The following is a 113,236-nucleotide window of genomic DNA, read 5'->3' as shown; positions in this document are numbered from 1 at the left end:
AGGTCTGGTTCTACGACCCGAAGCGGCGCACGGTGACCCTGAAGGTGATCCTCGGCGTGAACGCCGACCCGTCCAGGGAGGGCGCCTTCGACGGCCCCGACAACATCACCGTGTCGCCGTACGGCGGCATCGTCATCTCCGAGGACGGCGAGGGCATCCAGCACCTCTTCGGGGCGACCGAGAGCGGTGTCACGTACCCGATCGCGCGCAACGAGCTCAACGCGGGCACCGAGGAGGACCCCTCGTACAGCGAGATCGCCGGGGTCACGTTCTCGCCCGACGGGAAGACGCTGTTCGCCAACATCCAGACGCCCGGCATCATGCTCGCCATCACGGGCCCGTGGCGGCGTCGGCCGAACGGGCACTGACCGGGGCCGCCGGCCGCCGAGGAGGAGCCGGCGGCCCTCACGGAGGGTCGCGCTCCGTTCGCGTTCGGTGGTGACGGTGTCATGCGGCTCGGGGCGGCCGGGCCGACCGCGGCGGTTGACCGGACCGGCCGCAGTGCGTCCGGGAGTGGAGAACGCCACACCTTCGGGGGTCTTTCCGGCGCGGAATTCCGGGCGGCGAGCCTGCCGAAGGCGGGCGGAACCGCCGCCGGGGCCCGGTAGCGCCTGATTACGAATCCGGTACTACTGGGCCTCCGGGAGCGGTCGGGCATGGCGTCGGGCGTCGCGGAGGCGCATACTCAAGGTAATGAAACAGTCAGCCGGATCCCGGCGTCACCTGCCTTCCAGTCCCTTCAACCGCCCGGCCCAGGCGGCCCCACCGGTCGAATGTTTCGATGTGGGCGACAGGGTGTCGCACGATCAGTTCGGGCTCGGCAGAATCCTTGCTGTCGAGGGCGACAACGATGCAGTCCTCATCGACTTCTCGGGGCGACAGGGGAGGATCCTGAGCCCGTACTCCAAGCTGACCAAGCTCTGAGAGGGCGGACGAGTTCGAGCAGCGTCCACCCGGAGAACCTCCGGATCCGGGGCACCTGAGAACGTCAGGTGCCCCGGAAGCCGTTTGCCGGGGGCTGTTCCCGGCCCGGGGGCTACAGGGACTTGGCGGCGGGCTTCACCATGCCGCGCACGGTGCGCGACTTCACGAACTCGCCCATGGCGGTCATCTCCCACTCACCGGAGAACTGCTTGATCAGCTTGGCCATCATCACGCCGGTCTGCGGCTCGGCGCCCGTCAGGTCGAAGCGGACCAGCTCCTCGCCGGTGGCCGCGTCGAGCAGCCGGCAGTAGGCCTTGGCGACCTCGGTGAACTTCTGGCCGGTGAACGAGTTCACCGTGAAGACCAGTCCGGTGGCCTCGGCGGGGATACGGCCCAGATCCACGACGATCACCTCGTCGTCACCCGCGCCCTCGCCCGTGAGGTTGTCGCCGGAGTGCTTGACCGCACCGTTCAGGATGGAGAGCTTGCCGAAGTAGCAGCTGTCCAGGTGGTTGCGGTTCGGGCCGTAGGCGATCACCGAGGCGTCCAGGTCGATGTCCTTGCCGCGGAACGCGGGCTCCCAGCCGAGGCCCATCTTGACCTGCGAGAGCAGCGGCCGGCCGCCCTTGACCAGGGACACGGTCTGGTTCTTCTGGAGGCTGACCCGGCCCTTGTCGAGGTTGATCTTGCCGGAGCCCGCGGGCGCGGGTGCGGCCGGAGGGGCGGGCGGTGCGGGGGGAGCGATCCGCGGGTCCACCGGGGCGGTGTGCGGGACCGGAGGGGCGGGCGGGACCGGGGCCGGAGGGGCGGCCGGGGCGGCGGCCGGGGCCGCGGGCTCCTCGACCGAGACACCGAAGTCCGTGGCGATGCCCGCGAGTCCGTTCGCATAGCCCTGGCCGACCGCGCGGGCCTTCCAGGCGCCGTTGCGCAGATAGATCTCGATGACCACCAGCGCCGTCTCGGCGCCCAGCTGGGGCGGGGTGAAGGTGGCGAGCACGCTGCCGTCGTCCGCGTTGCGCACGGTGGCGGTGGGCTCGATGCCCTGGAAGGTCTGGCCGGCGGCGTCCGGGCTCGCGGTGACGACGATCTTCTCGATGCCGGGCGGGACCGCGGCGGTGTCCACCACGATCGCGTCGGGCGCGGAACCGCCGCCGGAGCGGTAGGTCACCCCGGGGCCCGAGGGCTGGTTGTAGAAGATGAAGTCGTCGTCGGAGCGCACCTTGCCGTCGGCGGTGAGCAGCAGGCCCGAGACGTCGAGCCGCACCGGAGCGGCGACGTCCACCGCCACGCGGGCGGCGGAGAGAGGGATGTTCGAGCCGGGGGTCATTGCGGTCATGCACCGGGTAACGAACGACCCCGCTTTGCCGTTCCCTTACCTTCCCGTGCCTTCACGTGCCTTCACGTGCCTTCACGCGCCTTCGCGCGACTTTCTCCCGGCAAAGGACGGCGGGGCGTGTGTGCCGCCCCCGGACCGCTCGGCGCGGGCCCGGTCCCCGGCTCGGCGCCGCTCCCGTGGGGGATCAGCGCGGCCAGATGGGCGGGTCGGTCACGAAGTGGCCGCCCAGATGGGCGTGGTCGGGGTTGGCGGGGTCCAGTTCGCCCTGTTCGGCGATGAGCCCCGCCGCGTAGCCCTCCGAGTCGTCCCTCGGTTCGTACCCGAGCGCCCTGGCGGTCGTCAGGTCCCACCACAGGCGGGTGTTGTCGGAGGAGCCGTACACGACGGTGTGCCCGACGTCCTCGGCGGTGAGCGCGGCGTGGAAGAGCCGGGCGCCGTCGGCGGGGCTCAGCCAGAGCGACAGCATCCGTACCGATGTCGGCTCGGCGAAGCAGGACCCGATGCGCACGGAGACGGTCTCGATGCCGTGCTTGTCCCAGTAGAGCTGGGCCAGATCCTCCCCGAAGGACTTGGACAGGCCGTAGAAGGTGTCGGGGCGGCGCGTGGTGCCGACGGGGAGCGGCGGATCGCCGGGGACCGGGCGCGGGGTGTGGCCGATGACGTGGTTGGAGGAGGCGAAGACGATGCGGCGCACGCCTTCCTCGCGTGCGGCTTCGTAGAGGTTGTACGTCCCCTCGATGTTCGCGCGCAGAATCCTGTCGAAGGAGGCTTCCAGGGAGATGCCCGCGAGGTGGATGACCGCGTCGGTGCCCCGCACCGCCGCGCGCAGGGCCTCCCTGTCGCCCAGATCGGCGGTGATCGCGTCGGGTTCGCCCTCGACCGGGGCCACGTCGAAGAGCCGGAGTTCGTAGCCGTACGAGGGCAGCAGCCCCCGCATCAGGGTGCCGAGGCCGCCTGCGGCGCCGGTGAGCAGGACAGTGCGGGGAGCGGGCATACGGGATCTCCTCGGTGCGGCGCGTTCGTCGGCTGCGCGGCAATCGGACGCGCGAAGCGTCAAATCCATGGATGTCATTCACATGCATGGACAAGCTAAGAACCCGTGGCCGGACCCGTCAAGTGTCGTGGGCGGGGGGCCGGCTCCGCCGTGCGGAGCGGTTGGATCGGTGCTTCGGGGGTGTGTTCCCGTCTTGACCTGCGCCGCGCGGCTGCCTTAGCGTGATGCTGTTCAGAAATATGGACGACGGTCAGAGTTGTGTACGTCTGAATCTGCTCAGGGAGCGCACGTGTCCTCAGCCCCCCTTGCCGCCCGGCTCACCCATGTCGCCGGGCCGCTCTTCTTCCCCGTCACCGCGTACGGGCCTGACGGCACCGTCGACCTCGACACCTTCCGTACACATGTGCGCCGGGGCATCGACGCCGGTGCGGCAGCGGTCTTCGCCTGCTGCGGTACGGGCGAGTTCCACGCGCTGACCCAGGAGGAGTTCCGCCTCGTCGTCACCGCCGCGGTCGAGGAGACCGCCGGCCGGGTCCCCGTCGTCGCGGGCGCCGGATACGGCACGGCACTCGCGGTCCAGTACGCGAAGCTGGCCGAGGAGGCGGGGGCCGACGGGCTCCTCGCCATGCCCCCGTACCTCGTCGTCGCCGACCAGGAGGGGCTGCTGAACCACTACGCCGCCCTCGCGGCGGCCACCTCCCTGGAGACGATCGTCTACCAGCGCGACAACGCGGTCTTCACCCCGCAGACCGTCGTCGCCCTCGCCCGGACGCCCGGGGTCATCGGGCTCAAGGACGGTCACGGCGACCTCGACCTGATGCAGCGCATCGTCAGCGCCGTACGCACCCAGCTGCCCGGCGGGGACTTCCTGTACTTCAACGGTCTGCCCACCGCCGAGCTGACCGGCCCGGCCTACCGGGGCATCGGCGTCACGCTCTACTCCTCCGCCGTCTTCGCCTTCGCCCCGGACATCGCCCTCGCCTTCTACCGGGCCCTGGAAGCCGGCGACGACGGCCTGGTCAACGCGCTGCTCGACCGCTTCTACCGGCCCCTGGTCGAACTGCGCGCCCAGGGCCGCGGATACGCCGTCTCCCTGGTCAAGGCGGCCGTCCGGCTCCAGGGCCTGGACGTCGGCGGGGTACGCACCCCGCTCACCGAGCCGACCGCCGCCCACGTCAAGGACCTGGCCGGGATCATCGCGAGCGGCCGCGCGCTGCTGGAGGAGTACGCGGACGGGGAGCGGGTGTGAGGACCTCCGTCTTCCTCTACCCGTGGGACGTCATCGGGGACCCGGACGCCCCCGCGCGGATCGCGGACCTCGGCGTCCAGCAGGTGACCCTGGCCTCCGCCTACCACTCCACCCGGGCCCTCACCCCGCGCCATCCGGTGCGCAGGATCGTCACCGCCCAGCACGCCGCGGTGCTCTACCCGCCGGACGCGAGCCGCTGGGCGGGGCGTGAACCGGCGCCCTACGCGCAGAGCTGGGTGGACCGGGACGACCCGTACGGCGACGCGGCGCACGCCCTGGCCGAGGCCGGTCTCGACGTGCACAGCTGGGTCGTCCTCGCGCACAACTCCCGCCTGGGCGCGGAGTATCCGCACCACAGCGTCGTCAACGCCTACGGCGACCGCTACCCCTGGGCGCCCTGCATCGCCCAGCCCGCGGTCCGCGGCTACCTCGTCGCCCTGGCGGAGGAGGCCGCCGCCCGGCCCGGGACGAGCGGCACCGAACTGGAGTCCTGCGGCTGGTACGGCTTCGCCCATCTGCACGCCCACGACAAGGTCACGGGCGTCGGTCTGGGGGACGCGGCGCAGTACCTGATGTCCCTGTGCTTCTGCGCCTCCTGCCGGGACGGCTACGCCGCCCAGGGACTGGACGCCGACGAACTGGGGACGGCCGTGCGCCGCGCCCTGGCCCCCGGCTGGGCCGGTTCCGGCTCCACCGAAGCCGGCTGGTCCGGCGTCGAGAAGCTCCTCGGCCCCGGCCTCGCCGACGCCACCCTCCGATGGCGGACCTCGGCCGCCCGCACGCTCCAGGAGGCCGCGGTCGCCGCGGTGCGGGCGGCAGCCGCACCGGGCTTCCAGGTCCTGCTGCACGCCGACCCCGCCCCGTACCGCTCGGGGGCCAACGCCGGAGTGGAGGCGGAGCACATCCTCGGTGTGGCGGACGGCGTGGTGCTGCCGTGCACCGGCGGTGACGCGGCGCGCGAGGCGGTGCTCGGGCCGTTCGCCGGGCGGTCCGCGGTGCTCGCCGCCAACTTCGGTGTGGTGACCGGGATGGGCGGCAGCCCCGGCACCCTGGAGCGGGACGCGGCCCACGCCGCCTCCCTCGGCGCGAACCAACTGCGCCTGTATCACGCCGGGCTGGCCTCCGACCCGGACCTCGAAGCCGTCGCCGAGGCGCTGTCGCGCATCGGGTGATGACGGGAGCGGACCGGTGGGGGCGCCCGTCAGCCTCCCCCGCCGGTCCGTACCGGCCGCGGCGCCCCCCGGCGGCCCCGGCCCGGCAGCACCGCCGCGAACAGCCCCAGCACGCCCGTCAGCGCCAGCAGCACGCGGGTGTCCAGCACCGCGACGAGCCCCGCGCCGAGCGCCAGCGCCAGCGCGTTGGGCGCCATCATCAGCGAGTTGGCCGTCGCCGCCGTCCGGCCGAGCGCCGCGTCCGGTGTCTCCCGCTGCACGGCCGTCATGGCCGCGATCAGTACGCACGGCAGCCCGAACCCGATCGCCACGGCGCTCACCGGGGCCACCGCGTCGTACGGCAGCGCACGCGCCCCCACGGCAACCGCGAACAGCGCGATCCCGGCCCCCGCGAACACCCGCTCGCCCAGTCGCCGCAGCAGCGGTCCGGCCAGCAGCCCGACCGCCACCGAACCGGCGCCCTGAGCCGCGTACAGCAGTCCGGTGTACGCGGGGGAGCGGCCGAGCACATCGTCGACATAGGCGTAGGCCGCCGCCCCGTTCAGCCCGGCGAGCAGCATCGTCGCCGCTCCGGCGCACACCAGGGGCCGCAGCACCGGCGATTCCCGCAACTGCCGTGCGCCCCGCGTCAGTTCCTTCCACCGCGAATCCTCCCCGGCCCCGCTCCGCAGCGGCTCCCGCGCCTCCTCCCGTACCGGCAGCCGTGCGAAGATCAGCGCGGCCAGGACGAAGGTCGCCGCGTCCAGCACCGCCACCGTCCCGCCGCCGAACCGTGCGTACAGTCCCGCGCCGGCGAGCGGGGCGAGCAGCTTCATCCCCTCGTTGGCGCTCATCCGCAGCCCGTTGAGGTCGCCCAGCAGTACGGGGTCCACCGACCGTGCGACCAGGGCCGCTTCCGCCGCGTCCACGAGCACCCCGCTCACCCCGTAGAGCACCAGGACCACGAAGACCAGCCAGATCCGCCCGGCCGAACCGACCAGCGGCAGCGTCAACAGCAGGACCGCCATCGCGGCGTTCACCCGGACCAGCAGCGGCTTTCCCGGCAGCCGGTCGGCGACCGCGCCGAGCGCCGGACCGATGAGCACCGGCGCCCACATCGCGAACACGGTCAGTGCGGCGAGGGAGTCGGACCCGGTGAGCGACTTGACCCAGATCCCGGCCGTGAGCCACATCGCCGAGGTTCCGAAACCGGAGACGACCACCCCCGCCAGATACCGCCCCGCCGTGCGGTCCCGGAGCACCCTGCCCACCGCTGACCCTGCCATCGCACCCCACCGTGCCTTCCTGACCTGCGCATCCGTCACGGGGACCAGGCTCGTGGCTAAGGAGGGCGGACGGCATCGGGCAGATTCCCTAAACGCTGTCCCGCGGCGCCTGACAGGCGGCGCTGTCCCGCAGCGGCTGACAGGCGCACAGCGACGACTACGATGCGGCCGTCGTGTCCGTCGCACCAACCCTCCGAGGGGACCCGAGCGTTGCGCCACAAACTGCTTCCCGCCCTGCTCTGCGCCGGAATCGTCACCGCCACCGGTGTGCTGACCGGCCCGGCGGCCGTCGCGGCCGGCTCTACGCCGTCCGCCCCCGGCTCCGTCTCCGCCGCCACGGACGTACGCGAACAGCTCGACCGGATACCGGGACTCACCGTCCTCTCGCAGACCCTCAAGGACGGATTTCCCTTCTACACGCTCACGCTGACGCAGCCCGTCGACCACCGGAACCCGGCCCGCGGTACCTTCCAGCAGCGGCTGACGCTCTGGCACAGGGCGGCGACCGCCCCGATGGTGCTCTACACCGGCGGCTACTCGCTGGCCACGTCCACCCGGGAGATCACCACCCTCCTCGGCGCCAACCAGGTCAGCGTCGAGCACCGCTACTTCAGCGAGTCCCGGCCCGCGACCGTCGACTGGCGCGACCTGAACGTGTGGCAGGAGGCGAGCGACGAACACGCCGTCGTCGAGGCCCTGAAGACGGTCTACACCGCCAAGTGGCTCGGCACGGGCGCGTCCAAGGGCGGAATGACGCAGGTCTACCACGAGCGCTTCTACCCGGACGACCTGGACGCCGTCGTCGCCTACGTCGCACCGAACGACGCGGACAACAAGGACGACAGCGGGTACGAGAGGTTCTTCCGGACCGTCGGCACGCCCGCATGCCGGGCCGCGCTCAACGCCGTACAGCGGGAGATGCTGGTGCGGCGGGACCGGATACTGCCCCGCTTCGAGGCCACCGTCAAGGAGCGGGGGCTCACCTTCCGCCACCTCGGATCGGCCGACCGGGCCTTCGAGTTCTCGGTGCTGGACCAGGTCTGGAACTTCTGGCAGAGCGGTACGCACACCGACTGCCCGGCCGTCCCCGACGCGCGTACCGCCGGTGACGAGGAGCTGTACGCCTGGTCGCTGGAGCACGGGCTGAGCATCTACTCCGACGACGGCGCCGGAGCCGACGGCAGCGGACCGTACTACCGCCAGGCGGCCGCCCAACTGGGCTGGGCCGACCTGAAGTTCAAGCATCTCAGGGACGTACGGAACCACCCGGACATCTATCGGCCGAACTCCGTGCTGCCCGCGGACATGCGTACCCGGTACGAGGGCCGCACCATCAAGGACGTCGACCGCTGGGTGACCCGTCGGGGCGAGCGGATGATGTTCGTCTACGGGCAGAACGACCCGTGGAGCGCCGAGCGGTTCGAGCCGTCCCCGCACGACTCGATGCTCTTCGAGGCGCCGGACACCAACCACGGCGCGCTGATCTCCAGGCTGAGGCCCGCGGACCGGGCGAAGGCGGAGGCGACGCTGAAGCGGTGGGCGGGGCGGTAGGCCCGGAGGCCGTAGGGCCCGCAGGCCGTAGGACCCGGAGGCCGTAGGACCCGGAGGCCGTAGGGCTCGGAAGCGGTGTCGCCCCCGGGGCACGTGAGGTCCCCGGGGCGGCACCGCGACGGCCGCGCGCCCGCTACCCCTGGAGCGCCGCCTTCATCATCTTCTGGGCGATCGGCGCCGCCAGCCCGTTGCCGCTGACCTCCGAGCGGGACGCGTCGGAGCTCTCGATCACCACGGCGACCGCCACCTCCTTGCCGGAGGACCGGTCCTTCGCGTACGAGGTGAACCAGGCGTACGGGGTGTTGCTGTTGTCCACACCGTTCTGCGCGGTGCCCGTCTTGCCGCCGACCTCGGCCCCGGCGATACGGGCGTTCGTGCCGGTGCCCTCCTCGACGACGGTGACCATCGCGCTGCGCACCTGCTCCGCCGTCCGTTCGGAGACGACCCGCTTCGTATCGCCGTCCTCGAACTTCTCCAGCGTCCCGCCGTCCGCGTCCACGACCTGGGAGACCATGTGCGGGGCGGCCAGCTCTCCGCCGTTGGCGAGGGTGGCCGAGACCATGGCCATCTGCAGCGGGGTCGCGGTGACCTCGAACTGGCCGATGCCCGTCAGCGCCGTCTGCGCCTTGTCCATGCCGGACGGGTAGACGCTCTCCGAGGCCCGCACCGGGACGTCCAGCTTCTCGGTGTCGAAGCCGAAGCCGTCCGCCATCGCCTTCACCTTGTCCTGGCCGAGGTCGGCGGCCACCTTCGCGAACACGTTGTTGCAGGAGTACTGGAGCGCGGTGCGCAGGGTGGCGTTCTCGCACGGGGCGGTCGCGCTCTCGTTGCGCAGCACCGTCGAGGTGCCCGGCAGCGTGTACGGGTCGGGGCTGTCCGTGGGCTCGTCGACCGAGCCGTAGAGCCCGTCCTCCAGCGCCGCGGCCGCCACCACCAGCTTGAAGGTCGAGCCGGGCGCCAGCGGCTGCCGCAGCGCCCGGTTGACCTGCGGTTTGTCCTTGTCGGCGAGGAGCTGCTCCCAGGCCTCGCCGTCCGTCGTCCCGCTGATCTTCGACGGGTCGTACGAGGGGGTGGAGACCATGCCCAGGATCCGCCCGGTCTCCGGGTCGATGGCCACGGCCGCGCCCTTGTCGTCGCCCAGCGCCTCGTAGGCCGCCTTCTGGACGTCCGGGTCGATGGTCGTCAGCACATTGCCGGGTGCGCTCTGCTCGCCGGTGAGCAGGTCGGCCGGATTCTTCAGCCGGTCGTCCGTGCCGTCGAGGACATCGCTGTAGATGCCTTCGAGCTGGGTGGCCCCGTACGCCTGCGAGCCGTAGCCGGTGACGGCCGCGTACAGCTCGCCCTGCGGATAGGTGCGTTTGTACTGAAGATCGCCGCCCGTCGTCCTCTCCGATCCGGTGACCGGGGAACCGGCCACGATGATGTCACCGAGCGGCTGCGCGTACTGCGCGATGACGTTCCGCCGGTTGTGCTCGTTGTCTGCGAGCGCCTCCGCCTTGTACGTCTGCAGCCAGGTCGCCCGCACCAGCAGGGCGAGAACCATCAGCAGACAGAAGACCGAAGCGCGCCTGATTGTCTTGTTCATCCCGTTGGAGGGACGAGCGGGCCCGCTCCGGGCGTTCCCGGCCGCGACCCTTCTCACTGTTTTCTCAGGCGCCCCGGCCGTGACCCGTCAGGCCTCCGGGCGAGGTCCGGAGCCTCGGAGCGAGGGTCCGGAGCCTCCGCCGAGGGGTCAGAGCCTCCGGGTGGCGAGCGTGAGCCGGTCGCGGGCGTCGAACAGGGCGTCCTTCACCATCTGCTCGTGCGCGGGCGTGAGCCGCGCGACCGGGACCGAGCAGCTGATCGCGTCGCGCGCCGGCGTCCGGTAGGGGATCGCGACACCGAAGCAGCGCAGGCCGAGGGTGTTCTCCTCGCGGTCCACGGCGAACCCCTGCTCACGGATGAGGTGCAGTTCCTCGATCAGCTTCTCGCGGTCGGTGAGGGTGTGCTCGGTCAGCGCGGGCAGCGTCTCGGGCAGCATCTTGCGGACCTGCTCGTCACTGTGGGTGGCCAGCAGCGCCTTGCCGAGCGAGGTGGAGTGGGCGGGCAGCCGACGGCCGACCCGGGTGAAGGGGCGCAGATAGTGCTGGGACTGCCGGGTGGCGAGGTACACCACGTTCGTCCCGTCGAGACGGGCCAGGTGGATGGTCTCCGCGGTGTCGTCGGAGAGCCGGTCCAGGGTGGGGCGGGCGGCGGCCACGACCTCGTCGCCGTCGATGTACGACGTACCGACGAGCAGGGCGCGCACCCCGATCCCGTACCGGGTGCCCGTCGCGTCGGTCTCCACCCAGCCGAGCTCCACCAGTGTGCGCAGCAGCATGTAGAGACTGGACTTGGGGTAGCCGACAGCCTCCTGCACGGCGGCGAGCGAGTGCATGCCGGGGCGTCCCGCGAAGTATTCGAGCAGTTCCACCGTCCGCACCGCGGACTTGACCTGTGCTCCACCAGACTCGGCAACCGCCATCGTCCCTACGCCCCTTCCAGCCCATCACGCCAAAATCCTGCGACTTCTTGCCAACACGGAACGCCCGGAAATAGAGTCCCCGTACATTCACGATCAGGAACGCTGTTCAGAATACCGAACAACGCCGTGATGCGTGGCAGCGGACCGGGAAGGAAACACGGTGGCAGCAGCACCAGTCTGGAGCGTCGACCCCCGAACCGGGAACCCGCGTGAGCAGGTTGCGGTGGAGGCTACGGCCGAGGACGTCGACCGCGCGGTCGGGGTAGCCCACGCCGTACGCGACGCGCTCGCCGACCGCACCGTACGCGCCGCGTTCCTGCGCACCGCCGCGGACCTGCTCGGCGAGGCCGGGGAACAGGTCATCGAGGCCGCGGACGCGGAGACCGCGCTCGGACCGGCCCGGCTCACCGGGGAACTCGCCCGTACCGCGGCACAGTTGAGGGCCTTCGCGGAGGCCGTCGACGAGGGCGCCTACCTCGACATCCGCATCGACCACGAGGACGCCACCAGGACCCCGCCCTGGCCCGACCTGCGCCGCTACAGGATCCCCCTCGGTGTGGTCGCCGTCTACGCGGCCGGCAACTTCCCGCTCGCCTTCTCCGTCCCCGGCGGCGACACCGCGAGCGCGCTCGCGGCCGGCTGCCCGGTCGTCGTCAAGGCGCACCCCGACCACCCCGCGACCTCCGAGCTGTGCGCCTCCGTGCTCCGCCGTGCCGCCGCCCGGGTCGGACTGCCCGAGGACGTGCTCACCCTGGTGCACGGCTTCGAGGCGGGCGTCGAGCTGATCGGGCACCCGCTGGTGAGCGCGGCGGGCTTCACCGGCTCCGTACGCGGCGGACGGGCCCTGTTCGACGCGGCGGCGGCCCGGCCCGCCCCGATCCCCTTCCACGGCGAGCTCGGCTCGCTCAACCCGGTCGTCGTCACCGAGGCGGCCGCCGCCGAGCGCGGTGAGCAGATCGGCGCCGGGCTCGGCGGCTCGATGACCATGGGCGCCGGGCAGTTCTGCACGAAGCCCGGCTTCGTCCTGGCCCCCGCGGGCGAGGCCGGTGACCGGCTGCTGAAGGCCCTCGCCGAGACGGTCGGCGCCGCCGGTGCCGGAGTGATGCTCGGCCACCGGATGCGCGACGCGTTCCTCGCGGGCGTCCGGGAGCGGGCCGCGCTCGCGGACGTGGAAGCCCCCGTCATCCCCGGCGCGGGCGGCGAACACACCGTCAGCGCGGGCTTCCTGACCGTACCGGCCGCACGGCTCACCGCCGAGGGCCCGCACGACGCGCTCCTGGAGGAGTGCTTCGGCCCGGTCACCGTCGTGGCGCGGTACGCGTCCGAGGACGAGATCACCGCGGTGCTCTCCCGGCTCCCGGGCAACCTGACCGCCACCCTCCAGATCGCCGCCGAGGAGGCCGCGGGCGGCGCGGCCGGACTGCTCGCCGCCCTCACACCGCTCGCCGGGCGCGTCCTCGTCAACGGCTGGCCGACCGGCGTCGCCGTCGCACCGGCCCAGCACCACGGCGGCCCCTACCCGGCCTCCACCTCCACGTCCACCTCCGTCGGCGCCACCGCGATCGAGCGCTGGCTGCGCCCGGTCAGCTACCAGGGCACGCCTCAGGCCCTGCTGCCGCCGGAGCTGCGGGAGGACAACCCGCTGGGACTGCCCCGCCGCGTGGACGGACGACGGGCATGACGATGAACATCCCCGAACTCCCCTTTCCGCTCCTGCCGTTCGGCCCGGACGGCGACTGGTCCTACGCGGACGGGGTGCTGACCGGCCGGGCCGGTGCCCGCCAGGACCGCTTCGTTCCCCCGGGCGGCGACGCCCTCGACTCCGCCACCGACGCGCCGCGCCTGCTGGCAGCCGTTCCGGACGGGGACTTCCAGCTGAGCGCCCGTGTACAGGTCGGCTTCCTGGCCGCCTTCGACGCCGGGGTGCTCTATCTGCACGCCGGTGAACGGGAGTGGGCGAAGCTCTGCCTGGAGCTCTCCCCGCAGACCCCGACCATCTGCACCGTCGTCACCCGTGGGCACTCCGACGACGCCAACTCCTTCGTCGTGGACGGGGACACCTTCTGGCTGCGGCTCAGCCGCACGGGCGGCGCCTTCGCCTTCCACGCCTCGGCCGACGGCGAGACCTGGACCTTCGTCCGCGTCTTCACCCTCGGCACCCCCCAGGAGCGGGCGTCCGCGCTCGCCGGATTCCTGGTGCAGTCGCCCACCGGTGAGGGGTGCGGCGCGGTCTTCGACCGGATCGGCTTCCGGGCCGAGGGACTGAAGGACCTGCGCGACGGCAGCTGAGGCGCCACCCGCCCGCACCCGCCCGCAGAGTCGGCCGCCCCGGCCCGCCCTCCGTCAACCGCCCCGGCCCCGCTCACCACATGAGCGGGGCCGGGGCGGTTCACCGGGTCCCGGACCCTCGCTCGCCGCCCCGCGACCCGCGGCAGGTACGGCCCGCGGTGCCGTTCCGTCGGCCCGATGGGGACGCCCGCGCACCGGTCCGGCAGGATTTCCCCTCCCGCCTCCTTCTGGTACCGGTATCGGCACCGGCCCTGTCCGTCCCACCTCACAGATGCGAGCACCAGCATGTCCGTACGTTCCGCGATGACGACCTGGCTCACGCGCCGCTACCTCGCCCGCCTCAGGTCCAAGGGCACCTCCCTCGACCTCTCGAAGCTGCCCGACGCCGCGTTGCTGCCGCTGCGCCGCGACGGCCTCGACCCCGTGCCCGAGATCGGGGCGCTGCGCGACCGTGAACCGGTCAGCAGGCTGCCGATCCCGGGAATGACGGTCTGGCTGGTCTCCGGATACGAGGAGGCCAAGCAGGTCCTCGGCGACGCCCGCGCCTTCAGCAACGACTTCGCCCACCTCGTCGGCCGCACCGGTGTCGTCGAGAACCACCAGCCGGGCGGCCTGGGCTTCTGCGACCCGCCGGACCACACCCGTCTGCGGCGCCTGCTCACCCCCGAGTTCACGATGCGCCGCCTGGGCCGTCTCACTCCCCGTATCCACGCGATCGTCGAGGACAGCCTGGGCGGACTGGCCAAGGCGGCGGACGCAGAGGGCCGGGTGGATCTCGTCGAGCACTTCGCGCTTCCGGTCCCTGCCCTGGTCATCTGCGAACTGCTCGGCGTCCCCTACGCGGAGCGGCAGGCGTTCCAGCAGTTCTCTGTGGCACGCTTCGATGTGCTCGGCGGCGTCGGCGCGTCCTTCGGCGCCATCTCCCGGTCCCGCGACTATCTGCGTGGCGTGGTCGAGCAGCAGCGCCGCTGCCCCGGGGACGGCCTGCTCGGCATGCTCGTCCGCGAACACGGCGACAGCGTCACCGACGAGGAACTCACCGGTCTCGCCGACGGCGTCCTCACCGGCGGCCTGGAGACGACCGCGAGCATGCTCGCCCTCGGCACGCTGATCATGCTCCAGGACCGCGAGCACTTCACCGCGCTCCGCGACGCCGAGGACCCGGCCGCCGTCGTGACGCCCTTCGTCGACGAACTCCTGCGCCATCTCACGGTGGTCCAGACGGCCTTCCCGCGCTTCGCCCGCGAGGACCTGGAAGTCGGCGGCGTCCGGATATCCGGCGGCGACATCGTCATCGTCTCGCTCAGCGCCGCCGACCGCGACCCGCGCCTGGGCCCCGCGATGGACTCCTTCGACCCGTCGCGCCCGCCCCCCTCCTCCCACCTGGCCTTCGGCCATGGCATCCACCGCTGTATCGGAGCGGAGCTGGGCAGGATGGAACTCCGGGCGGCCTTCCCCCCACTGGTGTCCCACTTCCCCCGGATGAGCCTCGCCGTGCCCCCCGCGGAACTGGAGTTCCGGAAGCTGTCGATCGTGTACGGAGTGGACGCGCTGCCGGTGTACCTGGACTGATGGACCGTCAGCGGGACGCCCCGGGGCCGGGCCTCCGTGGTGGGGGCGCAACCGTGACCGGGGTCCGGAGCGTCCCTCGCGTCATGATCAGAACAGCGACCCCCGCCGATCTCGACGCGATAGTCCGCCTGCACACGGAGGCGCGTGCCACCTACTACCAGGACCACCTGCCGGTCGAGGAGTACGCGGGCGAGGCCGAGATCTCGCGCAGCCGCGAGGGCTGGGCCGGTGCCATCGACCGTCCCGGGGCCACGGTCCTGTGCGCCGAGCGGGACGGCGCGCTGGCGGGGGTCGCCGCCTGCTCCGTACGCGACGGGGTCATGCATCTCACCCAGCTCCATGTCGCCCCGTCCCAGTGGCGCACGGGCATCGGCACCGCCCTGCACACCGCCTGCACCGACGCATGGCGGCGCGCCGGCGTGCGGACCGCCCTGCTGGAGGTCTTCGCGCCCAATGTCAGGGCCCAGTCCTTCTACGCCCACCACGGCTGGACCCAGGACCCGGACACCCCGCGCGACGGGGACCATCTCGTCCTGCGTCTCACCCTCGGGAATCAGTAGGTCCGCTTCTGCGTTCGACCTGGGTGCGGGGGCGTCCTCCGTACCGCCCGAGAGCCTGGAGAGAAGAAGAGTCATGCGCGTCGAGATCTGGAGCGACATCGCCTGCCCGTGAACCAACGGAACCATAGGTTACCGCGAGGCTCTGACCAGCGTCTATGCGGCGGGAGTTGAGCAGCGGGAAGCCCCGCTCGGACGGGAGGTTCGAGCGGGGCCAGGGGGAACGCGGGAGGCTACTCGGCAGCAGGCATCAGAGATTCCGAGTAGGGCACCGTCCACACGGACGGATGGGCAATACCGTGGCCGTGGTAGCCGTCTTCCCCGAACGCCTCACCGTGGTCTGCGCACAACAACACGAGCCACGGGCCGGTGCTCGGCGCGACTTCAAGCAGTCGGCCAAGCTGGCCGTCCGCGTAGGACAGGGCTGCACACTGGCTCTCCCAAGAGTCTGCTGTTTCGCCCGGCAGATACACATGGTGCGGCGTATGAGTGGCGGACACGTTGAGGAACAGAAAGAGCAGTTCCCCCGGATCCTGTTCCTTGAGAACCCGCAGCGCGATGTCTACCTGATGGCGCGTGGAATCTGGGCAGTCGGTTCCCGTCTGCGGACTCCAGTAGCTCTCTTGGAAAAGACCCGGCAGAACGCGGCCCAATTTCGTTTGAGACGAGAAGAAGCCGACACCCCCGATGCACACCGTGCGGTATCCCAGCCCTGATAGCCCCGTCACGATGTCCGGTGCGTCAAAGACGAAAGTCCGTTGCCGGATCGTCGTTCCACGCATTGCCTGACAGGCAAGGAGTCGGCCAGGGCGAGCCGGACCGGACGGGACGGGAAGAAATCCGGAGAAGAACGCCATGTGCGCAGGGAGCGTGAACGATCCCTGCGTACGTCGCTCCTCCCACAATCCATCCGGTAAGACGCTCTCCAGGTTCGGTGTGCGCCCGGCATGGTTCGCAGCCCGCGCAACGTCGTAGCGCAATGAGTCGAACGTGATGAACAGAACGTGATGGCTGCCGATTACCTCGTTCGCGTTGATCACAGTTGTAGTTTCCTTCCGGCTCATTGGGCCGACGTTGACCCGTGTATCAGGTGTTTGGATCCGTGGTGTGGAATTCCGGGGCCAGCATTCCCCCCGAGTTCCGGACTTCCTTGGACGCTTGCACCACGTCCTTTACGGTGTCGATGCCCCGCCAGTAGCCCGAGAGGCGGTAGCCGATAAGCCGGTTATCTTTGGCGAGTTGAGGGAAGGTGCTGTCCTCGTGGTCGCCCACGTCTGGGAGCATGGCGACCACTTCGGGGTTGAATACGTAGATTCCCGCGTTGATCCAGTACGGAAGCTCAGGTGACTGGACGAAGCCCCGAATGCGGTTGTCGTCGTCCAGGTCGGCAACACCCCAGTTCGACCGGTAGGGGGAAAGTGCGACCGTTACGGCCCCGTTGTGCTTCTCGTGGTAGGTGGAAAGATCCGCCAACGAGAATGTGCTGATCACGTCGCCGTTGAGTACGAAGAACGGTGCAGCAGGATCTGGCAGCCGGCGAGCACCAAATTTCAGCCCACCGCCACGGCCCAGAGGCTCGTTTTCAATGGCATACCGGATTTCTACACCGAAGCGGGAGCCATCGCCCGCGTACTCCGAAATCATTTCGTGCTTATATCCGCCACTGATCACCACGGACTTCACACCGTGCTCAGCGAGCCACGCCAGTTGGTAGCCGACGATGGGGGTACCGGCTACGGGGACCATCGCTTTGGGTGCGTCATCGGTGTACGGACGCATACGGGTCGCCTGACCACCTGCCAGGATCAGAGCCTGTGTCACCGGGGCTGCCGCCATGTCGTGCGCTCCTTCGAAGTCCAACAGGTGCCCGCCTGGCACCGGTTGGGGGCATCCTTTCAGTGTTTGCTCCGCAGAGGGCGGAGCCCGCCCCGGTAGCGCGCTCGACCTGTCCAAGGGTTGACGCGGATCGATCTACCGGGGCGGGGATTGTGTGCCCGATCTCGCCAGACCGGGTACCCGCTATCAGCGGAAGACCGGCCGTGATGGTTACCGGCCTTCCTGGGAAGCCCCCCCAATAGCGGAGTTGAGTCCCGTCCCTGTCGGGATTCCGAATGGAAGCAGGGGAGCCTCGAATTCGGTTACGTCCGGCAGGGACGGGGGATTAGGGGTAGACCGACGCCATACCTGTGCGGTGGAACCGGTCTAGCTCGTCGAGTGCTGCGTTAACCGTTACTGTCATACGGGCCGCTTCCTCAAGCGTGATCCAACCGACCGCAATTCGGTGCTCGTCCTGTTGGCAGGTGTCACAGGGCGGGTCAATGCCGATGCCGTCGAAGTTGATGCCCACGCGCCTAAGCGCATTGACGAAATCTGTTGCTACATCTTCAGCGGCGCTACGGTCATCGTCGTTCCAGTACTCACGCCCGACCGGCAGGTACTCCATGCGGGTTCTTTCTCTCAGTATTTTCACCAGTTGCTTTTGCGGGATCATTCGGTGACGACAGCCAGACACGCCCGACAGTTCACGGCCCGCGCCCATTCGTCGGTCTCGCCGTTGGGTTTTCCTGCTCCGCAGATGGCGCGCCGGATCTTCATCTCTTCGTCCAGCACCTTGAGCTTGTGCACGATGAGAACGTCGTCGCCGACCGTTCCCGCTACGATCCGCTTTGAGTTGTCCGCCTTGCGCCTCGTGCCTTTCATGTCAAACCCCTCTGCCGTTGCTCGTGGAGCCTGCCCACCGCAGTAAGCTGCTTTCGCTCCCACGCTGTTGCCGGTCGCAACCTTCGGAAGTGAACACGCCAGACAAGGCCCGTGGGTCGCACCATCACGACAAATTCCCCATCGACTTCCCGCACGACACCGGGCATCTCGTAGTCCTGATCGAAGATCACCGCACCATGACTGATGGAGTCCAACGTCGTGAAGAATTGGGCGAGACGGGTAGTACGAGGAGTCTTGGCAACAGGATGTCGCGCGCTCACCCGGGGAGCCTCTGGCGCACGCCTCTCCTCAACTGCCGGAGCCGACGAGAATTGCCTAGTCATTGCTCCAACCTCCTTTGCAATCCGGCCCGTACGGCAGCCAGGACGGTTCGGGTCGGCCTGGCGTACGGCCCTCGCCGGACGCCAGGCGGCATCGGGACCCACATGGGAAACCAGGACTCGTCCGGGGTTGCCTCCCAGCGCTTTCGCTGCCGCTCTGCCAGCTCAGCGGGGGGGTAGCGCGAGCCGGCGGGACCCTCTTGCCGCGCGCAGCACCCTGCTCTGTTCGGCGTCTGGGGACTCCACCACGGTCGCTCTCCTCTCTCCCTTGCTTGTTCTAGGCAACCGCGCAGTCACACTCGGCGGTACCTTGGGGGAGAGAGCAGAAGTTAAGAGCGTTAAGCAGTCAGCGCACGGGAGTTGGGGCCAGTGACGACACGACAGCCGAACGTCGAACTTGAGCGGCTGTACCGCGAGAGCGGGTGGACCTTGCAGCAGTTCGCCCAAGCGATCAACCGCATCGGTACGGAGCACGGAACCCCCCTTACGTACACAAAGCCTTCGGTACATCAGTGGCTACAGGGGCACATGCCGCGCGAAGCGGTCCGCCCGCTCATCCTCGAAGCGCTGGCCCGAAGACTTCACCGCCCCGTTACGAGTGTCGAAGCTGGCTTCCCTCTGTCGCCCGATCAGATGAAAGAACCTTCCAACCCCATAGAGGGGTTGTTCGATTTAGACAGGGCGGACATGGACCCGTCCCGGCGGGGCGTTCTCGGCGCGGGACTGTTCTCGGTGGCGCTCACCATTCCGGGCTGGCCCGATGTGGTGGGCCGAATGGATGCGATGAGGACTGATCCACAGCGACGCATCGGACAATCTGAAGTCCGGGCAGTAAAGGCAATGACTGACCGGCTGTCAGATCTCGATGACGAATTCGGTGGGCGCTATGCGCGTCCCATGGCTGCCGCTTTCCTGGTCAACACGGTTGCCCCCTACCTGAAGGCGACCGCATCAAGCGAAACCCGCAAGTCGATGGTTTCTGCTGCCTCCTTTCTCTGCTATCTCACTGGCTGGATGGCAGTAGACGAAGGGGCGCACGGCCGAGCACAGGAATACTACGTAAAGAGCCTGGAACTCGCGGGCGCCAGCGGCGACCACATGACTTACTGCCACGTACTGCGCGGCATGTCGGTTCAAGCTGCGAATCTTGGTCACGGCGTACCGGCAGTGCGACTTGCGAATGCTGCCGCAGAGGCATCGCCCGAGTCCGGCCCCCGCATGCGCGCTTTTATGGCAGGGCAGCAAGCCCACTCGTACGCTCTAGCAGGAGAAAAGGCAAACGCACTCAGCAGTCTACGCGAGGCAGAACGAGCCGTTAATCGAGCGGAAAGTCAACTCGAAACGTTTGGTGGCTTCAGTTCGGCGACTTTAGCGTATTCCACAGCGGAAGTACGGCACGCTTTGGGTGACACGAAGGGGAGCATTGAATCCCTTCAAGATCACTTCCGGTTGCGAGATTCCACCGACAGTAAGAGGTCGGAGATTCGGTTCGGTGCAATGCTAGCGGAGAGGCAGCTTGAAATCGGTCACCTTGAGGCGGCGTGTGCTACTTGGGCTGTTGCCCTGGATTCCTATCCAGAGATTCACTCAGGGCGAATCGATGAACAGGTAGGCAGGATTCCATCTCTTCTCTTTCCTTACCGGTCAAATCCAACAGCACGGCAAATGTACGAGCGTTCCCGCGAACTCTGCACCAAATGAAGAAAAGCCCCGCGCTCACCACCCAATCAGGGAGGCGAGCGCGGGGCTACATAGTGGCGCGGTCAGTCCCACACATCCGAGTCGTAACTCTCTGAATCCGGCGCCGTGATCGCCGTGCGAGCGCTCGGCGAGAGACCCAATTCGCGGATGTAGCGCGCGAGTTGAGTGCGGTACTGCGCTGCGATGGTCGCCGCCCCGTTCTTCACCGTTCCCCGCTCGGCTGTCACCAGAAGCCCCCGTTCCGAAAGGTCCCGCTCGGCCTGATCGACGCGGGCGACACACACGCACATGTCCTTGACCGTGGTGTGGTCCACGTCGCCGATCCCGGCGGAAACTTCCAGGATGGGGACGACGCGCCGCCATTCCTCCGATGCGACTTCCCGGCAACGGGCGTTCGCCGGTTCAACAGCAGGATCGGATGAGGGCGGGAACGCTCCTGACCAATCCGGCTCGGCGAGGATCGCACGTGGCACGACCACGCCCTCTCGAATCTTGGAATGTGACACATTTCCCTCACGTGCGCGCTGGATAGCGGATTTTGGTCTGTATCTGTCAGCCATGCATTTTCACTTCCTGGTAATGGGGATCTCCAAAAACAGCCACAGCCCCGGCGCGAGTAGTTTGCCTCCCTGCCGCTCAGTAGCGAGAGGGGAAAGGGGTCACCCCCTGGTCAGAACGGCGGACGCTCGGACGCCTCACGCCGTGAACGTGCTTCGGCAGCAAATCCACCCGGTTGATTGTGTGCTGTCTCGCCGTTGTGGCATGTCACGCACAGCGGACGCAGATTCTTCGCAGCATCCGGTTTCAACTCGCCCCGAGCGATCAACTCACGGCGACTCAAAGGGAAATGGTCAGCCACGTTCGCCGCGCGACCGCACAGCACACACCAAGGGTTCGCGTACAGGTACGCCTTACGGATGCGCTGCCAACGCGTTGTGTAGACAGCTCCACCACGCGAGGCGCGTTCCTTATTCGCTTTCCGCTCGTGCTCGGCACAGCGTCCCCCTGCCGTCAGCTCGGGGCATCCGGATATCGGGCAGGGGGTACGGGGTTTATGCGGCACGGGGGCCATCCGGCGGGATGACCGGGGGATCAATTGGGGTCCCGTCCGAATGGCGAGGTGTGAGGTCCACCACGGTGAGCCGGCGAGGGTCGGCAGGGTTTCGCAGCTTTCGAATCCCTCGCGGCATCGCGGTCCCGCCTCGTGGATTCTCGTCCGGCGAATCGGACCACACGGGGCGCCCCTCGCCATCACGCGGAAAGTACGGGTAATCCCCGTTCGGTCCGGGGTCGAGTGCATCAGTGGCCATGATCAGTCTGTCCCCGAAATGTAGGATTCCCGCGCTTCGTCCAACTCCCGTGCGAACTCTGCGGCACGCGCCTCTGCCTGCTTTTCTACGGCTTCCTTGATCTCCTCAAGAAGCCGCCCGTCATACCAACGCTGTTCAGGCGCGGTAACCGGCTCACCCAACGCGGTCTGTGCTCGCTGGGCTTCCGTAACGACGTGACCCCGCTTGTAGCGTGCCGCCCGATATTCGACGTACGCAGCGAACCACGGCTCATCGGTGAGCAGTTCAACAAACCGTTCGTGTGCATCGTCGCCAGAATCTGCGGCGATCCGGGCTCGATCCATCCAGGAAGTAGCAACTCCACGGTTGTAGGCAACCGACCTTTCAGCACGCCGTGCCGCTTCCGCCTCTTCCGCAGCCTGCAACTGTGCCTCAGCGTCCGCGAGCGGAGCCGATACCTTCTCTGCCTGCGCACGCAGCTTCGCGACCCGCTCAGCAGCCTTCTCGATGTCGGTAGCCATAGTCACTTACCACCCTTGCTCACGTCGCGCCCGTGCTGCGCGGCAATCTTCTTGTCGTTCTCGTAGTAGCCAAGGCTCATGCGGGCAGTGACCCCCATGCGGTCGTACACATCAGGGTTGGAATTCTGGAGTGCAGCAAGCTGCTCCATGGACTCATCCCGCTCCCATGTGTCAGCGCGGGTCTGACCCTTGTCGCGCTTCCCGTCCAGGAAGTCGGCTCGGCTGAGGTATTCGTTCACGGTCACTCCTTGTGTGCTGTGTTCGGGCATGAAAAATCCCCCGCGACATGTCAGGGGGGAGCTGGTTCCTCTATGCGGCTTGCTGTGTTCGGCGCTGCCGGTAGTCGGCCTGTTTGCAGCGCGGCGAACAGAAACGTCTAGGTCGGCCCCTGCCGCCCCATCCGGCGGGCTCGGAGCAATGGGCGCACCGGGCGGCCTGGCGGGCTTCCAAGGCGTCCTCTGCGGCTTCCTTGAGGTCTTCCTGTGCGTTGATGCAGTCGTAGCCCGCCTCAAGGTTGTAGTCACAAAACCGTTTGCGCGGGTGCCACACCTCGAACAGCTCGCCGCATAGCGGGCATGGCTTCATGGGCGGGCGGTCCCGGGGCTGCTTGGCGCGGTGGGCAGCCTGTCGGCATGCAGGGGAGCAATAACGTTCCTGTCGGCCAGTCAGGTACTCACCGCAGCGTTCACAGTGGTCTAGCTGGTCGTCGTTGGAGTAGAACCCCACGAACGGTCACCCCCTCGGGAGCGGGACGAATCCGGATGACGTGTCACGGTCTCTGGTCCTTCCTTAGTTTTCTTAGTTCGTTCCATTTTTTGTTACGCGTCAAAAAAATAAGTAACTCGTCATCCTTCAACCTCCTTCCGCTGTTGCTTGACTCTGCGGGCGTTCCACTGTCGGCAGTCGCCCGTGCAGAACCGGGGCGGACGCCCACGCCCCTCGTAGGTCACTGTGTTGAGGCAGCCCGGACGTTCGCACGGCAGCCCCCCTGAAAGCCCCTCAGCGGCCCGCAGGGCAGCCCGGATGAGGGATCGCACCTCGCTGGTGTCCATACGGCGTGAGCGGGCAAGGTGGTCCGCTGCTGTCTCTGCGCGCCGCAGCAAGCTGATAAGGCGTGGGTCTGGCATTCGTTCCTCACGGATTACAGGGCGGTGGGGTCTTCGTCGTGGGCGCGCAGCACGGAGCCCCGGCAGCCGATTGGGCTTCCGGGGCTCCGGTTTAGGTGTCGCGGGCTAACCTGCCGCGCGCTCAAGCCTCGTTCTTTCGACGTGAGCAAAGCCCGCGTCTAGTGAGGTCTCGTCCACGTCCTTGTCAATCCAGTCGATATCCATGCGCTTGCTAATTGGCGTGCGGTCTCCACGCCCCTTGGGAGGGTTCAGGACTATCTTTCGAATGGCGGCACGCAGTAGTGCGCGCTGGCCAGTGGGGCCCGCACTATCCCAGAGAAGCGCCAATGGCTTGGGGTGCACGAGCGTGGTTAGGTCGGCGTTCTTCGCCAATTCTTTTAGTTCGGCTTTTATTCCGGCTATCTGCTCGGAAAGGTTGCGGCGTAGGGAGTCGTAAAGCGTCTCATCCATCCCGCCTCCTAGGAAGAATTCTTTTTGCAGCTTGAGTTCCCGGGATGCCGCACTCTCCAGTGCTGCGTTACTTCCTGTTTGCGCTTTTCCTTTGCCGGGTCCTTGTAGTCGAGCCACTTGCGGGCGATTGCATGGATGACATCTGATTCTGGCGAGAGGCTGAGGATGTGGGTTTCCCAAAGCCCTGCCAACTCTTTGTCAATCCTGGCGCGGTCCGTCGAAATCCCCTTGCACGACGACTCGCCTTGCCGCTGCCGTGCCTGGCATCGATAGTTGATCCCACCGTTTTCCATCGGCCCTTTGCACCGCCCGCAGCGAAGAAGGTCAGTCAGGATGGCGACTATCTCACGCTTTCCTCTAGAGCGATCTCCAATTGTTGTGCCTGGGTGAGCGCGGTCAGCGAGGATGCTGGAAATCTTGACATGCTCGGAGAATGAGATAACGCCCTTCCCTAGTGGGATTGGGTGTCCCGACTTGTCGAGCAGTGGCGTACCGCCGCGATGGTATTTATCGAGTTCGTTCCCATGTGCATCGCGCATTTTCTCGCGGTTGGCAACCAGGCCGGCCCACGTGACGGAATGGGCAAGGCTGATGATTCCCGAGTCCGTCCACTTGCGCCCGTGGCGTGTCGGGATTCCTTCGCTGTTGAGCTTGTTGGCTATCCATGCGGGAGTTTTACGGTTCAGCAAGTAGACGGCAATCCGGCGGGCTGTGGCATATTCCTTTGGGTCGTGTGCAAGCTTGCCAGATCCTTTGGGTGAATAGAGTCCATAAGGTGTTACGCCGCCCGTCCATTTGCCCTCTGACTTGTTCGCAGTGATGCTCAACTTTGCGAACTGCGAGATGTCTGCGGCTTGCTCGCGTGCTTGCTCTGAAAGAATTGCAAGGATCATGCGAGATTTGGATGAGTCGATTCGTTCAGCCGTGACACAGATTCGTGCTTTCTTGGTGTCGAACTCGTCCAGCAGTAGACCAACCTGCCCCATTCCTCTACGGGAAAGGCGGCTGGTCTTGAAAACGTAGAGCGTTTTGGAGAGCCCTGCAATTATCGCGCCTGTGGCCTTCTCGAATTCTTCGCGTCGCACACTTGCCTTGCTCGCGCTCCGCTGTTCAAACCACAGGTGGCGAATGCTTTTGTTCTCGCTTCGAGCGTGCCCGCACATTTCCCTTACCTGCTGCCGCAAAGAGGTGACGGTGTCCTTTTTCTTGCTGCGGCGCAGGTACATTTCCGCCAGCGCGGAGGGTTCGCCCGTTGCGGGCTCCCAAAGCCCCAGCTCTCGCAACTCGGCATCCTCGAATCCGAGCGAGCGCAGCGTGGCGATGTCGTCGCGTTCCATGGTCATCCGTTCGCCGAAGGTGACCACCTCGTGACCCTGCGGTTGGTGTGCTGGTCGCGCCCCTACTCAGTTGTGGAACGCGGTGAGATCCCTCGTCCCGTCCCTCTGTAGGGACGGAGGGATTCCCGCCTCCCACTGGTTTGTGGGGGCCAGGGAGTTCCTGCCTCCCCCGCAGTAGGGACGGAAGGTCTCCCATGTCCTGTAGGGAGCAAGGGATTCCCCTCTACCTCTTTGTAGAGAGCGAGGAGTTCCTTTCCCTGGTCTCAACGGAAGAGCGGAGGTATCCAGCACACGTGTTTTCGCAGGTCAGACGTGGTATGGCTCCGTCAGTCCATGCCTGCCCGTGGTGCTACATCGGCAAGGCCCGGTTCGAGAAGGGCCTGGCGGAGTTCGCCCACCGGGACGAGGTCGAGGTGGTGCACCGTTCCTTCGAGCTCGACCCGGGCCGGTCCAAGGGTGACACCGCGCTGGTGATCGACATGCTGGCGCAGAAGTACGGCCGTACCCGCGAGGAGGCCGCGTCCATGGAGGCCAATGTGGCGGCCAACGCGCAGGCCGAGGGGCTCGGCTACCGCACCGAGGGACGCGATCACGGCAACACCTTCGACATCCACCGGCTGCTGCACCTGGCCAAGGCCCGGGGCCGCCAGGACGAGCTGCTGACCCTCGCCTACAGGGCCAACTTCGCCGAGGAGCGCTCGGTCTTCGACGACGAGGTGCTGGTCCGGCTCGCCGTCGAGGCCGGGCTCGACGAGGCCGAGGCCCGCTCGGTGCTCGCCGACCCCGAGGCGTACGCGGACGACGTACGGGCCGATGAGTGCGAGGCGTCCGAACTGGGCGCCGGCGCCGTGCCGTTCTTCGTGCTCGACCGGCGCTACGGGATCTCCGGCGGCCAGCCGTCCGAGGTGTTCGTCAAGGCGCTGGAGCAGGCCTGGAAGGACCGTCCGGCCACCGCGCTGACCGCGATCGGCGAGGACGGGGCCGCCTGCGACGCGGGCGGCGCGTGCGAGGTTCCGCAGGCCTGAGCACGCCCTGTCATAAGAATTCCTTGGGTGCACCCCTTAACTCTTCGCAATTGACTATGAGTTAAGGGGCCCTCAGGCTTGGGGTATGGAGATCTCTTCGCTCAGCCTCAGCCAGGCGGTGGCCGCCGAGTTCGCGCCGGAGACCACGTACCTGAACAGCGCCAGTTGCGGGCTGCTGCCCCGCCGTACCGTCGAGGCCGTCAAGGCCCTCGCCGACGAGACCGCCGCCGAGGGGCGGGGCGGCGCGGGCAGCTTCGAGGCGGTGGAGGCCGCCCGCGCCGGGTTCGCCCGGCTGGTGGGCGTCGGCGCCGACCGGGTCGCCACCGGAAGCTCGGTCGCCGTCCACGCCGGGCTGATCGCGGCGTCCCTGCCGCCGGGTGCCGAGGTCCTGGCCCCGGAGGGGGAGTTCAGCTCGGTGGTCAGCCCGTTCGCGCTCCGCGGTGATCTGCGGATGCGTTACGTCCCGCTCGCGGACCTCGCCGCATCGGTACGGCCCGGGACCGCGCTCGTCGCCTTCTCGGCCGTGCAGTCCGCCGACGGGAAGGTCGCCGACCTGGACGCCGTCCGGACGGCCGCCGCCGCGCACGGCGCCCGGACGCTGGTCGACGCCAGTCAGGCGGCGGGCTGGTTCCCGCTGGACGCAGGTGCGTACGACTACACCGTCACGGGCGGCTTCAAATTCCTGCTCTGCCCCAGGGGGCGCCTCGTTCCTCACGGTGACCGAGGAGGCGCAGTCCGCCCTGCCGCCCGTGTTCGCCGGCTGGGTGGCCGCGGAGGACCCCTGGAACAGCACGTACGGCCCGGTCGAGCGGCTGGCCGCCACCGCCCGCCGCTTCGACGCACCGCCCGCCTTCCTCGCCTACCACGGGGCCGAGCACTCCCTCGCGCTGCTGGCGGAGGTCGGTGCCGACGCGCTGTACGCCCATTCCACCGGGCTCGCGGCCCGGTTCCGCGAGGGGCTGGCGGGCATCGGGCACACGGCCGTCCCCGGTGAGTCGGCCATCGTCGCCGTACCCGGACTCGGCAGCCGCGAACCCGATCTGGCCGCGGCCGGGGTCATGGTCTCGGCGCGGGCGGGCAATCTCCGGGCGGCCTTCCACCTCTACAACACCGAGGCGGACGTGACGCGCGCACTGGACGTCCTGGGCTGACGTCCTGGATGTCCGGGGCTGACGCGGTGCGCCCGGGGGTCAGGAGACTCCCGGGCACCCCTCGGTCTCCGCGCAGAGGTTCGACTCCACCTTGGCCAGCAGCCGCGCCAGTTCCGCGCGCTCGGCGGGACCGAGGCCCGCGAGGGTGTGCTCCTCCAGACTCGTCCACGCCGCCTCCACCGCGGTGCGCAGGGCACTGCTCCCGTCCGTGGCCTCGACCAGGACGGCCCGCCGGTCGGCCGGGTCGGGGCGGCGGCGGACGTGCCCGGTCTGCTCCAGGCGCTGGAGCATCTTGGTGACCGTGGAGGGGTCGAGGTCCAGGGCACGGATCAGCTCCGACTGCCGGACCGCGCCCGCGTCCCACAGGTGCATCATCAGGAATTCCTGGCCCGGGTAGAGGTCCAGCCCCCTGAGCAGCTTGCCGGCCGTGATCCGGTGCAGCCGGGAGATCCGTGAGACGGCATGGCTGAGCGGGCCGCCGCGCGCCGCGCTGGGCAGCGCGTCGGTACAGGAGCCGCCGTCGGCGGTCCCGGCGCTTTCGGCGGTCCCGGTGTTCGCTGCGGGGTCCGTGGCGTGGGCGGTGGTCATCAGGGCTCCTCGGGGCGGGGCTACGGCGGGTCCGATGATGCCCCGGCAGCTTCCCCCAACTTTACCTTGGTCGGCCAAGTAATGCGCTACAGTGGCGAACGGAGCCAATAGTTGGCCGACCATGTAAATTCTTCGGGAGCTCTCATGACCACCGTGTTCGACCCGATCGACCTCTCCGGCACCCAGCTCACCAACCGTGTCGTCATGGCGCCGATGACCCGCAGCCGGGCCGGTGCGGGCGGCACGGCCACCGACGACACGGCCGAGTACTACGCCCAGCGCGCCTCGGCCGGGCTGATCATCACCGAGGGCATCCAGCCGTCGGCGGTGGGCCAGGGCTACTCCGACACCCCCGGTCTCCACAGCGCGGTGCAGGTCGCCTCCTGGCGCAAGGTCACCGACGCCGTGCACGCGGAGGGCGGCCGGATCTTCGCCCAGCTCATGCACACGGGCCGGATCGGCCACCCGGTCCTGCTGCCGGACGGACTGGTGCCCGTCGGCGCCTCCCCCGTGAAGGCGGAGGGGCAGGCCTACACCCATGTCGGGCCGAAGGACTTCGTGGAGCCGCGCGAGCTGACCGGTGACGAGGTCCGGGAGACCGTCGCGGACTTCGTCACGGCCGCCCGCAACGCCGTGGAGGCGGGCTTCGACGGTGTGGAGGTGCACGGCGCCAACGGATATCTCATCCACCAGTTCCTGGCGCCCAACACCAACCTGCGCGAGGACGAGTGGGGCGGCTCGGACGAGGCCCGCATCCGCTTCGCCGTCGCCGTCGTCGAGGCCGTCGCCGCGGAGATCGGCGCGGAGCGCACCGGGCTGCGCATCTCGCCCGGAAACCCGTACAACGGCATCGACGAGCCCGCCCCGGACGCCGTCTACACCGCGCTGACCGCGGCGATCGACCCGCTGGGACTGGCGTACCTGCACATCATGGAGGCGGTGGAGATCCGCGAGCTGACCCTCGCACTGCGCAAGCGGTACACCGGCACCCTGATCATCAACGTCCTGTCGGACGGCCCGACCGGGCCCGGCCACCACACGGTGATCGACGACGGGATCGCGGACCTCATCTCCTACGGCGCGCTCTTCCTCGCCAACCCGGACCTGCCGGCCCGCCTCAGGGCCGGCGGCCCGTACAACACCCCGGACCGCGCCACGTTCTACGGCGGCGGCGCCAGGGGATACACCGACTACCCGGCGCTGGACACCGTCTGAGGGCCGGCCGCTCACGCCCGCACGGTTTCCCGTACGGCTCCTCAGTCCAGCGGGGCGCCGTGCCACTTCCAGGAGGTGCGGCGGGCCCGGCCCGGCAGTTCGGTGCGGCCCGTGGACCACAGCAGGGCGCTCCACCGGTCCACGTCCGCCGGGGCCTCGGGGAAGAGCCGGGCGAGTACCCGGTCGCACAGGGCGGCGGGCGGCGCCCACGGGATGCCCAGCCCCTCGGCGATGTCCTGCGTGTGGACCAGGGTCTCCACGATGCCCATCGCGGCGAACCCCTCCGGGTCGGAGACGCCGTGCGAGTGGTACGACCGGACCCCCGCCGGAGTCGTCCGCACCATCGCGGCCAGCAGCGCACCGCTGGCCTCCAGTGTCCGGAGCAGACCGGCGGAACCGGCCGCGCGGTCCGCGAAGACCGCGTTCGCCGGGCCGCCCGTACGCTCGGCACTCCACCGGTAGGGGACCTCGCCGTCGAGCGGGGGCGTGCGCGGGCCCAACTGGACGGCGTACGCGAAGAGATCGTCGCTCAGGTGCTCCGCGGTCTCCCAGCAGGTCCACTCCAGCGTCCCGGCGGGCGCCTCCCAGCGGTCGGCCGCCGCCGCGCCAAGAGCGTCCACCGACAGCCGGACGGCCGACGTCACGTCGTCCGCGGTGACCGGCGGCCGGGCACCGGTCGCCGCCACGCGTTCGGCGGCACCGCACTTCACACAGAATTCGTTGTTCCCGGGATCTCCCATCACCGCAATCTAAGGGCTGTCCCGCGCGCCCGCCAGGGATTACGGGACAGCCCTCAGCGGCTCCGGAGTCTCGGCACGGTGGTGTCGACCCTGGTCAGCGGGAGCGGGATCACACCGTGCGGTGCATCCCCACCGAGGCCGGCGCGGTCTCGCGGAAGCCGAACTTCTCGTAGAGATGCCGGGCATCGCCGTCGGCGATGAGGGAGACATAGGCGCCGGCCGGGGCCCGGCGCTCCAGCTCGCCGGTCAGTTCGGCCATGATGCGCTTACCGAGACCCCGCCCCTGATGGCCGGGGAGGACACAGATGTCGACGACCTGGAAGAAGCAGCCGCCGTCGCCGATCACCCGACCCATGCCGACCGTCTCACCGCTGTGCCGGATCTGGACCGCGTGCCAGGTGTTCGGCAGGCTCAGCACCGCGGCCTCGCGGGACTTCGCACTCAATCCCGCCGCGGGCCGCAACCGCAGATAGGTCTCGACGGTGGGCAGCTCGACGGACAGTTCGTAAGGGTCAGGGTTTGTCTGCATGTATTACATGCTAGATGAGGCCGGCAGTCGTCGCCGATGCGGGCCCGGCCCCCTTGAGGCGCACCAACAGGGCAAAGGCCGGTGGGTACGGCCCTGGTCGCCACCCTCACCGGTGGCAGGGTTCCGGTCCGGCCGGTTACGGCGGTGGGGGCGGAGCGGTACGCCGCCCCGCCCCCACCGGTTCCGCCTCCCGCGCTACCTCACCGGAGTGAAGTCCCGCGCCCCGATGAACTCCGGGCGGCGGACCGGAGCCGCGAAGGGCTCCTCGGCCGCGTTCTCCACGCTGTTGAACACGATGAAGACGTTGCTGCGCGGGTACGGGGTGATGTTGTCGCCCGAGCCGTGCATGCAGTTGCAGTCGAACCAGGTCGCCGAACCGGCCCGCCCCGTGAAGAGCCTGATGCCGTGCCGGTCGGCCATCGTCGTCAGCGCCTCGTCGGACGGGGTGCCGGCGTCCTGCATCTGCAGGGACTTCTTGTAGTTGTCCTTCGGCGTCTCGCCCGCACAGCCGAGGAACGACTTGTGCGAACCGGGCATGATCATCAGCCCGCCGTTGGTGTCGTAGTTCTCGGTCAGCGCGATCGAGACCGACACGGCCCGCATGTTCGGCAGACCGTCCTCGGCGTGCCAGGTCTCGAAGTCCGAGTGCCAGTAGAAGCCCGAAGCCCCGAAGCCCGGCTTGACGTTGATCCGCGACTGGTGGACGTACACGTCCGAACCGAGGATCTGGCGGGCCCGGCCCACCACCCGTTCGTCGCTCACCAGCCGGGCGAAGACCTCGCTGAGCCGGTGGACCTCGAAGACGGACCGTACGTCCCGCGACTTCGGCTCTATGATCGAGCGCTCGTCGGCGCGTACCGCCGGATCGGCGATCAGCCGCTCGAGTTCCGCGTGGTAGACGGAGACCTCGTCCGGAGTGATCAGCTGGTCGACGGTGAGGAAGCCGTCGCGTTCGAACCCCTGGAGGTCCTTCACGGCGACCGGCCCCGGTGCGCCGGGCGCGGACCAGATGACCGGGTCCTGGCGGGGAGTGGTCATCTCGGCGGCGCCGCGCGAGGGATACCGGTCGGCGCGTACTTCGGTGGTCATGGTTCAGCCCTCCTCGGTCAGCAGTGGGTAGACACCGTTCTCGTCATGGTCCTCCCGTCCGGTGACGGGCGGGTTGAAGACGCAGACGCAGCGGAAGTCGGTCTTCGGCCGCAGCGTGTGGTGCTCGTGCCCGTCCAGCAGGTACATCGTGCCGGGGGAGATCCAGTGCTTCTCGCCGGTCTCGTCGTTGGTCAGCTCGGCCTCGCCCTCGGTGCAGAGCACCGCCTCGATGTGGTTGGCGTACCACATGGAGGTTTCCGTGCCCGCGTAGAGCACGGTCTCGTGGAGCGAGAAGCCGACCTTCTCCTTGGCGAGCACGATGCGCTTGCTCTCCCAGGTGCCGGACGCGGCCTTCACATGCCGGTCGGTGTTCTCGATGTCACTGAACGATCGGACGATCACGGTGGGTCGGTGCCTTTCTCTTGACAACTTCTCTTGTGCGGTGGGAGTTACTCTCCGCCTCGCGGTCTGTTCCGGGGGCCGGGTCAGGCCGTCTCACGGACGCAGCGGGCCAGCGTGCGCAGGCCCTCGTCCAGCTCTTCGGGGGTGATGGTCAGCGGGGGCAGCAGCTTGACGACCTCGCTCTGCGGGCCCGAGGTCTCCAGCAGGAGGCCCAGCTCGAAGGCGCGGGCGCAGACGGCCGTGGCGCGCGCCGGGTCGGCGAACTCCATGCCCCAGACCAGACCGCGGCCGCGGAACCGTGCGGTGGGCTCCTCGGCGCAGATGGCCAGCAGCGACTGCGTCACCTGCTCGCCGCGGGCCTGCGTCTGCTTCTCCATCTGGCCGTCGGCCCAGTAGGCGTCGAGCGCGGCGGCGGCGGTGACGAACGCCGGGTTGTTGCCGCGGAAGGTGCCGTTGTGCTCGCCCGGCTCCCAGATGTCCAGTTCCGGCTTGAACAGGCAGAGCGACATGGGCATGCCGTAGCCGCTGATGGACTTCGACAGGGTGACGATGTCCGGCACGATGCCGGCCTCCTCGAAGGAGAAGAAGCCGCCGGTACGGCCGCAGCCCATCTGGATGTCGTCGACGATCAGCAGCATGTCCTGGCGGTGGCACAGCTCCTGGAGCGCGCGCAGCCACTCGGCGCGGGCGACATTGATGCCGCCCTCGCCCTGGACGGTCTCCACGATCACGGCGGCGGGCTTGTTGAGCCCGGACCCCTGGTCCTCCAGCAGCCGCTCGAACCAGAGGAAGTCGGGGACCGTACCGTCGAAGTAGTTGTCGAACGGCATCGGCGTGCCGTGCACCAGCGGGATACCGGCCCCGGCCCGCTTGAAGGCGTTGCCGGTCACGGCGAGCGAGCCGAGCGACATGCCGTGGAAGGCGTTGGTGAACGAGACGACGGACTCGCGGCCCTTGACCTTACGGGCCAGCTTCAGCGCCGACTCGACGGCGTTGGTGCCGGTCGGGCCGGGGAACATCACCTTGTACGGCAGGTCGCGCGGACGCAGGATCACGTTCTGGAAGGTCTCCAGGAACGCGCGTTTGGCGGTGGTCGCCATGTCCAGGCCGTGGGTGATGCCGTCGCGCTCGATGTAGTCGATCAGCGCGCGTTTCAGCACCGGGTTGTTGTGGCCGTAGTTGAGCGATCCGGCACCGGCGAAGAAGTCGAGGTACGAGTGGCCGTCCTCGTCGGTCAGCCGGGCGCCCTGCGCGCGGTCGAACACCGCGGGCCAGCCGCGGCAGTAGCTCCGTACCTCCGACTCCAGGGTCTCGAAGACACTCAGGGCGGGCGGGGTGATGGTCACAGCGGTCTCCTGGTCGAGGGGGGTGCGACGGGCGGCGGTGAAGCGTGCTTCCGGCGGCGGAGGAGTGGCCGGGTACGCGCCGGGGGGTCGGGCCGGTGCGGGCGGTCGTTGCGTGGAAGCGGCGTCGGCCGGGGCCGCGTCGGTCGGAACTGCGTCGTTCGGGACGGCGTCGATCGCCTCGGCGCCGGGCGGCACCGCGCCGGGGCGCCGGGTGCCGCGGCGCTCGGCGCCTTGGTACGTCAGGAGTGGAACGGGCCTATGCGGTACAGCACTTCCGGCAGATGCGTGCCCTCGGGGAACAGGTCCCCGTCGAAGAGCACCTCACGCTCCAGGGGCACGTCGTGGCGCTGCGCGTAGGAGGTGAACAGCCGGTCGGACGCGGTGTTGTCCGGGGTGATGGTCGTCTCCACCAGGGCGAGCCCCTGCTCGGCGGCGACCCGGGCGGTCAGCGAGTCCAGCAGCGTGGCGGCCAGGCCCTCCCCGCGGTGGCCGTGGTCGACGGCGACCTGCCAGACGACGAGGGTCTCCGGGTGGTCGGGCCGGATGTACCCCGTCACGAAGGCGATCGGCCCGCCGTTCTCGTCGCGGGCGACGACGGAGGTCGCGGCGAAGTCCCGGCACCACAGCAGGTAGCTGTACGAGGAGTTGAGGTCCAGGACCTCGGAGTCGCGGGCAATGCGCCAGATCGCGGCTCCGTCCTCCACTCGTGGGGTGTCGATTCTGAGGAATTCACTTCGGGCACGGGCAAAATCTGCTGGTGCGGCGGTCATGTGAATTGAATTTACCCAGCAAATTTCGAAATTGCATCGAGGCGAAGGGTTGGGTCGGCGGTGACATTGTGCTATCACGCGGGCGCGTGCTCCTGCGCGAACCGCCTGCGCTTTCTCGCCATTTGACCGGAATTTTTCCGGCATTCCGGTCACCGTGTGGAGTCGGTCACAGGGTTGTAACTCTCGGGAGACGTGCCCGAATCGTGTGGATCGGTGTTCACGAAACTCTAGCGTTTAGGGTCCGGGAAAGCGGGCAGAAGAATGCGGGAAGCTGCTTCCGGTAAAGCGGCTCCCCGCATTTAATAATTCTGGTCCGCACGGCGGTGGGTGCCGCTGTGGACAGGCGGCGCAGCGGAAAGGCGGCGCTGCGGAATCTATTCGCTCGGCCAGGTTTCCGAAACGGCCTTGCGGGCAGCTTCGAAGTCGACCTGCCGGCCCGTATCGGCCAGCGCCGCCCCCAGAGCCGCGAGCGAGGAGAGCACCGCGCCCCGCGTCGCATCCACCCCGTAGTGATTGACCCGGATCATCTCCTTGGACAGCGCCCCGCCGCCCGCGATGAGCGGCAGCGAGGGGTCCGCCGCGAGCGCCTGCGCGACCAGTTCGGCGGCGTCGACTCCCGCCGGGGCGCGCAGCGTCGTGGCCACCGGAGCCGCGTCCCGCGCGTCGTGGACGTACGGCTCCAGGCCGCCGCCGAGCGCCTGCGCGCCGGCCCGGGTCGCGGCCGCCGCCGCCGCGTGGCGGGCCATCAGCGCATCGAGCCCCTCGGCCTCGATCCGCTCCACGCACGCCTCCAGCGCCAGCATCTCCAACTGCGCCGGGGCGTGCAGCAGCGCCTTGCGGCCACCGTCGATCCAGCGCTCCTTCCAGTCCAGGAGGGACAGGTAGGAGCGGCGCGGGGCCCGGGGATTGGCGGAGATCCGCTCCCAGGCCCGCTCGCTCACCGACACCGCCGACACCCCGGCCGGCCCGCCCATCGCCTTCTGCGCGCCGATCACGCACAGGTCGACACCCCAGGCGTCCGGCAGCAGCGGTTCGGCGCCCACCGAGGCGACGGCGTCCAGCATGAAGAGCGCGCCGTGCTCCCGGACCACCTCGCCGATCTCCGCGACGGGGTTGGTGTTGCCGGTCGCCGCCTCGGCGTGCACCAGCGACACGAAGTCGATCTCCGGGTGCGCGGCCAGTGCCCGTGCGACCTGCTCGGCGGTCACCGCGGTGTGGAACGGCACCGCGAGGTCGACGACCTCGGCGCCGCAGTCCCGCAGCCAGTTTCCGAAGGTCTGTCCGTACGGGCCCGTGACGATGTTCAGCGCGGCCGAACCGGGCCGGGCACCGCCCCGGATGCAGCCCTCCAGGGGCAGCAGCGCCTCGCCCTGCATGATGACGACGTCCTGCTGCGTGGCGAGAAGACCGGCCACCCGCCGCTCGATGGCCGCGAAACGCGCGGCGGTGAGCGGGGCGAGGTCGAGGAAGGGGTGCGTCACGGTGGTGCTCTCTTCGGTTCGGTCGGCGGTTCGGTCGGCTGTTCTGCTCACGAACGGTGCTCCGTCGAGGGTACCGAGGGCCTCGTACAGTGCGGCATATGAGTGATCAGGAGCAGCGGGTGCTGCGGGTGAAGGGGCGGGTGCTCGTCGGTCCGGACGAGATCCGGGACGAGCTGTGGGCCGTGGACGGACGGATCACGTACGAGCGGCCGCCGGGTGCGGACGGGGCGGTGACGGTCACCGGGTGGGCGCTGCCCGGGCTGGTCGACGCGCACTGCCATGTGGGCCTCGACCGGCACGGTCCGGTCGACTCCGCGACCAGTGAGAAGCAGGCCCTCACCGACCGGGAGGCGGGCACGCTGCTGATCCGGGACGCCGGGTCGCCCTCCGACACCCGGTGGATCGACGACCGCGAGGACCTGCCGAAGATCATCAGGGCGGGCCGGCACATCGCCAGGACCCGCAGGTACATCCGCAACTACGCCCATGAGATCGAGCCCGGCGACCTGGTCGCGTACGTGGCGCGGGAGGCCCGGCGCGGGGACGGCTGGGTGAAGCTGGTCGGCGACTGGATCGACCGGGACGCCGGTGATCTGACCGCCTGCTGGCCGCGCGGCGAGGTCGAGGCGGCGATCGCCGAGGCGCACCGGCTGGGCGCCCGCGTCACCGCGCACTGCTTCGCCGAGGAGGCGCTGCGCGATCTCGTGGAGGCCGGTATCGACTGTATCGAGCATGCGACCGGCCTGACCGAGGACACCATTCCACTGTTCGCCGAGCGCGGTGTCGCGATCGTCCCGACGCTGGTCAACATCGCCACGTTCCCCGATCTCGCGGCGGGCGGCGAGGCCAAGTTCCCGCGCTGGTCGGCGCATATGCGGCAGCTGTACGAGCGCCGCTACGACACCGTCCGCGCCGCGTACGACGCCGGGATCCCGGTCTACGTCGGCACCGACGCGGGCGGCTCGCTGGCCCACGGTCTGGTGGCGGCCGAGGTCGCCGAGCTGGTGAAGGCGGGCATCCCGCCCCGGGAGGCCCTCGCCGCGACGGCCTGGGGCGCCCGGCGCTGGCTGGGGCGGCCGGTCCTCGAAGCGGGCGCCCCGGCGGATCTGGTCGTCTACGACGAGGATCCGCGCGCGGACGTACGGGTACTGGCGGCGCCGCGTCACGTCGTGCTGAACGGGCGCGTGATCGGCTGACCGTCCGGGGGCGGGGTGCCGGCACACGGGGGTGCGGGCGCCCTGGTGTGCGGGCGTCGCGTTGACAGGCAGTGACCGCAGGGGTGCTTGGCTCGTTTACGCACTTCTGCGCGCACCCCGGAACGGTCAACACCCGTGCCGCTCGCACGCGGTGAAACGGGTGACGTGAAGGAACGCACGTGCCGAAAGATTCGAATACGCACGCTAAAACCCCTCTTTGGGGTGAACTCACCGCAGGTATCCGCGAGTTCACCCTCCGTGCGTAAAGATTCACGGAGTCGAGGCCACCGGCGCCCGCGATGTCCCCCATTGGACGGCGCCGGTGGCTCCATGTCTCTTGTGGGGGTTCCACCATCTTGAACAGCAACACCTTCCGTCTCGCCGCCCTGGCGGTCGCCGCGGCTCCCGTCGCCCTGCTCGCCGCCGTCCCCGCGCAGGCAGCCACCGCGACGGCCACGGCCACCGGCGAGGGCAGGGCGAGCGCGGTCGTGCTCCGTACCGCACTGAACGTCTCACTCCTGAACAAGACGATCGAGGTTCCGCTCAAGGCCACGCTCAACGAGGTACAGGCGCCCGCCAGCGCGAAGAAGACCGCCCTCAGTGTGCGGCTCGACGGCGTGGACCACGGACAGCCGTTCAGCGTGCTGCGCGCCGATGTGGCCACGGCCGAGGCCACCGTGGGCAAGCACAAGGCGCAGGGATACACCAATCTGGCGAAGGCCGCCGTCCATCTGCCCGGACTGCCGCTGCTCCCGCTCATCGAGGTCGAGAAGGTCACCTCCAAGGCGGTCTGCGAGGTGGGCAGGAAGCCGGTCGCGGAGTCGAACGTGCTGGGCCATGTGTCGGTCCTGGGTACGAAGGTCACGCTCACCGCGGGCGGGACGACCCGGGTGGAGGTGCCGGGCGTCGGTGAGGTGACCCTGGACCTGTCGAAGACCAGCACCACCTCGCGGACCGCGGCCGCGGCTGCGCTGCAGCTCAGGGTGTCCGTGAATCCGCTCAAGCTCAACGTCGCCGATGTGCAGGGAGATGTCACGCTGGCCGAAGCGACCTGCGAGACACCGAAGGCGACCGACCCGGGAGGCACCGACGGCGGCTCCAGCGGCAGCGGCGGCTCCAGCAGCGGCGGTTCGAGCGACGGTGGTTCGAGCGACGGTGGCGCGTCCGGCAGCGGTGGCTCGACGGACGGCGGTTCGACGGGCGGCAAGGGGGACGGCGGCCCGGACGTGAAGACCCAGACGGGCTCGGGGAAGGCCCCGGCGACGGAGAACCTCGCCGAGACCGGAGGCAGCTCCGCCACCCCGTACATCGCGGGCGGCGCGGCACTGCTGCTGGCGGTCGGCGCGGGAGCGACGGTGATGGCCCGCAGGCGCGCCCAGAGCTGACCCGACCGCAGGGCGTCCGACCCGAAGGCATCCGACCCGAAGGGGGCGGGGTCCGAGGGGCCGGGGCCTGAGAGGACGGGGGCCTGAGGGACGGGGGGCTTGAGGGCGGCGTTTCCTGGGGAGGGACGCCGCCCTTCGGGGCGGACCTACGGCCCGGCCCTGGGAGCCCTCAGGACAGAGGTCTCGCGGGCAGGGCCTGAAGCGCCTGATCGAAGGCCTGGAGGAAGCGGTTGGTCGTCACCCGGTCGCGTACGGCCAGCCGCAGCCACTCCGGCCCGAGGCCGGGGAACGTGTCCCCGCGCCGTGCCGCGAAGCCCAGCAGCCTCAGCCGCTCCCGTACCTCGGCCGCCCGCTCCAGTCGCAGCAGGACGAACGACCCCTCGGCGGGCTCGACCGCCCGTACCTCGCCGAACTCCGCCAGCCCGGCCAGCAGATGGGCCCGGTCCACCGCGATCCGGTCCGCCGCCCCGGCCGCCTCCACCAGCGCCCGCGGCTCCATGCAGGCCTCGGCCGCCGCCAGCGCCGGGGACGACACCGGCCACAGGGGCTGTGCGTCGGCCAGCAGCGCGATGGTGGCCGGGTCGGCCAGCACATAGCCGATCCGCAGCCCCGCCAGCCCCCAGGTCTTGGTGAGGCTGCGCAGGACGACGAGCCCGGGGATGTCCGTACGCCCGCACAGCGCCTCCCGCTCGCCGGGGACCGCGTCCATGAACGCCTCGTCGACCACCAGCGTCCGCCCGGGGCGCGCCAGACGCTCCAGGACGGCCGCCGGGTGGAGCACGGACGTCGGGTTGGTCGGATTGCCGACCACCACCAGATCCGCCTCCTCGGGCACCGCCGCCGGATCCAGCCGGAAGCCGTCCTCGGCGCGCAGCAGCACCCGCCCCACCTCATGACCGGCCGCCCGCAGCGCCGCCTCCGGTTCGGTGAACTGCGGATGCACGACGACCGGACACGCCGCCGGCAGCGCGCGGGCGATCAGCACGAACGCCTCCGCCGCGCCCGCCGTCAGGAGCACCCGTTCCACCGGGAGCCCGTGCCGTCCGGCCACCGCGGCCCGCGCCGCGGCCCCGTCCGGATAAGACGCCAGCGACACGAGCGAGGCCGCTATCCGCTGCCGCAGCCAGTCCGGCGGCGTATGGGTACGTACGTTGACGGCGAGATCGGTCAGATTCCGGTCGCGCACCTCCGCGTCACCGTGGTGCCGGAGATCCGGCTCGGTGCTCGGGACTGACTTCGTGGGGGGATTCATGGCTGCCATGGTGAAGGCGCCCGTCCCGTCCGTCACCGGCGGGGTGGAACTTTTCCGGTCAGGGGTCGCAAGGGTGGCCGGAATCCGACGGGCCACCGCACAGGTCACGGCCCCCTTCGGAGCCGTCCCGCGCGCCGACCGGGTCTTGGCGACCAGCAGTTCGTCCGCGTCGATCAGCGCGGCGGCCTCCGCGACCGAGGGAGTCCCCACGGCCGCCCCCGGCGCGCCCGAGGGGTTCGGAACGAGGACCCCGGCCAGCGCCTCGGCCGTATGCGTCCGCACCGGTACTCCCAGCCGCGCCGCGGCCCCCACGATCCCGGGTTCGGCGGCCTTGGCCTCGACGGTGGCCAGTTCCACGACGTCGGCCGCCCGCAGCCCCGCCGCCAGCAGCGTTTTCTCGATCAGGCCCAGCACCTCGTCGAGCGGTGCGCCACGACGGGCGCCGACCCCGACGACGAGCGTTCCGGTGAGGGGGACCGGGCAGGGGCCGGCGGCTGCTCCGTGCATGGGCGGAGTCCTTTCGTACGCCGGCCCGGGGGCCGGGTGTTGCGGGGGGAAGGCGGGACGGGTGGGCGGCCGGCGAGGGGTGATGGGCCGGAGCCGGTAAGGGCGGCCTGAGATGCGGGAACGGGGGTCAATCGGCTAGCAAGGGCCCATGGCGGTGTTCGTCGCGCTCGGCGCGTTCCTGATGACTCTGGCCGGCGGCTGGGTCGCTCAACGGGTGACCGACCGCCGTCACCTGGTGCTCGGCTTCGCGGGCGGGCTGATGCTCGGTGTGGTCGGCCTCGACCTCCTGCCGGAGGCGGTCGAGGCGGCGGGCGGGCCGGTCTTCGGCGTCCCCGCCGCCCTGCTGCTGTTCGTGGGCGGGTTCCTGGTGGCCCATCTGGTGGAGCGGCTGCTCGCCGTACGCCAGGCGGCACACGGGGCGGGCGAGGAACGGGTGCCGCAGGTGGGGCTGACGGCGGCGGCCGCGATGGTCGGCCACAGCCTGATGGACGGAGTCGCGCTCGGCGCCGCGTTCCAGATCGGCGGGGGCATGGGCGCGGCGGTCGCGCTGGCCGTGATCAGTCATGACTTCGCCGACGGATTCAACACGTACACCATCACCAGTCTCTACGGGAACGCCCGCCGCAAGGCGCTCCTCATGCTGTTCGCGGACGCCGTGGCTCCGATCGTGGGCGCCGCGACGACACTCCTGTTCACCCTTCCGGAGGAACTGCTCGGCTGTTATCTCGGCTTCTTCGGCGGCGTACTGCTCTACCTGGCCGCCGCAGAGATTCTGCCCGAGGCACACCACGACCATCCCGCCCGGTCCACATTGCTCTGCACGGTCGGGGGAGTGGGCTTCATCTGGCTGGTGGTGGGCATCGCCGAGTAGGCCGTACCCGCCGGGCCTCCCACCCGACGGCGGCTCACCGGCCGGTTCCTCATCCCCCGGAGGACGCGGCGCACCGCTCGACGAAGCGCCGTGCCACCCCGGGCGAGGACGCCCAGTGCGTGTGCAGATAGCTCGCGTGCACGCCCCGCTGCACGAAGCCCTCCACCCGCCGCTCCGGCTGATGCATGCCCCACGCGGGCACCGGCCCGGCGCCCGGCTCCAGCACGGTCCGGTGGAACTCATGACCGCGCAGCCGGGTCCCCGCCACCGCCAGCGAACTGTCGGAGACCGCCACCGCCTCCCGGTAGCCCAGCGTCAGCCGCTCCGACATCCGGGCCTCGGCGTCCAGCACCCCGCACATCGGGCGCCCGTCCAGCTCGCGCGCCAGATACAGCAGCCCCGCGCACTCCGCGGCCACCGGCGCACCGCTCAGCGCCAGCCGGGTCACCGCCCCGCGCAGCGGCTCGTTGGCCGACAGCTCGGGGGCGTACATCTCCGGGAACCCGCCGCCGATCACGAGCCCCGCCGTGCCCGCCGGGAGCTTCTCGTCGCGCAGCGGGTCGAAGACCGCGACCTCCGCGCCCGCAGCCGCCAGCAGCTCGGCGTGTTCCGCGTACGCGAAGGTGAACGCCGCCCCGCCCGCCACGGCCACCACCGGCCGGGTCCCGGGCGCCGGGTGGCGCTCGGGCTCCCACGCCTCGTCCGGCAGCGGGGGAGCCGTCCGGGCCAGCGCCATCAGCGCGTCGAGATCGCACCCCGCGCGCACCCGGTCGCCCATCGCCGCCACGGCCTCGACGGCATCGGTCTGCCGCTCGGCCACCGGCACCAGGCCCAGATGGCGCGAGGGCGTCGCGAGCCGCGAGGCCCGCCGCAGCACCCCGAGCACCGGCAGGCCCGACTCGTCCAGCGCGTCGCGCAGCAGCGCCTCGTGCCGGTCGGAGGCCACCTTGTTCAGGATCACGCCGCCTATCCGCACCAGGGGGTCCCAGGACGCGAACCCGTGCACCAGGGCCGCGACGGAACGGGACTGCGAGGAGGCGTCGACGACCAGCACGACGGGCGCCCGCAGCAGCTTGGCGACCTGAGCCGTGGAGGCCAGTTCCCCCTGCCCCGAGGCACCGTCGTACAGCCCCATGACGCCCTCGACGACGGCGAGGTCGCAGCCGTCCGCCCCGTGCGCGAACAGCGGGGCGATCAGATCCGTCCCGCACATGTACGCGTCGAGATTGCGGCCGGGCCGTCCCGTCGCCAGCGCGTGGTAGCCCGGATCGATGTAGTCCGGGCCCACCTTGTGCGGGGACACGGCGAGCCCGCGCGCGGCGAACGCCGCCATCAGACCCGTGGCGACCGTGGTCTTGCCGCTGCCGGACGCCGGAGCGGCGATGACCAGACGGGGAACACTCACCACTCGATGCCCCTCTGGCCCTTCTGCCCGGCGTCCATCGGGTGCTTGACCTTCGACATGTCGGTCACCAGGTCGGCGGCCTCGATCAGCTGGTCCGGAGCGTTGCGCCCGGTGATCACCACATGCTGGGTGCCGGGACGGTTCCGCATCACCTCGACGACCTCGTCGGTGTCGATCCAGCCCCAGTGCATCGGATAGGCGAACTCGTCCAGGACATACAGCTTGTACGTCTCGGCCGCCAGGTCGCGCTTGACCTGCTCCCAGCCCTCACGGGCCTTCTCCTCGTTGTCCAGCTGGTTGTCGCGCTGCACCCACGACCAGCCCTCGCCCATCTTGTGCCAGGCCACGGTGCCGCCCTCGCCGCTGGCCCCCAGGACCTTCAGCGCGTTCTCCTCGCCGACCTTCCACTTCGCCGACTTCACGAACTGGAACACCCCGATCGGCCAGCCCTGGTTCCAGGCCCGCAGCGCGAGACCGAACGCCGCCGTCGACTTCCCCTTGCCGATGCCCGTGTGGACGAAGAGAAGCGGGCGGTTGCGCCGCTGACGGGTGGTGAGCCCGTCGTCCGGTACCGATGTCGGCTGTCCCTGTGGCATTACGCGGCCCTCCCGGCTGTGGTGACGTCCTTGACGAGCCCGGCGATCGAGTCGGCCCGCAGCTCGTCGAGCGTGACGGCGGTACCTCCCAGATCCCGGGCGAGTTGTGCGGCGAGCCCGAGGCGTACGATCCCCGACTCGCAGTCCACGACGACGGACGCGGTGCCCTCGGAGCGGTGCAGACGCCCCGCCCGCCCGGCCAGCGCCACCGGTTCGGGACCGCCGGTCGCCCGGCCGTCCGTCACCACGACGAGCAGCGGCCGCCGCGACGGATCACGCAGCCGCTCCACCCGCAGGACGTCATGGGCCTTCAGCAGTCCGGCGGCCAGCGGCGTACGCCCCCCGGTCGGCAGCGATTCCAGCCGTGCCGCCGCCGCGTCCACCGACGAGGTCGGCGGCAGCGCCACCTCGGCGTCCTTGCCCCGGAAGGTGACCAGGCCGACCTTGTCGCGCCGCTGGTACGCGTCCAGCAGCAGCGACAGCACCGCACCCTTCACCGCGCTCATCCGCTGCCGGGCGGCCATCGAACCGGAGGCGTCCACGACGAAGAGCACCAGATTGCCCTCGCGCCCCTCCCGCGTCGCCTGCCGCAGATCGTCCCGGCGGACGACGAGGCCCCGCCCGGACCGCCCGCGGGCGTGCTGGTGCGGCGCCGCGGCCTGCACGGTCGCCGACAGGTGCAGCTTCGTCAGGGCACCCTGCGGGCGTCGCGACCCGGTCGTACGGCCGTGCTCGGTACGGGCCCGGGAGCGCCGCCCCGCGGCGCCCTCGCCGAGACCCGGCACGCTCAGCATCCTCGTCCGGAACGGCTCGGCCGAGGCCACGGGCTGCTGCTCCGCACCGGCGGAGCGGCCGGGCGCGTCGGTGCTGCCCTCCTGGGCAGGTCCCGTCGTACCGCTGCCGTCGGCCTGCGGCGGCACCCCGCCACCCCCGCCGCCGTCGTCGCCCCCGCCCCCGTCACCGGGGCCGTCCGGGTGCGGACCGTCGGGATCCGGGTCGTTGCCGCCCTCGCCGCCCGCCTCGTCCCCGGCGGCCTCCTGGAGCGTGTCGTCCAGCTTGTCCTCGTCGAGGCCGGGCGCGTCGAACGGGTTGCGGCGACGCCGGTGCGGGAGCGCCAGGAGCGCGGCCTGCCGCACGTCCTCGGCGAGCACCTCCTCGCGCCCCGCCCAGGCGGCCAGGGCGGTCGCCGTACGCGCCATCACGATGTCGGCGCGCATGCCGTCGACCTCGAAGGCCGCGCAGGTCGCCGCGATCTGCCGCAACACGCCGTCGCCCAGGACGACCCGGGGGAGCAGGGCGCGCGCGGCGGTGATCCGGTCCCGGAGGGCGGCCTCCTCCTCGGCCCACCGGGCGGCGAACGCGACCGGGTCGTCGTCGTGGGCGAGCCTGCGCCGCACGACCTCGACCCGCTGATCGGTGTCACGGGACGCGGCCACCTCGACCGTGAGCCCGAACCGGTCCAGCAACTGGGGCCGCAGCTCGCCCTCTTCGGGGTTCATCGTGCCGACCAGCAGGAAACGCGCGGCGTGCCGTACGGAGACGCCCTCGCGCTCGACGTACGAGGCCCCCATCGCCGCCGCGTCCAGCAGCAGGTCCACCAGATGGTCGTGGAGCAGGTTGACCTCGTCCACGTACAGGATCCCGCGATGCGCGTCCGCCAGCAGCCCCGGCTCGAACGCCTTCACGCCCTCCGAGAGCGCCCGTTCGATGTCCAGCGCGCCGACGAGCCGGTCCTCGGACGCGCCGACCGGCAGCTCCACGGTCCGCGCGGCCCGCGACACGCCCGTCCCGTCCCCGTGGGGCCCGTCGGGACACGCCGGATCGGGCGCCCCCGGGTCGCACGAGAAGCGGCACCCGGGCACCACGGAGACCTCCGGCATGAGCGCGGCGAGCGCCCGCACGGCGGTGGACTTGGCGGTTCCCTTCTCGCCCCGTACGAGCACCCCGCCGACAGCCGGACTGACGGCGTTCAGCAGCAGTCCGAGCCGAAGATCGTCCTGCCCGACGATCGCGGTGAAGGGATACGGCGTACTCACAGGGCCTCCTTGTTGACATCCGACACTTCAAGGGCCGCTCCGGGCCCGTCCGGCGCTCCGGGCCCGTCGGGCCCGCGCACCGCGTTCCGGGCCGTACCGGGCCCGTCCGGCGCTCCCGCGTCCCGTGCGCCCGCGGACGCGCCCCCGCCCACTCCGGGCGCCCCCGCCCGCGGTGCCGCCACCCCCGGTGCCCCCGGGGCGATGAACGGCAGTCCCGCGGGCGCGCCGCCCTCGATCAGCCGCCACAGCGCGTCCGTGTCCGCGTGTTCCTCCACCAGATCCCCGAGCCGGTCCAGCTGCTCCTCCCGCAGCACCCCGAAACTCGTGTCCGGCGCGGCGACGAACCGCCGGCCCGCCGCCCGTGCGACCTCCGCGAGGAACCGCCGCCGGAACGCGTCGCTCTCCAGCGACCCGTGCCAGTGCGTCCCCCACACGGCACCCACCCGGCAGCCGTCCAGGAACGGCTCACCGCCGCGCACATCGGCGACCCCGTGGTGGATCTCGTATCCCTCCACCGGCTCGCCGAGCGCCGTACCGGCCGGCCGGGCGAGCGTCTTGGCCCGCTCGAACCGGATGCGTACCGGCAGCAGTCCCAGCCCGTCGACCACCCCGGCCCGCGACTCCACCGCGTCCTCGATCCGCTCCCCGAGCACCTGGAACCCGCCGCAGATGCCGAGCACCGGCCGTCCCTCGGCCGCCCGCCGCACCAGCGCGTCGGCGAGACCCCGCTCGCGCAGCCACGCCAGTGCCCGCACGGTGCCGCGCGTGCCGGGCACGATCACCAGGTCCGCGTCGGCCAGCTCCTCCGCCCGGTCCACGAACCGCACCACCACGCCCGGCTCGGCGGCCAGCGCGTCCACATCGGTGAAGTTCGACATCAGCGGTACGGCACACACCGCCACCCGCAGCACGTCCTCGCCGTGCGGCGGCGCGACGACCGACTCCCGTACGGCTCCGCGCATCGAGACGCGCAGGCCGTCCTCCTCGTCGATGCCCAGCCCGTGCGCGAACGGCAGCACCCCGTAGGTCCGCCGCCCCGTCAGCCCGTACAGCATGTCCAGGCCCGGCTCCAGCAGCGAGACATCGCCGCGGAACTTGTTGACGAGATAGCCGGCGACCAGTGACTGGTCCTCGGCGCTCAGCAGCGCCGTCGTACCGAAGAACGAGGCGAAGACGCCGCCGCGGTCGATGTCGCCGACGACCAGCACGGGGAACCGCGCGGCGCGGGCTATGCCCATGTTCACGATGTCGGTGCGCCGCAGATTGATCTCGGCAGGACTGCCCGCCCCCTCGCAGATCACGGCGTCATACGTGCCCCGAAGCTGCTCCAGGCAGTCCACGACCGTCCCGAGGAGGGCTTCCTGCCGTCCCCCGTGGTAGCCGCGGGCGCTCATCTCACCGACCGGCTTCCCCATCAGGACGACCTGGCTGGAGCGGTCGCCGCCGGGCTTGAGCAGCACCGGGTTCATCAGCGCGGACGGCTCGACCCGGGCGGCCTGGGCCTGCATCGCCTGGGCGCGCCCGATCTCCGCGCCCTCGCGGGTGACGAACGAGTTGAGCGACATGTTCTGCGCCTTGAACGGCGCGACCTTCACGCCCCGGCGCACGAGCCACCGGCAGATCCCTGCCGTGACGACGCTCTTGCCCGCGTCCGAGGTGGTCCCGGCGACCAGGAGTCCGCCGCTCATTTCGCTCTCCGTCCCGCGAGCAGCCGGCCCGCCACGCATACGCCCAGGGCCAGCGCGCCCACCCGGCGCGACAGCCGTACCGCCCGTTCGATGTCGGCGCTCTCCACGGCCCGGCCGGCCGCCCCGTTGAGCACGGGCCGGTGCTCGACCCGCCCGGCGTACGCCAGGGTCCCGCCGAGCCGTACGCCGAGCGCCCCCGCGAACGCGGCCTCCACCGGCCCCGCGTTGGGGCTCGGATGGCTGCCCGCGTCGGCCCGCCAGGCCCGTACGGCCGCACGGGGCCGTCCTCCGGCCACCACGGCCAGCGCGGCCGTCAGCCGGGCTCCCGGCCCGCCCGCCAGGTCGTCCAGGCGGGCCGAGGCCCAGCCGTAACGCCGGTAGCGGGGCGACCTGTGGCCGACCATGGCGTCCAGCGTGTTGACGGCCCGGAAGCCGACGAGCCCGGGGACCCCGCCCAGAGCGCCCCAGACGAGGGCGCCGACGACGGCGTCCGAGGTGTTCTCGGCGACGGACTCGACCACGGCGCGGGCGATCTGCTGCCCGTCCAGCGAGTGGGGGTCGCGGCCGCACAGATGGGGCAGCCGTTCCCGGGCCACGTCGAGGTCCCCGGCGGCGAGCGCACCGGAGACGGCGCGCGCCTCACGGCCCAGCGACGTACCGCCGATCACGGACCAGGTGGTGGCGGCGGTCAGCGCGACGGCCAGGGCGGGGCGGTCCCGTACGGCGCGGGCGGCCAGCGCGGCGGCCCCCACGGCGCCGCCGGCGCAGACGAGGGTGTGCAGGGCGCCCCACCCGCGGTGGTCGCGCCAGAGCAGGCGTTCGGCCCTTGCCGCGGCCCGGCCGAACCCGGCCACGGGATGTCCCCGGCGGGGGTCACCGAGCAGGGAGTCGGCGATCAGGCCGGCCGTGGCGCCGTACGCGAAGATGCGGTCGGCACGCATGGCTCAGCCGGCCGGGGTACGGGAGATTCCCGCAAGGGGTGACACAGGTTCCGGCGCACGGCAGCCAGGCATGGCGTATGTCCTCACTCAGGGTCCGCGCCCTGGTTCGACGTGACCGGCGACGAGAGTCTCCTGGCTTCCGGATCCGCAGTTCCCCCGGCCTTCCAGTCCGCGTGGGCGGACCGTGACTTCCGATGGGGGACTGCTCCCCGGTGACAGTGGCGGGACCGCGCCGGATTCGCACCGGCTTCCTCTGCTGTCGCCGTAAACGGCTCCGGCAGTCCACCACGCTGTGAGAACGCCCGTCAACTTGCCGTTGACCTGCGGAGCCGCAGTGTGCGCAGACGCACACCGGGCCGGACACACAGTGTGTGTCCGGCCCGGTGGAGGTGCGGTGTTCCGGTCAGGCGACGATCAGATAGATCCCGTACGTGACCGCCGCCGCGCACAGCGCGAAGCAGAGGTACGCGCCGGCGCGGGCCGGGGTGAACGAGCCGCCGGAGGCGCCGTTCCGCGCCGTCGACGCCTGCTTGGAGAGGCCGACGATGCCGAGGGTGAAGAGGCCGACCAGCGCCACGGTGACCACGAGGCTGACGCCGAAGACGGAGGCGAGAGCTGCCCAGTCGATGTTCATACGGATCTGTCCTTACACCGTGGCGGGCCGCGCCGGATCGGCGGGCGTACCGGCCGGAGCCGGGATGGTGGACGTGAGGTCGGGACCCGTGGTGCCGACGGGCGGCGGGGTGACGGCGGCGATGGCCGTGGTGACGACGCCCGCGGGCTCGTCCTCCGGGCCGCCGCCGGTGACGTTGGTGTGGTCGACCGGCTTGCGGCGCGACAGCAGCCAGATGGCGCCGGAGCCCGCGACGAGCAGGACGGCGACGACGCCGACGCCCCAGCCGCCCTGCTTGGTCAGGAACTCCGCGCCCGCGCCGACCAGGCCCGCGGCCGGCAGGGTCAGTCCCCAGGCGACGAACATCCGGGTGGCCGTGGACCAGCGGACCACGCCCCCCTGACGGCCGAGGCCCGCGCCCATCACGGCGCCGGAGCAGGACTGGGTGGTGGAGAGCGAGAAGCCGAGGTGGGAGGAGGCCAGGATGACGGTGGCCGCACTGGTCTGGGCGGCGAAGCCCTGCGGCGGCTTGAGGTCGGTCAGGCCGCTGCCCATGGTGCGGATGATGCGCCAGCCGCCGAGGTACGTGCCCAGGGCGATGGCGACACCGGCGGAGACGATGACCCAGACCGGCGGGTTGGAGCCGGGGGCGAGGACGCCGCCGGTGACCAGGGCCAGGGTGATGATGCCCATCGTCTTCTGCGCGTCGTTGGTGCCGTGGGCGAGCGAGACGAGACCGGCCGAGGCGATCTGCCCGGCCCGGTAGCCCTTGGCGGTCGACTTCAGCTGTCCCTCATCGGTGACCTTGCGCCCGATGCGGTACGTCAGCTTCGTGGCCAGCAGCGCGGCGAGACCGGCGACGACCGGCGCGGCGATGGCGGGCAGCAGCACCTTGGTGACGACGGTGCCGCCATTGATCGAGGACCAGCCCGCCGACATGACCGCGGCGCCGATGAGGCCGCCGAACAGGGCGTGCGAGGAACTGGAGGGCAGGCCGACCAGCCAGGTCAGCAGATTCCACAGGATGGCGCCGACGAGCGCCGCGAAGATGACCTCGGTTCTGAGGCCGTCCTCGTTGACGATCCCGCCGGAGATCGTCTTGGCGACCTCCACCGACAGGAACGCGCCGATCAGGTTGAGAACGGCGGACATCGCCACCGCTGTCTTGGGCTTCAGGGCGCCGGTCGAGATGGTGGTGGCCATCGCGTTGGCGGTGTCGTGGAAACCGTTCGTGAAATCGAACACGAGAGCTGTCACGATCACGATCGCGAGCAGCAGCGTGATGTGTTCCATTTACCCAGGCAATCGTTCGACGTCAGTGGCTCGTGGACCGTAGGCAACCTGGGTGAACGGAAGATGAACTGGGCGGGGCGCTGTGGTGACCCGAAGCGGATGGAATCCCCTCCGCTTGTCTGCGTACGAGGTGGGGCGATGCACCTGGGGCGGTGCGAGGACTGCTCTTTGCCGGGCCTTGGCGAACATTTGGGGACGCGTTTTTTCACCCGGAAGAGATTCCGGTCACCCGGCGTCCGGTGTCACCCCCGCCGCCCCGGCGCAGCCCTTAGGGTGCCCCGCATGAGCGTGAGCGATCAGCCTCGGGAAGAAGCGATCGAACGGGCCTGGCGGGGCGTGGTCGACACCGCTCGCCGGTCCGCGGCCGACGGGCTGGTCGTCGGGACCTCGGGCAATGTCTCGGCACGTGTCGGCGGGACCGTCCTGGTCACCCCCAGCGGGGTGCCCTACGACCGGCTCGGCCCGAAGGACGTGGTCGGCGTCGACCTCGAAGGGCGCCGGGTCCTCGGCGATCTCGCCCCGACCAGCGAACTCCCCCTCCACCTGGCGGTCTACCGCAACAGCGACGCGGCAGCCGTCGTGCACACCCACGCGGTGCACGCCACCGCCGTTTCCACCCTGGTCGAGGAGGTCCCGCTGGTGCACTACGCGGCGGCCATGCTCGGCGGCCCCGTACGCACCGCTCCCTACGCGCGCTACGGAACGCGGGAGCTGGCCGACAACATGCTCGCGGCCCTGCGCGACCGCACCGGCTGCCTCCTGCGGAACCACGGCACCGTCACCTACGGCGACAGCCTCGACCAGGCGTACGACCGCACCGCGCAGCTCGAATGGCTGTGCAGGCTCTGGCTCACCGCTAGCTCCGTACCGGGCCACAGCCCGGCGCTGCTCTCCCCGGCCCAGCTGCGCGAGGTGACCGAGGCCCTGAAGGGGTACGGCCAGCCCGGCTGACCCTCCCGGGCCCGCACCGGACCACGCCGAGCCCCGCCCGGCGCCGGGCCCTCCCGGCCCGCACCGGACCACGCCGAACCCGCCCGCCGCCGAACCCTCCCGGGCCCGCACCGGACCACGCCGCGCCCGCCCGCCGCCGAACCCTCCCGGGCCCGCACCGGACCACGCCGAACCCGCCCGGCGCCGGGCCCTCCCGGCCCGCACCGGACCACGCCGCGCTCCGCCTGGCGCCGAACCCTCCCGGGCCCGCACCGGACCACGCCGCGCCCGCCCGCCGCCGGGCCCCGCACCGGACGGCCCCCGCCCGCTGGCACCGGGCCGGGCCCGCCACGACACTGAAGCAGTGCGCCCGGCAACAGCGACGGCAGCGGCCGTCACCACGATCCTCGGCGTCGGCGCGGCTGCGGTCGCGGCCGGCCGGTACGCCAGCGACGCCGCCCTCAAGGTGCCGTCCGGCCGTCCCCTCCCCGCCGACCGCAGACTCACCGTGCACGCCACGGCGGCCGGACAGGTCACCCTGACCCGCTCGTTCGCCGCGCTCCGGCCCGGTACGTACGGGCTGACCGGCCCCGGTGTCCACGCCGTCGTCGGACCGGTCGTCGACCAGGCGCCGCACGCCCCCGACACCGTCGTCCGCAGACTGGAACGGGTCGGCCACGGGGCCCTGGAACCGGGCGCCAAGGTCCGCATCACCCCCGAGCTGTACAGCGGCGACCCGGGCAGCGCCCTCGGCCTCGACCACAAGGAGGTCGAGATCCCCGGCGAACTCGGGCTCCTGCCCGCCTGGTTCGTCCCCGGCGCCCGCGACACCTGGGTGATCACCGTGCACGGCCTCGGCACCACCCGGGCACACCCCATGAACCTGATGGCCTTCCTGCACGCCCAGCGGCTGCCGGTGCTCGACCTGGCCTACCGCGGCGACGCGGGCGCCCCGCGCTCCACCGACGGCCTCGGCCACCTCGGCGCGTCCGAATGGCGCGACCTGGACGCCGCCATCCGCTACGCCGTGCGCTACGGCGCCCGGAGCGTCGTGCTGCACGGCTGGTCGACCGGCGCCACGATGGCACTGCACGCCGCAGCCAACTCCGCGCTCCGCGACCGCGTCAGCGGCCTCGTCCTGGACTCCCCGGTCATGGACTGGCAGGCCACCCTGCGCGCCCTGGCCGTGGCCCGCGGCGTACCGGCCGCCCTGCTGCCGCTCGCCGTCCGGGCCGCCCAGGGACAGACCGGGCTGCGCGACGCCCCGCTCCTGGACACCTCGCTGCCGGCCGCCCTGCGTGCCCCGACACTGATCTTCCACGGCCCGGACGACACCCTGGCCCCCTGGCAGCCGTCGCGCGAACTCGCCGCGCGCCGCCCCGACCTGGTCAGCCTGCACCCCGTACCGCAGGCTCCGCATGCGGCGATGTGGAACGCGGGTCCAGCACCGTACGAGGAGGCCCTGCGGCGCTTCCTCACGCCCCTGATGTGAGGCGATGAGCGGAACCCGGCCGGCCGCCGGCGGGCCGACGAGCGCCCGCACGGACCGGTGAACCGGCTTCCGTTTGGGCTTTCGGGCCGTCAGAGGCAAGACTGCTCCCCGTGACGTCCCGTACCCCGCGCGACTCCAGGCTGCGACTTGTCCGCCCGCGACCCCTTGCCACCGCCCGCAAGGCCGTGACCACCCGGCGCACCAGGCCGGCTCCCCGGCCTCCCGAGGGCACCCCGCCCCGGACGGAACTGGCCCGCCAGGCCAGGGCGGTCCTCGCCGATTCCGTACGGATCGCCCACTGGGCCGCCGACGGCACGAGCCCCGGCGCCGCCCCGCTCGCCGCCCAGGCCCTGGAACGGGCGGCGGCCGCACTGGAACTCTCCCCGGTCCAGGTACGCGCGGGCTGGGACCGCGCCCGGCTGGCCGGACTCGTCGAACTCCACGGCGACACCGCACGACCCGGCTGGCGGCTGCGCGCCTGGGACCGCGACGACTCCGCCGTGCTCCGCGGCTGGGTGGCGCTCTTCGACGCCTGGTCGCTCGTCCACGCCGCACCCGAGGGCATCGAGGCCACCGCCGTCGCCGAGGCCGTCGAGGCCGTACCCCAGGTGCTCTCCCTCCTCCAGCTCTCGGCGGGCCCGGTCACCGTGCCCGCACTCCTGGACCTCCTGGGCCAGCGCGTCGCGGAGCTCCACGAAGAGCGGTGCGAGGTGCCCTACGGCCCCGAACAGCCGCCCGCGCAGAGCGCCCCGGCCATCGAGCACACCGACCCGGCACAGGAAGCGGATCTCAACGCGCTCCTGCTCGACTGGGCGCTGGAGGGGCTGGCCGCGGTCGGGGCCCTCACCCTCGGCGCCGGGCACGCCACCCTGACCCCGCTCGGCAACTGGGCGGTCTGGGTGAAGCTGGAGCAGATCTGCGTCGCCGCCCAGAGCCCCGCAGGGAACATCGAGCAGTCCGCCGCGGACATGCTGCTCGGCTGCGCCCGGCTCACCCCGGGACCGGCCCGCGACGAATACCGGGCCTGGCTCGCCGCCCGTCCGGTCGGCAGCGCCGTCACCGAACTGCTGGCCGTCGCCCGCGGCGAGGACGCGCTGCTGCGCGGCCTGGCCTTCGAGGCGCTCCGCGTCGTCGGCGCCCCCGCCGAGCCCGTGGTGCGCTCCGTGGCCACCGATCCGACGCTGCGGCCCTACGCGCTCCTCTGGCTCGCCGAGTACGAGGGCGCCGATCCGGACGACGCCCAGGAGGTGCTGAGCCGGGAGGAAGCCACCTGGCTCTGGGTCGACACCGCGGCGGCCGTCGCCGACCACGGGGAGACCGGGCTGCTGGTCCGCCACCTCGACTCCGCCGTCCAGGGCACCGTCCCCGCCCTGCTCGACGAGGTCAGGGCCGTCGGCCACCCGCGCACCGTCCAGGTCCTGGTCGCCCTGGCCGCCGCCCACCCCGACCCGGCCCTGGCCAAGGCGGTACGCCGCGCGGCCTTCCAGGTCCACACGGGCGGCGCGTAGACGCATCGGGCCGGGCAGGGTCCCGCCCGCCGTCCTCAGGCCCGGACCGCAGGCCCGGACCGCACTGCCGCCAGAGCGGTCCGGGCGTCGGGCGATCAGCGAGTCCAGGCGTCAAGGAGTCCGGGCGTCAGGGAGTCCGGGCACCCGGTGCTCGGGACGCACAAGCCCCCGCCCGGCCTCCGGCCCCGTACGCCCGACGTCCTGCGCCGGCACCCCACCGCTCCTGCGCCCTACCGCTCCTGCGCCCTACCGCTCCTGGGCCCCATCGCTCCTGCGCCCCGACGTCCCGGCGTCCGAGGAGTCAGTCGGCGGATCCCGGGGCGTACGTCCCGAAGCTCCAGATGTTGCCCTCCCCGTCGCGCGCCATGTAGTCCCGCGAGCCGTAGTCCTGGTCCGTGGGCGGCATCAGGATCTCCACGCCGTGCGCCACCGCCCGCGCATGGTGCTCGTCCACCTCGTCCACGACCACGTACACTCCGGCCGGGCCCGCGCCCGCCATCGCCTTGGCGAAGACGCCCTCGCGGCCCTTGGAGCCGAGCATCACCCGGCCGTTGCCGCACGACAGCTCGGCGTGCAGCACGCTGCCGTTCTCCCCCTCGTACACCGCTTCCTCGGTGAAGCCGAGCCCCTGGGTCAGTGTCCTGATCGCGGCCTTCGCGTCGTCGTACAGAATCGTCGGATAGATCGTCGGTACGCCGTTCGCCACGCCTGCCATCACGCTCACCCACTTCTGCCGTTCACACCGCATCGTTGTGATCTGCGTCTCAGTCTTCCACCGACCACTGACAACGCCCTCCCGGAGGGCATCCGCGCAGGTGGCGTCGCCGAACCGACGGGATGCCCCACCTCCGGCCCCGGCGGGCGAGGACCGTGCCGTTCCGGGCCCGGCGCCGGGCGGTTCGTCCCCACGAGCACGCGGAAAAGCAGTTGCACACCACCAGTAGAATGGGCCGTATGGCCATTCTCCTTGTGCATTAGCGGCGTCGAGAGACCTCCGCCCTCGTCCCTCCGCCGTCCATCACTGCCCTGGAGTTTTTCCCGTGATCACCGCTTCCGGCATCGAGCTGCGCGCCGGCGCCCGCATCCTCATCGAGTCCGCCTCCTTCCGTATCGCCAAGGGCGACCGCATCGGCCTGGTCGGCCGCAACGGGGCGGGCAAGACCACCCTCACCAAGTGCCTCGCGGGCGAGGGCACCCCCGCGGGCGGCACCATCACCACGTCCGGCGAGGTCGGCTACCTCCCGCAGGACCCGCGCACCGGCGACCTCGACATCCTCGCCCGTGACCGCATCCTCTCCGCCCGCGGTCTCGACGAGATCCTGCGCAGGATGCACGAGAACGAGGACCGGATGGCGAACGGCAAGGGCGCCACCCGCGAGAAGGCGATGAAGCGGTACGAGCGCCTGGAGACGGAGTTCCTCACCAAGGGCGGGTACGCCGCCGAGGCCGAGGCCGCCACCATCGCCGCCGCGCTCAACCTGCCCGACCGGGTGCTCGGCCAGCCGCTGCATACGCTCTCCGGCGGTCAGCGCCGCCGTGTGGAGCTCGCCCGCATCCTCTTCTCGGACGCGGACACCCTGCTCCTCGACGAGCCCACCAACCACCTGGACGCGGACTCGGTCGTCTGGCTGCGTGACTACCTCAAGTCCTACCGCGGCGGCTTCATCGTGATCTCCCACGACGTCGAGCTCGTCGAGACCGTCGTCAACAAGGTGTTCCTCCTCGACGCCAACCGTGCGCAGATCGACATCTACAACATGGGCTGGAAGCTCTACCAGCAGCAGCGCGAGGCCGACGAGAAGCGCCGCAGGCGCGAGCGCCAGAACGCCGAGAAGAAGGCCGCGACCCTCAACGCCCAGGCCGACAAGATGCGCGCCAAGGCCACCAAGACCGTCGCCGCCCAGAACATGGCCAAGCGCGCCGAGCGCCTGCTGTCCGGCCTGGAGGCCGTCCGGGTCTCCGACAAGGTCGCCAAGCTGCGCTTCCCCGAGCCCTCCCCGTGCGGCAGGACCCCGCTGATGGCGGAGGGCCTGTCCAAGTCCTACGGCTCGCTGGAGATCTTCACCGACGTCGACCTCGCCATCGACAAGGGCTCCCGCGTCGTCATCCTCGGACTCAACGGCGCGGGCAAGACCACGCTCCTGCGCCTCCTCGGCGGTGCCGAGAAGCCCGACACCGGCGAGATCATCGAGGGCCACGGCCTCAAGCTCGGCTACTACGCCCAGGAGCACGAGACCCTGGACCCCGAGCGCACCGTCCTGGAGAACATGCGCTCCGCCGCGCCGGACCTCGACCTGGTCGAGGTCCGCAAGACCCTCGGCTCGTTCCTCTTCTCCGGCGACGACGTCGACAAGCCCGCCGGGGTGCTCTCCGGTGGCGAGAAGACCCGGCTCGCCCTCGCGACCCTGGTCGTCTCCTCGGCCAACGTCCTGCTCCTCGACGAGCCCACGAACAACCTCGACCCGGCCAGCCGCGAGGAGATCCTCGGCGCACTGCGCACGTACAAGGGCGCCGTCGTCCTCGTCACCCACGACGAGGGCGCGGTCGAGGCGCTCCAGCCGGAACGGATCATCCTGCTCCCGGACGGGGTCGAGGACCTGTGGGGTGCGGACTACCGGGACCTCGTCGCCCTGGCCTGATCCGCCGGGGATAGATCATTCGGCCTAGGCGTGATCCATCATCTGAGTGAGTGCGTCTCATACCCCGGCGTGGCGCCCGGCAGATAGCTGCCGGGCGCACCCATTTCACCTTCATCTTCCCGTACGGCCCTGACCTGGCAGTTCTTTCGGGCGGTGCTCCCAGAGGCCGCCACAGCCGCAGGGAATTCGTGATTCCGATTGTGTCGGCCGCCTCCGGGGCGGGGAATCCGCCCGCACCGACCTTGCCGAATGGCTGGCCAGGAAGCGCGGGAGGGGTGATCATGAGAGTCCAGAGCGCACTTCCCATGAGGAGGCACGGGTGGCCGAGACTCTGAAGAAGGGCAGCCGGGTAACCGGCGCCGCGCGCGACAAGCTCGCGGCAGACCTGAAGAAGAAGTACGACTCCGGTGCGAGCATCCGGGCGTTGGCCGAAGAGACCGGCCGCTCCTACGGATTCGTCCACCGGATGCTCAGCGAGTCCGGAGTGACGCTGCGGGGACGCGGCGGAGCTACGCGCGGCAAGAAGGCCGCTGCGGCCTGAGGGCCGAAAGCGGTCGGGGCAGCCGTGGGGCAGGCCTCGGGGCTCACCGGAATACGTGGTGGCCACCCGGCCGGTCGTACGGCCGACCGGGTGGTTACTGTTCAGTCACTTAATTGTGAGTGCTGACTGCACCCGATCCGGAGGCGCCCCATGACCTCGCTCGACTCTGTGCTCGACAAGGATGGCGTACGGCTCACCGTCGATGACGCGGTTGCCACGGTGACTCTCACCAACCCGGCCAAGCGCAACGCTCAGTCTCCCGCTCTGTGGCGGGCGTTGACAGAGGCCGGACGGGTACTCCCCGGCAACGTGCGGGTCGTGGTGCTCCGCGGCGAGGGCAAGTCCTTCTCCGCGGGCCTCGACCGGCAGGCGTTCACCCCGGAAGGGTTCGACGGTGAGCCGTCCTTCCTCGACATGGCGCGCGGCCCGGAGGACGAGCTCGACGCGACCATCGCCGAGTACCAGGAGGCGTTCACCTGGTGGCGCCGCAACGACATCGTGTCGATCGCGGCCGTCCAGGGGCATGCCATCGGTGCCGGCTTCCAGCTCGCCCTCGCCTGCGACCTGCGGATCGCCGCCGAGGACGTGCAGTTCGCCATGCGTGAGACCAGCCTCGGTCTCGTTCCCGACCTCACGGGCACCCACCCTCTGGTGAGCCTCGTGGGGTACGCCCGCGCGCTCGAAATCTGCGCCACCGGGCGCTTCGTGCACGCCGAGGAGGCCGAGCGCACCGGCCTCGCCAATCTCGTCGTCCCGGCCGACCAGCTCGACGCGGCCGCCCGCGACCTCGCCGCCGCCCTGCTGGCCGCCCCGCGTGACGCCGTCATCGAGACCAAGGCCCTGCTGAGCGGTGCCGTCTCCCGCGGTTACGAGGACCAGCGCACGGCCGAGCGGGCCGCGCAGGGCCGCAGGCTGCGCGATCTGGCAGGCCTCGGCGACTGACCCGGCACGGGGACAGGCACGGGGACAGGCACGGGGACAGACTCAGGCACGGGGACAGGGACGGGCACAGAGACAGACTCAGGCACCGGTCCCGGTCCCGGCACCGGTCGCAGCAGGTGCCTGGGTCAGTCCCGCTCCACCACGGCTGTGACCAGTACGGCGACCGGCGGGTGGCCCTCCACGGCCGCGGCCACCGCCGTGCGCACCGCCCGCGCCACATCGAGGGCCCGGTGGTCCCCGGCCGTCGCCACCTCGACCCGGAGATGATCCGCGCCGCTGTGCACCGCACTTCCCAGCTCCCGGGTCAGCGCGACAACACCGGGCACTGCGGCGGCCGCGTCCGCCGCCGCCCCGTCCGCCTTCGCGGCCCGCACCTCGTCCGCCGGGACGCTCACCCGGTCGGGCGCACCGTCCTCCAGCAACGCTGTGACCCGCAGGTCCACCTCACTGACCACCAGGCCGAGCCGGGCGGAGGCCGCCGTCAGCAGTGCGGCGCGCAGGGTGTGGGCGGTGTCGGGCAACGGCCGGTCCGCGGAGGCCGAGAACTCCGCCTCGATCCGCAGCGGCCCGGACGGCAGCGCACTCGGCGGCGCCGGAACGGCCTCGTCCGCGGGGGACGCGTGTGATCCCGGGGGCGGCGCGTCCGCTTCCGGCCGGGCCCCGGCCGTATCGCGGCCCGGCCCGTCCGGGGCCGCCGCGCCGATCCTGAGCCTGCCCAGGACCGCGCCGGGGCCGGCCGCGGCGCTCCGCAGCACCGAGGCCGCCGCCCGCTCCGCGATCCATGCCCCCTCGGCCGGACCCCCCAGAGGGAGCAGCCGGCCGAGGCCGAGCCGTTGCCGTACCGCCGCGGTCCATCCGTCGGCCTGCTGCGGGCTGTGCGACGTTGTCATTGCTCCACCCTGCCGCATTCATGGCGCGAGTCGGGGCAAGCGCACCTAATGTGGGCAGCGAAGTCCAACCCTGCCCCCGAAGGGAAGAGCGGCGATGACTGACACCCCACAGCGGAACCGGCCCGAGAACCCCGGCAAGGATGCCGGTGACGACCGGGGCAGGAATCCGCTCACCAAGCGAGGCGGGGGAGACCCCGCCACCCGAGGCCGCACCACCATCGCCGACGGTGTGGTCGAGAAGATCGCCGGAATGGCCGCACGTGACGTCGTCGGTGTCCACGCGATGGGCAGCGGGCTGTCCCGGACGTTCGGCGCGGTGCGCGACCGGGTCCCGGGCGGCGGCAAGTCCGTCACCCGCGGGGTCAAGGCCGAGGTCGGCGAATCGCAGACCGCGCTGGACCTGGAGATCGTCGTCGACTACGGCGTGTCGATCTCCGATGTCGCCCGCGATGTACGGGAGAACGTCGTCGCGGCGGTCGAGCGCATGACCGGGCTCGAAGTCGTCGAGGTCAACATCGCGGTGAGCGACGTCAAGCTGCCCGATGAGGACGACGACGAGCCCGAGCCCGAGCCACGTCTCCAGTAGGTCTCCGCCGAAAGGCAGTTGAGGAGTCACGATGAGCATGGCTGTGGCCGGTCTGTTGGCCGGCATGGCGCTCGGTTTCGCCGGGTACTTCGGCGGGTTCGGGGCCTTTCTGCTGGTGGCAGCCCTGGGGGCGGTCGGCTTCGTCGTCGGCCGCTTCCTGGACGGCGACCTGGAGCCCGGCGACTTCTTCCGGAGTCGCGAGCGCGGCGACCGGCGACGGTGACGGCGGTGACCGGGCGGGTCGCCGCCGCCGAGCGCGGGGAGACCCGGATCGCCGACCGGGTCGTCGCGAAGATCGCCGCACAGGCGGCCGGAGAAGCGGTCGACGAGCCGCCCGAGGAAGGTTCCTCGCCGCGCGCCACGGTCACCGTGCGCCGGGACAGCGCCCGGGTACGGGTCACCCTGGAGCTCGGATATCCCAGTGATATCGGCCGCCAGTGCGGCGCGGTGCGTCGCCATGTCGCGGAGCGGGTAAGGACATTGGCGGGCATGGAGGTGCCCGAAGTGGCGGTGCGGGTCGAAAAACTGCACCCCGCGGGACCGGGCGCCGCGGCACAGGGGAGGATCCGATGACCGAGCCCCAGGAGCCGACGGGCAGCACCCAGCATCTGCCCCGGGCCGGCGGACCGGGCGCGTCGGATGTGCTCGAACTCGACCAGAGCGCGTCGTCCGCCGCGTACGACCCCGTGCCCACCCAGGGCAAGGGCGGCGGCCGGGCGGGCAGGTTCTGGTCCGCGCGCCGCGTCCCCGCCGCGCTGCTCGCCCTGGTGGTCCTCGGCGGCGCCGGTCTGCTGCTCTACGACATCGCCGCGGTACGGGCCGACCACCCGGCGATGCGGTGGCGGCGCTCACTCGCCGACGAGCTGGCCGAGCGGCCGCTGGACGACGTCTGGGTCCTGGCCGGGGCCGCTCTCGCGGCCGCGATCGGCCTCTGGCTGATCCTGCTCGCCCTCACCCCTGGACTGCGCGATCTGCTGCCGATGCGCCGCGACCGCGCGGAGGTACGGGCCGCGCTCGACCGGACCGCGGCGGCACTCGTACTGCGCGACCGGGCCGTGGAGGTGTCCGGGGTGCAGTCCGTGCGGGTCCGGATGGGCCGCGGAAAGGCCGCCGTGCGAGCGGTCTCCCACTTCCGGGAACTCGACGACGTACGCGCCGACCTGGACACCGCACTGGGGGCGGGAATCAAGGAACTGGGCCTGGCCAGGCCGCCGAGCCTGTCCGTCCATGTCCGCCGTCCGGCGAAGAAGGGGTGAACGGCGTGCTCAGGACCGTCAACCGGGTACTGCTGGGTCTTGCCGGGCTGGTGCTGATCGCCGTCGGCGGCGCCGTACTGGCCGTCGGCCTCGGCGCGTCCCTGCCCTCCTGGTGGCCGTGGGACGGACAGCACGACGTGCTGCTCAGCGAGGCCGACCGGGACCGCTGGCGGGACGACGGCTGGTGGTGGCCGACCGTCATCGCGGTCCTCGCCGTCCTGGTCGTCCTCGCTCTGTGGTGGCTGCTGGCCCAGCTGCGCCGCGGCCGGCTGGCCGAGGTGCTGGTCGACAGCGGTGACGGCGAGGGGGCGCTGCTGCGGGGCCGGGCGCTGGAAGGCGTCCTCTCCGAGGAGGCGGGCACCCTGGACGGGGTGGCCCGCGCCCAGGTCGCGCTGCGCGGCCGCCGTTCCGCGCCACGGGCCGGGATCCGGCTGCTGATGGAGCCGCACGCCGCCCCCGAGCAGACGTTGCGGGGTCTGGCCGACGAGGCGCTGGCCCACGCCCGGGACTCGGCCGGGCTGGCCGAACTGCCCGCCGAGGTCCGGCTGAAGGCAGTCAAGCACCGCGCGGAACGCGTCTCCTGACGGCTTCACGGGCCCCGCGCCCCTTCAACGGGCCCCCCGCCGCCCCTTCATGACCCCCGCGCCCCTTCATCGACCCCCAGGAGGCCCTTCACGGACCCCCGGCTTCAGAAGCCGTGCCGCGAGCCTCCGTCGACCGGCACCATGATGCCCGTCAGATACGACGCGGCGGGGGAGAGCAGGAAGGCCGCGGTCTTCCCGAACTCGTCCGGCGTGCCGTAGCGCCGCAGCGGGATGCGCGCCTCACCGGCCCTGCGGGCGGCCTCCGCGTCGCCGGACAGGGCGTCCAGTTCGCGCACCCGGTCCGTGTCGATCCGGGCGGGCAGCACCCCGACGACCCGGATGCCGCGCGGGCCCAGCTCGTCGGCGAGGGACTTGGCGAAGCCGGCCAGGCCGGGGCGCAGCCCGTTGGAGATGGTCAGTCCGGGGATCGGCTCATGGACCGAACCGGAGAGCACGAAACCGATCACACCGCCCTCGCCGAGGACGGCGGCCGCCGTCCGGGCCAGCCGTACCGCACCCAGGAACACCGACTCGAAGGCCGTCTGCCACTGGTCGTCCGTGTTGTCCGCGACGAAGCCGGGTGCCGGGCCGCCGACGCTGATGAGGATGCCGTCCAGCCGTCCGAACCGTTCGACCGCGGCGTCCACCAGGTGCTGCGCCGCGCTCGGATCGGCGTTGTCGGCGGCGATCCCCACCGCGTCCGGCCCCAGCGCGGCGGCGGCCTCCACGGCTGCCTTCTCGTCCCGGCCGCTGATGATCACCTTCGCGCCGTCGCCGGTCAGGGCGCGCGCCGTGGCGTTGCCCAGGCCGCGGGTGGCGCCGGTGACGATGTACACACGGTCCCTCAGTCCAAGATCCATGGCCCTATCCTGCCGCGTCCTCGGTGGAGAGGGCGACAGCGGTGTTCACCAGCCCGATGTGGCTGAAGGCCTGCGGGAAGTTGCCCAGCTGGCGCCCTGCCACCGGGTCGTACTCCTCGGCCAGCAGCCCCACATCGTTGCGGAGTGCCAGCAGCCGCTCGAACAGCTCCTCGGCCTCGGCCTTCCGCCCCGTCAGGAAGAGCGCGTCGGCCAGCCAGAACGAGCAGACGATGAAGGCGCCCTCGTCCCCCGGCAGGCCGTCGACCGCGGTGCCGTCGGTGCTGTAGCGGCGGACCAGCCCGTCGCTGCCCAGCTCGTCGCGCACCGCGTCGACGGTGCCGATGACCCGGGGGTCGTCCGGCGGCAGGAAACCGGTCCGGAGGATCAGCAGGGTCGCGGCGTCCAGCTCCCGTGAACCGTAGGACTGGGTGAAGGTGTTCCGCTCGGGGTCGTACCCCTTGGCGCAGACCTCGGCGTGCACCGCCGACCGCATCGCCCGCCAGCGCTCCGCGTCGCCCGGCAGGGTGGGGTTCTCCTCCAGGGTGCGCACCGCGCGGTCGGCGGCGACCCAGGCCATCACCTTGGAGTGCACGAAGTGGCGGCGTGCCCCCCGGATCTCCCACAGTCCCTCGTCCGGTTCGCGCCAGGTGGACTCCAGGAAGCCCAGCAGGCTGAGCTGGAGTTTCCAGGCGTGCGGCTTGTCGTCCAGGCCCGCCTCCCGGGCCAGCCGGAGCGAGTCGATGACCTCGCCGTACACATCGAGCTGGCGCTGGCGGACCGCGGCGTTGCCGGAGCGGACCGGCCGGGAGTTCTCGTATCCGGCCAGCCACGGCAGCTCCGCCTCCGGGAGCCTGCGCTCGCCGGCCAGGCCGTACATGATCTGGAGGTCGGCGGGATCACCGGCGACCGCCCGCAGCAGCCAGTCCCGCCAGGCGGACGCCTCCTTGAGGTAGCCGGCCGACAGCAGGGCGTTGAGCGTCAGGGTGGCGTCCCGCAGCCAGCAGTAGCGGTAGTCCCAGTTACGTACGCCGCCGATCTCCTCCGGGAGCGAGGTGGTCGGGGCCGCCACGATGCCGCCGGTCGGTCCGTAGGTGAGGGCCTTCAGGGTGATCAGCGAGCGGAGCACGGCGTTGCGGTGCTTGCCCCGGTACGTGCATCTCGCCGCCCACTTCTCCCAGTCGGCCAGGGCGTGCTTCAGCGCCTTGTACGGGTCGACCAGCTTCGGGCGCGGCGAGTGCGAGGGGTGCCAGGTGAGGACGAAGGCGACCTTCTCGCCCTCCGCGACGGTGAAGGAGGAACAGGTGCTGAACTGCTGCCCCCACGTCTTGACCGGCGGATCGCTGCGCAGCCAGACGGAATCGGGACCCGCGACCGCCACCCGGTGGCCGTGCGAGCGGCGCATCCAGGGCACGACCGATCCGAAGTCGAAGCGCAGCCGCAGGACGGAACTCATGTCGACGCTGCCGCTGATGCCTTCGACGATCCGCATGACGTCGGGCGACTTGTCGCGCTGCGGCATGAAGTCGATGACCTTGACCGTGCCGGTCCGGGTCTCCCAGTACGTCTCCAGGACGAGCGAGTTGCCCGCGTAGCCGCGCCGGGTGCAGGTGTCCGTGGTGTCCGTGCCCTGGGGCGCGATGCGCCAGTGGCCGTTCTCCTCGTCCCCCAGCAGGGCCGCGAAGCAGGCGCCGGAGTCGAAGCGGGGCAGGCAGAGCCAGTCGACGGAACCGTTCCTGCTGACGAGCGCGGCAGTCTGGAGATCGCCGATGAGGGCGTAGTCCTCGATGCGTGGGGTCACGTTCTGGCGTGTTCCCTCACCCGTGCCTCGTTAAGCAGGGCGGCCCGCGAGGGAGGTACGTCCGGGCCCGCCGTCCGGACCGGGCCCGGCGTGCTACGCGGTCGCCGGCTCGGGCTGTCCGGCCGTCTCGTCCCGCGCCGCTTCCTCGGCCGCCGCCTGCTGACGGTCGCGCTTCTCGCGGCGTACGAGAATCACCCAGCCCACCGGTACCCCGGCGGCGAACAGCCACCACTGGACGGCGTACGCCATGTGCGGGCCGATGGAGCTGTCGTCGGGGGAGGCGATCTGCTCGGGGGTGTTGCCGGGCGCGTCGGGCGCGGTCTGCTCGATGTATCCGCCCAGGACCGGCCGGGAGAGCAGCTGGGACTGCTGGGAGCTGTTGATCAGCATCACCTGGCGGTCCGGCAGCCCCTCCAGGTCCTTGATGCCGCTGCTGCCCGTCGTCTCGTCGGCCTTGAGCCGGCCGACGACGGTGACCTCGCCGTGCGGCGCGGCCGGAACCTTCGGGTAGGTCTGCTGGCTGGGGGCGGCGGGGATCCAGCCGCGGTTGACCAGGACGGTGCCGCCGCCCTTGAGGTCGAGCGGGGTCAGGACGTGGACACCGATCCGGTCGTCGTCCGACGTGCGGCGGCGCACCACCACTTCGTGCGTGGTATCGAACGTTCCCGTGGCCGTGACGGTGCGCCAGTAGTCGGCGCGCGGAACGGTGTGCCCCGGGGAGGTGATCCTCGCCACGGGTACCGGATCGGCCTGGAGGTTCCGCGAGATCAGGGCGTTCTGCTCGACCCGGTGCTGGTGCCGGTGCAACTGCCAGAAGCCCAGCTCGACCATGGTGGGAATCAGCACGAGGGTGAGGAGGGTGAGAATCACCCACTGCCGGGTCAACAGGAAGCGGTACACCCCATGACCGTACAACCGGGGTCATGGGGTGCGGCACTCAGGGGTGGGGCGGGCGAGGTCCCGGGGCGGAATGTTCCGTCACACTTTGTCCACGATGCCCGCCTTCCCCTCGGCGCGGGCGCAGTGTCCGCCGCAGTACCAGTGACCGTCGACCTCCACGCCCTGGCCGATGACCTGGACGCGGCAGTGCTCACAGATGGGCGCCATGCGGTGAATGGCGCAGGAGAAGCAGTCGAAGACATGCACCGCGCCCTGCGCGTGCACCTCGAAGGACATGCCGTAGTCGTTTCCGCAAACCTCACAACGTGCCATGCGCCACAGGGTGGGACGCGGGGCGGCGGTGGGCGAGCGGATCCCGGGCGAGTCGCGCCCGGTTCACTCCGATGACGGTGCGGGCGCCGGAGCGGGGCGCGCCGGTGACGGGAGGCCCGCCGCGGGCGGGGCGGCGGGCGCGTCCGCCGGGGCCACGTCCCGCAGCAGATGGGTGAAGGCACTCTCCTCCAGCACCGGTGTGCCGAACGACTTCGCCTTCAGCGTCTTGGACGTCGCCGCGTCGGGATCGTTGGTGACCAGCAGGCTGGTCAGCCGGGACACACTGGTCGCCACATGCAGCCCGGCCTCCACGGCGCGGTCCTCCAGCAGCTCGCGGTCGATCGAGGTGTCCCCGGAGAAGGCCACCCGCATGCCCTGCCTGAGCGGCTTGTCCTTCTCGTACCGCCCCGGATTCGGATACGGGCAGGCCGGCCGCTTCCGCGAGGGACGCCAGCTGTTCTGCTGGTACGAGGCCTGGTACCCGATCCGCGGGGTGACCGGGGAGTCGGACCACTCGGTCAGCGGCCGGCACTCCAGCAGCGGCAGCCGCACCCCGTCGCGGGCGGCGGCGTGCAGACTCGGCCGGAACGCCTCGGCCAGCACCCGGGCGTCGTCCAGGGCGTGGTGGGCGTGCTGCTGCACGACGCCGAAGTGGGCGGCGAGCGAGGACAGTTTGTGGTTGGGCAGCGGCAGCCGCAGCTCCTTGGCGAGCGCGATCGTGCACAGTCGCTGCTCGACGGGTGCGATCACCGCCGCACGGGCGTACTCCCGGGCGAGCATCGACCAGTCGAAGGCCGCGTTGTGTGCCACGAGCACCCGGTCCGCGAGCCGTTCGGAGAGCGCGGCGGCGACCTCGGGGAAGAGCGGCGCACCCTCCAGCACCTCGCTGGTCAGCCCGTGGATCCAGACGGGGCCCGGGTCCCGCTCCGGGTTGACCAGGGTGTACCAGTGGTCCTCGACGTTGCCCTGGGCGTCGAGGCGGTAGACGGCAGCGGACACTATCCGGTCGTCGCGGGCGAGTCCGGTGGTCTCCACATCGACGACCGCGTACCCCTGGGGGTAGGCGGTCGGCCACGGCGCTGCGGTCTGGCGGTCGTCGAGCATGGTCACAGAGAATACGGGCCGCCACTGACAGTTCCCTATTCGGCCGTCCCGGCGACCGGCGCCCCGCTCCCGGGCGCGCGCGGCGGCCCTCGCCCCGGGCGGGTCGGCCCGGGTCCGCGGCTCCGTGGATGAGACCCTCCCCGGGTGACGGACGGACAGGTTCACGACGAACCCCACAGCAATGGACTCGGCGCCCGGCTGAACTGGCTCCGGGCCGCGGTCCTCGGCGCCAACGACGGTGTGGTCTCCACCGCGGGCCTCGTCGTCGGCGTCGCCGGAGCCACCGGCGACCGCGGCGCGCTCCTCACCGCCGGGCTGGCCGGGCTGCTGGCCGGATCGATGTCCATGGCGGCGGGCGAGTACGTCTCGGTCTCCACCCAGCGCGACTCGGAGAAGGCCGCACTGGCCACGGAGAAACAGGAGCTCCAGGAGGCACCCGAGGCCGAACTGCTCGAACTGACGGGCCTGTTGCAGGGCAAGGGGCTGAGCGAGGAGGTCGCCCGTGAGGCGGCCCTCCAGCTGACCGAGCGCGACGCGCTGCGCGCCCACGCGGAGGTCGAGCTGGGCATCGACCCCGACGACCTGACGAACCCGTGGCACGCGGCGGGGGCGAGCTTCCTGGCGTTCACGGTGGGCGCCCTGCTGCCCCTGCTGGCGATCGTGCTGCCGCCCTCCTCGCTCCGGCTCGCCGTCACCGTGGCCTCCGTGATGGCGGCACTCGCCCTGACCGGCTGGTGGAGCGCCCGTCTCGGCGAGGCGTCCCCGGGTCCGGCGGTGCTGCGCAACATGGGCGGGGGAGCGGTGGCGATGGCGGTGACCTATGCCGCGGGGACGCTGCTGGGGGCGGCGGGCGTGTAGGCGTGTGTCGAAAGTCCCGCCTGGCTCGCGACGCCCGGCACGCACGCTCGCCGCGTTGTCCGCGTTGTCGGGGTGTCCTTGTACGTCCAGTACGAGGACACTCCTCCGCCTTGCGATCGCACGCACCGGACGCCGTGAGCCCCGCCCTTCGGGCGGACGGCGCTACTTTCGACACACGCCCCAGGAGCAATGCGGTGCGCGCGGAGGGCCTGACGGAAATCCTGCGGCGGCCCCATTGGTGGAAGGTGCCAAATACTGCTGACACCACGTCTCGCATACTTGTGGGTAACAACGTCTAGCCCTGACCGGCCGGCGGCTCTACGGTGCTGGGATGGAGCCGAACCTGCCCGATGTCGTGCTGTGGTCGATACCGGCCTTCGTCCTGCTCACCGTGATCGAGATGGTCAGCTACCGGATCCACCCGGACGACGAGGCCGCCGGATACGACACCAAGGACGCCGCCACCAGCGTGACCATGGGGATCGGCAGCATCGGCTTCGATCTGCTGTGGAAGCTGCCCATCGTGGCGATCTACATGGCCCTGTACGAACTGACCCCCCTGCGGGTGCCCGTCCTGTGGTGGACGATCCCGCTGATGCTGCTGGCCCAGGACTTCTTCTACTACTGGTCCCACCGGGGCCACCACGTCATCCGGATCCTCTGGGCCTGCCATGTGGTCCACCACTCCAGCCGGAAGTTCAACCTCACCACCGCGCTGCGCCAGCCCTGGACCTCCGCGACCGTCTGGCCGTTCTACCTCCCGCTGATCGCCTGCGGGGTGCACCCGGCGGCGCTCGCCTTCTGCCAGTCGGCCAACCTCGTCTACCAGTTCTGGGTGCACACCGAGCGCATCGACAAACTGCCCAGGCCCTTCGAGTACGTCCTCAACACGCCCTCCCACCACCGCGTGCACCACGCGTCCCAGGGCAGCTATCTGGACCGCAACTTCGGCGGCATCCTGATCATCTGGGACCGGCTCTTCAAGTCGTTCACCGCCGAGACGGAGCGGCCGGTCTTCGGGCTCACCAAGAACATCGCCACCCACAACCCGCTGCGCGTGGCGACGCACGAGTACGCGGCCATCGCCCGCGACGTACGGGCGGCCGGCAGCTGGGGCGAACGGGCCGGACGGGTCTTCCGCGGCCCCGGATGGCAGCCCGCGGCCCGGCCCGGAACCGCTTCCGGCCGCGCCCCGGCACCCGCCTCCGCCCCCTCCGCTCCCGGCGCCCCGGCGCCCGCCGCGAAGCGCACCGCCACCCCCGGGAGCACCCGATGACCGGCCCCGTGCCCGCGCGGGCGCCCGGCCGGGGGCAGCGGTTCGCCCGGCCCCTGCTCATCGCCTTCCTCGTCGCCGCGGCCGTCGACCTCGCCGGACTCCTGGCCGGTGCCGAGACCGCCCACCTCGTCGCCAAGCCCCTGCTGATGCCGCTGCTCGCCGCCTACGCCACGGCCCGCGGCGGCCCCAGGACGCTCATCGCCGCACTGCTCTTCGGCTGGGGCGGCGACACCCTGCTGCTCCCCGATCACGACCTCGCCTTCCTCGCCGGCATGGGCTCCTTCGCCGCCGGCCACATCTGCTACCTCCGGCTGTTCGGCCGGAGGCGCGCCCCGGTGCCCGCGGGCCTCGGCTACGCGGTCGTCCTGGCCGCCTTCCTCGTACTGATCTGGCCCGATCTGCCGGCCGATCTGCGCGTCCCGCTGACCGGCTACAGCCTTCTGCTCACCGCCATGGCCTGGCGGGCGGGCGCCCTCGGCCGCCTCACGGCGCTCGGCGGCGCGCTCTTCCTGCTGTCGGACGCGCTCATCGCCACCGGCATCGCCGACTGGCCGCAGCTGCCCGCGCCCGACTTCTGGGTCATGCTCACCTACATCGCGGCCCAGGCCCTGCTGACCGCCGGGATCCTCGCGACTGGGGCGAAAGCACCCGATGACGGACCCGGGGCGTACCGTGAGCGGAGTATCAGCGGATGAAATGAGCAAGGACCCCCACGCATGCGCGCCACCGTGATCCACGCCCCCCACGACATACGGGTGCAGGAGGTGCCGGACCCGACGATTCAGCAGCCCACCGATGTGGTGCTGCGGGTCCTGCGGGCCTGTGTCTGCGGCAGCGACCTGTGGGCGTACCGCGGTGAGTCCGCCCGGCAGCCCGGCCAGCGCATCGGCCACGAGTTCCTCGGCGTCGTGGAGGAGGCGGGATCCGGGGTCAACGGCTTCGCCGTCGGTGACCTCGTCGTCGCCCCGTTCGTCTGGTCCGACGGCACCTGCGCCTACTGCGCGGAGGGCCTCACCACCTCCTGTCCGCAGGGCGGGTTCTGGGGCTCCCCGGGTTCCGACGGCGGACAGGGCGAGGCCGTCCGTGTTCCGTTCGCCGATGGCACCCTGGTCAAGCTCCCGGCCGCCGCCGCGTCCGACGACCGGCTGCTCACCGCGCTCCTCGCCCTCTCCGACGTACTGGGCACGGGCCACCACGCCGCCGTCGGCGCGGGTGTGCGGCCCGGTGCCACCGTCGCGGTCGTCGGTGACGGCGCGGTCGGCCTGTGCGGGGTCATGGCCGCCAAGCGGCTCGGTGCCGGACGGATCATCGCGCTGGGCCGGCATCCGGCCCGTACCGACATCGCCCGCACCTTCGGTGCCACGGACGTGGTCGCCGAACGCGGCGAAGCGGCCCTCGCCGCCGTGCACGAGCTGACCGGGGGCGAAGGCGCCCACTGCGTGATCGAGGCGGTCGGCACCGAGCAGTCCATGCGCACCGCCATCGGCATCGTCCGCGACGGCGGTTCCATCGGCTACGTCGGTGTCCCGCACGGCAGCGGCACCGGCCTGGACCTCGGTGTCATGTTCGGCCGGAACATCGCGCTGCGCGGTGGCGTCGCCCCCGTCAGGGCGTACATACCGGAGCTGCTGCCCGATGTACTGGACGGCACGATCGACCCGTCGCCCGTCTTCGACATGACCGTCGGTCTGGACGACGTACCCGGCGGCTACAAGGCGATGGACACGCGGACGGCGCTGAAGGTGCTCATCAAGCCGTAGGCGTAAGACCGTTCACGCGACAGCGGGAGGGGCCGGAAGCACCTGCTTCCGGCCCCTCCCTGTCCTACGCGATGTCAGCGGCGGACCGCGTCCAGCGCGTCCACGATTCCGGCTCCGTAGAAGCCGTTGTACTGCTTGCCGCCCTCGCAGACCGCGTCGATGGTGCCGTCACCGTTGTAGTCGTACGGCGCACCGCACGCGGTGGCGTCGGCCTGCTGCGTCAGCAGTCGCTTCACCTGGGCCGGAGAGGCGTACGGGTGCGTCGACCTGATCAGCGCCACGACGCCCGCGACATGCGGGGAGGCCATGGACGTACCGGCCTTGTAGCCGAACTTGCCGCCCGGCAGCGTGGACAGGATCAGTCCGTTGGTGGCCGGCGGTTCCGGGGCCTGGTAGACCGTCGAGTCGCCACCCGGGGCGGCCACGTCGATGATCCCGCGGCCGTAGTTGGAGTACGAGGACTTGAGGCCCTTGGCGCCGGTGGCGGAGACCGTCACGACCCCCGGCAGCATCGTCGGAATGTCCAGGCACTCGCGCGGGTTGATCGTGCGGGTGACCGTCTCCGTGTCGTTCGGGCTGGTCACGTCCTCGATCTCGTCGGCGGCGAGGTCGTGCTTGGAGTTGCCGGCCGCGGCGACGTTGACGGTTCCGCGGCGCTCGGCGTACTTGGAAGCGCGGCCGACCGCCTCGACCAGGGCGCCCTGGTCCGGGTCGTTCTTGCAGTTGAACAGCCACGGGTCGGTGTAGTAGCTGTTGTTGGTCACCTCGACACCGTGCTCGGCGGCCCAGACGAAGCCGCAGACGACGGACTCGGCGTAGAAGAAGCCGCCCGGGTTCGACACCTTGATGCCGGAGACCTTCACGCCCGGCGCGACACCGGTCACACCGACGCCGTTCTTCGCCGCGGCTATGGTGCCCGCCACATGCGTGCCGTGGTCGCTCTCGCCCGCCGCCGGACGCCAGGATCCGGCGGTGGTGTCCGGCGCACCGGAGACACAGTTGGCCGAGGCCGCGCGGTCGAAGTTCGGGGCCAGGTCCGGGTGCGTGTCGTCGACACCCGTGTCGATCACGGCGACGGTCACGCGCTTGGAGCCGAGCGACTTCTCGTGCGCCTTGTCCGCCTTGATCGCGGGCAGATCCCACTGGAGGGGCTCCAGCGGGTCCTGCCCGGCGGTCGCCTTTCCGGCGGCGGCCGCCGCCTGCGCCGCGGTGAGCGGCTGCGCGACCGCGCCGACGTCCTTCGTGGCCTGCGGCACGATCGGGTTGGTACGGGTCGCACCGGCCGACTCGACGCCCCGGGCCCGCCGGATGGTGTTGCCGAAGTCGGGGTTCTGCGAGTGGACGACTATGACGCCTATCTGCTCGTAGGCGATCACGATCGTGCCACCGGCCTTGGCTATCGCCTTCTTCACCTGCTTGACGGTGCCGTGACCGCCCTTGGTGTTGACGACATACGACAGCTTGGGCCCGTCCGCCGGGACGGCCGCCGACACCTCGCCCGTGGGAGCGGCCGTGGCCGTCGCAGCGGGGAGGAAGCCGATCGAGGCCGTGAGCGCTAGTCCGACGGGCAGCGCGAGTGCGCGGGTCCGTCTGGATGCCAGATGAGCCATGGGTTCTCCACATCATCCGTGCCAGTCGACCGGACACCTGGCGTGTTCGGTCGAGTACATGACGAGTGAAGTTATCGCTGATCATCCCGGGACATCAATGCATATGGGTAAGTGAGTTCGAAGAGTGTTCCGGCCGGTGTGGTGCGAACGGGCGAGCGGGAGAAGGCGAAAGCGGCGGTGAACCGCTTCGTCGTCCACTCCGTGCCGTTGTCAGGGGAGTCGCTCCATCGTCCCCAGGACCGAGGTTCCCCCTGTGAAAACCACCGTTACCCCCACCACCGCACCCGCGTCGCGAGGAGATTCCGTGGCTACCGATGCACCGCCGCCCAAGGGCAGTACGGACGACGACAGCCCTGCCCAGCCCACGACCGAGGCGTTCGTCGCGGTGCAGGACGGCGCGGAGTTCTCCGAACTGCGCCGGGCACACCGCTCGTTCGCCTTCCCGCTGACCATCGCCTTCGTCACCTGGTACCTGCTCTACGTGCTGCTCTGCAACTACGCGGGCGGCTTCATGAGCACCAAGGTCGTCGGAAACATCAACATGGCACTCGTCTTCGGGCTCGCCCAGTTCGCCACCACGTTCCTCATCGCCTGGCTGTACTCCCGCCACGCCGCCCGCAGTCTCGACCCGAAGGCCGAAGCGATCAAGTCCCGTATGGAGGCCGACGCATGAGCGCCGCCCACGTCGCGTACCCCACCGTCCAGCTCGCCGCCGAAGGGGCGAGCGAACACCGGACGCTGATCATCACCCTGTTCGCCGTCTTCGTCGTCGCCACCCTCTTCATCACGGTGTGGGCGGGCCGCCAGACCAAGAGCGCCGCCGACTTCTACGCGGGCGGGCGGCAGTTCACCGGATTCCAGAACGGCCTCGCGGTCTCCGGCGACTACATGTCCGCCGCGTCCTTCCTCGGTATCGCGGGCGCCATCGCGCTCTTCGGCTACGACGGCTTCCTGTATTCCATCGGCTTCCTCGTCGCCTGGCTCGTCGCCCTGCTCCTGGTCGCGGAACCGCTGCGCAACTCCGGCCGCTACACGATGGGCGACGTCCTCGCGTACCGCATGCGCCAGCGCCCCGTCCGGACCGCCGCCGGCGCCTCCACCATCGTCGTCTCGATCTTCTACCTGCTGGCACAGATGGCCGGCGCCGGTGTGCTCGTCTCGCTGCTGCTGGGCATCACCAGTGACGGCGGGAAGATCGCCATCGTCGCCCTGGTCGGCCTGCTCATGATCGTGTACGTCACCATCGGCGGTATGAAGGGCACCACCTGGGTGCAGATGGTCAAGGCCGTCCTGCTGATCGCGGGCACCCTGCTCATCACCTTCCTGATCCTGCTGAAGTTCAACTTCAACATCTCCGACCTGCTCGGCACGGCCGCGAGCAACAGCGGCAAGGGCTCGGCGTTCCTGGAACCCGGCCTCAAGTACGGCGCCACCGGCACCTCGAAGCTGGACTTCCTCTCGCTCGGCATCGCCCTGGTCCTCGGTACGGCGGGCCTGCCGCACATCCTGATCCGCTTCTACACGGTCCCCACCGCGAAGGCCGCCCGTAAGTCCGTCAACTGGGCGATCGGCATCATCGGCGCCTTCTACCTGATGACGATCGTGCTCGGCTTCGGCGCCGCCGCCCTGCTCAAGCCCGGCGACATCATCGCCTCGAACAAGGCCGGGAACACCGCGGCCCCGCTCGCCGCACTGGAGATCGGCGGCGGCTCCGGATCCACGGGCGGGGCCATCCTGCTCGCCGTGATCTCCGCCGTCGCCTTCGCGACCATCCTCGCCGTCGTCGCCGGACTGACCCTGGCCTCCTCGTCGTCGTTCGCCCACGACATCTACGCCAATGTCATCCGCAAGGGGAAGGCCACCGAGAAGGAGGAGGTCCGCGCCGCGAAGTGGGCCACCGTAGCCATCGGCATCGTCTCCATCGCCCTCGGCGCCATGGCCCGTGACCTGAACGTGGCCGGACTCGTCGCCCTGGCCTTCGCGGTCGCCGCGTCGGCCAACCTGCCGACGATCCTGTACAGCCTGTTCTGGAAGCGCTTCACCACCCAGGGCGCCCTCTGGTCCATCTACGGGGGTCTCGCCTCGTCCGTCCTGCTGGTGCTGTTCTCGCCGGTCGTCTCCTCGAAGCCCTCCTCCATGTTCCCCGGCGTCGACTTCGCCTGGTTCCCGCTGGAGAACCCCGGCCTGATCTCCATCCCGCTGGGCTTCCTGCTCGGCTGGATCGGCTCGCTGATCTCCAAGGAGGAGCCCGACAAGGGCAAGTACGCCGAACTGGAGGTCAAGTCCCTCACCGGCGTCGGAGCCCACTGAGAGCGGAAATTCACCGGACCTTCCGGCCCATCGGCCACTGTCCGGACACGGCCGCGTCGTAGAGTCCTACGACGCGGCCGCGCCGCGCCTCGTGCCAATCGGGCCCTGTCGATGTCACAGGTCTCACGTACTCTCGGAAGAGTCAGAAACCGCAACCGCGCACACCACCGGGGGAGGGGGCCCACAGTGCTCATCGACACCTACGACAGGGTCGCCACCGACCTGCGCGTCTCACTGACCGACAAGTGCAATCTCCGCTGCACCTACTGCATGCCCGAAGAGGGCCTGCAGTGGCTGGGCAGAAGCGAGCTGCTCTCCGACGACGAGATCGTCCGGCTGATCCGCATCGCCGTCACCGCGCTGGGCATCACCGAAGTGCGCTTCACCGGCGGCGAGCCGCTGCTGCGCCCCGGCCTCGTCTCCATCGTCGAGCAGTGCGCCGCGCTCACCCCGCGTCCCCGTATGTCGCTCACGACCAACGGCATCGGACTCAAGCGGACCGCCGCCGCCCTGAAGGCCGCCGGACTCGACCGGGTGAACGTCTCACTGGACACCCTGCGCCCCGATGTCTTCAAGACGCTCACCCGCCGCGCCCGGCACCAGGACGTCCTGGACGGTCTCGACGCCGCCCGCGAGGCCGGACTCACCCCGGTCAAGGTCAATTCCGTCCTGATGCCCGGACTCAACGACGACGAGGCCCCCGACCTGCTCGCCTGGGCCGTCGGCAACGGGTACGAGCTCCGCTTCATCGAGCAGATGCCGCTGGACGCCCAGCACGGCTGGAAGCGCGACGGCATGATCACCGCAGGTGACATCCTCGCCTCGCTGCGTACGCGCTTCACCCTCACCGCCGAGGAGGCGGACGCCCGCGGCTCCGCCCCCGCCGAGCGCTGGACCGTGGACGGCGGCCCGCACCGCGTCGGCGTGATCGCCTCCGTGACCCGCCCGTTCTGCCGGGCCTGCGACCGCACCCGGCTCACCGCCGACGGCCAGGTCCGCACCTGTCTCTTCGCCCGCGAGGAGACCGATCTGCGCGGCGCCCTGCGCTCGGGGGCACCGGACGAGGAGATCGTCCGGCTCTGGGAGCTCGCGATGTGGGGCAAGAAGGCCGGCTCGGGACTCGACGACCCGTCCTTCCTCCAGCCCGACCGTCCGATGTCGGCGATCGGCGGCTGAGGACGGCACCGGGTGGCCGCTGTGCCGGTGCTCAGCTCTCACCGTTTCACTGCTTGGGTGCTTCAGTGCTCAGCGCTCACTGATCCGTGGCCGAGGACTCCCACTCCTCCAGCGTGACGACGTCCTTCAGGAACCCCCGCAGACCGAGGAACGAGGACAGATGCTCCCGGTGCTCGTCGCAGGCCAGCCAGGTCTTGCGGCGCTCGGGGGTGTGCAGCTTGGGGTTGTTCCAGGCGAGCACCCACACCGCGGCGGAGCGGCAGCCCTTGGCGGAACAGATCGGTGCACCGGCGGCGCTTTCGGCGGAAGTCCGGAGGAAGTTCACGGATCAACCCTAACGGCCCCACTCGACCGCATATTCAGGTCCATGGAGCGTCTTCTGACGCATCCCCGCCGGAGAAAGGGCGACGCCGAGCAGCCACGGGGGGAGCTGCCCGGCGTCGGTCCGTCGCTCCGACGGGGGATGCGGAGCGCCTACAAAGTATGTCATGGGGACCAGGGTGCGGTGCACCGGAACGTCATGATTGATCTGAGGATTTCCTGAGCTTCGCGGGACTTACGGGCTCAACTGTGCTCGTGCGGATGCCGCGTATCGCCGGCCACCCCGTCCGGACCGCCGGATTCCGTCGCACCGGCCGCCGGAGCCGCCTCGACGGTGGGCCGCAGGGGCGCCGGTACGAAGGTCGACGGCAGCGAAGGGGCGTTCTCCCGGCCCGCGTTGGCGATGACCACCGCGACGTACGGCAGCAGAACCCCCAGGGCGAGACCCACGATCGCGACATGCCGCTCGACGTTCCACAGCACCGCCGCCAGCACCACCGACACGGTGCGCACGGACATGGAGATCACATAGCGCCGCTGTCTGCCGCGCACATCGTCGGCCAGTCCCTGACGTGCCCCCGTGATCCGGAAGACCTCCGCACCGTGCTGCTTCCGCATCATGTTCCACCGCCAGATCGCTGTGCCGGTCTCTCCCGGACCGGGCCGCGTCCACGGTACGCCGGGCACCCGTCGGGCACGAGACCGGGGCGAGCCATATGGCCCGCGGCCGCCCCGCCGCCCCGTGCGTCCGCCCGCCGCCCCGTGCGTCCGCCCGCCGCCCCGTGCGGCCGCCCCGAACCCCGCCCCGTACCGCTCTCCCCGTTCGGGCCTTTCCGGAATGCGCCGTACCGGAGAGCGGCCGAGACTGGGCGGACGCGCACACCGCGCCGCACGAGGAGGCGAAATGAGCTGGTTGTGGGCAATCATCGTGGGTCTGGTGCTCGGTCTGATCGCCAAGGCGATCCTCCCGGGCAAGCAGAACATCCCGCTCTGGCTGACGACTGTCTTCGGCATCCTCGGCAGCATCCTCGGCAATGCCGTGGCGACCTGGATCGGTGTCAATGACACCAAGGGCATCGACTGGACGCGCCACGTCCTCCAGCTGATCGGCGCCGTGGCCGTCGTCGGAGTCGGGGACATGCTCTGGGCGTCGGTCCGGGGCAACAGACAGAAGACCTGACCCGCACGGGCCGGCGACGGCGACCGGTACCGCGCCCGACAGCACCGCGCCCGACAGCACCGCGGCCGGTACACGCGAGAGGCGTGTACCGGCCGCGGTGCCGTGCGCGTGCCGTACGGGATCAGCCGCCCGTGACCTCGACGGCGGCCAGGTTCTTCTTGCCCCGGCGCAGCACCAGCCAGCGCCCGTGCAGCAGTTCCTCGTGGGCCGGGGCGCTCTCGCCGTCCGTGACCTTGACGTTGTTCACGTAGGCCCCGCCCTCCTTGACCGTACGGCGGGCCCCCGACTTGCTCGGCGCCAGGCCGACCTCCACCAGGAGGTCCACCACCGGGCCCAGCTCGGTCACCCGGGCGTGCGGCACCTCGGAGAGGGCCGCGCTCAGTGTCGCCGCGTCCAGATCGCCCAGCTCACCCTGGCCGAACAGCGCCTTCGACGCCGCGATGACCGCCGCGCACTGACCCTCGCCGTGCACCAGGGTGGTCAGCTCCTCGGCCAGCGCGCGCTGTGCCGAACGGGCCTGCGGCCGCTCCTCGGTCAGCCGCTCCAGCTCTTCGAGCTCCTCGCGGCTGCGGAAGCTGAGGATGCGCATGTACCGGGAGATGTCCCGGTCGTCCACGTTCAGCCAGAACTGGTAGAACGCGTACGGCGTCGTCATCTCCGGGTCGAGCCAGACGGTACCGCTCTCGGACTTGCCGAACTTGGTGCCGTCCGCCTTGACCATCAGCGGCGTGGCCAGCGCGTGCACGGTGGCACCCGGCTCCAGGCGGTGGATCAGGTCGATGCCCGCGGTGAGGTTGCCCCACTGGTCGCTGCCGCCCTGCTGGAGGGCACAGCCGTGGCGCCGGTACAGCTCCAGGAAGTCCATGCCCTGGAGCAGCTGGTAGCTGAACTCCGTGTAGCTGATGCCCTCCTGCGACTCCAGCCGACGGGCGACCGAGTCCTTGGCGAGCATCTTGTTGACCCGGAAGTGCTTGCCGATGTCCCGCAGGAACTCGATCGCGGACATCCCCGCGGTCCAGTCCAGGTTGTTCACCATCGTGGCGGCGTTCGGGCCCTCGAACGCGAGGAACGGCTGGATCTGCTGCCGCAGCTCCTGCACCCACCGGGCGATGGTCTCCGGGTCGTTCAGCGTGCGCTCGGCGGTGGGCCGGGGGTCACCGATCTGACCGGTGGCCCCGCCCATCAGGGCGATCGGACGGTGACCGGCCTGCTGGAGCCGGCGCATCGTGAGCACCTGCACGAGATGGCCGACGTGCAGGCTCGCCGCCGTGGGGTCGAAGCCGCAATAGTAGGTGAGGGGACCGTCCGCGAGAGCCTTGCGCAATGCGTCCTCGTCAGTGGACTGGGCGAACAGCCCGCGCCACTTCAGCTCGTCGACGATGTCCGTCACGGTCCCGTGTCTCCCTACATGTATGGATGGTGGTGCACCCGCCAGTCTAGAGCGCCGTCCCGTCAGTGCTGACGGGACGGCCCTCGGGCGGCTCACACGCCCGGACTGACCGAGCTCATATTGAAGTCCGGGATGCGCAGCGCCGGCATGGCCGCCCGGGTGAACCAGTCGCCCCACTCGCGCGGCAGCGTCTTCTCGGTGCGCCCCGCCTCGGACGCCCGGGACAGCAGATCGACGGGCGACTCGTTGAACCGGAAGTTGTTCACCTCGCCGATCACCTCGCCATCCTCCACCAGATACACCCCGTCCCTGGTCAGCCCGGTCAGCAGCAGCGTCGCCGGGTCGACCTCCCGGATGTACCAGAGGCAGGTCAGCAGCAGGGCCCGCCCGGTCGTCGCGGCCACCATCTCCTCCAGCGACCGCTCACCGCCGCCGTCGAGCAGCAGGTTGTCGATGGCCGGGGCGACCGGCTGCCCGGTCAGGCCCGCGGTGTGCCGGGTGGTCGTCAGCCGCTCCAGCCGGCCGTCCTTCACCCAGTCCGTCGGCGCCAGCGGCAGCCCGTTGTCGAAGACCGAGCCGCTGTCCCCGGAGGAGTGCGCGATCACGAACGGCGCCGCCTCCAGGCCCGACGCGTACGGGTCGCTGCGCAGGGTCAGCGGCAGCGGCGACAGTGTCTCGCCGAGCCGGGTCCCGCCGCCCGGCTTGGAGAAGACCGTGCGGCCCTCGGCGGCGTCCCGCGCCGTGGACGACCAGAGCTGGTAGATCAGCAGGTCGGCCACGGCGGTCGGCGGCAGCAGCGTCTCGTACCGCCCGGCGGGCAGCTCGATACGGCGCTCCGCCCAGCGGAGCCGCTGCGCCAGTTCCGCGTCCAGGGCCGCCGGGTCGACGTCCTTGAAGTCCCGCGTCGCCCGGCCCGCCCAGGCCGACCTGGTCCGGTCGGGGGACTTGGCGTTCAGCTCCAGCGTGCCGTTCGGCTGGTCGTGGCGCAGCCGCAGCCCCGTAGACGTACCGACGTACGTCGAGGTCAGCTCGTGGTTGGCGAACCCGTACAGCTCCCGGCCGCCCGACCGGGCGCGGGCGAAGGCGTCGCCGAGCGCCGGGGCGAAGTCGGCGAAGACCTCCGAGCCCGTCTCGGCCGGCGCGTCCGTGAAATCGGGCGAGGAGGGCACACCGGAGACCAGCGGCCGCGCGTCCTCGGCCGGACCGGCCCCGCGTGCGGCGGCCTCGGCGGCGCGTACGAGCGGCTCCAGGTCGTCCGCGGTGACGGCGGACCGGGACACGACACCGGAGGCCGTCCCCTCGGCCCCGTCGACCGTCGCGATGACGGTCAGGGTGCGTCCCCGGGTCACGCCGTTCGTGGTCAGCGCGTTGCCGGCCCAGCGCAGGTTGGCGGAGGAGTTCTCGTCCGCGATGACGACACATCCGTCGGCGGTGGACAGCCCGAGGGCCCGCTCGACGATCTCGTACGGCTTGCTGACGCGGCTCATCGTCCGGCCTCCTGCGTCGTGTTGAGACTGTGCTGCTCCGGGGGGCGACCCCCGGGCCCCCGGCCGGTTCCGTGGTGAACGCTCATCGTCCGGCCTCCTGCGTCGTGTTGAGGATGTTCACGCCCCGGAAGAGGGCGGAGGGGCAGCCGTGCGAGACGGCCGCGACCTGACCCGGCTGGGCCTTGCCGCAGTTGAACGCGCCGCCCAGGACGTACGTCTGCGGGCCGCCGACCTTCTCCATCGAGCCCCAGAAGTCGGTGGTCGTCGCCTGGTAGGCCACGTCGCGCAGCTGTCCGGCCAGCCTGCCGTTCTCGATCCGGAAGAAGCGCTGCCCGGTGAACTGGAAGTTGTAGCGCTGCATGTCGATCGACCAGGACCGGTCGCCGACCACATAGATCCCGCGCTCCACCCCGCCGATCAGGTCCTCGGTGGACAGCCCGCCGGGATCCGGCGCCAGCGACACATTCGCCATGCGCTGTACGGGGACGTGGCCCGGCGAGTCCGCGTACGCGCAGCCGTTGGAACGGCCGAGCCCCGTCAGCTTCGCGATCCGCCGGTCCAGCTGGTAGCCCACCAGCGTGCCGTCCTTGACCAGGTCCCAGGACTGGGCCTCGACGCCCTCGTCGTCGTACCCGATGGTCGCGAGCCCGTGCTCGGCGGTACGGTCGCCCGTCACATTCATCACGGGGGAGCCGTACGCCAGCTTGCCCAGCTGGTCGAACGTGGCGAACGAGGTCCCGGCGTACGCCGCCTCGTACCCCAGCGCCCGGTCCAGCTCGGTGGCGTGGCCGATCGACTCGTGGATGGTCAGCCAGAGGTTCGACGGGTCGACGACCAGGTCGTACGTCCCCGATTCGACGCTGGGCGCCCGCATCTTCTCGGCCAGCAGCCCCGGGATCCGCTCCAGCTCCGCGTCCCAGTCCCAGCCGGTCCCGGTGAGGTACTCCCAGCCCCGGCCCACCGGTGGGGCGATCGTCCGCATCGAGTCGAACTCGCCCGTCGTCCCGTCCACCGCGACCGCCGTGAACTGGGGGTGCAGCCGCACCCGCTGCTGGGTGGTGACGGTGCCGGCCGTGTCCGCGTAGAACTTGTTCTCGTGGACGGTCATCAGGGACGCGTCGACATGCGCGACCCCCTCCGCGCCGAGGAGCCGGCTGCTCCACTCCGCGAGCAGCCCCGCCTTCTCCTCGTCCGGTACGGAGAAGGGGTCGACGTCGTACGCCGAGACCCAGGTCCGCTCGCCGTGCACCGGCTCGTCCGCCAGCTCCACACGCTCGTCCGAACCCGCCGCCGCGATCACCTTCGCCGACAGCTTCGCCATGGCGACGGCCTGCGAGGCCACCTTCGCCGCCGCGTCCATCGTCAGGTCGACACCCGAGGCGAAGCCCCACGCCCCGCCGTGCACGACCCGGACCGCGTACCCGAGATCCGTACTGTCCGACGCCCCGGCGGGCCGGGCGTCCCGCAGCCGCCAGTTCGCGCTGCGCACCCGCTCGAACCGGAAGTCGGCATGCACGGAGCCCAGCGCGCGGGCGCGGGCCAGCGCCGCGTCGGCGAGGGCGCGCAGCGGCAGGGCCAGGAACGACTGATCTACCTCATGAGGCACAGGGGATTCCCTTCTCGATACACCACGGCAGTGAACCACGGCGGAGGGTGACCACACCGGGGATATCGGCCGGTGCCCGCACCGCTCCCCGGCGCGGAGCCGCCCGGAGGCCGATCTGTAGGAACCCCACAGCACCCCGGACGAGCCACTGTCAGGGCCCGATTCCTCGATCGGTGCGTGGTACCGATAGGTTTTCGAGGTACCAGACAGCCAAGGAAAGGGTGATCCGTTGAGCCGCTCGGTTCTCGTCACCGGAGGAAACCGGGGCATCGGCCTCGCCATCGCCCGCGCTTTCGCCGACAACGGCGACAAGGTCGCGATCACCTACCGCTCCGGCGAGCCGCCCCAGGTCCTCACCGAGGCGGGCTGCCTCGCGGTCCGCTGCGACATCACGGACACCGAGCAGGTGGAGCAGGCCTACAAGGAGATCGAGGAGAAGCACGGTCCCGTCGAGGTACTGGTCGCCAACGCCGGTATCACCAAGGACCAGTTGCTCATGCGGATGTCCGAGGAGGACTTCACGTCCGTACTCGACACCAACCTCACCGGCACCTTCCGGGTCGTCAAGCGCGCCAACCGCGGCATGCTGCGCGCCAAGAAGGGCCGCGTCGTCCTGATCTCCTCCGTCGTCGGCCTCCTGGGCTCGGCGGGCCAGGCGAACTACGCCGCCTCCAAGGCCGGTCTGGTCGGTTTCGCCCGGTCGCTGTCCCGCGAGCTCGGTTCGCGGAACATCACCTTCAACGTCGTCGCCCCCGGTTTTGTCGACACCGACATGACCCAGGCGCTCACCGAGGAGCAGCGCAAGGGCATCGTGTCCCAGGTGCCGCTCGGCCGCTACGCGCAGCCCGAGGAGATCGCCGCCGCGGTGCGCTTCCTCGCCTCCGACGACGCGTCGTACATCACTGGAGCCGTCATCCCCGTTGACGGCGGATTGGGCATGGGTCACTGATCACCATGAGCGGAATTCTCGACGGCAAGCGCATCCTGATCACCGGGGTGCTGATGGAGTCGTCCATCGCGTTCCACACCGCGAAGGTGGCCCAGGAGCAGGGTGCCGAAGTCATCCTGACCGCCTTTCCCCGGCCCACGCTCACCGAGCGCATCGCCAAGAAGCTGCCCAAGCCGGCCAAGGTCATCGAGCTGGACGTGACCAACACCGAGCACCTGGACCGCCTCGCCGGTCTGGTCCGCGACGAGCTCGGCTCGCTGGACGGCGTCGTCCACTCCATCGGCTTCGCGCCGCAGGACGCGCTCGGCGGCAACTTCCTCAACACCCCGTTCGAGTCGGTCGCCACCGCGATGCACGTCTCGGCGTTCTCGCTGAAGTCGCTGGCCATGGCCTGCAAGCCGCTGATGAGCGAGGGCGGTTCGATCGTCGGCCTGACCTTCGACGCCCAGTACGCCTGGCCGCAGTACGACTGGATGGGCCCGGCCAAGGCCGCGCTGGAGGCCACCTCCCGCTATCTCGCCCGTGACCTGGGCAAGGACGGTCTGCGCTGCAACCTGATCTCGGCCGGACCGATCGGCTCGATGGCCGCGAAGTCCATCCCCGGTTTCTCGGAGCTCGCGGACGTCTGGAACCACCGCTCCCCGCTGGCCTGGGACATGTCCGACCCGGAGCCGGCCGGCCGCGGTGTCGTGGCGCTGCTCTCGGACTTCTTCCCGAAGACGACGGGCGAGATCATCCACGTCGACGGTGGCGTGCACATGATGGGTGCCTGACGCCCGGCCCACCCGCGCACAACGATGACGGCCTTCGGCCGCGTACCGCAACACCCGGATTCCCGGGCCGGTACGCGGCCGAAGGCCGTATCCGCCGGGTTCCGGGCGAGGGCGCCCCCGCGTTCAAGTCGAAAAGATGGTCGATCCACCGCAGAATGTGGAGGAACCGGACTTCTGTCAGGCTGCGGGAGGGAGATCGCTGTGCGCCCCACGCGTCGCCGACCCCGTCGCCCCCTGGTGCCGCGCCGGACCCGGCGAGTCCTGCCACCGCGCCGGACCCGTGTCCTGCTCGCGGCCTCGCTGGCCGCCGTCGGACTGGCGATCCCGGTCGGCGTCCACGCCGCCAACGGGGCCTCCGTCCCCCCGGCACCGGCCGCCCCCGTGCCCGAACCCGCCGGATCCGAGTGCCGTACGGCGGTCGACGGCTCCCGGGTCGTCGCCTACTGCCACAACCCGTACCCCTCCACCGACCTGGTCCAGCTGCACACCGAGTGCGCCCGCTGGTGGGACGTCGACGCGGACGGCGCGGCGGTCGCGGTGGAGCCGGGGCGGACCGTACGACTGGACGACCGCTGCTGGAAAGAGGTCGCCACCGCGTGGGTCAGCCACCGGCCCGGCCCGGCCTGACAGCGCGGCGAGCGTGCGTGCCGGGCGTCGCGAGCCAGGCGGGACCTTCGACACACGCCCTAGACGCGGTCCGCCAGGCAGTTCAGCGCGTGCCCCGCGGCCTCGGCCGCCGCGGTCCCGGCGTCCCCGGCCCGGATCGCCTCGACCAGCCGACTGTGGTCCACGTGGTTCTCCGGCCGCAGCTCCGGGCCCACGTCGTCGCGCAGATACTCGCGCAGCACATCGCCCAGATCCGCGTACAGCCCGGTCAGTACGTCGTTGTGCGAGGCGGCGACCACGGCCAGATGCAGGGTCGCGTCCGCCGCGACGAACGCCTCCGCGTCACCCGCGGCCCAGGTCTCCTCACGCCGCGCCATCAGCGTGTCCAGCTGCTTCAGATCCCGCTCGGTGCGCCGCTCGGCGGCCAGCCGGGCCGCCGAGGACTCCAGCGTCGAACGCAGCTCGGCGATATGGCGGGGGTCGGCCGAGGCGAACCGGCGGTGCATCACTCCGGCCAGCTCACTGGTGGCGACCACATACGTGCCGGAGCCCTGCCGGATGTCCAGCAGCCCGTTGTGCGCCAGGGCGCGCACCGCCTCGCGGACGGTGTTGCGGGCCACTCCCAGCTGCTCGACCAGCTCGGGTTCGGTGGGAATCCGCGCACCGACGGGCCACTCGCCCGAGGTGATCTGATTCCTCAGCTGGGCAATCACCTGGTCGGCGAGTGCCGAACGCCGTGGAGACGTCAGCGCCATGCTGCTCCTTGTTCGTGATCCGTGAGGCGTGGTCCGTGAAGCCGGGGCCCGATTCTCTCAGGCGGGCGGACGGCACCGGAGGATTGGACAATCAATCATCCCATGATTCTATGATGACCTCATGCCCGACGACGACATCCGGACTCTGAGCCACACCACCGAGACCCGCAGCTCCTCCGCCACCCCGGCCCCGCGGTCCCTCCGGACCGCCGACGGGCCCAGCCCATGGCTGCTGCGTCTGGTCGCCCTCGGGCTCGTCCTGGCCGCGCTCAACCTCCGCCCCGCCATCACCAGCCTCGGCGCCCTGCTCGAAGAAGTGCGCGACGGACTGCACATGAGCGGCAGTGTCGCCGGTGTCCTCACCTCCGTACCACCACTCTGCTTCGCGGTCTTCGGTGTCATGGCGCCGCGCCTCGCCCGCCGGTTCGGCGCGGGCGCCGTCGTCTGCGCGGGCATGGTCGCGATCACCGCGGGCCTGGTGATCCGTCCCTTCATCGGCGGCACGGCGGGCTTCCTCGCCGCCAGCGCCCTCGCCCTCATGGGCATCGCCGTCAGCAACATCCTGATGCCCGTGATCGTCAAGCGCTGGTTCCCGGACCGCGTCGGCAGCATGACCGGTCTCTACTCCATGGCCCTGGCCCTGGGCACCGCGCTCGCCGCGGCGGTCACCGTGCCCCTGACCGACGGACTCGGCGGCAACTGGCAGGCCGGGCTGTCGATCTGGGCCGTGCTCGCCGCCGTCGCGGTCCTGGTGTGGATCCCGCTCGTACGGGACCGGCGCGAGGCCCCCGGACAGGCCGCCCACCGGCGGCAGCAGGCCGCCCCCGCCCTCCGGATCACCCGCAGCCGCACCGCGTGGGGCCTCGCCTGCTTCTTCGGCCTCCAGGCCACCGCCGCGTACATCACCATGGGCTGGATGCCGCAGATCTTCCGGGACGCCGGGGTCTCGGCCGGTACCGCGGGCGTCCTGCTCGCGGTGACCATGGCCATGGGCGTACCGCTCGCCTTCGTCATCCCCCGGGTCGCCGGCCGGATGAAGCACCAGGGCCCGATCGTCGTCGTCCTCGGTTTCTGCGGCCTGGCCGGCTACGCGGGCCTCTACCTCGCCCCCGCCGCCGGAGCCTGGGCCTGGGCGGTGCTGCTCGGCATCGCCAACTGCGCCTTCCCGCTCGCCCTCACCATGATCGGCATGCGGTCCCGTACCGGCGCGGGCGTGGTCAGGCTGTCCGCCTTCGCCCAGTCCACCGGCTACCTCATCTCGATCCCGGGCCCGCTGCTCGTCGGCGTGCTCTACCAGCACAGCGGCGGCTGGGGCCTGCCGATCGCCCTGATGGCGGGGCTGATGATTCCGCAGATGGTGGCGGGAGTGCTGGCCGGCCGGGACCGGACGATCGAGGACGAATGCTGAGATGCGAGACTGGCCCCATGCCAGTGCTCGATCCGAATCCCCAGAACGGTCAGAAGAAGTTCCTCCTCGTCCTCGGGGCGATGCTCCTCGTGACGGTGGTCATCGGAGTGATCGCCTCGATCGCCTCACCCTGACGCGGTCGCCCCACCCCGATCGCGTCGCCTCACACCGACGCGATCGGCCCACCCCGACGCGGTCGCCGCACTCCGGCGGCGGCCGGGGGTGGCCGGGGGTGGGGCCAGCACCCCCATCCCCTAGGGGGCCAGGGTCAGGGTGAAGTGGGTGGGTCACCGGATGGGACCGGCGCCGTGCGATCCGTAGGTTCTGAGTACCAGAACCGATGATCCACGGAGGCGGACATGCCGGCCCGTACACCCACCAGCTCCCGGCCCCCGGCGACGACCGGCGTCGAGGTGCGGCTGCCCTGGTGGGCCGTCGCCCTGCCCGCCGTGGCGTTCGCCGCGCTCCTCATGCTGATCGTGAATCCCGGACAGGCCCAGGCGGCGTCCGGCGACCCCGCGATCGGACAGCTGATCGAGCGCCTGATCAGCGTGCTGTCCCGCTGACGGCCCGGGGCGCGGAAGCCCCCCGGGACCGTATCGGCCCGTACGTCAACACCCTGCGCCAGAGGCCGCATTTCGTGCGAAGCTGAGGTGTATGAGCGTCGATACACCTCGCAGGATCGTTCTTCTCCGGCATGCCAAGGCGGAATGGTCGCAAGCGTCCGACCACGAGCGGCCGCTCGCCGAGCGCGGCCGCAAGGATGCACCCGTGGCCGGCCGAAAGCTCGCCGACTCCGGCATCGACTTCGATCTGGCCCTGTGCTCGACCGCCACCAGGACGCGGGAAACCTGGAAGCTGGCGGTCCACGAGTTCGCGCAGCGCCCCAGGACCGTGTACGAGGAGCGGCTCTACGATGCCTCCCTCGGCGAACTGATCGCCCTGTTCAACGAGACCCCCGACGAGGTGCGCAACCTCCTGGTCGTCGGGCACAACCCGGGCATGCACGGCGCCGCCGACGCGCTCTCGGGATCCGCGGCCGGGGACAGCCTGGCCAGGATGACCAGGGACGGTTTCCCGACCGCCGCCTACGCCGTGGTCGAGTTCCCCGGCACCTGGAAGACCGTGGAGCACGGCGTCGGCAAGCTCACCGAGTACTGGACGCCGAACGACTGAGCACGGCCGAGAACGAACGGAGGAAGGGCCCCGGAGCGCGTCGTGTGCGCTCCGGGGCCCTTCCTCATTCCCGCTCCACGGTCCCGGGGGTCCCGGCGGTGCCGGTCAGCCGGCGAGACCGTCCGCCGCCTCGACCTCCTCGCGCGTGATGCCGAGCAGATACAGCACCGTGTCCAGGAACGGCACGTTCACCGCCGTGTGGGCGGCCTCGCGGACCACCGGCTTCGCGTTGAACGCGACCCCGAGCCCGGCCGTGTTCAGCATGTCCAGGTCGTTCGCGCCGTCGCCGATCGCCACGGTCTGCGCCAGCGGCACCCCCGCCTGCTCGGCGAAGCTGCGCAGCAGCCGGGCCTTCCCGGCCCGGTCCACTATGTCGCCCACGACCCGGCCGGTGAGCTTGCCGTCCACGACCTCCAGGGTGTTGGCGGAGGCGAAGTCGAGGCCCAGACGCTCCTTGAGGTCGTCCGTGACCTGGGTGAACCCGCCCGAGACGACGCCTACTTGGTATCCGAGCCGCTTCAGCGTACGGATCAGGGTGCGGGCCCCGGGCGTCAGCCGCACCTCGGCCCGCACCTTGTCCACCACCGACACATCGAGGCCGGCGAGGAGCGCGACCCGGGCGTGCAGCGACTGCTCGAAGTCCAGTTCCCCGCGCATCGCCTGCTCGGTCACCTCGGCGACCTGCTCCTCGCAGCCCGCGTGCGCCGCGAACAGCTCGATGACCTCGTCCTGGATGAGCGTGGAGTCCACGTCCATGACGACCAGCCGCTGAGCCCGGCGGCTCAGCCCGGCCGAAACGACGGCGATGTCCACGCCGATCTCGGCGGCCTCGGTGGCCAGCGCGGTCCGCAGTTCCTCGGTCGCCGTGCCGGACACCGCGAACTCGACGGCGGTGACCGGATACTTGGCCAGCCGGAAGATACGGTCGATGTTGCCGCCGGTCGAGGTGATCCTGGCCGCTATGGCAGCGGTCGACTCCGCGGTGAGCGGGTGGCCCAGCACGGTCACATGGGATCGGCCGTCACCGCGGGGCCGGTTGTCACCGATACCCGAGATGATCTCGGCCTGAAGCCTCAGCGAGTCGGCCCAGCTGTGCACGGTCGCCCGCAGATCGCCCTCGCTCGTACCGCCGGCGGTCGGGGCGGTGACCAGCGCGCACAGGACGATACGGCCACGGGTGACGACCTGCTCGATGTCCACGACATCGACGGAGTACGCGGCGAGAGTGTCGAAGAGCCCGGCGGTGATACCGGGGCGGTCCTTCCCGAAGATCTTGACGAGAAGGGTGGGTTCGTCGCTGCCCCGAGGGGATTCGGGCAGCTCAGGGGAGTGGGGAGGCTGAGGGGGCTGAGATGCGCTCATGGTGTTCCCACCGTATCGGTCCCGCGGCGGGGCCCGGCGGTCCGTCCCGCGTACCGGACGGAAAGTCGTTTCCGTACGGAGGCCACCCCGGAGCCACCACGGGGACCACTCCGGACACCCGCCCTGGACACCACTCCGGACACCGCCCCGGGGACCGCCCTTGGGCGCTTTCTCCCCTCCGGGCCCCTTTCTCCCAGGGGCGGAGTGCGTCCACGCAGGTCTCCGCGCCGTCTTCACCCGCCCGGCTTTCGGATCGGGGACCGCTCCTGGAATAGTTCCCCACGATGTTCAGCATCCCTAGACTCCCTGCAACGGGGGTAACTCGGGGGACAACTAGTGGGGCGCGGAGTGCCGGAACTCGTACTGGAATTGAATGGAAGGACCTGGACGCTCGATCCGTCCAGGTCGTACACCCTCGGGCGCGATCCGCAGGGCGACCTGATGATCGACGACGCCAGGGTGTCGTGGCGGCACGCCACGATCAGCTGGGGGGGACGTAGCTGGTTCATCGAGGACCACGGCAGCACCAACGGCACCTATGCGCAGGGGCAGCGGATCCATCAGCTGGAGCTCGTGCCCGGCTCCGTCGTGCATCTGGGCAACGCCACCGACGGACCCCGGCTGAGCCTCACCGGCGCGGCCGCACCGGCGGCCGCCGGTGTCCACGGGGGCCAGGCGGCGGGAGCCCAGCAGCCCCCCGTGCAGGCGCAGCAGGCTCCGCAGCAGTGGCCGGGGCAGCAGGCCCCGGCCCAGCAACAGCAACAGCAGCAGGCGTGGCAGCAGGGCCGGCCGCAGCAGGCCCATGCCCAGCCGCAGGTCCCGGCGCAGTCACCCGGTCATGGACACGGCGGCGCTGCGGGGGCGCCGCCGGTCTACGGCGACCGCAGCCCGACCACCTTCCACCAGCTGGACCTCGGCCGGGTGATGCGGATCGGCCGTGCGCTGGAGAACGAACTGGTCGTCTCCGACCTCCAGGTCTCACGCCACCACGCGGAGTTCCACGCGACGCCGGACGGCCGCTTCGAGATCCGTGACCTCGGGTCCCACAACGGCACCTACGTCAACGGTCTGCCGCTCAACAAGTCCGGCTCCGCGCTCATCGGCCCGAACGACATCGTCGGTGTCGGTCACTCCACGTTCCGCCTGGTCGGCGACCGGCTGGAAGAGTTCGTCGACACCGGTGAGGTCTCCTTCTCCGCCCGCCACCTCACGGTGACGGTCGACGGCGGGAAGCAGATCCTCAAGGACGTCTCCTTCGGCGTCCCGGAGAAGTCGCTCATCGCGGTCATCGGCCCCTCCGGGTCCGGCAAGTCCACCCTGCTCAAGGCACTCACCGGCTACCGGCCCGCCAACCAGGGCGACGTCCTCTACGACAACCGGAATCTCTACAAGCAGTTCGCCGAGCTGCGCCAGCGCATCGGTCTGGTCCCGCAGGACGACATCCTGCACAAGGAACTCACCGTCACCAAGGCGCTCAAGTACGCCGCGAAGCTCCGCTTCCCCGCGGACACCACCGAGGCCGAGCGCCAGGCCCGGATCCTCGAAGTCCTCGCCGAGCTCAAGCTCGACATCCACAAGGACAAGAAGATCACCTCGCTCTCCGGCGGCCAGCGCAAGCGCGTCTCGGTCGCCCTGGAGCTGCTCACGAAGCCCTCGCTGATCTTCCTGGACGAGCCGACCTCCGGTCTCGACCCGGGCATGGACCGCGATGTCATGCAGCTGCTGCGCGGCCTCGCGGACGACGGGCGTACGGTCCTGGTCGTCACGCACTCCGTGGCCGAGCTGGCGATCTGCGACAAGCTCCTGGTCATGGCGCCGGGCGGTTCCGTCGCCTACTTCGGCCCGCCGGAGGAAGCGCTCAACTTCTTCGGCTACACCAGCTGGGCCGATGTCTTCTCCGCGTTCGAGAACTACCGCGACTACGACTGGGCGGGCCGCTGGCGCGGCTCGCAGCACTACCAGATGTACGCCGCGGACATCGACGCCGTCGCCGCCCAGTCCGTGCACATGCCGCCGCCGCAGCAGATGCGCCCGCCGAAGCCGCAGGGCTGGATGACGCAGCTGTGGACGCTGATCCGCCGCTATGTCTCGGTGATCGCGTCCGACAAGGGCTTCATGGGCCTGATGGTGATCCTGCCCGCGGTGCTGGGTGTGGTCAGTGTGGTCATTCCGGCGGAATTCGGCCTGGCGGAGCCCACCCCGCCGTCCCGGTTCAACGGAAAGGCCGGGACGATCATGCTGATCCTCGCGGTCGGCATGTGCTTCTCCGGCGCGGCCAACTCCGTACGAGAACTGATCAAGGAACGCGTCATCTACGAACGGGAACGGGCCACCGGCCTGTCCCGTTCCGCTTACCTGATGTCCAAGGTGATCGTCCTCGGTGTGATCACGGCCCTTCAGGGCGTCATCATCTGCGGCATCGGCTTCGCCACCCGTGATCTGCCGGAAGAGGGCCTGATCATGCCCCCGGCCGTCGAGATCTGCCTGTCCATCATCGCGCTCGGCTTCACCTCGATGATGTTCGGTCTGGTGATCTCCTCGCTGGTGAAGACCTCCGAGAAGACCATGCCGCTGCTGGTCATGTTCGCGATCATCCAGGTCGTCTTCACCGGCGTGCTCTTCCAGGTGTACGGGTCGCCGGGCCTGGAGCAGTTCGCCTGGCTGATGCCGTCCCGCTGGGCCATGGCCGCCGCCGGTACGACGCTCGACCTGGCGCACCTCATGCCGCCGTGGGACCCGCAGAAGCCGACCGACCTCGACCCGCTGTGGGAGCACACGGCCGGCCAGTGGGGGATGAACATCGCGGTGCTGGTGGCACTCGGTCTCATCTGCGGCTTCGCGGTCGCGCGCCTGCTGCGCCGCCACGAGCCCGAGGTCATGCGCAAGTAAGGCGCACGGACGACACGTACGGCGCGCGCACGGCGCGCACGACGCCGGAGGGCGGCACCCCGCATGGGGTGCCGCCCTCCGGCGTGAGACCTGGGCGCGCTGGGTGAGCGCCGCGCGAGGTGGCTCAGTAGGCGCTGTTGACGTTGTCGATCGAGCCGTACTTGTCGGCGGCGTAGTTGGCCGCGGCGGTGATGTTGGCGACCGGGTCGTACTGGCTGTGCGGGGTGCCGGAGACGTGGTACGCGTCGAAGGTCGGCTTGATGATCTGGAGCAGACCGATCGAGGGGACGCCGTTCTGGGCGTTGATGTCCCAGCCGTTGATGGCGTTCGGGTTGCCGGTGGACTCACGCATGATGTTGCGGTGCAGCCCGTCGTACGAGCCCGGGATGCCCTTGGCATCCATGATGGAGAGGGCTTCCTTGATCCAGCCGTCCAGGTTGTTGGCGAAGACGGGGGTACGGGCGGCCGAGCGGCTCGCGGCCTCGGCGGAGCGCTTCTTCGCGTCGGCCTTGGCCTTCGCGGCTGCCTGCACCTTGGCGTCGGCCGCTGCCTTCGCCTTGGCCGCGGCGGCGGCCTCGGCCTTCGCCTTCGCCTGCACATCGGCCACGGCCTTCGCCTTGGCCGCGGCGGCCTCGGCCTTGGCGGCGTCGGCGGCCTTCACCAGCTGCTCGGCGGTGGAGTGCTGTTCGATGATGCTGGCCTGCACCGTCTTGGCCTGCGGGGAACCGGCCGCCGAGGTGAACGCCACGGGAGCGGCGGACAGGGTCGTGGGGGCGCTCTCGGCCTCGGCGTCGGACGGCACGAGGGAGAACACGAGTGCTGCGGCACCGAGCGCGGAAACACCGGCGACGGAGAGCTTCTGGGCCTTGTTCAGACGGCGGCGACGGCCGGAAATGCTGGACGCGGACATACAGACGTACCTCTTCGAATAGCAGGTGTCCTCACGGAGGACGGGACGGGAAGCGGCTTCGCATCTCCGTCGGGGACAGATGCAATTCTTAGCGCCAGCAAAAATCCGTGGCAAAGGTGTGACGTACGAAGCCGGTTAGTGGATCGGGTGGCCGCTCGTACGTGCCCGTGCCCGCTCATGCCCACCCAATTGCCCCTTGGGTATCCACTAGCAGGCTTCGTAAGTGACGTGGGTCCTATGTGCGGGCTCACATCGGCGGAGCGGCGGTTTCACCACCCGTTGCTCCGGCAATCCGGAGCGTGAGCCTTCTCCTTCGGGAGGATGAGAGGGGCGTCCCCGGACTCATGCCGGAGGTGCAGCCGGCCCGGCGCCTCGCCCTACCCGGGCCGTAGCGCCCCACCGCCCCAAGGCGCCGACGGCCCGACTCCGTCCGCCCTGTACTCCGCTGCCCGCTGCCCGGCCGGCCCCCGGCCCTCCGGCCCCGGGGCGTCGGACACCGGTTCCAGGTCCCCGGTCCTAGGGCTCGGGACCGAGGACCGGGCGAGGAAAGTCCTGGTCCCCGCCCCTCCGCCCGGCCGTCCACAGCCCGATACGGCTGTCGGGCCCCGCCGGTACCGTGAGCCACATGAGCCATCGCCCACCGTCCGCCCTCGCCGCGGTGAGTGCCGCGCTGCTCGCCATGAGCCGGCATCTCGAAATGCGTGACGTCCTCAAGACGATCGTCACGTCCGCCCGCGAACTGCTCGACGCCGAGTACGCGGCCCTGGGCGTTCCCGACGACCACGGCGGCTTCGCCCAGTTCGTCGTCGACGGCATCACCGACGAGCAGTGGAAGGCCATCGGCCCGCTGCCCCGGCAGCACGGCATCCTCGCCGCGATGCTCCACGAGGCGAAGCCGGCGCGGCTCGCCGACGTGCGCAAGGACCCCCGGTTCGGCGGCTGGCCCGACGCCCACCCCGATATGTCGGACTTCCTCGGCCTGCCCATTCAGGACGGCGACGAGATCATCGGCGCGCTCTACCTGGCCAACAAGAAGTGTCCCAAGGCCGAGGGCAGCTGCGGCTTCACCGCCGAGGACGAGGAACTGCTGTCGATGCTCGCCCAGCACGCGGCGATCGCCCTGACCAACGCCCGCCTGTACGAACGCAGCCGCGAGCTGACCATCGCCGAGGAGCGCTCACGCCTCGCCCATGAACTGCACGACGCGGTCAGCCAGAAGCTCTTCTCGCTCCGGCTCACCGCACAGGCCGCCGCCACCCTCGTCGACCGCGACCCGGCCCGTGCCAAGGGCGAGCTCCAGCAGGTCGCCGCCCTCGCCGCGGAAGCCGTGGACGAGCTGCGCGCCGCCGTCGTCGAGCTGCGCCCCGCCGCGCTCGACGAGGACGGCCTGGTCGCCACCCTCCGTACGCAGATCCAGGTCCTGGACCGGGCCCACAGCGCGGCGGTCACGTTCGAGAGCGCCGGAGTGCGCGCTCTGCCCGCCGCCCAGGAGGAAGCGCTGCTGCGGGTCGCCCAGGAGGCTCTGCACAACGCCCTGCGCCACTCCGGCGCCGGGTATGTCACCGTCACCCTGGCCCGGCGCGGCCCCGCGGTGGTGCTGCGGATCACCGACGACGGCAGCGGGTTCGATGTCACGGCGGTCCGGCGTGCGGGCCGTCATCTCGGCCTCGTCTCGATGCGCCACCGGGCCGGCGGCGTCGGCGGAAAGCTCACCGTTGAATCGGTGCCCGGCAAGGGCACCACGATCGAGATGGAGGTGCCCGGTGGCTGACAAGATCATCAGGGTGCTGCTGGTCGACGACCACCAGGTGGTCCGCCGCGGGCTGCGTACGTTCCTGGAGATCCAGGACGACATAGAGGTCGTCGGCGAGGCCGCGGACGGCGCCGAGGGGGTCGCCAGGACGGAGGAGCTCCGGCCCGATGTCGTACTGATGGACATCAAGATGCCCGGCACCGACGGCATAGAGGCCCTGCGCAAGCTCCGCGAGCTGGACAACCCTGCCAAGGTCCTCATCGTCACCAGCTTCACCGAGCAGCGCACGGTGGTCCCCGCCCTGCGCGCGGGGGCCTCCGGCTACGTGTATAAGGACGTCGACCCGGACGCCCTGGCCGGGGCCATCCGCTCCGTCCACGCGGGCCACGTCCTGCTCCAGCCGGAGGTCGCCGGGGCCCTGCTCGCCCAGGACGACGCGGGTGGCGGCACGGGCCGGGGGAGCACCCTCACCGAACGGGAACGGGAAGTGCTCGGCCTCATCGCCGACGGCCGCTCCAACCGCGAGATCGCGCGAGCCCTGGTCCTCTCCGAGAAGACCGTGAAGACACATGTGTCGAACATCCTGATGAAGCTCGACCTGGCGGACCGGACGCAGGCCGCTCTCTGGGCCGTACGCCATGGGGCGGCCGGCTGAGACGGGGCCGAGCGGAAGGTTCCCGCCAGGCTGAGATTCATACTGTCGGGTGTATGTCACTCACACGGCGTAACCCGTTTCGGGCTGCGGCGTTCTCCAGAGCGTGCTGCGGCCGGTCGGCCGCGGCGTTTCCAGGAGGAGCCTGAAGTGAAGAACCTGAAGAAGGCCGCAGCCGTCACCATGATCGCCGGCGGAATCATCGCCACCGGTGCCGGTGCTGCCTCCGCGACCGGTCACAGCGGCGCGGACGCCCACGCCACCGCCGCCCACTCCCCGGGCGTGGGCAGCGGCAACGCGGTCCAGGTCCCGGTCCACGTCCCGGTGAACGTGGTCGGCAACACGGTCAACGTGATCGGCCTGCTCAACCCGGCGTTCGGCAACTTCGGCCTGAACCACTGACCGACAGCCACTGACCGACCCCGGTCCCGGAGAGCCGGACGTCCCCACCGAGGGGGCCGTCCGGCTCTCGCGCTCCAGGCTCCCGCGCTCCCGCGTTCCTGCTTCGGGCTCTCGCGTTCCCGGCTCTCGCGCTCCCGCTCCGGCTCTCGCGTGGGTGGGAGCCCCCGAGGCGTGGGGAACTACCCGCGCCTGCGCTCCGCGTCCTCCACATACGCGTTGTACGCCGCCACCTGTGCCCGCCGCGCCACCCGCTCCACCGGCCGGAGCGCCTCGCCCCGCGCCGCGATCTCGGACGCGCTCACCGCACCCCCGTGCCCGTTCTCGTACGCCACCGAGACCAGCAGCCCGACCCGCTGGGCCAGCTCCAGCACCCGCACCGCCCGCGGCGGATACCCGGGCGCCAGCACCTCGCGCCCCCGCTCGGCCCGCGCCCGGTACGCGTCCAGGGCGGCCTCCGCCACCGGCCCGGACCCGGCCACGTCCAGCCGCGACAGCACCGCCGTCGCGTCCCGCAGCGCCTCCGCGAGCTCCCGCTCCGCCTCACCCAGCGACGGCACATCGGCCGGCGGCGCCTCCCGCACCGGCAGCACGCGCCACACCACCTCGACGTGCCGGTCCCCGGCGGGCCCCGCCCCGCTCACCTCCGGCACCAGCCCGTACGGCACCCCGGACGTGACCACCGCCTCCTCGGCCTCCAGCGCCCGCGCGTTGAACTCCGGGGGCCCGCTCAGCCCCAGCGGATGCCCCGGCACCGGCAGGGCGACCCGGAATCCGGTCGCCCCCAGCCGCCGCAGTCGGCCGAGCGCCAGCGTGAGCCCGACCGGCCCCGCCTCACCCGGCAATCCCTCGACGCGGTGCACCGCGTCCTCCCCGACGATCGCGAGGGCGGCGTCGTCCGGCGATACGAGTCCGGCCAGAAGCGCGTTTCCCCAGGCGGCCAACAGCCCTGAGCGTGGTTCCGAAAGCATGGGAACAGCCTAGGGAACGGACCTCACGCCTGAAGCACTCCGGCGGTGGCGTAGGTTTTCCCTGGGAGCTGTGCCCACAGGCACGCGACAATCTCGAGACTGCATGAGGGAGACAACGCGCTCATGAGCGATGTACTGGAGCTGGTGGACGTATCCGTGGTCCGCGACGGACGCGCTCTGGTGGACGACGTCTCCTGGTCGGTCAAGGAGGGGGAGCGCTGGGTCATCCTCGGCCCGAACGGCGCCGGCAAGACGACGCTCCTCAACATCGCGTCCAGTTACCTCTTCCCGAGCACCGGTACGGCCGCCGTCCTCGGCGAGCGGCTGGGCGGCGTCGGCACCGACGTCTTCGAGCTCCGCCCCCGGATCGGCATCGCGGGCGTGGCCATGGCCGACAAGCTGCCCAAGCGCCAGACCGTGCTGCAGACGGTGCTCACCGCCGCGTACGGGATGACCGCCACCTGGCACGAGAACTACGAGGCCGTCGACGAGGAGCGCGCCCGCGCCTTCCTCGACCGGCTCGGCATGACCGATTACCTGGGCCGCAAGTTCGGCACCCTCTCCGAGGGCGAGCGCAAGCGCACCCTGATCGCCCGCGCGATGATGACCGACCCCGAACTGCTCCTCCTGGACGAGCCCGCCGCCGGGCTCGACCTCGGCGGCCGCGAGGACCTGGTCCGCCGCCTCGGCCGGCTCGCCCGCGACCCGTACGCCCCGTCCATGATCATGGTCACCCACCATGTCGAGGAGATCGCGCCCGGCTTCACCCACGTCCTGATGATCCGGCAGGGCAAGGTGCTCGCGGCCGGACCCATGGAGACCGAGCTCACCTCCCGCAACCTCTCCCTCTGCTTCGGTCTGCCGCTCGTCGTCGAGCACGTCGGCGACCGCTACACGGCGCGCGGTCTGCCGCTCTCCTGAGACCCGTGACCGGCCACCGGGAATCGGCCATCGGCCTTTCGCGGCACCCCAGTTGACGGATCGGGACACTGAGAGTGCCCGGCGCCCTGTCCGTGCGCGGCCGACAGTCCTACGATGACCATGTGGACATCGACGCGTGGGTGTGGTGGCTGATCGGCGCGGTGGGACTGGGCATCCCCCTCGTCCTGACCGCGATGCCCGAGTTCGGGATGTTCGCCGTCGGAGCGGTGGCGGCGGCAGTCGTCGCGGCCCTCGGCGGTGGCATCGTCGCCCAGGTACTGGTCTTCGTCGTGGTCTCCGTGGCGCTCATCGCCGTGGTGCGCCCGATCGCCGCCAGACACCGCGCGGGCCAGGCCCAGTACGCCACGGGCATCGACGCGCTGAAAGGCCGTCAGGCCGTCGTCCTGGAACGGGTCGACGCCGCCGGCGGGCGCATCAAGCTCGGTGGTGAGATCTGGTCCGCCCGCACCCTGGACAGCGACCAGAGTTTCGAACCCGGCCAGCAGGTCGATGTCGTGGACATCGACGGAGCGACGGCCGTCGTTATGTGACCGAACCCCGCACGTGGCGGGCCACGGTCTGCCAGACTCGAAGTCGATCATGTCGATCATCATGAGAACCGCGGTCACCGGACCCCGGCTCATGGAGAGTTCGGCACGGTCATCGCGATCCGTCGGCAACCGAAGGGCACGAGACACACGATGCAACCGATCATCATCGTCCTGATCATTCTGGTGGTGCTCGTCTTCATCGCCCTGATCAAGACGATCCAGGTCATCCCGCAGGCCAGCGCGGCCATCGTGGAGCGATTCGGGCGCTACACACGCACCCTCAACGCGGGCCTGAACATCGTCGTCCCGTTCATCGACTCCATCCGCAACCGGATCGACCTCCGAGAACAGGTCGTTCCGTTCCCGCCGCAGCCGGTGATCACCCAGGACAACCTGGTCGTCAACATCGACACCGTCATCTACTACCAGGTGACCGACGCGCGTGCGGCGACCTACGAAGTCGCCAGCTACATCCAGGCGATCGAGCAGCTCACCGTCACCACCCTGCGCAACATCATCGGCGGTATGGACCTGGAGCGGACCCTCACCTCCCGCGAGGAGATCAACGCGGCCCTCCGCGGCGTCCTCGACGAGGCCACCGGCAAGTGGGGCATCCGCGTCAACCGCGTCGAGCTCAAGGCGATCGAGCCGCCCACCTCCATCCAGGACTCGATGGAGAAGCAGATGCGCGCCGACCGTGACAAGCGCGCCGCGATCCTCACCGCGGAAGGCATCAGGCAGTCCCAGATCCTCACCGCCGAAGGCGAGAAGCAGTCCGCGATCCTGCGCGCCGAGGGTGAGTCGAAGGCGGCGGCGCTGCGCGCCGAAGGTGAGGCACAGGCCATCCGTACGGTCTTCGAGTCCATCCACGCCGGGGACCCGGACCAGAAGCTCCTCTCGTACCAGTACCTCCAGATGCTCCCGAAGATCGCCGAGGGCGACGCCAACAAGCTCTGGATCGTGCCCAGCGAGATCGGGGACGCCCTCAAGGGCCTCAGCGGAGCCTTCGGCAACCTCGGCGGCGGAGTACCCGGCTTCGACACCACCGCCAAGGAACGCCGCGAGGAACCCCCGCTCGACTGACCGGAATCACCCCCGGCCCCCTGTCCGGACCGGACTTCGTGCATGATCAGTGAGGCCCCTCGACCTTCATGGCGGGGAGGCATCACTGACCATCGAAGGAGATGGCCTTGTCCATCTGGGAAATACTCGCGATCTTCGCGGCCGGTGTCGGCGCGGGCACGATCAATACGATCGTCGGCTCAGGCACCCTGATCACCTTCCCCGTACTGCTCGCCACCGGCCTGCCGCCGGTCACCGCCACCGTCTCCAACGCCCTCGGTCTGATCCCCGGCTCCATCAGCGGGGCCATCGGCTACCGTAAGGAGCTCGCCGGACAGCGCCGTCGCGTTCTCCGGCTGAGCATCGGAGCCGCGATCGGCGGCCTCGCCGGGGCGACCCTCCTGCTGGCCCTGCCCTCCACGGCATTCGAGACGATCGTGCCGGTCCTGGTGGCCCTGGCCCTCGTCCTCGTCATCCTGCAGCCCCGCATCAGCAAGGCGGTCCAGCGCCGCCGTGAGCAGAGCGGAACACCGGCCCGCCCGGACGGCGGCCCGCTCCTGTTCACGGGCCTGATGCTCGCCAGCGTGTACGGCGGCTACTTCACCGCGGCCCAGGGGATCATTTATCTCTCCCTGATGGGCATGCTGCTCGACGACACCATGCAGCGTCTCAACGCGGTCAAGAACGTCCTGGCCGCCGTCGTGAACAGCATCGCCGCGCTGTTCTTCCTCTTCGTCGCGGACTTCGACTGGACGGCCGTCCTCCTGATCGCCGTCGGCTCGGCCATCGGCGGGCAGATAGGGGCCAAGGTCGGCCGCCGCCTCAGTCCCACCGTGCTGCGCGTCCTGATCGTCGCGGTCGGCACGGTCGCCATCGTCCAGCTGGTGCTCCGCTGACATACGGAAGCCCGCCTCCCCACGGAGGCGGGCTTCCGGTACGGCAAGAGGCGTACGCGGCTCACGCCGCCGAGCGGTCCAGCCACGCCGGCAGCGCCGAGCGGTCACCGGCCCCCATGGCCAGCAGCATCGCGTCGGCCGGCGTCGGCACGAAGGGCTGCCGCAGCAGCGGCATGTCCGCCTGCTCCGGTGTCCGGGCCGCCTTGCGGTGGTTGTCCTCGGCGCACGAGGCCACCGTGTTCAGCCAGGTGTCCTGACCCCCCTGGGCACGCGGCACCACATGGTCGACGGTGCTGGCCCGCCGCCCGCAGTACGCGCACCGGTGCTGGTCCCGTATCAGCACGCCCCTCCTGGACCAGGGGGCATGTCTTCGGAACGGCACCCGTACGTACCGGCAGAGCCTGATCACCCGGGGCACCGGAATATCCACGGCGGCACCGCGCATACGGAGGAGGGGATGCGACTGCTCGACGACGGCCTTGTCGGTCAGGACCAGTACCACCGCACGGTTGAGAGTCACTGTCGACAGCGGCTCGAAGCTCGCGTTGAGAACCAGCGTGTCACGCATTCCGCCCACCTCCCGTGTGCCGCCCGCCCCCTGGCAGGCCCGGATCAACTCTGGCTGGGCGGGCCGCGATGGACAACGCAATAAAAAATGCCCTGCCCTGGTCTCTCCAAGACCAGGGCAGGGCAAACAACAGAAGAACTCATCGCCTACGGGCCCGTGTACTCACCGATCAGCTGAGCACGGCCGAGCGTGTGGAACCGCAGATTGAATCCGGCCACCGCCGGAGAGACATCGCTGTCGATGCCGAGCTTCTCCGTGTCCACCGCGTACACGGTGAACACATAGCGGTGGTTCTCCCCGGCCGGTGGAGCGGCACCGCCGAACTCCTTCGACCCGTAGTCGTTACGGGCCTGGACGGCACCCGGCGGCAGGCCTTCGAACGACCCGCTGCCCGCACCGGCCGGCAGTTCCGTGACGGACGCCGGGATGTCGAAGACCACCCAGTGCCAGAACCCGCTGCCCGTGGGGGCGTCCGGGTCGAAGCACGTCACGGCGAAACTCCGGGTCTCCGCCGGGAAACCCTCCCACCGCAGCCGCGGCGAGGTGTTCCCCGCCGCGAGCACCTGCGCGTCCGCCAGCACGGCTCCCGGAGCGAGGTCCCCGCTCACCACGGTGAACGAGGGGACCTCGGGATGGAAGTCGTGGGGCAGTGGCGCCCTCTTCGGGTCGGTCACGTCAGCACCTCTCCTGATCGGCAAACCTGCTGTCGACAGGTCTCCCCGACGACCCTAGTTCGCCGGGAGGGCGCTAGAGCCAGTTGCGCTGCCCGCCGACCTGGGACAGCCACTGGTTCAGGTACGCGGCCCAGTCGGTCTGCTGGAATTCGGTCAGCGAGACCTTGAACGCCCGGTACGAGTCGCTGCCCTCGCTGAAGAGACCCGGCTTCTTGTCCATCTCCAGGATGACGTCCATCTCGCGGTCGTCGGAGACGAAGGTGAGCTCCACCTGGTTCAGGCCCCGGTACTGCTGCGGCGGGAAGAACTCGATCTCCTGGTAGAACGGCAGCCGCTGCCGCGTACCGCGGATGTGACCCCGCTCCATGTCCGCGCTGCGGAAGCCGAAGCCCAGCTGCCCGAAGGCGTCCAGGATGGCCTGCTGGGCGGGCAGCGGGTGCACATTGATCGGGTCGAGGTCACCGGAGTCCACCGCGCGGGCGATCTCCAGCTCGGTCGTCACCCCGATGTTCATGCCGTGCAGCTGCCGGCCCGCGAACATCGTGATCGGCGTCTCCCACGGAATCTCCAGGCCGAACGGCACCACATGCACGGCGCCGGCCCGCACCTCGAAGGCACCGCCGAGACTCAGCTTGGTGAACTCGATGTCCTGCTTGGTCTCCTGGTCGTTGCCCTCGACCTCGACCCGGGCCTGGAGACCGACGGAGAGCCCCTCGATCTGCTGGTCCACGGATCCGCCCTGGATCCGCACCTCGCCCTGAACGACCCCACCGGGGACGACGTTGGCCTCGGTGAGCTCGGTCTCCACCGAAGCACCACCGGCACCCATGCTCGCGAGCAGCCGCTTGAAGCCCATGTTTACTCCTTCTTGGTCCTGACCCCTACATACGCGCCACGACCGTAGCCGGTTCCCGGAACGCCGATGCCAGTACCCTCGGGCGCCATGACCGAGGGCCTGGACCGTACGCCGCTGACGCGGGACTTTTTCGACCGATCCATACTAGATGTCGCCCCTGACCTGCTGGGCCGCACTCTCGTCCGCCGCACGGACGACGGCCCCATCGAGCTGCGTCTCACCGAGGTGGAGGCCTACGCGGGGGAGGTCGACCCCGGGTCTCACGCGTTCCGCGGTCGCACGGCCCGCAACAGCGTGATGTTCGGCTCGCCGGGCCACAGCTATGTCAACTTCACCTACGCATGCCAAGGCGATCAGCATGAACGTTGACCTCCTCTCCCATCCTGCTGAAGAGGTCGCCCCCAAGCTGCTCGGGAGTGTCCTCACCTGCAAGACCCCCGAGGGAACCGTAAGCATCGCGATCACGGAGACCGAGGCGTACTCCGGTGAGGCTGACCCTGCTTCCCATGCCTACCGGGGCCAGACACCCCGTAATGCCGTCATGTTCGGACCCGCAGGACATCTGTACGTCTACCGGTCCCACGGTCTTCACTGGTGCGCCAACGTCGTCACCGGGACGGACGGCGTAGCCTCGGCCGTCCTCATCCGGGCAGGCAGGGTCATCGAGGGGGAAGGCCTGGCACGCAAGCGACGAGGGGAGAGGGTCGAGACCCCACGCCTTGCCCGAGGCCCGGGGAACTTCTGCCAGGCACTCGGCATCACAGGAGAGCACAACGGCGCTGAACTCCTGACAGGTACCTCGGTCGTGCTGTCCGAGGGGGAGTCGGTACCTGCCGCGCTCATCCAGGCTGGCCCCCGGGTAGGCGTGAGCAAGGCTCACGACTGGCAACACCGGTTCTGCCTCGCCGGTGATCCGACGGTCTCGGCGTACCGACTGAGCCCAAGAGCCAAACCGCCCGCCGGAGCCTGAGCCGCTGTTCTTCGCGTGCCCGAAACAGGTGTAGATGCGGTACCGCTCGCCTGCCGCGTTCTTCTTGCCCCACCCTTGAGTGACGGCGGCCTGACACTTCGAGCTGCGCCACTCCTTGCCGTGCGGCGAGAGCAGCCCACGCGTGTTCCAGTCCTTCGCGATGGACCAGAGGGTGACGCCGGCCAGGACATCCCGGTACGCCTGCCGGAGGGCCTCCGCCTCTGCTTCCCCGTGCCGTCCGTCCCGCTCGAAGCCGAAGGGGCGAGTGCTCCGGCCCGCGACGACAGTGAACCGGCCAGGGGCCCGGCCCGCCCGGCCGCCGCTCTCGGCATCGACCGCGCGCTGAACGGCAGCGACGTCGTCGCGGGCCGCACCGCGCCGTTGTCCCTGCTGAACGGCACTCCGCCACCGCGCGACCGGGTACGCGGCGGTCCCCGCACGGGCGGGGGCGGCGACGGGGCCCATCAGCGCTGGCGCTTCTGGATCGACGGGGAGCGCACGGTGAGCCCCTACCGGGCCCACGCACCCCGCCGCCGCGCAACTTGACGGCGCCCGGGCGTACGCCTAATGTAGTCCGAGCCGCTTGACACGGGCACTGCTGTCGGTACGGTCCATCGGACCGGATCGAGCATCCCGAAGCGGCCAAACCACTACTGACGAATCACCCTGACGGGTGCGAATTCGGCATGCCGTAATTCGTCCGATCGACTCGATTATGAGTCGTCAAGGGAATCCGCTAAAGTAGTGGACACGCCGAAAGGCAAAGGCCACTCCGCAGGCTGCTGGAATCGAATTCGGACCGGAAACGGAACGGAAAGAGTCTGGTAAAGTCGGACTCGCCGGAAAGGGAAACGCGAAAGCGAAGAACTGGAAAGCGAAAAAAGTTTGACCCGCTTCGACCGGGAATCGGACACGAAAGAGTCTGATAGAGTCGGAAACGCAAGAACGAAGGGAAGCGCCCGGAGGGCCCCGGTGAAACGGGACCGAAGGAAGCGTCCGTTCCTTGAGAACTCAACAGCGTGCCAAAAGTCAACGCCAGATATGTTGATACCCCGGCCTGCTTCGGCAGGTTGGTGGTTCCTTTGAAAGTCCTGCCGGGCCTCACGGTTCCGGTAGGCAATTACACAGCGAGGACGCTGTGAACGACTGGTCTTATTCCGACCGGTCGTTCCGCTCTCGTGATGTGTGTCCCGATTACGGGAAAACATTCACGGAGAGTTTGATCCTGGCTCAGGACGAACGCTGGCGGCGTGCTTAACACATGCAAGTCGAACGATGAAGCCCTTCGGGGTGGATTAGTGGCGAACGGGTGAGTAACACGTGGGCAATCTGCCCTTCACTCTGGGACAAGCCCTGGAAACGGGGTCTAATACCGGATAACACTCCTGCCTGCATGGGTGGGGGTTAAAAGCTCCGGCGGTGAAGGATGAGCCCGCGGCCTATCAGCTTGTTGGTGGGGTAATGGCCTACCAAGGCGACGACGGGTAGCCGGCCTGAGAGGGCGACCGGCCACACTGGGACTGAGACACGGCCCAGACTCCTACGGGAGGCAGCAGTGGGGAATATTGCACAATGGGCGAAAGCCTGATGCAGCGACGCCGCGTGAGGGATGACGGCCTTCGGGTTGTAAACCTCTTTCAGCAGGGAAGAAGCGAGAGTGACGGTACCTGCAGAAGAAGCGCCGGCTAACTACGTGCCAGCAGCCGCGGTAATACGTAGGGCGCAAGCGTTGTCCGGAATTATTGGGCGTAAAGAGCTCGTAGGCGGCTTGTCACGTCGGATGTGAAAGCCCGGGGCTTAACCCCGGGTCTGCATTCGATACGGGCTAGCTAGAGTGTGGTAGGGGAGATCGGAATTCCTGGTGTAGCGGTGAAATGCGCAGATATCAGGAGGAACACCGGTGGCGAAGGCGGATCTCTGGGCCATTACTGACGCTGAGGAGCGAAAGCGTGGGGAGCGAACAGGATTAGATACCCTGGTAGTCCACGCCGTAAACGTTGGGAACTAGGTGTTGGCGACATTCCACGTCGTCGGTGCCGCAGCTAACGCATTAAGTTCCCCGCCTGGGGAGTACGGCCGCAAGGCTAAAACTCAAAGGAATTGACGGGGGCCCGCACAAGCAGCGGAGCATGTGGCTTAATTCGACGCAACGCGAAGAACCTTACCAAGGCTTGACATATACCGGAAAGCATCAGAGATGGTGCCCCCCTTGTGGTCGGTATACAGGTGGTGCATGGCTGTCGTCAGCTCGTGTCGTGAGATGTTGGGTTAAGTCCCGCAACGAGCGCAACCCTTGTTCTGTGTTGCCAGCATGCCCTTCGGGGTGATGGGGACTCACAGGAGACTGCCGGGGTCAACTCGGAGGAAGGTGGGGACGACGTCAAGTCATCATGCCCCTTATGTCTTGGGCTGCACACGTGCTACAATGGCCGGTACAATGAGCTGCGATGCCGCGAGGCGGAGCGAATCTCAAAAAGCCGGTCTCAGTTCGGATTGGGGTCTGCAACTCGACCCCATGAAGTCGGAGTTGCTAGTAATCGCAGATCAGCATTGCTGCGGTGAATACGTTCCCGGGCCTTGTACACACCGCCCGTCACGTCACGAAAGTCGGTAACACCCGAAGCCGGTGGCCCAACCCCTTGTGGGAGGGAGCTGTCGAAGGTGGGACTGGCGATTGGGACGAAGTCGTAACAAGGTAGCCGTACCGGAAGGTGCGGCTGGATCACCTCCTTTCTAAGGAGCATCTAGATTCCGCAAGGAATCCAGAGCCACTACGTCGGCAAATGTTCGACGGTGGTCAGCTCATGGGTGGAACGTTGACTATTCAGTACCTGGTGGTTCAACCGGGTCGTGAGTACTGCTCCTCGGAGCGTGGAAAACGAACCGAATGAATTCCGGGTACTGGGCGCGCTGTTGGGTGTCTGAAGGTATGGCCGCAAGGCTGCCTTCGACGCCGGCCCCAGTGAACTCGTCGGACAAGACGGGGTGATGGGTGGCTGGTCGTTGCTTGAGAACTGCACAGTGGACGCGAGCATCTGTGGCCAAGTTTTTAAGGGCGCACGGTGGATGCCTTGGCACCAGGAACCGATGAAGGACGTGGGAGGCCACGATAGTCCCCGGGGAGCTGTCAACCAAGCTTTGATCCGGGGGTTTCCGAATGGGGAAACCCGGCAGTCGTCATGGGCTGTCACCCGCTGCTGAACACATAGGCAGTGTGGAGGGAACGAGGGGAAGTGAAACATCTCAGTACCCTCAGGAAGAGAAAACAACCGTGATTCCGGGAGTAGTGGCGAGCGAAACTGGATGAGGCCAAACCGTATGCGTGTGATACCCGGCAGGGGTTGCGCATGCGGGGTTGTGGGATCTCTTTTTCACGGTCTGCCGGCTGTGAGACGAGTCAGAAACCGTTGATGTAGGCGAAGGACATGCGAAAGGTCCGGCGTAGAGGGTAAGACCCCCGTAGCTGAAACATTAACGGCTCGTTTAAGAGACACCCAAGTAGCACGGGGCCCGAGAAATCCCGTGTGAATCTGGCGGGACCACCCGCTAAGCCTAAATATTCCCTGGTGACCGATAGCGGATAGTACCGTGAGGGAATGGTGAAAAGTACCGCGGGAGCGGAGTGAAATAGTACCTGAAACCGTGTGCCTACAAGCCGTGGGAGCGTCGCTGTATGTGCTTGCACATGCAGTCGTGACTGCGTGCCTTTTGAAGAATGAGCCTGCGAGTTTGCGGTGTGTTGCGAGGTTAACCCGTGTGGGGAAGCCGTAGCGAAAGCGAGTCCGAATAGGGCGATTTAGTAGCGCGCTCAAGACCCGAAGCGGAGTGATCTAGCCATGGGCAGGTTGAAGCGGAGGTAAGACTTCGTGGAGGACCGAACCCACCAGGGTTGAAAACCTGGGGGATGACCTGTGGTTAGGGGTGAAAGGCCAATCAAACTCCGTGATAGCTGGTTCTCCCCGAAATGCATTTAGGTGCAGCGTCGTGTGTTTCTTGCCGGAGGTAGAGCACTGGATAGGCGATGGGCCCTACCGGGTTACTGACCTTAGCCAAACTCCGAATGCCGGTAAGTGAGAGCACGGCAGTGAGACTGTGGGGGATAAGCTCCATGGTCGAGAGGGAAACAGCCCAGAGCATCGACTAAGGCCCCTAAGCGTACGCTAAGTGGGAAAGGATGTGGAGTCGCAGAGACAACCAGGAGGTTGGCTTAGAAGCAGCCACCCTTGAAAGAGTGCGTAATAGCTCACTGGTCAAGTGATTCCGCGCCGACAATGTAGCGGGGCTCAAGCGTACCGCCGAAGTCGTGTCATTCGTACATATATCCCCAACGGGAGTACGGATGGGTAGGGGAGCGTCGTGTGCCGGGTGAAGCAGCCGCGGAAGCGAGTTGTGGACGGTTCACGAGTGAGAATGCAGGCATGAGTAGCGATACACACGTGAGAAACGTGTGCGCCGATTGACTAAGGGTTCCTGGGTCAAGCTGATCTGCCCAGGGTAAGTCGGGACCTAAGGCGAGGCCGACAGGCGTAGTCGATGGACAACCGGTTGATATTCCGGTACCCGCTTTGAAACGCCCAGTACTGAATCAGGCGATGCTAAGTCCGTGAAGCCGGCCCGATCTCTTCGGAGTTGAGGGTAGTGGTGGAGCCGATGAACCAGACTTGTAGTAGGTAAGCGATGGGGTGACGCAGGAAGGTAGTCCAGCCCGGGCGGTGGTTGTCCCGGGGTAAGGGTGTAGCCCGTGTGGTAGGCAAATCCGTCACACATATAAGGGTGAGACCTGATGCCGAGCCGATTGTGGTGAAGTGGATGATCCTATGCTGTCGAGAAAAGCCTCTAGCGAGTTTCATGGCGGCCCGTACCCTAAACCGACTCAGGTGGTCAGGTAGAGAATACCGAGGCGTTCGGGTGAACTATGGTTAAGGAACTCGGCAAAATGCCCCCGTAACTTCGGGAGAAGGGGGGCCATCACTGGTGATCCGATTTACTCGGTGAGCTGGGGGTGGCCGCAGAGACCAGCGAGAAGCGACTGTTTACTAAAAACACAGGTCCGTGCGAAGCCGTAAGGCGATGTATACGGACTGACGCCTGCCCGGTGCTGGAACGTTAAGGGGACCGGTTAGTGCACTTTCGGGTGTGCGAAGCTGAGAACTTAAGCGCCAGTAAACGGCGGTGGTAACTATAACCATCCTAAGGTAGCGAAATTCCTTGTCGGGTAAGTTCCGACCTGCACGAATGGCGTAACGACTTCTCGACTGTCTCAACCATAGGCCCGGTGAAATTGCACTACGAGTAAAGATGCTCGTTTCGCGCAGCAGGACGGAAAGACCCCGGGACCTTTACTATAGTTTGATATTGGTGTTCGGTTCGGCTTGTGTAGGATAGGTGGGAGACTTTGAAGCGGCCACGCCAGTGGTTGTGGAGTCGTCGTTGAAATACCACTCTGGTCGTGCTGGATGTCTAACCTGGGTCCGTGATCCGGATCAGGGACAGTGTCTGATGGGTAGTTTAACTGGGGCGGTTGCCTCCTAAAGAGTAACGGAGGCGCCCAAAGGTTCCCTCAGCCTGGTTGGCAATCAGGTGTTGAGTGTAAGTGCACAAGGGAGCTTGACTGTGAGACCGACGGGTCGAGCAGGGACGAAAGTCGGGACTAGTGATCCGGCAGTGGCTTGTGGAAGCGCTGTCGCTCAACGGATAAAAGGTACCCCGGGGATAACAGGCTGATCTTCCCCAAGAGTCCATATCGACGGGATGGTTTGGCACCTCGATGTCGGCTCGTCGCATCCTGGGGCTGGAGTCGGTCCCAAGGGTTGGGCTGTTCGCCCATTAAAGCGGTACGCGAGCTGGGTTTAGAACGTCGTGAGACAGTTCGGTCCCTATCCGCTGTGCGCGTAGGAATATTGAGAAGGGCTGTCCCTAGTACGAGAGGACCGGGACGGACGAACCTCTGGTGTGCCAGTTGTCCTGCCAAGGGCATGGCTGGTTGGCTACGTTCGGAAAGGATAACCGCTGAAAGCATCTAAGCGGGAAGCCTGCTTCGAGATGAGTATTCCCACCCTCTTGAAGGGTTAAGGCTCCCAGTAGACGACTGGGTTGATAGGCCAGATGTGGAAGCCCGGTAACGGGTGGAGCTGACTGGTACTAATAGGCCGAGGGCTTGTCCTCAGTTGCTCGCGTCCACTGTGTTGTTCCCGGGTTGCGAACAGTCGCACCGGTTGAACAGCTTCACTACTTAATTGAAAAGTGTGCTTGTTCGCTAGAACCCGATAGGGTTTCGGTGGTCATTGCGTTAGGGAAACGCCCGGTTACATTTCGAACCCGGAAGCTAAGCCTTTCAGCGCCGATGGTACTGCAGGGGGGACCCTGTGGGAGAGTAGGACGCCGCCGAACAATCTTTCAAGGACCCTTGGTCCCAGCGTTCACGCTGGGACCAAGGGTCCTTTTTGTTTTTGCCGAAGCGCGTCGGATCGTCGGCTGCGCGAGAATGTCTGTGGTACCCGAAGACAGGAGTCACACCCATGTCCACCAACTCTCCCGACGATCGTCCGGAGCGCGAGCCGCGTCGCCGGGACGGTGGTGACAGGGGCGGTTTCCGCGGTGGTCGTGACGACCGGTCCGGTTCCGGTGCGCCTCGACGTGACAACGACCGCGGTGGTTTCCGCCGTGACGACAGCCGGCCCTCGGGCAGCGGCGGTGGCGGTGGCGGTGGCGGTTTCCGTCGTGACGACCGTGACCGTGGACCGCGCCGTGATGACAACCGCGGTGGTGCCGCCGGTGGTGGTTTCCGTCGTGATGACAACCGTGGCGGTGGCGCTGGCGGTGGTTTCCGCCGTGACGACCGTGGTGGCAGCGGTGGCGGTGGTTTCCGTCGTGATGATGACCGTGGTGGGTATCGCGGTGGTCAGCAGCGTGATGACCGTGGTGGGCGTCCGGGCGGTGGTTTCGAGCGTCGTGATGACCGGCCGCGTGGGCCGCGTCGCGATGACGACCGCCCCTCCGGTGGCGGCTTCCGCCGCGATGACAACCGCGGTGGCGGCGGCGCCGGTGGCGGTTTCCGCCGCGACGACCGTGGTGGGCGTCCCGGTGGTGGTTTCGAGCGTCGTGATGACCGGCCGCGTGGGCCGCGTCGCGATGACGACCGCCCCTCCGGTGGCGGCTTCCGCCGCGATGACAACCGCGGTGGCGGCGGCGCCGGTGGTGGTTTCCGTCGTGATGACAACCGTGGCGGTGGCGCTGGCGGTGGTTTCCGCCGTGACGACCGTGGTGGCAGCGGTGGCGGTGGTTTCCGTCGTGATGATGACCGTGGTGGGTATCGCGGTGGTCAGCAGCGTGATGACCGTGGTGGGCGTCCGGGCGGTGGTTTCGAGCGTCGTGATGACCGGCCGCGTGGGCCGCGTCGCGATGACGACCGCCCCTCCGGTGGCGGCTTCCGCCGTGACGACAACCGCGGCGGCGGCGCCGGTGGCGGTTTCCGCCGCGAGGACCGTGGTGGCAGCGGTGGCGGTGGTTTCCGTCGTGATGACAACCGCGGTGGCGGCGGCGCCGGTGGTGGCTTCCGTCGTGATGACCGTGATCGTGATCGTGGGCCGCGTCGTGATGATGACCGTGGTGGGTACCGCGGTGGTCAGCAGCGTGACGACCGTGGTGGGCGTCCGGGCGGTGGTTTCGAGCGTCGTGATGACCGGCCGCGTGGGCCGCGTCGCGACGACGACCGCCCCTCCGGTGGCGGCTTCCGCCGCGACGACAACCGCGGTGGCGGCGGCGCCGGTGGCGGTTTCCGCCGCGACGACCGTGATCGTGATCGTGGGCCGCGTCGTGATGACGACCGCGGTGGCTACCGCGGCGGTCAGCGCGACGACCGCGGTGGTTTCGGGCGGCGTGACGACCGGGACCGCGACCGCGACCCGATCAAGCGCCTCCCGATCCCGGATGATGTCACCGGTGACGAGATCGACAAGGACGTGCGGCAGGAGCTGATGAGCCTGCCGAAGACCCTCGCCGAGGATGTCGCGCGCAACCTCGTCATGGTGGCCCGGCTGATCGACGAGGACCCCGAGCAGGCATACGCGTACGCACGCATCGCCCTGCGGCTGGCTTCGCGGGTCGCAGCGGTGCGTGAGGCGGCCGGCTTCGCGGCGTACGCGACGCAGAAGTACGCCGAGGCGCTGGCGGAGTTCCGGGCGGCGCGGCGGATGACCGGGTCCGTGGACCTGTGGCCCGTCATGGCCGACTGCGAGCGTGGGCTGGGGCGGCCCGAGAGGGCCATGGCCATGGCCGGTGACCCCGAGGTCCAGAAGCTGGACAAGGCCGGGCAGGTCGAGATGCGTCTCGTCGCGGCCGGGGCCCGCCGGGACATGGGGCAGATCGACGCCGCCATCGTCACGTTGCAGAGCCCCGAGCTCGCTTCCAGCTCCGTTCAGCCCTGGACGCCGCGTCTTCGCTACGCGTACGCGGACGCCCTGCTCGAAGCGGGGCGCGAGGACGAGGCGCGTGAGTGGTTCGCGAAGGCGCTGGAGGCCGACAAGGACGGTTCGACCGACGCGTCGGACCGGCTCGCCGAGCTCGACGGGGTGGAGTTCGTGGACGCCCTCGGGGACGACGAGGCATCGGGCGCGGAAGCGGACGCCGGTGCGGACCAGGACGAGGACGGCACCGTTGACGGCGCCGAGGTTTCGGACGACGAAGACGAAGACGAGGCGGACGGTTCCGCCAAGGCGTAAGCGGTGAAGAAAGGGCGGCACTCCTTCCGGAGTGCCGCCCTTTTCCGTTTCCGGAGTCCTCAGCCGATGTCGAGGCTGCGCAGTACCAGGCCGGTGGCCGGCTTGGGGCCGAAGGACGTCGACTTGCGGGGCATGGTCACGCCTTGCCTGGCCAGGTCCCGGACGACCTCTTCACGTACCGGGTGCATCAGCACGGCCGTCGCCCCGAGCCGTTCGGCCTGCTCGACGGCGGCCGCGGTGTCGTGGATGTACGAGATGTGTTCGGGGGCGTCGGGGATTCGCCAGACATGGTCCAGCAGTGTGGAGTGCAGGACCGTCGCGTCCAGGGTGCGCCAGGCCGGGGGGCGGTCGGCCGGGACCGTACGGGCCAGGAGGGCCGGGTCCGGGCGGTCCACCAGGTGGAACCCGCCGTCGCCCGCGAGGAGGAACGCGTTGCCTTCGGCTGCCGCCTCCGCCAGGGCGTCGAGGGCGAGGGGGAGCGGCCCTTCGGTCTTCCGTACGCGGCAGAGGCCGGTGAGGGCTGCCACCGCCTTCGTCACCGGCAGGCCGCGCAGCAGCCGGTGGATGGCGCGGACCTGGAGCGGGTAGCGGGCCGTGTCGACGAGGAGGACCAGGCCGAAGTCCCACGGGCCGGGCGCGGTCTGCTCGCGCTGGAGCCGGAGGTACGTCGCCCAGCGATGGTGGCCGTCGGCGATGAGCGCCTGGTGGTGGGAGAGACCGGTCTCCGCCTCGGCCCGTTCGGCGGGGTCGGTGACGGCCCAGAGACGGTGGCTGAAACCGTCCTCCGTCGTGGTGGCGAGCAGGGGTGGGCGGTCCGTCACGCGCTCGATGACGTTGGCCACGCCCGTCGGCCGGCCGTCGCCGCGGTAGGTGAGAAGCAGCGGTTCCAGATGGGCCTGGGTCGTCCGCATGAGGTCCGCCCGGTCCTCGACGATGTGGTCCATGACGTCCTCGTGCGGGAGGACGATGCCGTCGGCGGCGGGCGAGAGCGCCAGGGCGCCGATCAGCCCGCGTTGCAGGATCTCGCTGTTGCGCTGCTCGTAGACGTAGAGCGCCGGTGCGGGGTCCGGGGCGAGGACGCCCTCCGCCAGCCAGCGGCCGAGGGTCTCGGCGGCCTGCCGGTGGCGGGCCTCGGCGGTGTCCGCCTGCGGCAGGATCAGCCGGACGATGTTGTGCGGGTCCGCCGACTCCAGGTGGTGCAGTCCGTCGGGCCTGACGACGACGTCGTACGGGGGCGAGGTCACCGCGGCGAGGCTGCCCACCTGCTCGGGGACGTAACGCAGCCCGCGGAACGGAATCAGCCGCAGCCCCTGCACGGCGGGACCTGATGTGTTCATTTCTGCATCGTATGTGCGCTCGGCGCATGCGCGATGATCGGGGGAGAAGCCTGTATCGAGGAGCGAGGACATATGAGTGACCAGCAGTACGCGTCCCGGCCGCGCGGGAGTCGCACGGCGCTGAGCGAGGCGTACGACACGGCCTTGCTCGACCTGGACGGGGTGGTGTACGCGGGCGGGCAGGCGATCGTGCACGCCGTCGAGTCGCTGGGCACCGCGCGGGACGGCGGGATGCATCTCGCGTACGTGACCAACAACGCGCTGCGGACACCGGACGCGGTGGCGGAGCACCTGACCGAGCTGGGCGTACCGGCCGAACCCACCGATGTGATCACCTCGGCACAGGCGGTGGCCCGGCTGATGTCGGATCAGCTGCCGTCCGGTGCCCGGGTGCTGGTGATCGGCGGGGAGGGGCTGCGGGTCGCGCTGCGCGAGCGCGGTCTGGTGCCGGTGGATTCGGCGGACGACGGACCGGTCGCGGTGGCACAGGGGTACGGCGGGCCGGACATGGCGTGGGGGCGCTTCGCCGAGGCGAGCTACGCGATCGCCCGGGGACTCCCGTGGTTCGCGTCCAACACCGATCTGACCATTCCGAGTGCCCGCGGTATCGCGCCCGGAAACGGTGCCGCGGTGGAGGTCGTACGGATCGCCACCGGCGCCGAGCCCCAGGTCGCCGGGAAGCCGTTGCCCCCCATGCACCGCGAGACCGTGCTGCGGACCGGGGCCGAGCGGCCGCTCGTGGTCGGCGACCGGCTGGACACGGACATCGAGGGGGCGTCCAACGGAGGCGTGGACTCGCTGCTCGTGCTGACCGGAGTGACCGACGCGGCGCGGCTGCTGGCCGCCGGGCCGCACCACCGGCCGACCTATGTGGACCGGGACCTGCGGGGGTTGCTGACGGGGCAGCCCGAGGTGACGGTGACCGGTGGGGTGTTCCGGTGCGGGGACTGGACGGCCTTCGTACGCGAGGAGGCCCTGGTGCTGGAGGGCGGCGACGGGGACGGAGACGGCGACGGCGACGTGATCGACGGGCTGCGGGCGCTGTGCGGGGCCGCGTGGACGTTCGCCGGCGAGGGTTCGTGCGGGCTGGACGCGGGGAAGGCGATCGCCGTGCTCGGGCTGTAGGGGGTCCGGCCGGTGGCTCCGGGAACGGCCTCCAGGTGGAGGGTAGGCTAACCTAACTTGCTGGTGGTCGGTGGTCTGCGGTTCTCCAGGGTTCCTGTCCGCCCTTCTGCCCGCCCCTCCGTACGGCTCGCGCCCGGCGCGCGCACCGCGCGGACCCCACCCATCGAATCCCGGGAGTACGACCATGCAGCGCCTCACCGCGGACTCGGTGACCCTTGGCTACGACCGGCGGATCATCGCCGAGAACCTCTCGGTGGAGATTCCCGACAACTCCTTCACGGTGATCGTCGGGCCCAACGCCTGTGGCAAGTCGACGCTGTTGCGTGCGCTCGCCCGGATGCTGAAGCCGAGCGCCGGTCAGGTGCTGCTGGACGGGCAGACCATCCACCGGATGCCCGCGAAGCAGGTCGCCAGGACGCTGGGGCTGCTGCCCCAGACCTCCATCGCCCCGGACGGCATCACCGTCGCGGATCTCGTCGCCCGCGGCCGGTATCCGCACCAGGGGCTGCTGCGCCAGTGGTCGCCGGAGGACGAGCGCGTCGTCGTCGAGTCGATGGAGTCGACGGGCGTGGCCGATCTCTCCGATCGCTATGTCGACGAATTGTCCGGCGGTCAGCGCCAGCGGGTGTGGATAGCCATG

Annotated in this window: 104 protein-coding genes, 3 rRNA genes, 5 pseudogenes and 1 riboswitch (2 of these 113 only partly in view); of the genes and pseudogenes, 60 read left to right on the top strand and 52 right to left on the bottom strand. The window is 70.0% G+C overall.

Annotated elements, in window-relative coordinates; genetic code table 11:
- Both OHA98_RS28445 and OHA98_RS28440 read left to right on the top strand, forming a co-directional pair.
- A protein-coding gene (locus tag OHA98_RS28445; RefSeq protein ID WP_266929644.1) for an alkaline phosphatase PhoX crosses the window boundary here: on the top strand, positions 1–368 show its final stretch. 1,102 nt of this gene lie to the left of the window's left edge; 368 of the gene's 1,470 nt are visible here — the last part of the coding sequence; its start codon lies beyond the left edge, outside the window; it ends in the stop codon at positions 366–368.
- Positions 369–693: 325 nt separating this feature from the next.
- Positions 694–924, top strand: a complete 231-nt coding sequence (locus OHA98_RS28440; RefSeq protein WP_073720249.1) for a hypothetical protein — start codon at positions 694–696, stop codon at positions 922–924.
- A gap of 112 nt (positions 925–1,036) precedes the next feature.
- Here the strand turns inward: OHA98_RS28440 and OHA98_RS28435 are convergent, their stop codons facing one another.
- Both OHA98_RS28435 and OHA98_RS28430 read right to left on the bottom strand, forming a co-directional pair.
- Positions 1,037–2,260 (bottom strand): TerD family protein, encoded by a 1,224-nt coding sequence (locus tag OHA98_RS28435; protein WP_266929642.1) that lies wholly within the window; start codon positions 2,258–2,260, stop codon positions 1,037–1,039.
- A gap of 184 nt (positions 2,261–2,444) precedes the next feature.
- The gene (locus OHA98_RS28430) at positions 2,445–3,254 is read right to left on the bottom strand and encodes an NAD(P)-dependent oxidoreductase (protein ID WP_266929640.1); all 810 of its coding nucleotides are present in this window, start codon (positions 3,252–3,254) and stop codon (positions 2,445–2,447) included.
- A 289-nt stretch (positions 3,255–3,543) separates the two neighbouring features.
- On the opposite strand from OHA98_RS28430, the gene OHA98_RS28425 reads away from it, so the two are divergent.
- Both OHA98_RS28425 and OHA98_RS28420 read left to right on the top strand, forming a co-directional pair.
- Entirely contained in the window at positions 3,544–4,503 is a 960-nt protein-coding gene (locus OHA98_RS28425; protein WP_266929638.1) for a 5-dehydro-4-deoxyglucarate dehydratase, read from the top strand.
- Positions 4,500–5,675, top strand: coding sequence for a hypothetical protein (locus OHA98_RS28420; RefSeq protein ID WP_266929636.1), 1,176 nt, complete (start codon positions 4,500–4,502; stop codon positions 5,673–5,675). The genes OHA98_RS28425 and OHA98_RS28420 overlap by 4 nt, the downstream gene beginning before the upstream one ends.
- 29 nt (positions 5,676–5,704) lie before the next feature.
- On the opposite strand, the gene OHA98_RS28415 is transcribed toward OHA98_RS28420, so the two are convergent.
- The gene (locus OHA98_RS28415; RefSeq protein WP_266929635.1) at positions 5,705–6,940 is read right to left on the bottom strand and encodes an MFS transporter; all 1,236 of its coding nucleotides are present in this window, start codon (positions 6,938–6,940) and stop codon (positions 5,705–5,707) included.
- 210 nt (positions 6,941–7,150) lie between these two features.
- On the opposite strand from OHA98_RS28415, the gene OHA98_RS28410 reads away from it, so the two are divergent.
- The gene (locus OHA98_RS28410) at positions 7,151–8,491 is read left to right on the top strand and encodes a S28 family serine protease (RefSeq protein ID WP_266929633.1); all 1,341 of its coding nucleotides are present in this window, start codon (positions 7,151–7,153) and stop codon (positions 8,489–8,491) included.
- A 133-nt stretch (positions 8,492–8,624) separates the two neighbouring features.
- Here the strand turns inward: OHA98_RS28410 and OHA98_RS28405 are convergent, their stop codons facing one another.
- Together OHA98_RS28405 and OHA98_RS28400 are read right to left on the bottom strand one after the other, a co-directional pair.
- Entirely contained in the window at positions 8,625–10,076 is a 1,452-nt protein-coding gene (locus OHA98_RS28405) for a penicillin-binding protein 2 (RefSeq protein ID WP_266929632.1), read from the bottom strand.
- Between the two features lie 147 nt (positions 10,077–10,223).
- Positions 10,224–10,994 (bottom strand): IclR family transcriptional regulator, encoded by a 771-nt coding sequence (locus tag OHA98_RS28400; protein ID WP_266929630.1) that lies wholly within the window; start codon positions 10,992–10,994, stop codon positions 10,224–10,226.
- Between the two features lie 160 nt (positions 10,995–11,154).
- Here OHA98_RS28400 and OHA98_RS28395 point away from each other — a divergent pair, with 160 nt between their 5' ends.
- The 4 genes from OHA98_RS28395 to OHA98_RS28380 all read left to right on the top strand — a co-directional run bounded on the left by OHA98_RS28395 (position 11,155) and on the right by OHA98_RS28380 (position 15,415).
- On the top strand, positions 11,155–12,675 hold the full coding sequence (locus tag OHA98_RS28395) for an aldehyde dehydrogenase (NADP(+)) (protein ID WP_266929629.1): 1,521 nt from the start codon (positions 11,155–11,157) through the stop codon (positions 12,673–12,675).
- Positions 12,672–13,283: a DUF1349 domain-containing protein gene (locus OHA98_RS28390; RefSeq protein ID WP_266929627.1), complete on the top strand. Its 612-nt coding sequence runs from the start codon at positions 12,672–12,674 to the stop codon at positions 13,281–13,283. The genes OHA98_RS28395 and OHA98_RS28390 overlap by 4 nt, the downstream gene beginning before the upstream one ends.
- Positions 13,284–13,568: 285 nt before the next feature.
- Positions 13,569–14,855, top strand: coding sequence for a cytochrome P450 (locus tag OHA98_RS28385; RefSeq protein WP_266929625.1), 1,287 nt, complete (start codon positions 13,569–13,571; stop codon positions 14,853–14,855).
- An 83-nt stretch (positions 14,856–14,938) separates the two neighbouring features.
- A complete protein-coding gene (locus tag OHA98_RS28380; RefSeq protein WP_266929623.1) occupies positions 14,939–15,415 on the top strand; it encodes a GNAT family N-acetyltransferase in 477 nt (158 codons plus the stop codon).
- 230 nt (positions 15,416–15,645) lie between these two features.
- Here the strand turns inward: OHA98_RS28380 and OHA98_RS28375 are convergent, their stop codons facing one another.
- From OHA98_RS28375 to OHA98_RS28360, 4 genes are all read right to left on the bottom strand, one after another.
- On the bottom strand, positions 15,646–16,452 hold the full coding sequence (locus OHA98_RS28375; RefSeq protein WP_266929622.1) for an STM4013/SEN3800 family hydrolase: 807 nt from the start codon (positions 16,450–16,452) through the stop codon (positions 15,646–15,648).
- Positions 16,453–16,498: 46 nt separating this feature from the next.
- A complete protein-coding gene (locus OHA98_RS28370) occupies positions 16,499–17,248 on the bottom strand; it encodes a nucleotidyltransferase family protein (protein WP_266929620.1) in 750 nt (249 codons plus the stop codon).
- A 325-nt stretch (positions 17,249–17,573) separates the two neighbouring features.
- Positions 17,574–17,903, bottom strand: a complete 330-nt coding sequence (locus tag OHA98_RS28365; protein WP_266929619.1) for a hypothetical protein — start codon at positions 17,901–17,903, stop codon at positions 17,574–17,576.
- Complete coding sequence (locus OHA98_RS28360; RefSeq protein ID WP_266929617.1) at positions 17,900–18,112, bottom strand: hypothetical protein; 213 nt, start codon at positions 18,110–18,112, stop codon at positions 17,900–17,902. Before OHA98_RS28360 ends, OHA98_RS28365 begins: the two co-directional genes overlap by 4 nt.
- 710 nt (positions 18,113–18,822) lie before the next feature.
- On the opposite strand from OHA98_RS28360, the gene OHA98_RS28355 reads away from it, so the two are divergent.
- Positions 18,823–20,154: a tetratricopeptide repeat protein gene (locus OHA98_RS28355; protein ID WP_266929616.1), complete on the top strand. Its 1,332-nt coding sequence runs from the start codon at positions 18,823–18,825 to the stop codon at positions 20,152–20,154.
- Positions 20,155–20,216: 62 nt separating this feature from the next.
- Here OHA98_RS28355 and OHA98_RS28350 read toward each other — a convergent pair whose 3' ends face one another.
- The 5 genes from OHA98_RS28350 to OHA98_RS28330 form a co-directional block, all read right to left on the bottom strand.
- On the bottom strand, positions 20,217–20,627 hold the full coding sequence (locus tag OHA98_RS28350) for a phage terminase small subunit P27 family (RefSeq protein ID WP_266929614.1): 411 nt from the start codon (positions 20,625–20,627) through the stop codon (positions 20,217–20,219).
- An 839-nt stretch (positions 20,628–21,466) separates the two neighbouring features.
- Entirely contained in the window at positions 21,467–21,964 is a 498-nt protein-coding gene (locus OHA98_RS28345; protein ID WP_266929612.1) for a hypothetical protein, read from the bottom strand.
- A gap of 2 nt (positions 21,965–21,966) precedes the next feature.
- Positions 21,967–22,203, bottom strand: coding sequence for a hypothetical protein (locus OHA98_RS28340; RefSeq protein WP_266929611.1), 237 nt, complete (start codon positions 22,201–22,203; stop codon positions 21,967–21,969).
- Between the two features lie 993 nt (positions 22,204–23,196).
- Positions 23,197–23,541, bottom strand: coding sequence for a hypothetical protein (locus tag OHA98_RS28335; protein WP_266929609.1), 345 nt, complete (start codon positions 23,539–23,541; stop codon positions 23,197–23,199).
- An 8-nt stretch (positions 23,542–23,549) separates the two neighbouring features.
- On the bottom strand, positions 23,550–24,905 hold the full coding sequence (locus OHA98_RS28330; RefSeq protein ID WP_266929607.1) for a recombinase family protein: 1,356 nt from the start codon (positions 24,903–24,905) through the stop codon (positions 23,550–23,552).
- 290 nt (positions 24,906–25,195) lie between these two features.
- Between OHA98_RS28330 and OHA98_RS28325 the strand changes: the two genes are divergently transcribed.
- Together OHA98_RS28325 and OHA98_RS28320 are read left to right on the top strand one after the other, a co-directional pair.
- Complete coding sequence (locus OHA98_RS28325; protein WP_266929606.1) at positions 25,196–25,903, top strand: DsbA family oxidoreductase; 708 nt, start codon at positions 25,196–25,198, stop codon at positions 25,901–25,903.
- 85 nt (positions 25,904–25,988) lie between these two features.
- Positions 25,989–27,054 (top strand): annotated as a pseudogene (locus OHA98_RS28320) (aminotransferase class V-fold PLP-dependent enzyme).
- A 39-nt stretch (positions 27,055–27,093) separates the two neighbouring features.
- Here the strand turns inward: OHA98_RS28320 and OHA98_RS28315 are convergent.
- Entirely contained in the window at positions 27,094–27,642 is a 549-nt protein-coding gene (locus OHA98_RS28315; protein ID WP_266929605.1) for a MarR family winged helix-turn-helix transcriptional regulator, read from the bottom strand.
- Positions 27,643–27,786: 144 nt separating this feature from the next.
- Between OHA98_RS28315 and OHA98_RS28310 the strand changes: the two genes are divergently transcribed.
- Positions 27,787–28,857, top strand: a complete 1,071-nt coding sequence (locus OHA98_RS28310; protein ID WP_266929604.1) for an alkene reductase — start codon at positions 27,787–27,789, stop codon at positions 28,855–28,857.
- Between the two features lie 41 nt (positions 28,858–28,898).
- Here OHA98_RS28310 and OHA98_RS28305 read toward each other — a convergent pair.
- The 7 genes and pseudogenes from OHA98_RS28305 to OHA98_RS28275 form a co-directional block, all read right to left on the bottom strand.
- Positions 28,899–29,603: pseudogene (locus OHA98_RS28305) on the bottom strand (VOC family protein); the annotation flags it as partial.
- 103 nt (positions 29,604–29,706) lie between these two features.
- A complete protein-coding gene (locus tag OHA98_RS28300; protein ID WP_266929602.1) occupies positions 29,707–30,126 on the bottom strand; it encodes a GNAT family N-acetyltransferase in 420 nt (139 codons plus the stop codon).
- Positions 30,127–30,321: 195 nt separating this feature from the next.
- A complete protein-coding gene (thpD, locus tag OHA98_RS28295) occupies positions 30,322–31,215 on the bottom strand; it encodes an ectoine hydroxylase (RefSeq protein ID WP_266929600.1) in 894 nt (297 codons plus the stop codon).
- A 3-nt stretch (positions 31,216–31,218) separates the two neighbouring features.
- Positions 31,219–31,617 (bottom strand): ectoine synthase, encoded by a 399-nt coding sequence (locus OHA98_RS28290; RefSeq protein WP_136328578.1) that lies wholly within the window; start codon positions 31,615–31,617, stop codon positions 31,219–31,221.
- An 83-nt stretch (positions 31,618–31,700) separates the two neighbouring features.
- Positions 31,701–32,963: a diaminobutyrate--2-oxoglutarate transaminase gene (gene ectB / locus OHA98_RS28285; RefSeq protein ID WP_266929598.1), complete on the bottom strand. Its 1,263-nt coding sequence runs from the start codon at positions 32,961–32,963 to the stop codon at positions 31,701–31,703.
- A 239-nt stretch (positions 32,964–33,202) separates the two neighbouring features.
- Positions 33,203–33,733 (bottom strand): diaminobutyrate acetyltransferase, encoded by a 531-nt coding sequence (gene ectA / locus OHA98_RS28280; RefSeq protein ID WP_266929596.1) that lies wholly within the window; start codon positions 33,731–33,733, stop codon positions 33,203–33,205.
- 374 nt (positions 33,734–34,107) lie between these two features.
- Complete coding sequence (locus tag OHA98_RS28275) at positions 34,108–35,214, bottom strand: alanine--glyoxylate aminotransferase family protein (RefSeq protein ID WP_266930961.1); 1,107 nt, start codon at positions 35,212–35,214, stop codon at positions 34,108–34,110.
- A gap of 98 nt (positions 35,215–35,312) precedes the next feature.
- On the opposite strand from OHA98_RS28275, the gene OHA98_RS28270 reads away from it, so the two are divergent.
- Positions 35,313–36,410 (top strand): amidohydrolase family protein, encoded by a 1,098-nt coding sequence (locus tag OHA98_RS28270; RefSeq protein ID WP_266929594.1) that lies wholly within the window; start codon positions 35,313–35,315, stop codon positions 36,408–36,410.
- 356 nt (positions 36,411–36,766) lie between these two features.
- A complete protein-coding gene (locus tag OHA98_RS28265; protein WP_266929592.1) occupies positions 36,767–37,795 on the top strand; it encodes an SCO1860 family LAETG-anchored protein in 1,029 nt (342 codons plus the stop codon).
- 169 nt (positions 37,796–37,964) lie between these two features.
- On the opposite strand, the gene cobC is transcribed toward OHA98_RS28265, so the two are convergent.
- Positions 37,965–39,554, bottom strand: a complete 1,590-nt coding sequence (cobC, locus tag OHA98_RS28260) for an Rv2231c family pyridoxal phosphate-dependent protein CobC (RefSeq protein WP_266929590.1) — start codon at positions 39,552–39,554, stop codon at positions 37,965–37,967.
- A 148-nt stretch (positions 39,555–39,702) separates the two neighbouring features.
- On the opposite strand from cobC, the gene OHA98_RS28255 reads away from it, so the two are divergent.
- Positions 39,703–40,425 carry a ZIP family metal transporter gene (locus OHA98_RS28255; RefSeq protein ID WP_266929589.1) on the top strand — a complete coding sequence of 241 codons (723 nt, stop codon included), beginning with the start codon at positions 39,703–39,705 and terminating at the stop codon, positions 40,423–40,425.
- 49 nt (positions 40,426–40,474) lie between these two features.
- Here OHA98_RS28255 and OHA98_RS28250 read toward each other — a convergent pair whose 3' ends face one another.
- The 7 genes from OHA98_RS28250 to OHA98_RS28220 all read right to left on the bottom strand — a co-directional run bounded on the left by OHA98_RS28250 (position 40,475) and on the right by OHA98_RS28220 (position 48,997).
- On the bottom strand, positions 40,475–41,833 hold the full coding sequence (locus OHA98_RS28250; protein WP_266929587.1) for a cobyrinate a,c-diamide synthase: 1,359 nt from the start codon (positions 41,831–41,833) through the stop codon (positions 40,475–40,477).
- Positions 41,827–42,426: a cob(I)yrinic acid a,c-diamide adenosyltransferase gene (cobO, locus tag OHA98_RS28245; protein ID WP_266929585.1), complete on the bottom strand. Its 600-nt coding sequence runs from the start codon at positions 42,424–42,426 to the stop codon at positions 41,827–41,829. The genes OHA98_RS28250 and cobO overlap by 7 nt, the downstream gene beginning before the upstream one ends.
- Positions 42,426–44,462 carry a putative cobaltochelatase gene (locus tag OHA98_RS28240; RefSeq protein WP_266929584.1) on the bottom strand — a complete coding sequence of 679 codons (2,037 nt, stop codon included), beginning with the start codon at positions 44,460–44,462 and terminating at the stop codon, positions 42,426–42,428. The genes cobO and OHA98_RS28240 overlap by 1 nt, the downstream gene beginning before the upstream one ends.
- Positions 44,459–46,150 (bottom strand): cobyric acid synthase, encoded by a 1,692-nt coding sequence (locus tag OHA98_RS28235; protein WP_266929582.1) that lies wholly within the window; start codon positions 46,148–46,150, stop codon positions 44,459–44,461. The genes OHA98_RS28240 and OHA98_RS28235 overlap by 4 nt, the downstream gene beginning before the upstream one ends.
- Positions 46,147–47,091 (bottom strand): cobalamin biosynthesis protein, encoded by a 945-nt coding sequence (locus OHA98_RS28230; RefSeq protein ID WP_266929580.1) that lies wholly within the window; start codon positions 47,089–47,091, stop codon positions 46,147–46,149. The genes OHA98_RS28235 and OHA98_RS28230 overlap by 4 nt, the downstream gene beginning before the upstream one ends.
- A gap of 125 nt (positions 47,092–47,216) precedes the next feature.
- Positions 47,217–47,346, bottom strand: a riboswitch (cobalamin riboswitch).
- 148 nt (positions 47,347–47,494) lie between these two features.
- Positions 47,495–47,725 (bottom strand): hypothetical protein, encoded by a 231-nt coding sequence (locus OHA98_RS28225; protein WP_266929578.1) that lies wholly within the window; start codon positions 47,723–47,725, stop codon positions 47,495–47,497.
- Positions 47,726–47,737: 12 nt separating this feature from the next.
- Positions 47,738–48,997 carry an inorganic phosphate transporter gene (locus tag OHA98_RS28220; protein WP_266929576.1) on the bottom strand — a complete coding sequence of 420 codons (1,260 nt, stop codon included), beginning with the start codon at positions 48,995–48,997 and terminating at the stop codon, positions 47,738–47,740.
- Positions 48,998–49,285: 288 nt separating this feature from the next.
- Here OHA98_RS28220 and OHA98_RS28215 point away from each other — a divergent pair, with 288 nt between their 5' ends.
- The 3 genes from OHA98_RS28215 to OHA98_RS28205 all read left to right on the top strand — a co-directional run bounded on the left by OHA98_RS28215 (position 49,286) and on the right by OHA98_RS28205 (position 52,927).
- The gene (locus OHA98_RS28215) at positions 49,286–49,948 is read left to right on the top strand and encodes a class II aldolase/adducin family protein (protein ID WP_266930959.1); all 663 of its coding nucleotides are present in this window, start codon (positions 49,286–49,288) and stop codon (positions 49,946–49,948) included.
- Between the two features lie 343 nt (positions 49,949–50,291).
- Positions 50,292–51,419, top strand: coding sequence for an alpha/beta hydrolase (locus OHA98_RS28210; RefSeq protein ID WP_266929574.1), 1,128 nt, complete (start codon positions 50,292–50,294; stop codon positions 51,417–51,419).
- 185 nt (positions 51,420–51,604) lie between these two features.
- The gene (locus tag OHA98_RS28205; RefSeq protein ID WP_266930958.1) at positions 51,605–52,927 is read left to right on the top strand and encodes a hypothetical protein; all 1,323 of its coding nucleotides are present in this window, start codon (positions 51,605–51,607) and stop codon (positions 52,925–52,927) included.
- 301 nt (positions 52,928–53,228) lie between these two features.
- Here the strand turns inward: OHA98_RS28205 and OHA98_RS28200 are convergent, their stop codons facing one another.
- Positions 53,229–53,642, bottom strand: coding sequence for a VOC family protein (locus OHA98_RS28200; RefSeq protein WP_266930956.1), 414 nt, complete (start codon positions 53,640–53,642; stop codon positions 53,229–53,231).
- Positions 53,643–53,967: 325 nt separating this feature from the next.
- On the opposite strand from OHA98_RS28200, the gene OHA98_RS28195 reads away from it, so the two are divergent.
- From OHA98_RS28195 to OHA98_RS28185, 3 genes are all read left to right on the top strand, one after another.
- A complete protein-coding gene (locus OHA98_RS28195; RefSeq protein WP_266929572.1) occupies positions 53,968–55,566 on the top strand; it encodes an ABC-F family ATP-binding cassette domain-containing protein in 1,599 nt (532 codons plus the stop codon).
- A gap of 319 nt (positions 55,567–55,885) precedes the next feature.
- Positions 55,886–56,107, top strand: a complete 222-nt coding sequence (locus OHA98_RS28190; RefSeq protein ID WP_007263382.1) for a helix-turn-helix domain-containing protein — start codon at positions 55,886–55,888, stop codon at positions 56,105–56,107.
- Positions 56,108–56,257: 150 nt separating this feature from the next.
- Positions 56,258–57,049 (top strand): enoyl-CoA hydratase/isomerase family protein, encoded by a 792-nt coding sequence (locus tag OHA98_RS28185; RefSeq protein ID WP_266929570.1) that lies wholly within the window; start codon positions 56,258–56,260, stop codon positions 57,047–57,049.
- Positions 57,050–57,174: 125 nt separating this feature from the next.
- On the opposite strand, the gene OHA98_RS28180 is transcribed toward OHA98_RS28185, so the two are convergent.
- On the bottom strand, positions 57,175–57,939 hold the full coding sequence (locus OHA98_RS28180; protein ID WP_266929568.1) for a hypothetical protein: 765 nt from the start codon (positions 57,937–57,939) through the stop codon (positions 57,175–57,177).
- Positions 57,940–58,033: 94 nt separating this feature from the next.
- On the opposite strand from OHA98_RS28180, the gene OHA98_RS28175 reads away from it, so the two are divergent.
- The 5 genes from OHA98_RS28175 to amaP are packed head-to-tail and all read left to right on the top strand — an operon-like array spanning position 58,034 to position 60,365.
- Positions 58,034–58,525, top strand: a complete 492-nt coding sequence (locus OHA98_RS28175) for an Asp23/Gls24 family envelope stress response protein (RefSeq protein ID WP_266929566.1) — start codon at positions 58,034–58,036, stop codon at positions 58,523–58,525.
- 31 nt (positions 58,526–58,556) lie between these two features.
- Complete coding sequence (locus OHA98_RS28170; protein WP_266929565.1) at positions 58,557–58,748, top strand: hypothetical protein; 192 nt, start codon at positions 58,557–58,559, stop codon at positions 58,746–58,748.
- Positions 58,745–59,098 (top strand): hypothetical protein, encoded by a 354-nt coding sequence (locus OHA98_RS28165; RefSeq protein ID WP_266929563.1) that lies wholly within the window; start codon positions 58,745–58,747, stop codon positions 59,096–59,098. The genes OHA98_RS28170 and OHA98_RS28165 overlap by 4 nt, the downstream gene beginning before the upstream one ends.
- The gene (locus OHA98_RS28160) at positions 59,095–59,781 is read left to right on the top strand and encodes a DUF6286 domain-containing protein (protein ID WP_266929561.1); all 687 of its coding nucleotides are present in this window, start codon (positions 59,095–59,097) and stop codon (positions 59,779–59,781) included. The genes OHA98_RS28165 and OHA98_RS28160 overlap by 4 nt, the downstream gene beginning before the upstream one ends.
- Entirely contained in the window at positions 59,778–60,365 is a 588-nt protein-coding gene (gene amaP, locus OHA98_RS28155) for an alkaline shock response membrane anchor protein AmaP (RefSeq protein ID WP_266929559.1), read from the top strand. The genes OHA98_RS28160 and amaP overlap by 4 nt, the downstream gene beginning before the upstream one ends.
- A gap of 104 nt (positions 60,366–60,469) precedes the next feature.
- Here amaP and OHA98_RS28150 read toward each other — a convergent pair whose 3' ends face one another.
- The 5 genes from OHA98_RS28150 to OHA98_RS28130 form a co-directional block, all read right to left on the bottom strand.
- Positions 60,470–61,225 (bottom strand): SDR family oxidoreductase, encoded by a 756-nt coding sequence (locus OHA98_RS28150; protein WP_266929557.1) that lies wholly within the window; start codon positions 61,223–61,225, stop codon positions 60,470–60,472.
- Between the two features lie 4 nt (positions 61,226–61,229).
- Positions 61,230–63,023, bottom strand: a complete 1,794-nt coding sequence (locus tag OHA98_RS28145; protein WP_266929556.1) for a glycoside hydrolase family 15 protein — start codon at positions 63,021–63,023, stop codon at positions 61,230–61,232.
- Positions 63,024–63,116: 93 nt separating this feature from the next.
- Complete coding sequence (locus OHA98_RS28140; protein WP_266929555.1) at positions 63,117–63,923, bottom strand: SURF1 family protein; 807 nt, start codon at positions 63,921–63,923, stop codon at positions 63,117–63,119.
- 78 nt (positions 63,924–64,001) lie between these two features.
- Positions 64,002–64,235 carry a hypothetical protein gene (locus tag OHA98_RS28135; protein ID WP_266929553.1) on the bottom strand — a complete coding sequence of 78 codons (234 nt, stop codon included), beginning with the start codon at positions 64,233–64,235 and terminating at the stop codon, positions 64,002–64,004.
- A gap of 63 nt (positions 64,236–64,298) precedes the next feature.
- Positions 64,299–65,345, bottom strand: coding sequence for a DEDDh family exonuclease (locus OHA98_RS28130; RefSeq protein ID WP_266929552.1), 1,047 nt, complete (start codon positions 65,343–65,345; stop codon positions 64,299–64,301).
- A gap of 138 nt (positions 65,346–65,483) precedes the next feature.
- On the opposite strand from OHA98_RS28130, the gene OHA98_RS28125 reads away from it, so the two are divergent.
- From OHA98_RS28125 to OHA98_RS28110, 4 genes are all read left to right on the top strand, one after another.
- Positions 65,484–66,197 carry a VIT family protein gene (locus OHA98_RS28125; protein ID WP_266929550.1) on the top strand — a complete coding sequence of 238 codons (714 nt, stop codon included), beginning with the start codon at positions 65,484–65,486 and terminating at the stop codon, positions 66,195–66,197.
- 331 nt (positions 66,198–66,528) lie between these two features.
- Entirely contained in the window at positions 66,529–67,473 is a 945-nt protein-coding gene (locus tag OHA98_RS28120) for a sterol desaturase family protein (protein WP_266929549.1), read from the top strand.
- On the top strand, positions 67,470–68,168 hold the full coding sequence (locus tag OHA98_RS28115; RefSeq protein WP_266929547.1) for a lysoplasmalogenase: 699 nt from the start codon (positions 67,470–67,472) through the stop codon (positions 68,166–68,168). The genes OHA98_RS28120 and OHA98_RS28115 overlap by 4 nt, the downstream gene beginning before the upstream one ends.
- 21 nt (positions 68,169–68,189) lie before the next feature.
- Positions 68,190–69,233 (top strand): zinc-dependent alcohol dehydrogenase family protein, encoded by a 1,044-nt coding sequence (locus OHA98_RS28110; RefSeq protein WP_266929546.1) that lies wholly within the window; start codon positions 68,190–68,192, stop codon positions 69,231–69,233.
- Between the two features lie 74 nt (positions 69,234–69,307).
- Here the strand turns inward: OHA98_RS28110 and OHA98_RS28105 are convergent, their stop codons facing one another.
- Positions 69,308–70,843 (bottom strand): S8 family serine peptidase, encoded by a 1,536-nt coding sequence (locus OHA98_RS28105; RefSeq protein ID WP_266929544.1) that lies wholly within the window; start codon positions 70,841–70,843, stop codon positions 69,308–69,310.
- A 304-nt stretch (positions 70,844–71,147) separates the two neighbouring features.
- Here OHA98_RS28105 and OHA98_RS28100 point away from each other — a divergent pair, with 304 nt between their 5' ends.
- From OHA98_RS28100 to moaA, 3 genes are all read left to right on the top strand, one after another.
- Positions 71,148–71,516: a DUF485 domain-containing protein gene (locus tag OHA98_RS28100; RefSeq protein WP_266929542.1), complete on the top strand. Its 369-nt coding sequence runs from the start codon at positions 71,148–71,150 to the stop codon at positions 71,514–71,516.
- Positions 71,513–73,153, top strand: coding sequence for a cation acetate symporter (locus OHA98_RS28095; RefSeq protein WP_266929541.1), 1,641 nt, complete (start codon positions 71,513–71,515; stop codon positions 73,151–73,153). The genes OHA98_RS28100 and OHA98_RS28095 overlap by 4 nt, the downstream gene beginning before the upstream one ends.
- 186 nt (positions 73,154–73,339) lie before the next feature.
- On the top strand, positions 73,340–74,329 hold the full coding sequence (gene moaA / locus OHA98_RS28090; RefSeq protein ID WP_266929539.1) for a GTP 3',8-cyclase MoaA: 990 nt from the start codon (positions 73,340–73,342) through the stop codon (positions 74,327–74,329).
- Positions 74,330–74,405: 76 nt separating this feature from the next.
- On the opposite strand, the gene OHA98_RS28085 is transcribed toward moaA, so the two are convergent.
- Positions 74,406–74,654 carry a hypothetical protein gene (locus tag OHA98_RS28085; RefSeq protein ID WP_266929537.1) on the bottom strand — a complete coding sequence of 83 codons (249 nt, stop codon included), beginning with the start codon at positions 74,652–74,654 and terminating at the stop codon, positions 74,406–74,408.
- Positions 74,655–74,893: 239 nt separating this feature from the next.
- Entirely contained in the window at positions 74,894–75,271 is a 378-nt protein-coding gene (locus tag OHA98_RS28080) for a DUF3099 domain-containing protein (RefSeq protein WP_266929535.1), read from the bottom strand.
- Between the two features lie 283 nt (positions 75,272–75,554).
- On the opposite strand from OHA98_RS28080, the gene OHA98_RS28075 reads away from it, so the two are divergent.
- On the top strand, positions 75,555–75,830 hold the full coding sequence (locus OHA98_RS28075) for a GlsB/YeaQ/YmgE family stress response membrane protein (protein WP_266929533.1): 276 nt from the start codon (positions 75,555–75,557) through the stop codon (positions 75,828–75,830).
- A 121-nt stretch (positions 75,831–75,951) separates the two neighbouring features.
- Here OHA98_RS28075 and tyrS read toward each other — a convergent pair whose 3' ends face one another.
- The 3 genes from tyrS to OHA98_RS28060 form a co-directional block, all read right to left on the bottom strand.
- Positions 75,952–77,220, bottom strand: coding sequence for a tyrosine--tRNA ligase (tyrS, locus tag OHA98_RS28070; RefSeq protein WP_266929531.1), 1,269 nt, complete (start codon positions 77,218–77,220; stop codon positions 75,952–75,954).
- Positions 77,221–77,312: 92 nt separating this feature from the next.
- Positions 77,313–78,707 (bottom strand): metallopeptidase TldD-related protein, encoded by a 1,395-nt coding sequence (locus tag OHA98_RS28065; RefSeq protein WP_266929529.1) that lies wholly within the window; start codon positions 78,705–78,707, stop codon positions 77,313–77,315.
- 82 nt (positions 78,708–78,789) lie between these two features.
- The gene (locus OHA98_RS28060; protein WP_266929527.1) at positions 78,790–80,313 is read right to left on the bottom strand and encodes a TldD/PmbA family protein; all 1,524 of its coding nucleotides are present in this window, start codon (positions 80,311–80,313) and stop codon (positions 78,790–78,792) included.
- Positions 80,314–80,542: 229 nt separating this feature from the next.
- On the opposite strand from OHA98_RS28060, the gene fabG reads away from it, so the two are divergent.
- From fabG to OHA98_RS28045, 3 genes are all read left to right on the top strand, one after another.
- A complete protein-coding gene (gene fabG, locus OHA98_RS28055) occupies positions 80,543–81,262 on the top strand; it encodes a 3-oxoacyl-[acyl-carrier-protein] reductase (RefSeq protein WP_266929526.1) in 720 nt (239 codons plus the stop codon).
- A 5-nt stretch (positions 81,263–81,267) separates the two neighbouring features.
- The gene (gene fabI, locus OHA98_RS28050; RefSeq protein ID WP_266929524.1) at positions 81,268–82,035 is read left to right on the top strand and encodes an enoyl-ACP reductase FabI; all 768 of its coding nucleotides are present in this window, start codon (positions 81,268–81,270) and stop codon (positions 82,033–82,035) included.
- Between the two features lie 261 nt (positions 82,036–82,296).
- Positions 82,297–82,662 carry a hypothetical protein gene (locus OHA98_RS28045; RefSeq protein ID WP_266930954.1) on the top strand — a complete coding sequence of 122 codons (366 nt, stop codon included), beginning with the start codon at positions 82,297–82,299 and terminating at the stop codon, positions 82,660–82,662.
- Positions 82,663–82,721: 59 nt separating this feature from the next.
- Here OHA98_RS28045 and OHA98_RS28040 read toward each other — a convergent pair whose 3' ends face one another.
- Positions 82,722–83,396 (bottom strand): FadR/GntR family transcriptional regulator, encoded by a 675-nt coding sequence (locus tag OHA98_RS28040; RefSeq protein WP_266929522.1) that lies wholly within the window; start codon positions 83,394–83,396, stop codon positions 82,722–82,724.
- A 121-nt stretch (positions 83,397–83,517) separates the two neighbouring features.
- On the opposite strand from OHA98_RS28040, the gene OHA98_RS28035 reads away from it, so the two are divergent.
- The 4 genes from OHA98_RS28035 (at position 83,518) to OHA98_RS28020 (ending at position 85,980) form a co-directional block, all read left to right on the top strand.
- Positions 83,518–84,804 (top strand): MFS transporter, encoded by a 1,287-nt coding sequence (locus tag OHA98_RS28035; RefSeq protein ID WP_266929520.1) that lies wholly within the window; start codon positions 83,518–83,520, stop codon positions 84,802–84,804.
- 17 nt (positions 84,805–84,821) lie between these two features.
- On the top strand, positions 84,822–84,938 hold the full coding sequence (locus tag OHA98_RS28030; RefSeq protein WP_266929518.1) for an SGM_5486 family transporter-associated protein: 117 nt from the start codon (positions 84,822–84,824) through the stop codon (positions 84,936–84,938).
- Positions 84,939–85,163: 225 nt separating this feature from the next.
- Positions 85,164–85,370 carry a hypothetical protein gene (locus tag OHA98_RS28025; protein ID WP_266929516.1) on the top strand — a complete coding sequence of 69 codons (207 nt, stop codon included), beginning with the start codon at positions 85,164–85,166 and terminating at the stop codon, positions 85,368–85,370.
- A 91-nt stretch (positions 85,371–85,461) separates the two neighbouring features.
- Positions 85,462–85,980 carry a histidine phosphatase family protein gene (locus tag OHA98_RS28020; protein ID WP_266929514.1) on the top strand — a complete coding sequence of 173 codons (519 nt, stop codon included), beginning with the start codon at positions 85,462–85,464 and terminating at the stop codon, positions 85,978–85,980.
- A 105-nt stretch (positions 85,981–86,085) separates the two neighbouring features.
- On the opposite strand, the gene serB is transcribed toward OHA98_RS28020, so the two are convergent.
- On the bottom strand, positions 86,086–87,342 hold the full coding sequence (serB, locus tag OHA98_RS28015; protein WP_266929513.1) for a phosphoserine phosphatase SerB: 1,257 nt from the start codon (positions 87,340–87,342) through the stop codon (positions 86,086–86,088).
- A gap of 336 nt (positions 87,343–87,678) precedes the next feature.
- Here serB and OHA98_RS28010 point away from each other — a divergent pair, with 336 nt between their 5' ends.
- Complete coding sequence (locus tag OHA98_RS28010) at positions 87,679–90,231, top strand: FHA domain-containing protein (RefSeq protein WP_266929511.1); 2,553 nt, start codon at positions 87,679–87,681, stop codon at positions 90,229–90,231.
- A gap of 124 nt (positions 90,232–90,355) precedes the next feature.
- On the opposite strand, the gene OHA98_RS28005 is transcribed toward OHA98_RS28010, so the two are convergent.
- Positions 90,356–91,141 (bottom strand): transglycosylase SLT domain-containing protein, encoded by a 786-nt coding sequence (locus tag OHA98_RS28005; protein ID WP_266929509.1) that lies wholly within the window; start codon positions 91,139–91,141, stop codon positions 90,356–90,358.
- A gap of 625 nt (positions 91,142–91,766) precedes the next feature.
- Between OHA98_RS28005 and OHA98_RS28000 the strand changes: the two genes are divergently transcribed.
- The 3 genes from OHA98_RS28000 (at position 91,767) to OHA98_RS27990 (ending at position 93,948) form a co-directional block, all read left to right on the top strand.
- Positions 91,767–92,912 (top strand): GAF domain-containing sensor histidine kinase, encoded by a 1,146-nt coding sequence (locus OHA98_RS28000; RefSeq protein WP_266929507.1) that lies wholly within the window; start codon positions 91,767–91,769, stop codon positions 92,910–92,912.
- Positions 92,905–93,549 (top strand): response regulator transcription factor, encoded by a 645-nt coding sequence (locus OHA98_RS27995; protein WP_266929505.1) that lies wholly within the window; start codon positions 92,905–92,907, stop codon positions 93,547–93,549. The genes OHA98_RS28000 and OHA98_RS27995 overlap by 8 nt, the downstream gene beginning before the upstream one ends.
- A 147-nt stretch (positions 93,550–93,696) precedes the next feature.
- The gene (locus tag OHA98_RS27990) at positions 93,697–93,948 is read left to right on the top strand and encodes a chaplin family protein (protein WP_266929503.1); all 252 of its coding nucleotides are present in this window, start codon (positions 93,697–93,699) and stop codon (positions 93,946–93,948) included.
- 179 nt (positions 93,949–94,127) lie between these two features.
- On the opposite strand, the gene OHA98_RS27985 is transcribed toward OHA98_RS27990, so the two are convergent.
- Positions 94,128–94,916, bottom strand: a complete 789-nt coding sequence (locus tag OHA98_RS27985; RefSeq protein ID WP_266929502.1) for a hypothetical protein — start codon at positions 94,914–94,916, stop codon at positions 94,128–94,130.
- 123 nt (positions 94,917–95,039) lie between these two features.
- Here OHA98_RS27985 and OHA98_RS27980 point away from each other — a divergent pair, with 123 nt between their 5' ends.
- From OHA98_RS27980 to OHA98_RS27965, 4 genes are all read left to right on the top strand, one after another.
- Positions 95,040–95,837 (top strand): ABC transporter ATP-binding protein, encoded by a 798-nt coding sequence (locus OHA98_RS27980; protein WP_266929500.1) that lies wholly within the window; start codon positions 95,040–95,042, stop codon positions 95,835–95,837.
- 122 nt (positions 95,838–95,959) lie between these two features.
- Positions 95,960–96,388 carry an NfeD family protein gene (locus OHA98_RS27975; protein WP_266929499.1) on the top strand — a complete coding sequence of 143 codons (429 nt, stop codon included), beginning with the start codon at positions 95,960–95,962 and terminating at the stop codon, positions 96,386–96,388.
- A 150-nt stretch (positions 96,389–96,538) separates the two neighbouring features.
- A complete protein-coding gene (locus tag OHA98_RS27970) occupies positions 96,539–97,471 on the top strand; it encodes an SPFH domain-containing protein (RefSeq protein ID WP_266929498.1) in 933 nt (310 codons plus the stop codon).
- Positions 97,472–97,572: 101 nt separating this feature from the next.
- Positions 97,573–98,346 carry a sulfite exporter TauE/SafE family protein gene (locus OHA98_RS27965; RefSeq protein ID WP_266929497.1) on the top strand — a complete coding sequence of 258 codons (774 nt, stop codon included), beginning with the start codon at positions 97,573–97,575 and terminating at the stop codon, positions 98,344–98,346.
- Positions 98,347–98,407: 61 nt separating this feature from the next.
- On the opposite strand, the gene OHA98_RS27960 is transcribed toward OHA98_RS27965, so the two are convergent.
- The 3 genes from OHA98_RS27960 to OHA98_RS27950 all read right to left on the bottom strand — a co-directional run bounded on the left by OHA98_RS27960 (position 98,408) and on the right by OHA98_RS27950 (position 100,444).
- A complete protein-coding gene (locus tag OHA98_RS27960; protein WP_266929496.1) occupies positions 98,408–98,914 on the bottom strand; it encodes an HNH endonuclease in 507 nt (168 codons plus the stop codon).
- Between the two features lie 146 nt (positions 98,915–99,060).
- Complete coding sequence (locus tag OHA98_RS27955; protein ID WP_266929495.1) at positions 99,061–99,588, bottom strand: YbhB/YbcL family Raf kinase inhibitor-like protein; 528 nt, start codon at positions 99,586–99,588, stop codon at positions 99,061–99,063.
- 73 nt (positions 99,589–99,661) lie between these two features.
- Entirely contained in the window at positions 99,662–100,444 is a 783-nt protein-coding gene (locus tag OHA98_RS27950) for a sporulation protein (protein ID WP_266929494.1), read from the bottom strand.
- A gap of 87 nt (positions 100,445–100,531) precedes the next feature.
- On the opposite strand from OHA98_RS27950, the pseudogene OHA98_RS27945 reads away from it, so the two are divergent.
- Positions 100,532–100,783 (top strand): annotated as a pseudogene (locus tag OHA98_RS27945) (DNA-3-methyladenine glycosylase); the annotation flags it as partial.
- Between the two features lie 19 nt (positions 100,784–100,802).
- Entirely contained in the window at positions 100,803–101,414 is a 612-nt protein-coding gene (locus tag OHA98_RS27940; RefSeq protein WP_266929493.1) for a DNA-3-methyladenine glycosylase, read from the top strand.
- Between the two features lie 102 nt (positions 101,415–101,516).
- Here the strand turns inward: OHA98_RS27940 and OHA98_RS42770 are convergent.
- Positions 101,517–101,630: pseudogene (locus OHA98_RS42770) on the bottom strand (recombinase family protein); the annotation flags it as partial.
- A gap of 57 nt (positions 101,631–101,687) precedes the next feature.
- Between OHA98_RS42770 and OHA98_RS27935 the strand changes: the two are divergent.
- The 6 genes and pseudogenes from OHA98_RS27935 to OHA98_RS27910 form a co-directional block, all read left to right on the top strand.
- Positions 101,688–101,960, top strand: a pseudogene (locus OHA98_RS27935) (DNA-3-methyladenine glycosylase); the annotation flags it as partial.
- 661 nt (positions 101,961–102,621) lie between these two features.
- Positions 102,622–104,147, top strand: a 16S ribosomal RNA gene (locus OHA98_RS27930).
- Positions 104,148–104,453: 306 nt separating this feature from the next.
- Positions 104,454–107,579: ribosomal RNA gene (locus tag OHA98_RS27925) — 23S ribosomal RNA — on the top strand.
- Positions 107,580–107,687: 108 nt separating this feature from the next.
- Positions 107,688–107,804, top strand: a 5S ribosomal RNA gene (gene rrf, locus OHA98_RS27920).
- The 16S, 23S and 5S rRNA genes sit together here, the layout of an rRNA operon.
- A gap of 207 nt (positions 107,805–108,011) precedes the next feature.
- Positions 108,012–109,391 carry a hypothetical protein gene (locus tag OHA98_RS27915; protein ID WP_266929492.1) on the top strand — a complete coding sequence of 460 codons (1,380 nt, stop codon included), beginning with the start codon at positions 108,012–108,014 and terminating at the stop codon, positions 109,389–109,391.
- Positions 109,391–110,134 (top strand): tetratricopeptide repeat protein, encoded by a 744-nt coding sequence (locus OHA98_RS27910; RefSeq protein WP_266929491.1) that lies wholly within the window; start codon positions 109,391–109,393, stop codon positions 110,132–110,134. The genes OHA98_RS27915 and OHA98_RS27910 overlap by 1 nt, the downstream gene beginning before the upstream one ends.
- 59 nt (positions 110,135–110,193) lie before the next feature.
- Here the strand turns inward: OHA98_RS27910 and OHA98_RS27905 are convergent, their stop codons facing one another.
- Entirely contained in the window at positions 110,194–111,471 is a 1,278-nt protein-coding gene (locus OHA98_RS27905) for a DUF1015 domain-containing protein (RefSeq protein ID WP_266929490.1), read from the bottom strand.
- 72 nt (positions 111,472–111,543) lie between these two features.
- On the opposite strand from OHA98_RS27905, the gene OHA98_RS27900 reads away from it, so the two are divergent.
- Positions 111,544–112,596, top strand: coding sequence for an HAD hydrolase-like protein (locus OHA98_RS27900; RefSeq protein WP_266929489.1), 1,053 nt, complete (start codon positions 111,544–111,546; stop codon positions 112,594–112,596).
- A 184-nt stretch (positions 112,597–112,780) separates the two neighbouring features.
- Positions 112,781–113,236, top strand: the 5' portion of a protein-coding gene (locus OHA98_RS27895) for an ABC transporter ATP-binding protein (RefSeq protein WP_266929488.1). It continues 453 nt past the right edge of the window; the window shows 456 of its 909 coding nt (coding positions 1–456); it begins with the start codon at positions 112,781–112,783; the stop codon falls past the right edge of the window.

Source organism: Streptomyces sp. NBC_00654, from assembly GCF_026341775.1.
Lineage (GTDB): Bacteria > Actinomycetota > Actinomycetes > Streptomycetales > Streptomycetaceae > Streptomyces.
This window is presented reverse-complemented; position numbering and strand designations above follow the sequence as displayed.

Excerpts from the sequence above, each read along its gene's own strand:
- OHA98_RS28440 (WP_073720249.1), top strand. The coding sequence starts at position 694 with ATGAAACAGTCAGCCGGATCCCGGCGTCACCTGCCTTCCAGTCCCTTC.
- OHA98_RS28435 (WP_266929642.1), bottom strand. The coding sequence starts at position 2,260 with ATGACCGCAATGACCCCCGGCTCGAACATCCCTCTCTCCGCCGCCCGC.
- OHA98_RS28430 (WP_266929640.1), bottom strand. The coding sequence starts at position 3,254 with ATGCCCGCTCCCCGCACTGTCCTGCTCACCGGCGCCGCAGGCGGCCTC.
- OHA98_RS28415 (WP_266929635.1), bottom strand. The coding sequence starts at position 6,940 with ATGGCAGGGTCAGCGGTGGGCAGGGTGCTCCGGGACCGCACGGCGGGG.
- OHA98_RS28405 (WP_266929632.1), bottom strand. The coding sequence starts at position 10,076 with ATGAACAAGACAATCAGGCGCGCTTCGGTCTTCTGTCTGCTGATGGTT.
- OHA98_RS28400 (WP_266929630.1), bottom strand. The coding sequence starts at position 10,994 with ATGGCGGTTGCCGAGTCTGGTGGAGCACAGGTCAAGTCCGCGGTGCGG.
- OHA98_RS28390 (WP_266929627.1), top strand. The coding sequence starts at position 12,672 with ATGACGATGAACATCCCCGAACTCCCCTTTCCGCTCCTGCCGTTCGGC.
- OHA98_RS28385 (WP_266929625.1), top strand. The coding sequence starts at position 13,569 with ATGTCCGTACGTTCCGCGATGACGACCTGGCTCACGCGCCGCTACCTC.
- OHA98_RS28380 (WP_266929623.1), top strand. The coding sequence starts at position 14,939 with ATGATCAGAACAGCGACCCCCGCCGATCTCGACGCGATAGTCCGCCTG.
- OHA98_RS28370 (WP_266929620.1), bottom strand. The coding sequence starts at position 17,248 with ATGGCGGCAGCCCCGGTGACACAGGCTCTGATCCTGGCAGGTGGTCAG.
- OHA98_RS28365 (WP_266929619.1), bottom strand. The coding sequence starts at position 17,903 with ATGATCCCGCAAAAGCAACTGGTGAAAATACTGAGAGAAAGAACCCGC.
- OHA98_RS28360 (WP_266929617.1), bottom strand. The coding sequence starts at position 18,112 with ATGAAAGGCACGAGGCGCAAGGCGGACAACTCAAAGCGGATCGTAGCG.
- OHA98_RS28345 (WP_266929612.1), bottom strand. The coding sequence starts at position 21,964 with ATGGCTACCGACATCGAGAAGGCTGCTGAGCGGGTCGCGAAGCTGCGT.
- OHA98_RS28335 (WP_266929609.1), bottom strand. The coding sequence starts at position 23,541 with ATGGATGAGACGCTTTACGACTCCCTACGCCGCAACCTTTCCGAGCAG.
- OHA98_RS28325 (WP_266929606.1), top strand. The coding sequence starts at position 25,196 with ATGGCTCCGTCAGTCCATGCCTGCCCGTGGTGCTACATCGGCAAGGCC.
- OHA98_RS28315 (WP_266929605.1), bottom strand. The coding sequence starts at position 27,642 with ATGACCACCGCCCACGCCACGGACCCCGCAGCGAACACCGGGACCGCC.
- OHA98_RS28310 (WP_266929604.1), top strand. The coding sequence starts at position 27,787 with ATGACCACCGTGTTCGACCCGATCGACCTCTCCGGCACCCAGCTCACC.
- OHA98_RS28300 (WP_266929602.1), bottom strand. The coding sequence starts at position 30,126 with ATGCAGACAAACCCTGACCCTTACGAACTGTCCGTCGAGCTGCCCACC.
- thpD (WP_266929600.1), bottom strand. The coding sequence starts at position 31,215 with ATGACCACCGAAGTACGCGCCGACCGGTATCCCTCGCGCGGCGCCGCC.
- ectA (WP_266929596.1), bottom strand. The coding sequence starts at position 33,733 with ATGACCGCCGCACCAGCAGATTTTGCCCGTGCCCGAAGTGAATTCCTC.
- OHA98_RS28270 (WP_266929594.1), top strand. The coding sequence starts at position 35,313 with ATGAGTGATCAGGAGCAGCGGGTGCTGCGGGTGAAGGGGCGGGTGCTC.
- cobC (WP_266929590.1), bottom strand. The coding sequence starts at position 39,554 with ATGCACGGAGCAGCCGCCGGCCCCTGCCCGGTCCCCCTCACCGGAACG.
- OHA98_RS28255 (WP_266929589.1), top strand. The coding sequence starts at position 39,703 with ATGGCGGTGTTCGTCGCGCTCGGCGCGTTCCTGATGACTCTGGCCGGC.
- cobO (WP_266929585.1), bottom strand. The coding sequence starts at position 42,426 with ATGCCACAGGGACAGCCGACATCGGTACCGGACGACGGGCTCACCACC.
- OHA98_RS28235 (WP_266929582.1), bottom strand. The coding sequence starts at position 46,150 with ATGAGCGGCGGACTCCTGGTCGCCGGGACCACCTCGGACGCGGGCAAG.
- OHA98_RS28230 (WP_266929580.1), bottom strand. The coding sequence starts at position 47,091 with ATGCGTGCCGACCGCATCTTCGCGTACGGCGCCACGGCCGGCCTGATC.
- OHA98_RS28225 (WP_266929578.1), bottom strand. The coding sequence starts at position 47,725 with ATGAACATCGACTGGGCAGCTCTCGCCTCCGTCTTCGGCGTCAGCCTC.
- OHA98_RS28220 (WP_266929576.1), bottom strand. The coding sequence starts at position 48,997 with ATGGAACACATCACGCTGCTGCTCGCGATCGTGATCGTGACAGCTCTC.
- OHA98_RS28200 (WP_266930956.1), bottom strand. The coding sequence starts at position 53,642 with ATGGCAGGCGTGGCGAACGGCGTACCGACGATCTATCCGACGATTCTG.
- OHA98_RS28185 (WP_266929570.1), top strand. The coding sequence starts at position 56,258 with ATGACCTCGCTCGACTCTGTGCTCGACAAGGATGGCGTACGGCTCACC.
- OHA98_RS28180 (WP_266929568.1), bottom strand. The coding sequence starts at position 57,939 with ATGACAACGTCGCACAGCCCGCAGCAGGCCGACGGATGGACCGCGGCG.
- OHA98_RS28175 (WP_266929566.1), top strand. The coding sequence starts at position 58,034 with ATGACTGACACCCCACAGCGGAACCGGCCCGAGAACCCCGGCAAGGAT.
- OHA98_RS28170 (WP_266929565.1), top strand. The coding sequence starts at position 58,557 with ATGAGCATGGCTGTGGCCGGTCTGTTGGCCGGCATGGCGCTCGGTTTC.
- OHA98_RS28160 (WP_266929561.1), top strand. The coding sequence starts at position 59,095 with ATGACCGAGCCCCAGGAGCCGACGGGCAGCACCCAGCATCTGCCCCGG.
- OHA98_RS28150 (WP_266929557.1), bottom strand. The coding sequence starts at position 61,225 with ATGGATCTTGGACTGAGGGACCGTGTGTACATCGTCACCGGCGCCACC.
- OHA98_RS28135 (WP_266929553.1), bottom strand. The coding sequence starts at position 64,235 with ATGGCACGTTGTGAGGTTTGCGGAAACGACTACGGCATGTCCTTCGAG.
- OHA98_RS28120 (WP_266929549.1), top strand. The coding sequence starts at position 66,529 with ATGGAGCCGAACCTGCCCGATGTCGTGCTGTGGTCGATACCGGCCTTC.
- OHA98_RS28115 (WP_266929547.1), top strand. The coding sequence starts at position 67,470 with ATGACCGGCCCCGTGCCCGCGCGGGCGCCCGGCCGGGGGCAGCGGTTC.
- OHA98_RS28110 (WP_266929546.1), top strand. The coding sequence starts at position 68,190 with ATGCGCGCCACCGTGATCCACGCCCCCCACGACATACGGGTGCAGGAG.
- OHA98_RS28105 (WP_266929544.1), bottom strand. The coding sequence starts at position 70,843 with ATGGCTCATCTGGCATCCAGACGGACCCGCGCACTCGCGCTGCCCGTC.
- OHA98_RS28095 (WP_266929541.1), top strand. The coding sequence starts at position 71,513 with ATGAGCGCCGCCCACGTCGCGTACCCCACCGTCCAGCTCGCCGCCGAA.
- OHA98_RS28080 (WP_266929535.1), bottom strand. The coding sequence starts at position 75,271 with ATGATGCGGAAGCAGCACGGTGCGGAGGTCTTCCGGATCACGGGGGCA.
- OHA98_RS28075 (WP_266929533.1), top strand. The coding sequence starts at position 75,555 with ATGAGCTGGTTGTGGGCAATCATCGTGGGTCTGGTGCTCGGTCTGATC.
- OHA98_RS28065 (WP_266929529.1), bottom strand. The coding sequence starts at position 78,707 with ATGAGCCGCGTCAGCAAGCCGTACGAGATCGTCGAGCGGGCCCTCGGG.
- fabI (WP_266929524.1), top strand. The coding sequence starts at position 81,268 with ATGAGCGGAATTCTCGACGGCAAGCGCATCCTGATCACCGGGGTGCTG.
- OHA98_RS28040 (WP_266929522.1), bottom strand. The coding sequence starts at position 83,396 with ATGGCGCTGACGTCTCCACGGCGTTCGGCACTCGCCGACCAGGTGATT.
- OHA98_RS28035 (WP_266929520.1), top strand. The coding sequence starts at position 83,518 with ATGCCCGACGACGACATCCGGACTCTGAGCCACACCACCGAGACCCGC.
- OHA98_RS28030 (WP_266929518.1), top strand. The coding sequence starts at position 84,822 with ATGCCAGTGCTCGATCCGAATCCCCAGAACGGTCAGAAGAAGTTCCTC.
- OHA98_RS28025 (WP_266929516.1), top strand. The coding sequence starts at position 85,164 with ATGCCGGCCCGTACACCCACCAGCTCCCGGCCCCCGGCGACGACCGGC.
- OHA98_RS28020 (WP_266929514.1), top strand. The coding sequence starts at position 85,462 with ATGAGCGTCGATACACCTCGCAGGATCGTTCTTCTCCGGCATGCCAAG.
- serB (WP_266929513.1), bottom strand. The coding sequence starts at position 87,342 with ATGAGCGCATCTCAGCCCCCTCAGCCTCCCCACTCCCCTGAGCTGCCC.
- OHA98_RS28005 (WP_266929509.1), bottom strand. The coding sequence starts at position 91,141 with ATGTCCGCGTCCAGCATTTCCGGCCGTCGCCGCCGTCTGAACAAGGCC.
- OHA98_RS28000 (WP_266929507.1), top strand. The coding sequence starts at position 91,767 with ATGAGCCATCGCCCACCGTCCGCCCTCGCCGCGGTGAGTGCCGCGCTG.
- OHA98_RS27985 (WP_266929502.1), bottom strand. The coding sequence starts at position 94,916 with ATGCTTTCGGAACCACGCTCAGGGCTGTTGGCCGCCTGGGGAAACGCG.
- OHA98_RS27980 (WP_266929500.1), top strand. The coding sequence starts at position 95,040 with ATGAGCGATGTACTGGAGCTGGTGGACGTATCCGTGGTCCGCGACGGA.
- OHA98_RS27970 (WP_266929498.1), top strand. The coding sequence starts at position 96,539 with ATGCAACCGATCATCATCGTCCTGATCATTCTGGTGGTGCTCGTCTTC.
- OHA98_RS27965 (WP_266929497.1), top strand. The coding sequence starts at position 97,573 with ATGGCCTTGTCCATCTGGGAAATACTCGCGATCTTCGCGGCCGGTGTC.
- OHA98_RS27960 (WP_266929496.1), bottom strand. The coding sequence starts at position 98,914 with ATGCGTGACACGCTGGTTCTCAACGCGAGCTTCGAGCCGCTGTCGACA.
- OHA98_RS27950 (WP_266929494.1), bottom strand. The coding sequence starts at position 100,444 with ATGGGCTTCAAGCGGCTGCTCGCGAGCATGGGTGCCGGTGGTGCTTCG.
- OHA98_RS27940 (WP_266929493.1), top strand. The coding sequence starts at position 100,803 with ATGAACGTTGACCTCCTCTCCCATCCTGCTGAAGAGGTCGCCCCCAAG.
- OHA98_RS27910 (WP_266929491.1), top strand. The coding sequence starts at position 109,391 with ATGAGCCTGCCGAAGACCCTCGCCGAGGATGTCGCGCGCAACCTCGTC.
- OHA98_RS27905 (WP_266929490.1), bottom strand. The coding sequence starts at position 111,471 with ATGAACACATCAGGTCCCGCCGTGCAGGGGCTGCGGCTGATTCCGTTC.
- OHA98_RS27900 (WP_266929489.1), top strand. The coding sequence starts at position 111,544 with ATGAGTGACCAGCAGTACGCGTCCCGGCCGCGCGGGAGTCGCACGGCG.